General features: G+C 63.5%; 102 protein-coding genes, 1 tRNA gene and 1 other RNA gene (1 of these 104 cut by a window edge). 67 read left to right on the top strand and 37 right to left on the bottom strand.

The features are described from left to right. Positions 1-168: 168 nt before the first annotated feature. The 4 genes from fdhF to NKI01_RS13190 all read right to left on the bottom strand — a co-directional run bounded on the left by fdhF (position 169) and on the right by NKI01_RS13190 (position 6,159). Entirely contained in the window at positions 169-3,081 is a 2,913-nt protein-coding gene (gene fdhF, locus NKI01_RS13205; RefSeq protein ID WP_352963426.1) for a formate dehydrogenase subunit alpha, read from the bottom strand. Between the two features lie 12 nt (positions 3,082-3,093). Further along, the gene (locus NKI01_RS13200) at positions 3,094-4,650 is read right to left on the bottom strand and encodes a formate dehydrogenase beta subunit (protein WP_352815822.1); all 1,557 of its coding nucleotides are present in this window, start codon (positions 4,648-4,650) and stop codon (positions 3,094-3,096) included. Next, positions 4,647-5,126 carry a formate dehydrogenase subunit gamma gene (locus NKI01_RS13195; RefSeq protein WP_352791084.1) on the bottom strand — a complete coding sequence of 160 codons (480 nt, stop codon included), beginning with the start codon at positions 5,124-5,126 and terminating at the stop codon, positions 4,647-4,649. Before NKI01_RS13195 ends, NKI01_RS13200 begins: the two co-directional genes overlap by 4 nt. A 133-nt stretch (positions 5,127-5,259) precedes the next feature. Further along, complete coding sequence (locus NKI01_RS13190) at positions 5,260-6,159, bottom strand: LysR family transcriptional regulator (RefSeq protein ID WP_352963422.1); 900 nt, start codon at positions 6,157-6,159, stop codon at positions 5,260-5,262. 194 nt (positions 6,160-6,353) lie between these two features. Between NKI01_RS13190 and NKI01_RS13185 the strand changes: the two genes are divergently transcribed. Continuing rightward, the gene (locus NKI01_RS13185; protein WP_023717896.1) at positions 6,354-6,995 is read left to right on the top strand and encodes a DUF47 domain-containing protein; all 642 of its coding nucleotides are present in this window, start codon (positions 6,354-6,356) and stop codon (positions 6,993-6,995) included. Then, positions 6,995-7,999, top strand: a complete 1,005-nt coding sequence (locus NKI01_RS13180) for an inorganic phosphate transporter (RefSeq protein WP_352963420.1) — start codon at positions 6,995-6,997, stop codon at positions 7,997-7,999. Before NKI01_RS13185 ends, NKI01_RS13180 begins: the two co-directional genes overlap by 1 nt. A 43-nt stretch (positions 8,000-8,042) precedes the next feature. On the opposite strand, the gene NKI01_RS13175 is transcribed toward NKI01_RS13180, so the two are convergent. Then, positions 8,043-8,420: a VOC family protein gene (locus tag NKI01_RS13175; RefSeq protein ID WP_352963417.1), complete on the bottom strand. Its 378-nt coding sequence runs from the start codon at positions 8,418-8,420 to the stop codon at positions 8,043-8,045. Positions 8,421-8,615: 195 nt separating this feature from the next. Between NKI01_RS13175 and NKI01_RS13170 the strand changes: the two genes are divergently transcribed. From NKI01_RS13170 to chrA, 4 genes are all read left to right on the top strand, one after another. After that, positions 8,616-9,788, top strand: a complete 1,173-nt coding sequence (locus NKI01_RS13170) for an Mrp/NBP35 family ATP-binding protein (RefSeq protein WP_352483316.1) — start codon at positions 8,616-8,618, stop codon at positions 9,786-9,788. 227 nt (positions 9,789-10,015) lie between these two features. Next, complete coding sequence (locus NKI01_RS13165; protein ID WP_352963415.1) at positions 10,016-11,821, top strand: IlvD/Edd family dehydratase; 1,806 nt, start codon at positions 10,016-10,018, stop codon at positions 11,819-11,821. A gap of 264 nt (positions 11,822-12,085) precedes the next feature. After that, the gene (locus NKI01_RS13160) at positions 12,086-12,925 is read left to right on the top strand and encodes a chromate resistance protein ChrB domain-containing protein (protein ID WP_352963413.1); all 840 of its coding nucleotides are present in this window, start codon (positions 12,086-12,088) and stop codon (positions 12,923-12,925) included. Beyond that, complete coding sequence (gene chrA / locus NKI01_RS13155) at positions 12,922-14,310, top strand: chromate efflux transporter (protein ID WP_352963411.1); 1,389 nt, start codon at positions 12,922-12,924, stop codon at positions 14,308-14,310. The genes NKI01_RS13160 and chrA overlap by 4 nt, the downstream gene beginning before the upstream one ends. Before the next feature lie 3 nt (positions 14,311-14,313). On the opposite strand, the gene NKI01_RS13150 is transcribed toward chrA, so the two are convergent. Both NKI01_RS13150 and pdxR read right to left on the bottom strand, forming a co-directional pair. After that, a complete protein-coding gene (locus tag NKI01_RS13150) occupies positions 14,314-15,903 on the bottom strand; it encodes a trimethylamine methyltransferase family protein (protein WP_352963409.1) in 1,590 nt (529 codons plus the stop codon). Positions 15,904-16,097: 194 nt separating this feature from the next. Next, positions 16,098-17,591 carry a MocR-like pyridoxine biosynthesis transcription factor PdxR gene (gene pdxR / locus NKI01_RS13145; RefSeq protein WP_352963407.1) on the bottom strand — a complete coding sequence of 498 codons (1,494 nt, stop codon included), beginning with the start codon at positions 17,589-17,591 and terminating at the stop codon, positions 16,098-16,100. Positions 17,592-17,846: 255 nt separating this feature from the next. Here pdxR and pgi point away from each other — a divergent pair, with 255 nt between their 5' ends. Both pgi and NKI01_RS13135 read left to right on the top strand, forming a co-directional pair. Beyond that, complete coding sequence (gene pgi, locus NKI01_RS13140; protein WP_352483295.1) at positions 17,847-19,490, top strand: glucose-6-phosphate isomerase; 1,644 nt, start codon at positions 17,847-17,849, stop codon at positions 19,488-19,490. A gap of 5 nt (positions 19,491-19,495) precedes the next feature. After that, on the top strand, positions 19,496-20,218 hold the full coding sequence (locus NKI01_RS13135; protein WP_352963403.1) for an HAD family hydrolase: 723 nt from the start codon (positions 19,496-19,498) through the stop codon (positions 20,216-20,218). Here NKI01_RS13135 and NKI01_RS13130 read toward each other — a convergent pair. Beyond that, positions 20,202-20,936: a class I SAM-dependent methyltransferase gene (locus NKI01_RS13130; protein ID WP_352963401.1), complete on the bottom strand. Its 735-nt coding sequence runs from the start codon at positions 20,934-20,936 to the stop codon at positions 20,202-20,204. The two genes, NKI01_RS13135 and NKI01_RS13130, sit on opposite strands and share 17 nt — an antisense overlap. 7 nt (positions 20,937-20,943) lie before the next feature. Further along, positions 20,944-22,905 (bottom strand): long-chain fatty acid--CoA ligase, encoded by a 1,962-nt coding sequence (locus NKI01_RS13125; protein ID WP_352963399.1) that lies wholly within the window; start codon positions 22,903-22,905, stop codon positions 20,944-20,946. A 479-nt stretch (positions 22,906-23,384) separates the two neighbouring features. Here NKI01_RS13125 and NKI01_RS13120 point away from each other — a divergent pair, with 479 nt between their 5' ends. Genes NKI01_RS13120 through NKI01_RS13100 form a run of 5 tightly spaced genes read left to right on the top strand, consistent with a single transcriptional unit; the run spans position 23,385 to position 28,669 of the window. Beyond that, positions 23,385-24,977: an ABC transporter substrate-binding protein gene (locus NKI01_RS13120; protein WP_352963397.1), complete on the top strand. Its 1,593-nt coding sequence runs from the start codon at positions 23,385-23,387 to the stop codon at positions 24,975-24,977. Positions 24,978-25,035: 58 nt separating this feature from the next. Further along, entirely contained in the window at positions 25,036-26,043 is a 1,008-nt protein-coding gene (locus NKI01_RS13115) for an ABC transporter permease subunit (RefSeq protein ID WP_023676822.1), read from the top strand. A gap of 1 nt (position 26,044) precedes the next feature. After that, positions 26,045-26,962 (top strand): ABC transporter permease subunit, encoded by a 918-nt coding sequence (locus tag NKI01_RS13110; RefSeq protein WP_023717881.1) that lies wholly within the window; start codon positions 26,045-26,047, stop codon positions 26,960-26,962. A 4-nt stretch (positions 26,963-26,966) separates the two neighbouring features. Continuing rightward, positions 26,967-27,842 carry an ABC transporter ATP-binding protein gene (locus tag NKI01_RS13105; protein WP_352963394.1) on the top strand — a complete coding sequence of 292 codons (876 nt, stop codon included), beginning with the start codon at positions 26,967-26,969 and terminating at the stop codon, positions 27,840-27,842. Next, positions 27,839-28,669, top strand: coding sequence for a dipeptide ABC transporter ATP-binding protein (locus NKI01_RS13100; protein WP_352483289.1), 831 nt, complete (start codon positions 27,839-27,841; stop codon positions 28,667-28,669). Before NKI01_RS13105 ends, NKI01_RS13100 begins: the two co-directional genes overlap by 4 nt. A gap of 22 nt (positions 28,670-28,691) precedes the next feature. Here NKI01_RS13100 and NKI01_RS13095 read toward each other — a convergent pair whose 3' ends face one another. Continuing rightward, on the bottom strand, positions 28,692-29,612 hold the full coding sequence (locus tag NKI01_RS13095; protein ID WP_023717878.1) for a LysR family transcriptional regulator: 921 nt from the start codon (positions 29,610-29,612) through the stop codon (positions 28,692-28,694). A gap of 93 nt (positions 29,613-29,705) precedes the next feature. On the opposite strand from NKI01_RS13095, the gene NKI01_RS13090 reads away from it, so the two are divergent. Next, a complete protein-coding gene (locus tag NKI01_RS13090; RefSeq protein WP_352483288.1) occupies positions 29,706-30,578 on the top strand; it encodes an NAD(P)H-dependent oxidoreductase in 873 nt (290 codons plus the stop codon). Here the strand turns inward: NKI01_RS13090 and NKI01_RS13085 are convergent. The 16 genes from NKI01_RS13085 to NKI01_RS13010 all read right to left on the bottom strand — a co-directional run bounded on the left by NKI01_RS13085 (position 30,509) and on the right by NKI01_RS13010 (position 47,428). Further along, positions 30,509-31,801 (bottom strand): cysteine desulfurase-like protein, encoded by a 1,293-nt coding sequence (locus tag NKI01_RS13085; protein WP_352548809.1) that lies wholly within the window; start codon positions 31,799-31,801, stop codon positions 30,509-30,511. The two genes, NKI01_RS13090 and NKI01_RS13085, sit on opposite strands and share 70 nt — an antisense overlap. A gap of 30 nt (positions 31,802-31,831) precedes the next feature. Further along, entirely contained in the window at positions 31,832-32,506 is a 675-nt protein-coding gene (locus NKI01_RS13080) for an amino acid ABC transporter permease (RefSeq protein WP_023717875.1), read from the bottom strand. A 109-nt stretch (positions 32,507-32,615) separates the two neighbouring features. After that, positions 32,616-33,407, bottom strand: a complete 792-nt coding sequence (locus NKI01_RS13075; protein WP_023717874.1) for an ABC transporter substrate-binding protein — start codon at positions 33,405-33,407, stop codon at positions 32,616-32,618. A 177-nt stretch (positions 33,408-33,584) separates the two neighbouring features. Then, positions 33,585-33,980 carry a RidA family protein gene (locus NKI01_RS13070; RefSeq protein ID WP_352963392.1) on the bottom strand — a complete coding sequence of 132 codons (396 nt, stop codon included), beginning with the start codon at positions 33,978-33,980 and terminating at the stop codon, positions 33,585-33,587. A gap of 75 nt (positions 33,981-34,055) precedes the next feature. Beyond that, positions 34,056-35,204 (bottom strand): acyl-CoA dehydrogenase family protein, encoded by a 1,149-nt coding sequence (locus NKI01_RS13065; protein ID WP_352483285.1) that lies wholly within the window; start codon positions 35,202-35,204, stop codon positions 34,056-34,058. Between the two features lie 231 nt (positions 35,205-35,435). Then, positions 35,436-36,248 carry an enoyl-CoA hydratase family protein gene (locus NKI01_RS13060; protein ID WP_023717871.1) on the bottom strand — a complete coding sequence of 271 codons (813 nt, stop codon included), beginning with the start codon at positions 36,246-36,248 and terminating at the stop codon, positions 35,436-35,438. Continuing rightward, positions 36,236-36,715, bottom strand: coding sequence for a MarR family winged helix-turn-helix transcriptional regulator (locus NKI01_RS13055; RefSeq protein WP_023717870.1), 480 nt, complete (start codon positions 36,713-36,715; stop codon positions 36,236-36,238). The genes NKI01_RS13060 and NKI01_RS13055 overlap by 13 nt, the downstream gene beginning before the upstream one ends. Next, on the bottom strand, positions 36,709-37,482 hold the full coding sequence (locus tag NKI01_RS13050; RefSeq protein WP_352963389.1) for an SDR family NAD(P)-dependent oxidoreductase: 774 nt from the start codon (positions 37,480-37,482) through the stop codon (positions 36,709-36,711). The genes NKI01_RS13055 and NKI01_RS13050 overlap by 7 nt, the downstream gene beginning before the upstream one ends. After that, positions 37,479-39,773 carry a bifunctional salicylyl-CoA 5-hydroxylase/oxidoreductase gene (locus NKI01_RS13045; RefSeq protein ID WP_352963387.1) on the bottom strand — a complete coding sequence of 765 codons (2,295 nt, stop codon included), beginning with the start codon at positions 39,771-39,773 and terminating at the stop codon, positions 37,479-37,481. Before NKI01_RS13045 ends, NKI01_RS13050 begins: the two co-directional genes overlap by 4 nt. Positions 39,774-39,915: 142 nt before the next feature. Next, positions 39,916-40,515 carry a VOC family protein gene (locus NKI01_RS13040; protein ID WP_352716786.1) on the bottom strand — a complete coding sequence of 200 codons (600 nt, stop codon included), beginning with the start codon at positions 40,513-40,515 and terminating at the stop codon, positions 39,916-39,918. Between the two features lie 80 nt (positions 40,516-40,595). Further along, the gene (locus NKI01_RS13035) at positions 40,596-41,426 is read right to left on the bottom strand and encodes an ATP-binding cassette domain-containing protein (protein ID WP_023717868.1); all 831 of its coding nucleotides are present in this window, start codon (positions 41,424-41,426) and stop codon (positions 40,596-40,598) included. Beyond that, positions 41,419-42,309 (bottom strand): ABC transporter ATP-binding protein, encoded by an 891-nt coding sequence (locus NKI01_RS13030; protein ID WP_352963384.1) that lies wholly within the window; start codon positions 42,307-42,309, stop codon positions 41,419-41,421. Before NKI01_RS13030 ends, NKI01_RS13035 begins: the two co-directional genes overlap by 8 nt. Next, positions 42,306-43,154 carry an ABC transporter permease gene (locus NKI01_RS13025; RefSeq protein ID WP_352963382.1) on the bottom strand — a complete coding sequence of 283 codons (849 nt, stop codon included), beginning with the start codon at positions 43,152-43,154 and terminating at the stop codon, positions 42,306-42,308. The genes NKI01_RS13030 and NKI01_RS13025 overlap by 4 nt, the downstream gene beginning before the upstream one ends. Further along, complete coding sequence (locus NKI01_RS13020) at positions 43,147-44,154, bottom strand: ABC transporter permease (protein ID WP_352963380.1); 1,008 nt, start codon at positions 44,152-44,154, stop codon at positions 43,147-43,149. Before NKI01_RS13020 ends, NKI01_RS13025 begins: the two co-directional genes overlap by 8 nt. A 64-nt stretch (positions 44,155-44,218) precedes the next feature. Then, positions 44,219-45,745, bottom strand: coding sequence for an ABC transporter substrate-binding protein (locus NKI01_RS13015; protein ID WP_352917994.1), 1,527 nt, complete (start codon positions 45,743-45,745; stop codon positions 44,219-44,221). 108 nt (positions 45,746-45,853) lie between these two features. Then, positions 45,854-47,428, bottom strand: a complete 1,575-nt coding sequence (locus NKI01_RS13010) for a phytoene desaturase family protein (RefSeq protein WP_352483279.1) — start codon at positions 47,426-47,428, stop codon at positions 45,854-45,856. Positions 47,429-47,550: 122 nt separating this feature from the next. On the opposite strand from NKI01_RS13010, the gene NKI01_RS13005 reads away from it, so the two are divergent. The 5 genes from NKI01_RS13005 (at position 47,551) to NKI01_RS12985 (ending at position 54,484) form a co-directional block, all read left to right on the top strand. Beyond that, complete coding sequence (locus NKI01_RS13005; protein WP_352483278.1) at positions 47,551-48,342, top strand: cyclase family protein; 792 nt, start codon at positions 47,551-47,553, stop codon at positions 48,340-48,342. A 310-nt stretch (positions 48,343-48,652) separates the two neighbouring features. After that, positions 48,653-50,224, top strand: a complete 1,572-nt coding sequence (locus tag NKI01_RS13000) for a phytoene desaturase family protein (RefSeq protein WP_352963377.1) — start codon at positions 48,653-48,655, stop codon at positions 50,222-50,224. Beyond that, positions 50,224-50,703 (top strand): MarR family winged helix-turn-helix transcriptional regulator, encoded by a 480-nt coding sequence (locus NKI01_RS12995; RefSeq protein ID WP_352493744.1) that lies wholly within the window; start codon positions 50,224-50,226, stop codon positions 50,701-50,703. Before NKI01_RS13000 ends, NKI01_RS12995 begins: the two co-directional genes overlap by 1 nt. A 45-nt stretch (positions 50,704-50,748) precedes the next feature. After that, positions 50,749-52,902, top strand: coding sequence for a thiamine pyrophosphate-dependent enzyme (locus NKI01_RS12990; RefSeq protein ID WP_352483275.1), 2,154 nt, complete (start codon positions 50,749-50,751; stop codon positions 52,900-52,902). Beyond that, the gene (locus tag NKI01_RS12985; protein WP_352483274.1) at positions 52,895-54,484 is read left to right on the top strand and encodes an indolepyruvate oxidoreductase subunit beta family protein; all 1,590 of its coding nucleotides are present in this window, start codon (positions 52,895-52,897) and stop codon (positions 54,482-54,484) included. The genes NKI01_RS12990 and NKI01_RS12985 overlap by 8 nt, the downstream gene beginning before the upstream one ends. 26 nt (positions 54,485-54,510) lie before the next feature. Here NKI01_RS12985 and NKI01_RS12980 read toward each other — a convergent pair whose 3' ends face one another. Further along, positions 54,511-54,768: a hypothetical protein gene (locus tag NKI01_RS12980; protein ID WP_352963374.1), complete on the bottom strand. Its 258-nt coding sequence runs from the start codon at positions 54,766-54,768 to the stop codon at positions 54,511-54,513. Positions 54,769-55,014: 246 nt separating this feature from the next. On the opposite strand from NKI01_RS12980, the gene NKI01_RS12975 reads away from it, so the two are divergent. Both NKI01_RS12975 and NKI01_RS12970 read left to right on the top strand, forming a co-directional pair. Next, positions 55,015-57,699, top strand: a complete 2,685-nt coding sequence (locus tag NKI01_RS12975) for an ATP-binding protein (protein ID WP_352963371.1) — start codon at positions 55,015-55,017, stop codon at positions 57,697-57,699. A 299-nt stretch (positions 57,700-57,998) separates the two neighbouring features. Then, positions 57,999-58,625, top strand: a complete 627-nt coding sequence (locus NKI01_RS12970; RefSeq protein ID WP_352963368.1) for a LysE family translocator — start codon at positions 57,999-58,001, stop codon at positions 58,623-58,625. A 35-nt stretch (positions 58,626-58,660) separates the two neighbouring features. On the opposite strand, the gene NKI01_RS12965 is transcribed toward NKI01_RS12970, so the two are convergent. After that, positions 58,661-58,736 (bottom strand) — tRNA-Thr (locus tag NKI01_RS12965). A 383-nt stretch (positions 58,737-59,119) separates the two neighbouring features. Between NKI01_RS12965 and NKI01_RS12960 the strand changes: the two genes are divergently transcribed. Next, on the top strand, positions 59,120-60,283 hold the full coding sequence (locus NKI01_RS12960) for a hypothetical protein (RefSeq protein ID WP_352815786.1): 1,164 nt from the start codon (positions 59,120-59,122) through the stop codon (positions 60,281-60,283). Between the two features lie 101 nt (positions 60,284-60,384). On the opposite strand, the gene NKI01_RS12955 is transcribed toward NKI01_RS12960, so the two are convergent. Then, positions 60,385-61,986, bottom strand: coding sequence for a cisplatin damage response ATP-dependent DNA ligase (locus tag NKI01_RS12955; protein ID WP_352548794.1), 1,602 nt, complete (start codon positions 61,984-61,986; stop codon positions 60,385-60,387). Positions 61,987-62,212: 226 nt separating this feature from the next. Then, entirely contained in the window at positions 62,213-63,223 is a 1,011-nt protein-coding gene (locus tag NKI01_RS12950) for a ligase-associated DNA damage response exonuclease (protein ID WP_352857398.1), read from the bottom strand. Positions 63,224-63,331: 108 nt separating this feature from the next. On the opposite strand from NKI01_RS12950, the gene NKI01_RS12945 reads away from it, so the two are divergent. Together NKI01_RS12945 and NKI01_RS12940 are read left to right on the top strand one after the other, a co-directional pair. Continuing rightward, the gene (locus NKI01_RS12945) at positions 63,332-64,276 is read left to right on the top strand and encodes a class I SAM-dependent methyltransferase (RefSeq protein ID WP_352483267.1); all 945 of its coding nucleotides are present in this window, start codon (positions 63,332-63,334) and stop codon (positions 64,274-64,276) included. Positions 64,277-64,330: 54 nt separating this feature from the next. Continuing rightward, a complete protein-coding gene (locus tag NKI01_RS12940; RefSeq protein ID WP_352908621.1) occupies positions 64,331-64,687 on the top strand; it encodes a hypothetical protein in 357 nt (118 codons plus the stop codon). Positions 64,688-64,694: 7 nt separating this feature from the next. Here NKI01_RS12940 and NKI01_RS12935 read toward each other — a convergent pair whose 3' ends face one another. After that, complete coding sequence (locus tag NKI01_RS12935) at positions 64,695-65,558, bottom strand: prephenate dehydratase (protein ID WP_352963364.1); 864 nt, start codon at positions 65,556-65,558, stop codon at positions 64,695-64,697. 33 nt (positions 65,559-65,591) lie between these two features. Continuing rightward, on the bottom strand, positions 65,592-66,320 hold the full coding sequence (locus NKI01_RS12930) for a 3-deoxy-manno-octulosonate cytidylyltransferase (RefSeq protein ID WP_023717846.1): 729 nt from the start codon (positions 66,318-66,320) through the stop codon (positions 65,592-65,594). 192 nt (positions 66,321-66,512) lie between these two features. Between NKI01_RS12930 and NKI01_RS12925 the strand changes: the two genes are divergently transcribed. The 9 genes from NKI01_RS12925 to NKI01_RS12885 all read left to right on the top strand — a co-directional run bounded on the left by NKI01_RS12925 (position 66,513) and on the right by NKI01_RS12885 (position 77,126). Next, positions 66,513-67,166 (top strand): c-type cytochrome, encoded by a 654-nt coding sequence (locus NKI01_RS12925; protein WP_352483264.1) that lies wholly within the window; start codon positions 66,513-66,515, stop codon positions 67,164-67,166. Positions 67,167-67,339: 173 nt separating this feature from the next. After that, the gene (locus NKI01_RS12920; protein ID WP_352963361.1) at positions 67,340-69,223 is read left to right on the top strand and encodes an extracellular solute-binding protein; all 1,884 of its coding nucleotides are present in this window, start codon (positions 67,340-67,342) and stop codon (positions 69,221-69,223) included. Beyond that, positions 69,223-71,091 (top strand): extracellular solute-binding protein, encoded by a 1,869-nt coding sequence (locus NKI01_RS12915; protein WP_352493746.1) that lies wholly within the window; start codon positions 69,223-69,225, stop codon positions 71,089-71,091. The genes NKI01_RS12920 and NKI01_RS12915 overlap by 1 nt, the downstream gene beginning before the upstream one ends. A gap of 279 nt (positions 71,092-71,370) precedes the next feature. Continuing rightward, positions 71,371-72,465 carry a microcin C ABC transporter permease YejB gene (locus NKI01_RS12910; protein ID WP_352522742.1) on the top strand — a complete coding sequence of 365 codons (1,095 nt, stop codon included), beginning with the start codon at positions 71,371-71,373 and terminating at the stop codon, positions 72,463-72,465. Next, positions 72,465-73,604, top strand: a complete 1,140-nt coding sequence (locus NKI01_RS12905; RefSeq protein ID WP_352590825.1) for an ABC transporter permease — start codon at positions 72,465-72,467, stop codon at positions 73,602-73,604. The genes NKI01_RS12910 and NKI01_RS12905 overlap by 1 nt, the downstream gene beginning before the upstream one ends. A 120-nt stretch (positions 73,605-73,724) precedes the next feature. Further along, on the top strand, positions 73,725-73,961 hold the full coding sequence (locus NKI01_RS12900; protein ID WP_352548783.1) for a hypothetical protein: 237 nt from the start codon (positions 73,725-73,727) through the stop codon (positions 73,959-73,961). Beyond that, positions 73,961-74,464: a type II toxin-antitoxin system VapC family toxin gene (locus NKI01_RS12895; RefSeq protein WP_352483259.1), complete on the top strand. Its 504-nt coding sequence runs from the start codon at positions 73,961-73,963 to the stop codon at positions 74,462-74,464. Before NKI01_RS12900 ends, NKI01_RS12895 begins: the two co-directional genes overlap by 1 nt. Further along, positions 74,461-76,089 carry an ABC transporter ATP-binding protein gene (locus tag NKI01_RS12890; protein WP_352483258.1) on the top strand — a complete coding sequence of 543 codons (1,629 nt, stop codon included), beginning with the start codon at positions 74,461-74,463 and terminating at the stop codon, positions 76,087-76,089. Before NKI01_RS12895 ends, NKI01_RS12890 begins: the two co-directional genes overlap by 4 nt. A 95-nt stretch (positions 76,090-76,184) precedes the next feature. Further along, the gene (locus NKI01_RS12885) at positions 76,185-77,126 is read left to right on the top strand and encodes a 2-hydroxyacid dehydrogenase (protein WP_023717837.1); all 942 of its coding nucleotides are present in this window, start codon (positions 76,185-76,187) and stop codon (positions 77,124-77,126) included. A 25-nt stretch (positions 77,127-77,151) separates the two neighbouring features. Here NKI01_RS12885 and NKI01_RS12880 read toward each other — a convergent pair whose 3' ends face one another. The 3 genes from NKI01_RS12880 to NKI01_RS12870 are packed head-to-tail and all read right to left on the bottom strand — an operon-like array spanning position 77,152 to position 78,879. After that, positions 77,152-77,454 (bottom strand): Dabb family protein, encoded by a 303-nt coding sequence (locus NKI01_RS12880; RefSeq protein ID WP_352483257.1) that lies wholly within the window; start codon positions 77,452-77,454, stop codon positions 77,152-77,154. A gap of 25 nt (positions 77,455-77,479) precedes the next feature. Then, complete coding sequence (gene nudC / locus NKI01_RS12875) at positions 77,480-78,421, bottom strand: NAD(+) diphosphatase (protein WP_023717835.1); 942 nt, start codon at positions 78,419-78,421, stop codon at positions 77,480-77,482. 38 nt (positions 78,422-78,459) lie between these two features. Beyond that, positions 78,460-78,879 carry an HIT family protein gene (locus NKI01_RS12870; protein ID WP_023717834.1) on the bottom strand — a complete coding sequence of 140 codons (420 nt, stop codon included), beginning with the start codon at positions 78,877-78,879 and terminating at the stop codon, positions 78,460-78,462. A 357-nt stretch (positions 78,880-79,236) separates the two neighbouring features. Here NKI01_RS12870 and ffs point away from each other — a divergent pair. The 12 genes from ffs to NKI01_RS12810 all read left to right on the top strand — a co-directional run bounded on the left by ffs (position 79,237) and on the right by NKI01_RS12810 (position 92,102). Continuing rightward, positions 79,237-79,333: signal recognition particle sRNA small type (gene ffs / locus NKI01_RS12865), an RNA gene on the top strand. Between the two features lie 104 nt (positions 79,334-79,437). Next, a complete protein-coding gene (locus NKI01_RS12860; protein ID WP_352963353.1) occupies positions 79,438-81,279 on the top strand; it encodes a DNA polymerase III subunit gamma/tau in 1,842 nt (613 codons plus the stop codon). Positions 81,280-81,311: 32 nt separating this feature from the next. Further along, positions 81,312-81,635: a YbaB/EbfC family nucleoid-associated protein gene (locus tag NKI01_RS12855; protein WP_023719593.1), complete on the top strand. Its 324-nt coding sequence runs from the start codon at positions 81,312-81,314 to the stop codon at positions 81,633-81,635. Between the two features lie 290 nt (positions 81,636-81,925). Further along, complete coding sequence (locus tag NKI01_RS12850; protein WP_023719592.1) at positions 81,926-82,879, top strand: cell wall hydrolase; 954 nt, start codon at positions 81,926-81,928, stop codon at positions 82,877-82,879. 281 nt (positions 82,880-83,160) lie between these two features. Continuing rightward, entirely contained in the window at positions 83,161-83,766 is a 606-nt protein-coding gene (gene recR, locus NKI01_RS12845; RefSeq protein ID WP_352493754.1) for a recombination mediator RecR, read from the top strand. A gap of 197 nt (positions 83,767-83,963) precedes the next feature. After that, entirely contained in the window at positions 83,964-85,241 is a 1,278-nt protein-coding gene (locus tag NKI01_RS12840; protein WP_352963349.1) for a lytic murein transglycosylase, read from the top strand. Between the two features lie 201 nt (positions 85,242-85,442). Further along, positions 85,443-87,086: an ABC transporter substrate-binding protein gene (locus NKI01_RS12835; RefSeq protein ID WP_352549165.1), complete on the top strand. Its 1,644-nt coding sequence runs from the start codon at positions 85,443-85,445 to the stop codon at positions 87,084-87,086. Positions 87,087-87,104: 18 nt separating this feature from the next. Beyond that, positions 87,105-88,172, top strand: a complete 1,068-nt coding sequence (locus NKI01_RS12830) for an ABC transporter permease (protein WP_023719588.1) — start codon at positions 87,105-87,107, stop codon at positions 88,170-88,172. Positions 88,173-88,185: 13 nt separating this feature from the next. After that, complete coding sequence (nikC, locus tag NKI01_RS12825) at positions 88,186-89,106, top strand: nickel transporter permease (protein ID WP_352493757.1); 921 nt, start codon at positions 88,186-88,188, stop codon at positions 89,104-89,106. After that, positions 89,103-89,936, top strand: coding sequence for an ABC transporter ATP-binding protein (locus NKI01_RS12820; RefSeq protein WP_352493758.1), 834 nt, complete (start codon positions 89,103-89,105; stop codon positions 89,934-89,936). The genes nikC and NKI01_RS12820 overlap by 4 nt, the downstream gene beginning before the upstream one ends. Continuing rightward, positions 89,933-90,682: an ABC transporter ATP-binding protein gene (locus NKI01_RS12815; protein WP_352483249.1), complete on the top strand. Its 750-nt coding sequence runs from the start codon at positions 89,933-89,935 to the stop codon at positions 90,680-90,682. The genes NKI01_RS12820 and NKI01_RS12815 overlap by 4 nt, the downstream gene beginning before the upstream one ends. Before the next feature lie 142 nt (positions 90,683-90,824). Beyond that, complete coding sequence (locus NKI01_RS12810; RefSeq protein WP_352963343.1) at positions 90,825-92,102, top strand: 4-aminobutyrate--2-oxoglutarate transaminase; 1,278 nt, start codon at positions 90,825-90,827, stop codon at positions 92,100-92,102. A 1-nt stretch (position 92,103) separates the two neighbouring features. Here NKI01_RS12810 and NKI01_RS12805 read toward each other — a convergent pair whose 3' ends face one another. Continuing rightward, positions 92,104-93,357 (bottom strand): NAD(P)/FAD-dependent oxidoreductase, encoded by a 1,254-nt coding sequence (locus tag NKI01_RS12805; protein WP_352963340.1) that lies wholly within the window; start codon positions 93,355-93,357, stop codon positions 92,104-92,106. Positions 93,358-93,780: 423 nt separating this feature from the next. Here NKI01_RS12805 and NKI01_RS12800 point away from each other — a divergent pair, with 423 nt between their 5' ends. The 18 genes from NKI01_RS12800 (at position 93,781) to trmB (ending at position 111,038) form a co-directional block, all read left to right on the top strand. Then, complete coding sequence (locus NKI01_RS12800) at positions 93,781-95,073, top strand: imelysin family protein (protein ID WP_502899433.1); 1,293 nt, start codon at positions 93,781-93,783, stop codon at positions 95,071-95,073. Positions 95,074-95,128: 55 nt separating this feature from the next. Continuing rightward, entirely contained in the window at positions 95,129-95,440 is a 312-nt protein-coding gene (locus NKI01_RS12795; RefSeq protein WP_254816251.1) for a (2Fe-2S)-binding protein, read from the top strand. Next, positions 95,406-95,891, top strand: a complete 486-nt coding sequence (gene bfr / locus NKI01_RS12790) for a bacterioferritin (RefSeq protein WP_023719581.1) — start codon at positions 95,406-95,408, stop codon at positions 95,889-95,891. Before NKI01_RS12795 ends, bfr begins: the two co-directional genes overlap by 35 nt. Before the next feature lie 96 nt (positions 95,892-95,987). Next, positions 95,988-97,511, top strand: coding sequence for a di-heme oxidoreductase family protein (locus NKI01_RS12785; protein WP_502896332.1), 1,524 nt, complete (start codon positions 95,988-95,990; stop codon positions 97,509-97,511). Continuing rightward, positions 97,511-98,587 carry an imelysin family protein gene (locus NKI01_RS12780; protein WP_352515767.1) on the top strand — a complete coding sequence of 359 codons (1,077 nt, stop codon included), beginning with the start codon at positions 97,511-97,513 and terminating at the stop codon, positions 98,585-98,587. Before NKI01_RS12785 ends, NKI01_RS12780 begins: the two co-directional genes overlap by 1 nt. A gap of 2 nt (positions 98,588-98,589) precedes the next feature. Further along, positions 98,590-99,696 (top strand): DUF1513 domain-containing protein, encoded by a 1,107-nt coding sequence (locus NKI01_RS12775; RefSeq protein ID WP_352963336.1) that lies wholly within the window; start codon positions 98,590-98,592, stop codon positions 99,694-99,696. 160 nt (positions 99,697-99,856) lie between these two features. Beyond that, a complete protein-coding gene (gene tsaB / locus NKI01_RS12770; RefSeq protein ID WP_023719577.1) occupies positions 99,857-100,534 on the top strand; it encodes a tRNA (adenosine(37)-N6)-threonylcarbamoyltransferase complex dimerization subunit type 1 TsaB in 678 nt (225 codons plus the stop codon). Continuing rightward, on the top strand, positions 100,534-101,028 hold the full coding sequence (rimI, locus tag NKI01_RS12765) for a ribosomal protein S18-alanine N-acetyltransferase (protein WP_023719576.1): 495 nt from the start codon (positions 100,534-100,536) through the stop codon (positions 101,026-101,028). Before tsaB ends, rimI begins: the two co-directional genes overlap by 1 nt. 21 nt (positions 101,029-101,049) lie before the next feature. After that, entirely contained in the window at positions 101,050-101,850 is an 801-nt protein-coding gene (gene olsA / locus NKI01_RS12760) for a lyso-ornithine lipid O-acyltransferase (protein WP_023719575.1), read from the top strand. A gap of 63 nt (positions 101,851-101,913) precedes the next feature. Next, positions 101,914-103,323, top strand: coding sequence for a tRNA (N6-isopentenyl adenosine(37)-C2)-methylthiotransferase MiaB (gene miaB / locus NKI01_RS12755; RefSeq protein ID WP_352963333.1), 1,410 nt, complete (start codon positions 101,914-101,916; stop codon positions 103,321-103,323). A gap of 83 nt (positions 103,324-103,406) precedes the next feature. Continuing rightward, positions 103,407-104,399, top strand: a complete 993-nt coding sequence (locus NKI01_RS12750) for a PhoH family protein (RefSeq protein WP_023719573.1) — start codon at positions 103,407-103,409, stop codon at positions 104,397-104,399. A 17-nt stretch (positions 104,400-104,416) separates the two neighbouring features. Continuing rightward, positions 104,417-104,914, top strand: coding sequence for an rRNA maturation RNase YbeY (gene ybeY, locus NKI01_RS12745; RefSeq protein ID WP_352483242.1), 498 nt, complete (start codon positions 104,417-104,419; stop codon positions 104,912-104,914). Positions 104,915-104,942: 28 nt separating this feature from the next. After that, complete coding sequence (locus NKI01_RS12740) at positions 104,943-106,016, top strand: hemolysin family protein (protein ID WP_352483241.1); 1,074 nt, start codon at positions 104,943-104,945, stop codon at positions 106,014-106,016. Between the two features lie 17 nt (positions 106,017-106,033). After that, a complete protein-coding gene (locus NKI01_RS12735) occupies positions 106,034-106,498 on the top strand; it encodes a VOC family protein (RefSeq protein ID WP_352483240.1) in 465 nt (154 codons plus the stop codon). Between the two features lie 93 nt (positions 106,499-106,591). Beyond that, a complete protein-coding gene (gene lnt / locus NKI01_RS12730) occupies positions 106,592-108,178 on the top strand; it encodes an apolipoprotein N-acyltransferase (RefSeq protein WP_352483239.1) in 1,587 nt (528 codons plus the stop codon). A gap of 137 nt (positions 108,179-108,315) precedes the next feature. Then, positions 108,316-108,735, top strand: a complete 420-nt coding sequence (locus tag NKI01_RS12725) for a helix-turn-helix domain-containing protein (protein ID WP_352493770.1) — start codon at positions 108,316-108,318, stop codon at positions 108,733-108,735. A gap of 300 nt (positions 108,736-109,035) precedes the next feature. After that, positions 109,036-110,325: a methionine adenosyltransferase gene (gene metK / locus NKI01_RS12720; RefSeq protein WP_023719567.1), complete on the top strand. Its 1,290-nt coding sequence runs from the start codon at positions 109,036-109,038 to the stop codon at positions 110,323-110,325. A gap of 11 nt (positions 110,326-110,336) precedes the next feature. Then, positions 110,337-111,038: a tRNA (guanine(46)-N(7))-methyltransferase TrmB gene (trmB, locus tag NKI01_RS12715; protein WP_352963329.1), complete on the top strand. Its 702-nt coding sequence runs from the start codon at positions 110,337-110,339 to the stop codon at positions 111,036-111,038. A 46-nt stretch (positions 111,039-111,084) separates the two neighbouring features. Here trmB and NKI01_RS12710 read toward each other — a convergent pair whose 3' ends face one another. After that, a complete protein-coding gene (locus NKI01_RS12710; RefSeq protein WP_023719565.1) occupies positions 111,085-111,249 on the bottom strand; it encodes a hypothetical protein in 165 nt (54 codons plus the stop codon). 283 nt (positions 111,250-111,532) lie between these two features. Between NKI01_RS12710 and rimP the strand changes: the two genes are divergently transcribed. The 4 genes in view from rimP to infB are tightly spaced (at most 46 nt apart) and all read left to right on the top strand, a layout consistent with a single transcriptional unit that may run on beyond the window. Continuing rightward, positions 111,533-112,165: a ribosome maturation factor RimP gene (gene rimP, locus NKI01_RS12705; RefSeq protein WP_023719564.1), complete on the top strand. Its 633-nt coding sequence runs from the start codon at positions 111,533-111,535 to the stop codon at positions 112,163-112,165. A 46-nt stretch (positions 112,166-112,211) separates the two neighbouring features. Continuing rightward, a complete protein-coding gene (gene nusA / locus NKI01_RS12700; RefSeq protein ID WP_023719563.1) occupies positions 112,212-113,807 on the top strand; it encodes a transcription termination factor NusA in 1,596 nt (531 codons plus the stop codon). A 38-nt stretch (positions 113,808-113,845) separates the two neighbouring features. Beyond that, on the top strand, positions 113,846-114,496 hold the full coding sequence (locus NKI01_RS12695) for an RNA-binding protein (RefSeq protein ID WP_352963445.1): 651 nt from the start codon (positions 113,846-113,848) through the stop codon (positions 114,494-114,496). Then, positions 114,493-114,885 carry the 5' end (the start) of a translation initiation factor IF-2 gene (gene infB / locus NKI01_RS12690; protein WP_023719561.1) on the top strand. Its footprint extends 2,175 nt past the window's final position, so only the first 393 of its 2,568 coding nucleotides appear in the window; its start codon is at positions 114,493-114,495; the stop codon falls past the right edge of the window. The genes NKI01_RS12695 and infB overlap by 4 nt, the downstream gene beginning before the upstream one ends.

The raw sequence follows: 114,885 nt of genomic DNA, 5'->3' as shown, positions 1-114,885 counted from the left end.
TCTGGCCTACCGGCCATCTCCCCCTCAAGGGGGGAGATTGGCAGTTCAGACGTAAGGCACCCTTCGACGCTGGTGATTGGCGAAAGCCGAGATGACATCCAATCTCCTCCCTTGAGGGGGAGATGGCCGGTAGGCCAGAGGGGGGTGCTCCGGCACGACGCCAAAACGCTACTCCGCTGCTTGCAGCGAGGCGATGCGGCGGCTTTGCTTTGCCTGCTCGTCATAGTCGCGCTGCCATTCCGACGGGCCGTTGGATGCACCCACCTGCACCGCGGTCACCTTGTATTCCGGGCAGTTGGTCGCCCAGTCGGAGAAGTCGGTGGTGATGACGTTGGCCTGGGTATCGGGATGGTGGAAGGTCGTATAGACGACGCCCGGCGACACCCGGTCGGTGATCAGCGCGCGCAGCGTCGTCTCGCCCGAGCGGCTGGTCAGCCGCACCCAGTCGCCATCGCGCAGGCCGCGATTTTCGGCATCATGCGGATGGATCTCCAGCCGATCCTCGCTGTGCCACACGACGTTGTCGGTGCGCCTGGTCTGCGCGCCGACATTATACTGCGACAGGATGCGGCCGGTGGTCAGCAGCAGCGGGAAGCGCGGCCCGGTCCTCTCGTCGGTCGCGACATATTCGGTGCGGATGAACTTGCCCTTGCCGCGCACGAAGCCGCCAATATGCATGATCGGCGTGCCTTCCGGCGACTTCTCGTTGCAGGGCCACTGCACCGAGCCCACCCGGTCGAGAAGGTCGAAGGAAACGCCGGAGAAGCTCGGCGTCGTCTTGGCGATCTCGTCCATGATCTCGGAGGGATGCGTGTAGTTCCAGCCGAGGCCGAGCGCCTTGGCGAGCTCCTGCGTCGTCTCCCAGTCGGCATAGCCGCATTTCGGCTCCATCACCTTGCGCACCATGTTGATGCGGCGCTCGGCATTGGTGAAGGTGCCGTCCTTCTCGAGGAAGGTCGAGCCGGGCAGGAACACATGCGCGTAGTTGGCCGTCTCGTTGAGGAAGAGGTCGTGCACGACGACACATTCCATCGCGGCGAGACCCGCGGCGACATGCTTGGTGTCGGGGTCCGACTGCAGGATGTCCTCGCCCTGTACATAGAGCCCCTTGAACGAGCCGTCGACGGCCGCGTCCAGCATATTGGGGATGCGCAGGCCGGGCTCGTCGTCGAGCTTGACGCCCCACAGGCTCTCATAGATGGCGCGCACCGCGTCGCCCGAAATGTGGCGGTAGCCGGGAAGTTCGTGCGGGAACGAACCCATGTCGCAGGAGCCCTGCACATTGTTCTGGCCGCGCAGCGGATTCACGCCGACGCCCGGCCGGCCGATATTGCCGGTCGCCATGGCGAGGTTGGCAATGGCGATGACGGTGGTCGAGCCCTGGCTGTGCTCGGTCACGCCGAGGCCGTAATAGATCGCGCCGTTGCCGCCGCGCGCATAGAGCCGCGCCGCGCCGCGTATGTCGTCGGGATCGACATTGGCGAGCTGACCGACGACCTCCGGGCTGTTTTCCGGCAGTGCCACGAACGATGCCCAGTCCTGGAACTCGTCCCAGTCGCAGCGCTCGCGGATGAACGCCTCGTCGAACAGGCCTTCGGTGACGATGACATGGGCAAGTGCGGTCAGCATGGCGACGTTGGTGCCCGGCTTCAGCGGCAGATGGAACTGCGCTTCGACATGGGCCGAGCGCACGATATCGGTGCGGCGCGGATCGAGCACGATCAGCTTGGCGCCCTGGCGCATGCGCTTTTTCATACGCGAGGCGAACACCGGATGCGCATCGGTCGGATTGGCGCCGATCAGCAGGATGACGTCCGTCTGCTCGATCGAATCGAAATCCTGCGTGCCGGCGGAGGTACCGAAGGTCTGGCCCAGGCCATAGCCGGTCGGCGAATGGCAGACGCGGGCGCAGGTATCGACATTGTTGTTGCGGAAGCCCTGCCGGACCAGCTTCTGGACGAGGTAGGTCTCCTCGTTGGTGCAGCGCGACGAGGTGATGCCGCCGATCGACGTGCGGCCGTACTGGTACTGGATGCGGCGGAATTCATTCGCCGTATGGGTGAGCGCCTCTTCCCACGACACTTCGCGCCACGGATCGCTGACCCGCTCGCGGATCATCGGCTTCAGGATACGGTCCTTGTGTGTCGCATAGCCATAGGCGAAGCGGCCCTTGACGCAGGAGTGGCCGTGGTTGGCCTTGCCTGCCTTGTAGGGCATCATGCGAATGACCTCGTCGCCCTTGACCTCGGCCTTGAATGAGCAGCCGACGCCGCAATAGGCGCAGGTGGTGACGGTCGAGCGCTCGGGCAGGCCTTTCGCCAGCACGGTTTTCTCCCTCAGCGCATCGGTCGGGCAGGCCTGCACGCAGGCCCCGCACGACACGCATTCGGAATCGACGAACGCCTCGTGCATGCCGGCCGAGACCCTGGATTCGAAGCCGCGGCCCTCGATGGTCAGCGCGAACGTGCCTTGCACCTCTTCGCAGGCGCGCACGCAGCGCGAGCAGACGATGCATTGCGCCGGATCATAGGTGAAATAGGGGTTCGATTCATCGCGGGCGATGTAGTCGATGGTCAGCGAGCCATGGCCGGGCGCCACGCCGTTTTCTTGCTCGACGTGGTTGCGGCCGTCCACGCCATAGCGGTTCTCGGTCAGGCCGACCGTCCTGACGACCTTGTCGAACTCGCTGGCGCCGGTGCCGGCCGTCTCGCCCCACGCAGCCGGATGGTCAGAGACATAGAGCTCCATCACGCCGCGACGAATGGCGTTCAGCCGGTCGCTCTGGGTATGCACGACCATGCCTTCGCCAACCGGCGTCGTGCACGAGGCCGGCGTGCCGCCGCGCCCGTCGATCTCGACGAGGCAGACCCGGCAGGAGCCGAACGAGTCCAGCATGTCGGTTGCGCACAGTTTCGGGATTTCGACGCCCGCTTCCATCGAAGCGCGCATGATCGACGTACCCGCCGGCACCGTCACCGACTTGCCGTCGACGGTCAGCGTCACCTGCTGTTCCGCTTCGGAGGCGGGTGTGCCGTAGTCGATTTCCTGGACCAGCGATTTGATGTCTAATGCCGCGTTCATGCCTGTCCGCTCCTATTCCGCTGCTTCGGCGACCGGCGTCGGCCGAAAGTCGTCCGGAAAATGGTTGAGTGCACTCATCACCGGATATGGGGTGAAGCCGCCGAGAGCGCAAAGCGAGCCGAACTTCATCGTGTTGCAAAGGTCGGTGACCAGCGCGATCTGCTTTTCCGGTTCGATGTTCTCAGCGAGCCGGTCCAGCACCTCGACGCCGCGCGTCGAGCCGATGCGGCAGGGCGTGCACTTGCCGCAGCTCTCGATGGCGCAGAATTCCATGGCGAAGCGCGCCTGCTTCAGCATGTCGGCGCTGTCGTCGAAAACGACGATGCCGGCGTGGCCGATCAGCCCGTCCTTGGCCGCGAACGCCTCGTAGTCGAACGGCGTGTCGAACAGGGCGCGCGGGAAATAGGCGCCGAGTGGGCCACCGACCTGCACCGCTTTGACTGGGCGACCCGTTGCCGCGCCGCCGCCGATATCGTCGACGATCTCACCCAGCGTCATGCCGAACGCCGCCTCGTAGAGACCAGGATATTTGACGTTGCCGGCAATCTGGATCGGGATGGTGCCGCGCGAACGGCCCATGCCGAAATCCTTGTAGAAGGCGGCGCCCTTGTCCATGATCACCGGCACCGAGGCCAGCGAAATGACGTTGTTGATCACCGTCGGCTTGCCGAACAGGCCCTTATGCGCCGGCAGCGGCGGCTTGGCCCGCACCTGCCCGCGCTTGCCTTCGAGGCTGTCGAGCAGGGCGGTCTCCTCGCCGCAGACATAGGCGCCGGCGCCGACGCGCACTTCCATGTCGAATGAATTGGGTGACCCGAGCACATTGACGCCGAGCACGCCGGCCCTGCGGGCGATCTCGACGGCCTTCTGCATCACCGCCACCGCATGCGGATATTCCGAGCGGATATAGATGAAGCCCTTGGTCGCGCCGGTGGCGATGCCGGCGATCGCCATGCCTTCGATCAGCACGAAGGGGTCGCCTTCCATGATCATGCGGTCGGCGAACGTACCGGAATCGCCTTCATCGGCATTGCAGACGATGTATTTGCGGTCGGCCGACGTATCGAGGACCGTCTTCCATTTGATGCCGGTCGGGAAGCCGGCGCCGCCACGACCGCGCAGCCCGGACTCGGTCACCTGCTTGACGATGTCGGCCGGTGTCGTCGCCACTGCATTCTGCAGGCCGTTCAGCCCGCCATGCGCCTTGTAGTGATCGAGCGACAGCGGATCGGTGACGCCGCAGCGCGCAAAGGTCAGCCGCGTCTGCCTGGCCAGGAACGGGATCTTGTCCGGCGCGCCAAGCCAGCGCTTGTGGTGGCCGCCGGTGAGGAAGCCGCAGTCGAACAGGCTTTTGACGTCGGATGGCTTCACCGGCCCATAGGCGACGCGGCCAGTGGCTGTCGCCACTTCGACCATCGGCTCGAGGAAATAGGCGCCGCGCGAGCCGTTGCGCACGATCTTGGCCTCGATGCCGCGCTCGGCCAACTCCGCCCGAACCGCCTTGGCGACCCTTTCCGCACCCAGCGCCAGCGCGCCGGAATCGCCAGGAATGTAGATACGCGGGATCATGAGCGCACCTCGGCAACGATCTCACTGAGCTTTTCGTCGTCGAGCCGCCCGATCACCTCGCCATCCAGCATCGCCGACGGCGAGCAGGCGCAAAGGCCGAGGCAATAGACCGGCTCCAGCGTCACCGAACCGTCGCGGCTTGTCTCGTGGAAACCGATGCCCAGCAATGATTTGAGCTTGGCGGCAATCGCATCCGAACCCATCGACTGGCAGGCTTCCGCCTGGCAGAGCTTCAGCACATGCCGGCCGGCCGGCTGGCTGCGGTAATCGTGATAGAAGGTGACGACGCCATGCACCTCGGCCCTGGAGATGTTCAGCGCCTCGGCGATGACCGGCAGCGCGTCCTGCGGCACATAGCCGAACTCTTCCTGGATGCCGTGGAGGATGGGCAGCAGCGGGCCTTCGAGGCCTTTCAGCTCGTGGATGATCGCCGCCGTGCGCGATGCGATCTCGGTACTTGCAGGCTGCATCGTCATGCAGCGCCCTCCCTGGTCGTGGCGGTCTTCCGCTAAGTGCTTAGGAAATCAGAGGAAACCCGCTAAATCAATAAAGCCGATCCGTTGCTCGATAGAAATTTTCTATCGGTCCTGCTCACCAGCATTGTCTAGCCTAGCGGCGGGCGCGGAAATCGTCCGCCAGCGCCATTGCCTCGTCCAACAGCGCCGAGACCAGCGGCGTGTGCGGTTCGCGCGGCGCCGCCACCAGCCCGACGGTGTGGCTGGCATCCGGCTCGACGATCGGGATAGCCCGGATCGGCTCGGAAAAGCCGAACGTTTCCGCAAGGTTAAGCGGCATGATCGACGACCATTTGCCGGTGCGGATATGCGAGAACAGCACGATCATCGAGTTGGATTCCAGTGTCGGCCGCACCTGCACGCCGGCTTCGGCCAGATGCTGGTCGATGATGCGGCGGTTCTGCATGTCCAGCGTCAGCAGGCAGAGCGGCAGCTGGGAGAGTTCCGCCCATGTCACTTTGTCGCGGTCGAAATAGGGGTTCCCGACAGCGGTGATCAACTGGTAGCGCTCGTCGTAGAGCGGCACGCTGGTGACGCGTCCGAGCGGCTCGTTGTCGAGATAGGTGATGCCGGCGTCGATGTCGAAATTGCCGAGCAGCGACAGCACCTCGATCGATGTCCGCGACAGCACCGAGAAGGTGACGCCGGGATGCTTTGCCCGAAACGGCGTCGTCAATCGCGCCACCATGGCGAGGGCCGTCGGGATCGCGGCGATGCGGATGCGTCCTGACAGGCCGTGGCGTGCCGCCCGCATCTCCTCGCGCATGGTCCTGCTATCGCCGACGATGCGGCGCGCCCACACCAGCACCTGCTTGCCTTCCGGCGTCAGCCCCTGGAAGCGCGAGCCGCGCAGCACCAGCATCACGCCGAGCTGGCCCTCCAGCTGCTTGATGCCGGCCGAAAGCGTCGGTTGGGTGACGCCGCACACCTCCGCCGCGCGGCCGAAATGTTCTTCCCTGGCGAGTGCTATGAAGAATTCCAGCTTGTCGATCATGCCGTCGGGAGCCTGTCACGGACGCTATGTCCGATCTTAGCGCGCAAGGTCGGGGAAATCGCCTTCGGCCGCAAGCCGCCTGTGCAAATCGCCCGCATCCACATCTTTCAGCCGGCTTACTGTTTCCCGCGATGGAACGCGGCGCTATGTGGATGGGATGGGGTCGTGGACTGGACACGACGGGAGACCGAAACATGCTGGGCTGGTTCCGCAAGCTTTTGCCGCGCGAAGATCGCTTCTTCGACCTGTTCGAGCGGCATTCCCGCACTGTGGTCGGCGGCGCTGAGGCACTGCAGCAGCTTTTGCAGGGCAACGACATCGACCGCTGGTGTCAGACGATCATCGATCTCGAGGACGAAGCCGATCAGATCACCGCGGAAGTTCTGCTGGCCGTGCGCCGCTCCTTCATCACGCCCTTCGATCGCGGCGACATCAAGGACCTGATCCAGTCGATGGATGATGCCATCGACATGATGCACAAGACCGTCAAGACGGTAAGGTTGTTCGAAAAGAAGGAATTCGACCCGCTGATGCAGGAAATGGGGGCCGTCATCGTCGAGGCCGCCAAGTTGGTGGCCGAGGCGATCCCACTGCTCGGCAAGGTCGGGGCGCATACGGTGCGCCTCAACGCCATCGCCGAGGAGGTCATGCGCGCCGAAGGCCGGGCCGACGACCTGCACGAACAGGGCCTGAAGGACCTGTTCAAGCGGCACGGCCGCAGCGATCCGATGGCCTATCTGATCGGCAGCGAGATCTACGGCCAGCTGGAAAAGGTGGTCGACCGCTTCGAGGACGTCGCCAACGAAATCAGCGGCATCGTCATCGAGAACGTATAGTGGAAGCCGCGATAGCCTTTCCGGTGCTGGTCGGCCTTGTCGCCGTCGCACTGTTCTTCGATTTCCTCAACGGCCTGCACGATGCCGCCAACTCCATCGCGACAATCGTCTCCACCCGCGTGCTGAGGCCGCATTATGCGGTGTTCTGGGCGGCTTTCTTCAATTTCATCGCCTTCATGTTCTTCGGTCTTCACGTGGCGGAGACGCTGGGAACCGGCATCATCGACGCCAGCATCGTCACGCCGGCAGTGATCTTCGCAGCACTTGTCGGCGCCATCGTCTGGAATATCGTCACCTGGCTCGTCGGTATCCCGTCCAGCAGCTCGCACGCGCTGATCGGCGGTTTGGTCGGCGCCGGCGTTGCCAAGGCCGGCACCGGCGCCATCGTCTGGGCCGGATTGGGCAAGACGACGGCGGCCATCGTGCTGTCGCCGGCGGCAGGCTTTCTGCTGGCGCTCGTCTTGATCCTCGCGGTCTCCTGGCTGTTCGTGCGGCAGACGCCGTTCGCCGTCGACAGCACCTTCCGCGTCATGCAGTTCTTTTCCGCCTCGCTCTATTCGCTCGGCCATGGCGGCAACGACGCGCAGAAGACCATGGGCATCATCGCCGTGCTGCTTTATTCGCAAGGTATGCTCGGCGCGAATTTTTACGTGCCGCTGTGGGTCGTCATCACCTGTCAGTCGGCGCTGGCGCTGGGCACATTGTTCGGCGGCTGGCGCATCGTCCACACAATGGGCTCGAAGATCACCCGGCTGAACCCGATGCAGGGTTTCTGCGCCGAGACCGGCGGTGCGATCACCCTGTTCGCCGCCACCTGGCTCGGTATTCCGGTATCGACCACGCACACGATCACCGGCGCCATCATTGGCGTCGGCGCCGCCCGCCGCGTCTCTGCCGTTCGCTGGGGCATTGCCGGCAACATCGTGGTTGCCTGGATTATCACCCTGCCGGCAACCGCGGTGATTGCGGCCCTCACCTACCTCGCGGTCGGCCTGGCAAGGTGAGAGCACCGCAGCACTGCGCGGCGGCGGTGCGTGAACGCCGTATCTACCTGTCCACAAGGTTCAGGATGTTGCCGTCCGGATCCTTGAACCATGCGACCTTCATGCCCTGACCGACATGAACGTCACCCTCCAGCGTCAGGCCTGGCATGTCGTAATGCTCGAAGGTCACGCCCTTCGATTTCAACGCCTCAACGATTTTGCCGAGCTCGTCGCCGACCGTCCAGGTCACAGCCGTCGCCTTGTTGGTCCCAGCGAAATTCGAATGGTACACGTTGATGCTGGTATCGCCGCTTTTATAGACGATCAGTTCGCCACCTTCATTGTGCACCTCTTTCAGGCCGAGCGTCCCTTCGTAGAAAGTCCTGGCTTTGGCCAGGTCCTTCACTGCGAGATTGGCCGTTGCGTTGCTGTTTGCGAGCATGATCGTCTCCTTCCCTTGATGTCGTGCTCATGCTGCTCCTTCAGATAGGTCGTAGCGGATGGTTGGCGACCGTCGATCAGGCAAATCCGACAGCGTCGGTCAGTTTTCCGGGGCACCCCAGGCCGGCTGTTGCTCCACGGCTTGGTTCTCTCCGGAAACTGCACTATCTCAGGCGCGAGCTTGCATGAGGAAGATCTGATGTCCGTCACCAAGGAAATCGTCATCGAACGCCTGAAGACGGTCAACGGGCCGGATTTCACCGGCAATATCGTCGACCTCGGCATGGTTTCCGAGATTTTCATTGCCGATGCCAAGGTGTTCTTCTCGATCACCGTTCCCGCTGCCCGTGCCCAGGAGATGGAGCCGCTGCGTGCGGCCGCCGAGCGTGTCGTCAAGGCGATCCCCGGTGTCGCCGGCGCCGTAGTGGCGCTGACGGCGGAAAAGAAGGGCGGCGGCATGGAGGCGCCGGTTCCGCAAAGACCGGCTCAGAGGCCCGCTCCGCCGGCCGCACCTGCTCGTCCCGCGCCGCAGGCGCCCGCCTCGCACAGCCATGGCAAGCGTGGCGTACCAGGCATCGACGCCATCATCGCTGTTGCTTCCGGCAAGGGCGGCGTCGGCAAGTCGACCACCGCCGTCAATATCGCCCTTGGCCTGGCCGCCAACGGGTTGCGGGTCGGCGTGCTCGATGCCGATATTTATGGCCCGTCCATGCCACGCCTGCTCAACATTCATGGCCGGCCGCAGACCGTCGACGGCAAGATCCTGAAGCCAATGCAGAACTATGGCCTCAAGGTCATGTCGATGGGCTTCCTCGTCGATGAGGAGACGCCGATGATCTGGCGCGGGCCGATGGTGATGTCGGCATTGACGCAAATGCTGCGCGAAGTCGAATGGGGACCGCTCGACGTGCTCGTCGTCGACATGCCGCCCGGCACCGGCGACGCCCAGCTGACCATGGCCCAACAGGTGCCGCTGGCCGGCGCCGTCATCGTCTCGACGCCACAGGACCTGGCCCTGATCGATGCGCGCAAAGGTCTCAACATGTTCAGAAAGGTCGACGTGCCGCTTTTGGGCATCGTCGAAAACATGAGCTATTTTCTCGCCCCCGATACGGGGAAACGCTACGACATCTTCGGCCATGGCGGCGCGCGCCGTGAGGCAGAGCGCCTCGGCGTCACCTTCCTTGGCGAAGTGCCGCTCGAGATGGGCATCCGCGAAAGCTCCGATGCCGGCACGCCGGTGGTGGTCTCCAAGCCCGATAGCGCCGAGGCGAAAATCTATCGCGACATCGCCGCCAAGGTCTGGCACCGCGTCAATGAAGAGCGCGGCGCGGCCGAGGCTGCAGTGCCGAGCATCGTGTTCGAGTGATGCGGATATCCTTCCCCTTTGAGCGGAGGGTGGCCCGAAGGACCGGGCGGGGTCCGCGGCGACACGCTCCAACTTTTCCGGGATAGCGGACTGACAAACCACGATCCCGTCTAGCGCGGAGGCAGATGTGTGTCTATCGCACCAAAGTGCGGATTCGGATGGCGCGTGCCCCTTGCCTGCTCCCGCGCGTTGTCATATCGATTTGTCATACAAATACGGAGACCACGATGGCAGGCGCCCCCACCAGCAAGAAAAAATTTCGCTCGCAAGAGTGGTTCGACAATCCCGACAATCCGGGCATGACGGCACTTTATCTGGAGCGCTACCTGAATTACGGGCTGACGCGGGCCGAACTGATGTCCGGCAAGCCGCTGATCGGCATCGCCCAGACCGGCTCGGACCTGTCGCCCTGCAACCGCCATCACATCGAACTGGCCAAGCGCGTGCGCGAGGGCATCGTCTCGATGGGCGGCATTCCTTTCGAGTTTCCTTGCCACCCGATCCAGGAAACCGGCAAGCGGCCGACAGCTGCGCTCGACCGCAACCTTGCCTATCTCAGCCTGGTCGAGGTGCTCTACGGCTATCCGCTCGACGGCGTGGTGCTCACCATCGGCTGCGACAAGACGACGCCGGCCATGCTGATGGCCGCGGCTACCGTCAACATTCCGGCTATCGCGCTTTCGGTCGGCCCGATGCTCAACGGCTGGCACAAGGGCAAGCGCACCGGCTCCGGCACCATCGTCTGGGAATCGCGCCAGCGCCTGTCGGCCGGCGAGATCGGCTATGACGAGTTCATGGACATCGTCGCCTCCTCGGCGCCGTCGACCGGCTATTGCAACACGATGGGCACCGCTACCACGATGAATTCGCTGGCCGAGGCGCTCGGCATGCAATTGCCGGGCTCGGCCGCAATCCCCGCCCCCTATCGCGAACGCGGCCAGATCGCCTATGAGACTGGAAAGCGCATCGTCGACATGGTGCATGAGGATCTGAAGCCCTCCGACATCATGACCCGCAAGGCCTTCGAGAACGCCATCGTCGTCAATTCGGCGATCGGCGGGTCGACCAATGCGCCGATCCACCTCAACGCCATCGCCCGCCACCTCGGCGTGCCGCTCGACAACAACGATTGGCAGAAGGTTGGCCTCAACATTCCGCTCATCGTCAATCTGCAGCCGACCGGCGAATATCTCGGCGAGGACTATCACCATGCCGGCGGCGTGCCGGCTGTGATCGCCGAACTGATGAAGGGCGGCATGCTGCCCTATCCGGAAGCCATGACTGCTAACGGCAAGACCATCGGCGACAATTGCAGCGGCGCCGTCAACGAGAACCTCGACGTCATCCGCACGGTTGCCGAGCCGCTGAAAGCCAATGCCGGCTTCATCAACCTCAAGGGCAATCTGTTCGATTCGGCGATCATGAAGACCAGTGGCATCTCGCCCGAATTCCGCGAACGCTATCTGTCGAACCCGAAGGACCCGGAAGCGTTCGAGGGCAACGCCATGGTCTTCGACGGCCCCGAGGATTATCACGCCCGTATCGACGACCCGGCACAGGGCATCGACGAGTACACCATCCTGTTCATGCGCGGCGCCGGCCCGATCGGCTATCCCGGCGGCGCCGAAGTCGTCAACATGCAGCCGCCTGCCTATCTGATCAAAAAGGGCATCCACGCGCTGGCCTGTATCGGCGACGGTCGTCAGTCAGGCACGTCGGGCTCGCCGTCGATCCTCAACGCCTCGCCGGAAGCCGCCATCGGCGGCGGCCTGGCGCTGCTGAAGACCGGCGATCGCGTCCGCATCGACCTGCGCAAGGGTACCGCCGACATCCTTGTCAGCGACGACGAGATCACGCGGCGCCGCGCCGAGCTGCAGAACAATGGCGGCTATCATTATCCGAAGCACCAGACGCCGTGGCAGGAAATCCAGCGCGGCATGGTCGACCAGTTTTCCGAAGGCATGGTGCTGAAGCCGGCGGTGAAGTACCAGGATGTGGCTCATACAAGCGGCGTGCCGAGGGACAATCACTGACCAGGGTCCGTCGCACGAGCCGTCAGGTCGCCAGCGTAACGGTCACCTCATTTCTCCCCGTCAACAGCCCGCTAACGGGGAGAAATGCCCGCCACAGAGTTGGACGCGGTCATTTGTCAAAAGCGATCGCTCCCGCGAGAACGGGAATGCTTGACAAGCGGGCGTGACAAATCCACGATCATCGTAAGGGGTGCATCGCGACGACCCCGTGAGGCGTCAGCCCAACGTTCGCGTCCAAGCTTCTCTTTCAAGGAGGTGGACGCCATGCCGTCAACAACCGCTATCACTGTATCGCAACTGTCTCGTCTGATTGGGCTGCCGGGTGCGCCCGCAATCATCGATGTCCGCATCAATGATGACTACAACGCCGATCCGCGCCTGTTGCCGGGCTCAATCCGGTGTGACTTCAAGACCGTCGCCACCTGGGCTGGCGAATTCACTGGCCAGCAAGTGACGGTGGTCTGCCAACAGGGAAAAAAGCTCTCGCAAGGCGTGGCCGCATGGCTGCGGCACGAGGGCATTGCCGCCGAATCGCTCGAAGGCGGGTTTGAGGCATGGCGCGATGCCAAGGGGCTTTTGGTTCACACCGGCAAGATACCGCCCGCCGATGCCAAGGGCCGCACCGTTTGGGTGACGCGTACGCGCCCGAAGGTCGATCGCATCGCGTGCCCCTGGCTGATCCGACGCTTCATCAATCCTCACGCGGTCTTTCTCTTCGTCGAGCCGGCCGAAGTGGCGGCCGTCGCCGATCGCTTTCAGGCCGTGCCTTTCGACATCGAGAACGTGTTCTGGAGCCACCGCGGCGAACGCTGCACCTTCGATACCATGATCGAGGAGTTCGGACTAAAATCCGAAGCGCTCGATCGCCTCGCCACGATCATACGCGCTGCCGATACTGCGAGCCTCGATCTTGTCCCACAGGCGGCCGGGTTCCTGGCCGCCTCGCTTGGCCTGTCACGGATGTTTCGCGACGATCTGGAGCAGCTCGAGGCCGGCATGCTGCTTTACGATGCGTTCTTCCGCTGGTGCCGCGATGCCACCGAGGAGACGCATAACTGGCCGGCCGCCGGCACGGGCAATCTCGGCGCGGGCAAGCCTTCGTGAGCGCCGTCCTTTCGAAAAAGCCGCCGGAGATCCAAGAGCCGGTTGTGCCGAGCTTCCGGCAGGCCGTGAAAGTCTGGGCGAAAATCGGCGTGCTCAGCTTTGGCGGCCCGGCCGGGCAGATCGCACTCATGCACAAGGAATTGGTCGAGGAACGGCGCTGGATCGGCGAACAGCGTTTCCTGCATGCGTTGAACTACTGCATGCTGCTGCCTGGCCCCGAGGCCCAGCAGCTCGCCATCTATATCGGCTGGTTGCTGCACAAAACGGTCGGCGGCCTTGTTGCCGGCATTCTCTTCGTCGTGCCGGGCGCGCTTGTCATGCTCGTCCTGAGGAGCCTCTATGCGCTCTATGGCGATGTACCACTCGTCGCGGCGCTGTTTTTCGGGGTCAAGGCGACCGTGCTCGCCATTGTCATCGAGGCGGTGATCCGGATCGGCAGACGCGCGCTGAAAAACCCCGTCATGGTGTCGATCGCACTCGCCGCCTTCATCGCCATCTACGCGTTGAACGTGCCGTTTCCGCTGATCGTCCTGCTTGCCGGCCTGGCAGGCTGGATCGGCAACCGTAGTGCGCCGGCATTTTTTTCCGGCGCTTCGCATGGCAAGGGCGATGTTCCCGACATCAAGGGCGCGGTCGATCTGATGTTCGAGCGCGGTGAACTGACCCACGTCAGGCCGACGCGATGGCACGCGCCGCGCATCTTGGCGATCTGGCTGCCGATCTGGCTCGGGCCTGTTCTGCTGGTCTGGGCTGTCACCGGCTCGGCCAGCGTCTGGACGCAAATCGGTGGCTTCTTCAGTGTCATGGCGGTCGTTACCTTCGGCGGCGCCTACGCGGCCCTTGCCTATGTGGCGCAGGCAGCGGTCGAGTACTTCGGCTGGCTGGCACCCGGTGAAATGGTCGACGGCCTCGGACTTGCCGAAACCACGCCGGGCCCGCTCATCCTGGTCTTGCAGTTCGTCGGCTTCGTCGCTGCCTTCCGCCAGTCGGGCTCGCTGGCGCCTCTGCTTGCCGGGTTGTTTGGCGGGCTGTTCACGCTGTGGGCGACGTTTACCCCATGTTTCCTGTGGATATTCCTTGGCGCGCCTTACATCGAAGCGCTGCGCGGCAACAAGGCGCTGTCGGCGGCGCTCGGCGCAATCACCGCCGCCGTCGTCGGCGTCATCATGAATCTCGCTCTATGGTTCGGCTTGCACGTCATCTTCGGCGAAGTGCGCAATGTCGGGCTTGGAATGGACGTGCCGGTGCTTTCATCGATAGACTGGCGCGCGGCGCTGCTTTCCTGTGCCTCGATGATCGCCATTCTGAAGCTGAAAATCGGCATGCTGCCGACGCTTGCCGGATCGGCGCTGGCCGGCGTCTTGTTGCTGGCGGCGAGCGGCTAACGCTCAGCCGCCCATTCTGCCGCGCGGCAGCTTGATCATATCGCCGAAACGGGCGCGCAATTTGTCGTCGACGGGCTTCGGCACATGGCGCGGGAAGCGTTCGGCAAGCACGCGTTTCTTCTCGATGATCGCCCGCTGCAAGATGTCGGGCCTGCCTTTCTCATTCCATTCCTTCGGCGAAAAGCGGTCGCCGACGGCCGGATAGAAATATTCGGTCTGCATCAGCCGCAGCGTCTGCTCGTTGCCGAGATAATGGCCCGGGCCCTTCAGGCAGACATCGGCGATGGTGTCGATGGACAGCGACTCGTCCGTCACCTCGATGCCGCGCACGCAGCGCAGGCAGTGGCCGAGCATGTCGTTGTCGATGATCAGGCTCTCAAGGCAAAAGCCGAGCAGCGAGGCGTGCATGCCGGCCGATTCGTAAACCAGGTTGAGGCCGGCAAGACCGGCCATCACGTCGGTTATGCCCTTTTCGTAGCCTGACTGAATGTCAGGCAGTTTCGAATCCGTCATGCCGGCGGCCGAACCGCCCGGCAGGTCGTAAAATTGTGCCATCTGCGCGCAGGCCGCGGTCAGCACCGCCTGCTCGGCCGAACCGCCCGACATGGCGCCGGTCCGGAGGTCCGAGACGAACGGCCAGGTGCCGAAGATTGCCGGGTGGCCTGGCTTGATGGCGTTGACATAGATTAGGCCGACCAGCACTTCGGCGACCGCCTGCACCACGGCACCGGCAATCGCCGCCGGTGCCGTCGCACCTGCCTGGCCTGCCGACAGCAGCAGGATCGGAATGCCGCCCTCGGCACAGGCTTCGAGCACGCCGCAGGCGTCCTCGGCAAACTTCATCGGCGGCACGACGAAACAGTTCGAATTGGAGACGAAAGGCCGCGCGCGAAAATTCTCTTCGCCGCCGGCGATGGCATAGAGCATGTCGAGCGCCGGCTTGACGTTCTCACGCACGGTAAACGAGGTGCCGACATGCTTCGACGTGCCCATGACACAGGCGTAGAGCGTGTTGAAATCCATATCGAGCGGGTCGGGGATGTCGCGTGGCACCATCGGCCGCTGGAAGAAATGGATGTTGTCGAGCCCCTCGACCAGACGCGCCGCATCGTAAATGTCCTGCAGCAGCGACTCGCGATACTCACGCTTTTCGACATCGACAAGATGCACCGCAGCACCAGCCGTGCCGTAATGCACACGCTTGCCCTGGATCACCATGTCGTGCTTCGGATCCTGGCCGTGCAGGGTGAAATGCCGCGCCGCTTTCTTGATCGTTTCGACCACCAGACCGCGAGGAAAGCGCAGGCGGCCGTCCTCGCCAAGCGTTGCGCCGGCCTTGGTCAGTGCCTCAATGCAAGAGGGGATGGCGTTGGCGAAACCGACCGTCTCCAAAAGGGTAAGCACGGCCTCGTGGATACGTTCGCAATCATTGCCGCTGAGCGGGCTGTAGCTTCCGCCTTCGAGGCCGGCGCGCACCGGCTTGACGTCGTCGGCGAGCGGTGCCGCCCGCATGGCGCGGCGCGCCTCGCGCCCGCCGGACCGCCGCGAACGCTGGTCTGCGGACACGTCCTGCTTCTCATGGGCCATTGGCATGAAGGCACTCCAACTTTAGCTGCGGAGCGGGCGCGGCGGTTGGTCCACCATCGGCCTGCTTCGTCCCCTTTATACAGCGACTATGCCGCCGGCATTGGCACAGCCTATGTGCCAGCCGGTCCCGTCGCATATGCCAAGGAGCTAAAGAACCGGAGCCGCACTACATGCGCCAGGCTCCGGTCGGGGAAGGGAGATCAGGCCGCTGCCGGCCTGCGTCCAGCTGCCGTCGCCAGTTCGCGGATGCCGGGTTCGATGTGCTGCAACGCGATCGAGGAAATGCCCAAGCGCATGAAACGCGATGGCTTTTCGGTGCGGTCGAAGAAGCGGTCGCCAGGCTCGATGATGACGCTGCGCGAGGCCGCGGCCTCCGCCAGCCCGCGCGAATCGGTGCCGCGCGGTCCCTCGAGCCAGAGCGACGTGCCGCCGGCCGAATCGGTCGAGCGCCACTCCGGCAGGAAGGCGGAAATCGCATGGACCAGACGCTTGCGCCTCTCGTCGAAGGCGCTCGACAGCCGCCGCACCAGCGCCTCGTGATGGCCGAGCGACAGGAACAATGCGACGGCGCGCTGGTTGTTCGCCGGCGGGTGGCGCAGCATGAAGCGGCGCAGCGCCCGAAGCTCGGAGATCAGCCCGGCCGAGGCGACGATGTAGCCGAGCCTGAGGCCGGGAGCCAACGTCTTCGACATCGAGCCGACATAGACGACGCGGCCCGAGCGATCGAGGCTCTTCAGCGCCTGCTGCGGCGACTCGTCCAGGAGCTGACTGTCATAGCCGTCCTCGATGATGATCTGGTTGTAGCGGTTGGCGCGCGCCAAAAGATCCTGCCGCCGCTCCGCCGACAGCGGCACCATGGTCGGGCAATGGTGGCTGGGCGTGACGAAGACGAAGCCAGAATCATTGGGAATGGCCGAGGTTACGATGCCGGAGTGGTCGACCGGAACCGGCTGGATCTCGGCGCCGGCCAGCCGGAAGATCGAACGTGCATCGGGATAGCCCGGATCCTCCATCGCCACCTTGGAGCCTTTCGTCATCAACAGCGTCGCCAGCATGTAGAGCGCGTTCTGCGCCCCCAGCGTCACGATGATCTCGTCCGGATTGGCGAAGATGCCGCGCCGCGGCAGCAGCCGTGCCTGGATCTGCTCGATCAGGAGCGGATCGTCGCGGTCGACCATGTCGGACGCCCAGTTGCGGATTTCGAGCACCGCCAGCGCCATGCGGTTGCACTCGCGCCATTCGGCGGTCGGGAACAGCGCCGGGTCGAACTGGCCATAGACGAAGGGGTAGGACGACTTGATCCAGTTGTCGTGCTTGGCCGGCGGTGGCATGTCGCTCGCCGCGATCTGCCGGCGGGCCTTCCAGTCGATCTCGTTGGCTTGGTCGGGCGCCTTCTGGTGCGGTTTGGCCGGCGTCGCCAGCACTTCGGGATTGACGAAGTGGCCGCGGCGCTCGCGCGCCACCAGGAAGCCCTGGTCGACCAGCTGCTGGAAGGCCAGCACCACGGTGCCACGCGCTACGCCGAGTTTTTCGGCGAGAATCCGGCAGGACGGAAGCGGCATGGAAGCCGCGATCTGCCGGTCGAGGATGGCGGCGACGATCGCCTGACGGATCTGCGCCTGCAGGGTCTGACCGGATTCCGCCGAAATCCGGAACAGGCCGGACCATATGGCCGTGTCGTTTCTCTGTGGCATGGGAGATGTTCCTCGATGGCCAGCTTTTTTCACTTGGCTGGACCAGTCGAATGTACCGGTGGCACAAGGTGTTGCGCCAATCAATTTTTCTGATCGCTGGGATTTATGCCAGTGATCCTTTGCGCCGGCCCACGCTGCGCTGCGGCATCGCTGCGCATTGAAACGGATGGAATTCGACCCGATAGTTTGCCGCGACGACACGCGCCGGAAACATCCGGCCTGATAAGATGCATCTCAAGAGACCGGAGCGAAGCAGTGGATCAATCGTCCTTTCAAAAGCAGCTCGACTTGTTGCGCGATCATCGTGCGGCCAAATCGGGCTCGATGCGCGAGGCTTTCGCTGCCGATCCGCAGCGCTTCGAGAAATTCTCCGCCAGCGACGGCGACCTGCTGCTCGACTGGTCGAAATGCGCGGTCGATGCGCGGACGATGGAGTTGCTGGAGAACCTAGCTGAGGCCGCCGACCTCGAAGGCCGGCGCGACGCGATGTTTGCTGGCAACAAGATCAACGTCACCGAAGGCCGCGCCGTGCTGCACACGGCGCTGCGTAACCTTACCGGCAAGGGCATCGTGCTCGACGGCCAGGACGTGAAGGCAGAAGTCCTCGGCGTACTCGACGCGATGGGCGCCTTCGCCGACGCGGTGCGTTCCGGCAAGGCGGCCGGCGCCACCGGCAAGAAGATCACCGACATCGTCAACATCGGCATCGGCGGCTCCGACCTCGGCCCGGCCATGGCGACGCTGGCGCTGGCGCCCTATCATGACGGTCCGCGCGCACATTACGTGTCCAATATCGACGGTGCCCATATCCACGACACGCTGAAGGGTCTTTCCGCCGAGACCACCCTGTTCATCATCGCCTCCAAGACCTTCACTACGGTCGAGACGATGACCAACGCCGAGACGGCACGCAGATGGGTCGAGAAGGCGCTCGGCAAGGAAGCGGTCGGCAAGCATTTCGCTGCCGTCTCGACGGCGCTCGACCTGGTCGCCAAATTCGGCATCGCGCCCGATCGCGTCTTCGGCTTCTGGGACTGGGTCGGCGGTCGTTATTCCGTCTGGGGTGCGATCGGCCTGCCGGTGATGATCGCCATAGGCCCTAAGGATTTTCGCGCCTTTCTCGACGGCGCCCATGAGATGGACGAGCATTTCCGCACCGCGCCGCTGGCGAACAACCTGCCGGCGCTGATGGGGCTGATCGGCTGGTGGCATCGCGTGATCTGCAAATATCCCGCTCGCGCCGTCATCCCTTACGATCAGCGTCTGTCCAGGCTGCCGGCCTATCTGCAGCAGCTCGACATGGAATCGAACGGCAAGAGCGTCACCCTGGATGGCGGTGCTGTAACGACGCCGACCGGCCCGCTGGTCTGGGGCGAGCCCGGCACCAACGGCCAGCACGCCTTCTTCCAGCTTCTGCATCAGGGCACCGATTTCATTCCGGTCGAATTCCTCGCCGCTGCCGTCGGCCACGAGCCGGAACTGAAGCATCACCACGACCTTCTGCTTGCCAATTGCCTGGCGCAGTCGGAAGCCTTCATGAAGGGCCGCACGCTGGAGGAGGCCCGCGCGCAGATGCTGGCGAAAGGCGTGAAGCCCGCCGATGTCGACAGGATTGCTCCGCACCGCGTCTTCTCCGGCGACCGCCCCTCGGTGACGATCCTCTACAGAAAGCTCGACCCACGTACATTCGGACGGCTGATTGCGCTTTACGAACATCGCGTCTTCGTCGAAGGCACGCTGTTCAACATCAACTCCTTCGACCAGTGGGGCGTCGAGCTCGGCAAGGAACTGGCGACCGGGCTGCTGCCCGTCGTTGAAGGCAAGGAGAATGCCGCAAAGCGGGATGCCTCGACTGCCGGACTGGTGGAATACATTCACCGCTTGCGCGGCCCGGAGTGAAAAGCTTGGCGGACATCAAGGGAATATTGTTCGACAAGGACGGCACGCTCGTAGATTTCAACGCGACATGGCTGGGCATTGCCGACTTCATGGCGATGGATGCGGCCGAAGGCGATCGCTGGAAGGCAGACAGGCTGCTTGCGGCGGCGGGCTTCGACTTCGCCACCAGGCGCTTCAAGCCGGATTCGATTTTTGCCTCCGGGACCAACATGGACGTCGTCGAGCTGTGGTTTCCGCGGCTATCCGACGAGGACCAGATGCTTGCCGTCGCCCGCTTCAATGCCATCACCTCGGCGCAAGGATCGGCGATGGCCGTGGCGCTGCCGGGTGTGGTCGAGACGCTTGAGCTGCTTCACAGAAAATCCTACCGGCTTGGCGTCGCCACCAACGACTCGACCAGCGGCGCGGAAAAGACCTTGGTCACGCTGGGCGTCGCGCAGCTTTTCGAAGCCGCCTATGGTTACGACGCGGTGGCCAATCCAAAACCGGCGCCGGATACGATCCTTGCCTTTTCGGATCTGACAGGGCTCAGGCCGGCGACGATCGCAATGGTCGGCGACAATCGTCACGATCTGGAGATGGCGCGCGCCGGCGGCTGCGGCCTGGCGATCGGCGTACTGTCCGGCACCGGCACACGTGAATCGCTGTCGCAGATCGCCGACGTCATCCTGGATTCGGTGGCCGATCTGCCCGATTTTCTTGCGGCCCGAGTCAGCGAGACGGTCTAGACTCGCAGCTAGCTGGTCCGAACGAGAACACGCCGCTCGGTTTCATCGCCGCATTCCTGCCCTCGCCGACATCCGGCACCTCGTATTCGGCCAGCAGGCGAAGCCGCGAGCGCGGCAGATAGGCGCGGCCCGGATCGCCGATCAGCACGGCGATGCCGGCAGCAAGGCAGCGGTCGAGGAAGGGAACGACCCGGCCGGCAAGATCGTGGGCGTAAAACAGGTCGCCGACCACCACGATGTCCACTGGTGGCGGCGGACCGCCGGTGATGTCGTTGCCAATGATCATGATAGCGACGCCATTCGCAGTCGCATTGAGGCTGAGCGCAGCCACACCATTACGATCCATCTCGGCCGCGACGACCGCGCTGGCTCCGGCTTTCGCCGCAGCGATGCCGACGAGGCCCGAGCCGGCGCCGAGGTCGAGCACGCGACGCCCGGCCACGGTCTCCGGCCGGTCGATTATGTAGCGGGCAAGCACCGCGCCGCCGGCCCAGACATAGGCCCAGTACGGTGGCTCCGGTTCAGGTCCGTCTTCTTCGGTCCCATGTTGGTTCCATTCGAGAAGCCGCCTGAGGCCGCTTCCCGGATGGGCGGTGTAAAGCCGGATTTCGGGAAGCGCGGGCACGGGGGCGATCCGCATGTGCGCCCGGATGAACTCTGCCGGGTCTGGCCGCGAACCTATATCCACGGCGTTGGTGCCGACGATGCAATCGCTCAAGCTGCGCCTAGCCCCGCAACGCTCGTCGCAGGATCTTGCCGACCGGTGTCTTCGGCAGTTCGGTGCGGAATTCGATATATCTGGGACGCTTGTAGCCGGTCAGGTTCTCGCGGCAATAAGCCGTCAGCATCTCGGCGGTCAGTGCCGGGTCCTTTTTGACGACGAACAGCTTTGGCACTTCACCCGAATGCTCGTCCGGCACGCCGATCGCCGCCACTTCGAGTACGCCCGGATGCTGCGCCACCACCTCCTCGAGTTCGTTCGGGTAGACGTTGAAGCCGGAAACCAGGATCATGTCCTTCTTGCGGTCGACGATCTTGGTGTAGCCGCGCTCGTCCATGAAGCCCATGTCGCCCGATTTGAAGAAGCCGTCCTTGGTCATCACCTTGGCGGTCTCGTCCGGCCGGTTCCAGTAGCCGGCCATCACCTGCGGTCCGCGGATGCAGATTTCGCCGACCTCGCCGAGCGGCAAATTGTTGCCGTCGTCGTCGCGGATGGCGATCTCGGTCGAGGGCAGCGGCAGCCCGATCGTGCCGGTGTAGACTCCGTCGCTGAATTTGTTGGCGGTCGCCCCCGGCGAGGTTTCGGAGAGTCCGTAGGCCTCGCTGATCGGGCAGCCGGTCAGCGCCTTCCAGCGCTCTGCGATGCCCTTCTGCACTGCCATGCCGCCACCCAGCGTCAGGATCAGCGGCTTGAAGTCGAGCCTGCGAAAATCCTCATTATTGAGCAGCGCATTGAACAGCGTGTTGAGGCCAGGAAAGATGTGGATCGGGTATTTCTGCAGCTCCTTGACGAAGCCGGGAATGTCGCGCGGATTGGGGATGAGCACGTTCTGCGCGCCCTGCTGCATTCCCATCATCGCGTTCACTGTGAGCGCAAAGATATGATAGAGGGGCAGCGCGCAGAGGAAGTTCATATGCGCCGGTTTCGGCTTGACCGTGTAGGCGTCTTCGACCCAGAGCGCGTTCTGCGCGACGTTCGCCAAGACATTGCTGTGCAAAAGCATCGCGCCCTTGGAGATGCCGGTCGTACCGCCCGTATATTGCAGGAAGGCGATGTCGCCGGCCACGACCTCGGCGGGTTTGAAGGTCACGCCGGCGCCGGCCTTCAATGCGGCGTTGAATTTGACATGGCCGGGCAGCGACCATGCCGGCACCATCTTCTTGACGCGGCGCACGACGAAGTTGACGATCGTTCCCTTGAGCCCGCCGAGCATGTCGCCCATCGTGGCGACCACGACATGCTTGACCGCGGTCCTGGCGATCACCGCCTGCAAGGTGCAGGCGAAATTTTCGAGGATGACAATGGCTTGAGCGCCGGAATCCTTGAGCTGGTGCTCAAGCTCGCGCGGCGTGTAGAGCGGATTGATGTTCACCACGACATAGCCGGCGCGAAGCACCGCCATCATCGCCACCGGATATTGCAGCACGTTCGGCATCATCAGCGCGACACGTGCGCCCTTCTGCAGCCCCTTTGATTGCAAATAGGCGCCGAAGGCAGCCGACTGTCGCTCAAGATCGGCATAGGTGATCGATTTGCCCATGCAGACGAAGGCCGGCCGGTTCGCAAACTGCTTGCAGGCGGCGACGAGAAAGTCACCGATCGAGCTGGAGGGCAGGGCGCCGATCTCGGCCGGCACGATCTTTGGGTAACTCTGGAGCCACGGTTTTTCAGGCAGGCCGGCGGCCAGCGAGGTGATCGCCTTCGGCAATCTTCTGGCTGAAGCTGCCGCCTGTTTGGGCGCTGTCGGCACTGCCTCCGCCGCCGGCTTGACGGTGGGGTACTTTGCGGCAGGCGCCGTCTTGCCGGCTGCCGGCTTGGCAGTCTTTCCAGCCGCGGTCTTCGCCGGCTTCGCACTTGCCTTCGCGGTAGTCTTCGGCTTGGCGGCGGCCGCTTTTGGCTTGACCGCTTTCGATGTTGCCTCGGCCTTTGCTTTCGCCGCGGTTGTTGTCTTTGCCGGTTTTGCCACCTGTCGCTCCCTCAATCGTTCTTATTGTTTCGGCACGCTTGAGCGCCACCGCCGCCCCTGACAAACAAAGGTATCCCACGCTTGCCGCAATGTCCGGAGCCTGGGGAATCCACCACGCTGTCCACCTATCTATGTATTGCCACTAGCAGCGGCCGTGCAAGCCTCGCCCACCTGGCAGTGCGGCAAGACTTGCCATCAAAGCTCTCGGCCGCGACCGGTTTTCGGACGCGCATCTCTTGAACCGAACGGCTCGATTCCCCGAATTGGCGGCATCGCCGATCAACAAAAAATTGAAGTCGCTAATAATGTCGTGATCTGCGGATTTGGCTCGTTTTTTCCACAATTCGCCGCATGCCGGAATTTTTTTCTGCTTCCCGTGGGTTAGGCAAACAAGCAGTTCCAAAGCCAGAAAAACGGTGCTTATATGCGGCCTTCGCGAGCCTGATAGAGGGGCTTGGAAGAACATCAGGGAGTGCTCAATGAAAAAGAAACTGACTTTTGCAGCCGCGTTGCTGGCTGCAAGCGTCCTCGGCGGCATGGCCAATGCAAAACAACTGGTCTATTGCTCGGAGGCATCGCCGGCCGGCTTCGACCCGTCGCCATGGAGCGGCGGCAACGACTTCGACGCTTCGTCGCGCACCATCTATTCGCGCCTGGTCGAGTTCGAGCATGGCAAGACCACCATCTCGCCCGGCCTGGCGGAGAGCTGGACGGTTTCCGACGACGGTCTCGAATACACCTTCAAGCTTCGCCCGGGTGTGAAATTCCAGACGACGGATTATTTCACGCCCACGCGCGACCTCAACGCCGACGACGTGATCTTTTCCTTCGAACGCCAGTGGAAGAAAGAAAGCCCCTGGTACAGCTACCTGGAAGGCACCGGCTGGGAGTATTTCACCGGCATGGGCTTCCCCGATCTCCTGAAGGAAATCGTCAAGGTCGACGATCTGACGGTGAAGTTCGTGCTGAACAAGCCTGAAGTCGCCTTCCTGCCGGACCTCGGCATGGATTTCGCTTCGATCGTTTCCAAGGAATATGCCGACCAGCTCGACAAGGCCGGCACCAGGCAGCAGTTCACCCAGAAGCCGGTCGGCACTGGTCCGTTCCAATTTGTCGACTATCAGGTCGATGCGGTCGTACGCTATGCGGCATGGGACGGCTACTTTGGCGGCCGCCAGAAGATCGACGATCTGATCTTCGCCATCACGCCCGATCCGGCCGTGCGCGCGCAGAAGCTGAAGGCAGGCGAGTGCGATATCATGTCATACCCGGCGCCGGCCGACATTGCCGGGCTGCAGGGTGACGCGAACCTGAAAGTCGACGAGCAGGAAGGCCTGAACATCGGCTATCTCGCCTACAACACGACGCTGCCGCCCTTCGACAAAGTCGAGGTCCGCAAGGCCCTCAACATAGCGGTAAACAAGAAGGCGATCATCGACGCGGTCTATCAGGGCGCCGGCGCGCCGGCCATCAACCCGATCCCGCCGACCATGTGGTCCTATAACAAGGACATCAAGGACGATCCCTACGATCCGGAGGCGGCCAAGAAGATGCTGGCCGATGCAGGCGTCAAGGATCTGTCGATGAAGATCTGGGCTATGCCGGTCAGCCGCCCCTACAACCCGAACGCCCAGCGCGTCGCCGAGTTGATCCAGGCCGACTATGCCGCCGTCGGCGTCAAGGCGGAGATCGTCAGCTACGAATGGACGGAGTATCGCCAGCGCGGCAAAGCTAAGGATCGCGACGGCGCCTTCCAACTGGGCTGGACCGGGGACAATGGCGATCCGGACAACTTCTTTTTCCTGCTCGGTTGCGATGCCATCGGCCAGTCCAATTATGCGATCTGGTGCAACCAGGAATTCGAAGCCCTGCTGAAAAAAGGCAAGGCGACGACGGACGTCGCCGAGCGCACCAAGATCTACGAGGAAGCTCAGGTGGTGTTCAAGCGTGAGGCTCCGTGGCTGACCATCGCCCACTCCAAGGTCTTCATGCCGATGAACAAGAAGGTGTCGGGCTTCGTTATGGACCCGCTCGGCATTCATCGGTTTGACGGCGTCGACGTCACCGAATAAGTCCTGAGAAATTGAACGGCGGCGCTGGACTTCCTGCGCCGCCGTTCTATGAAGCAAGATGCTCCGTTATCTCCTCCACAAGCTCGCTTTGATCATCCCGACCGTGTTCGGCATATCGCTGGCGGCGTTCGCTTTCGTCCGGCTTCTGCCCGGCGATCCCATTCTGGCCCTGGCCGGCGAGCGCGGCGTCAGCCCCGAACGCTACGCCCAACTCATCGAGCAGTTTGGCTACAATCGGCCTTATGTCATCCAGTACCTGGAATATATCGGCAGGGTCCTGACCGGCGATTTCGGCATATCGATTGCCACCAAGCGGCCAGTGCTCGGCGAATTCCAGGCGCTGTTTCCAGCCACGCTGGAACTGGCGACGGTGGCGTTGATCATCGCCGTCCTGCTCGGCATTCCTGCCGGTATCTTCGCGGCGGTCAAGCGCGGCTCGTGGTTCGACCAGGCGACGATGGGTGTCGCGCTGACCGGCTATTCGATGCCGATCTTCTGGTGGGGGTTGCTGCTCATCATCTTCTTCTCCGGTTATCTCGGCTGGACGCCGGTTTCCGGCCGCATCGGCCTGCAGTATTTCTTCAGGCCGACGACCGGGTTCATGCTCATCGACAGCCTGATCTCCGGCAGGAGCGGCGCTTTCAAATCCGCCGTCAGCCATTTGATCCTGCCGTCCATCGTGCTGGCGACGATCCCGCTTGCCGTCATAGCGCGCCAGACTCGCTCGGCGATGCTCGAGGTGCTGGGCGAGGACTATGTCCGCACCGCGCGCGCCAAGGGCCTGGCGCCGCGCCGTGTCATCGGGCTGCACGCTTTTCGCAACGCGCTGATTCCGGTGGTCACCACCATCGGACTGCAGGTCGGCACGTTGATGGCGGGCGCCATTCTTACCGAAACCATTTTTTCCTGGCCCGGCATCGGCAAATGGATGATCGACGCCATCGGCAAGCGCGACTATGTCGTCGTTCAGAGCGGATTGCTGATCATCGCGCTGATCGTCATGGCGGTGAACCTGATCGTCGACGTGCTCTACGCCGTCATCAATCCGCGCATCCGGGTGCAGTGAGATGACCGACGAATCCGCCGCCGAAGCCACCGCTGCCTCCATCCCGACAGGCGGCAGGCAACGCGCCTTCGCCGAGTTCTGGCACTACTTCTCGATGAACACCGGCGCGGTCATCGGCCTTGTCGTGTTTTCGGCGTTGGTGCTGGTGGCGGTCTTTGCGCCGTTCGTCGCGCCGCATTCGCCCGACGAGCAGTTTCGCGATGCGCTGCTGGCGCCCCCTGCCTGGCAGCAAGGCGGCAAATCGATGTTCCTGCTCGGCACCGATGCGGTCGGCCGCGACATGCTTTCGCGGTTGATTTTCGGGGCGCGTTTCTCGCTGTTCATCGGCCTGGTGGTGGTCGTCTTCTCGCTCACCAGCGGCATCGTGCTTGGCGTGCTCGCCGGCTATTTCCGCGGCTGGGTCGACACGCTGATCATGCGCATCATGGATATTATCCTGGCCTTCCCGTCGCTGCTTCTGGCGCTGGTGCTGGTGGCGATCCTCGGCCCCGGGCTGTTCAACGCCATGCTGGCGATCGCGCTGGTGCTGCAGCCGCATTTTGCGCGTCTCACCCGCGCCGCCGTGATGGCCGAAAAGAACCGCGAATATGTCATCTCCGCCAAGGTGGCTGGTGCCGGTCATCTTCGCTTGATGGTGAGGACGATCTTGCCGAACTGCCTGGCACCGCTGATCGTGCAGGCCACCCTGTCCTTCTCCAACGCCATTCTCGAGGCTGCGGCGCTCGGCTTCCTCGGTGTCGGTGCGCAGCCGCCGACGCCGGAATGGGGCACGATGCTCGCCTCGGCGCGCGAGTTCATCCTGCGCGCGCCTTGGGTAGTGACCTTCCCCGGCCTTGCCATTCTGATCACTGTGCTTGCCATCAATCTGATCGGCGACGGCCTGCGCGATGCCTTCGATCCCAAGCTGAAGAGGTCATAATCCAATGCCTCTTCTCGAGATGAAGAACCTGACCGTTTCCTTCGACACCGCCGCTGGACCATTCATGGCGGTACAAGGCATCGACCTGTCGGTCGAACCGCGCGAGGTGTTGGCGATCGTCGGCGAATCCGGTTCCGGAAAATCAGTGGCAATGCTGGCGGTGATGGGGCTTTTGCCCAACACGGCGACGGTGAGGGCGGACCGCATGGCCTTCGACGGCATCGACCTGCTTAAGCTCGGCCCGTCCGAGCGGCGCAAGATTGTCGGCAAGGACATCTCGATGATCTTCCAGGAGCCGGTCGCCAGCCTCAACCCGTGCTTTACCGTCGGCTTCCAGATTGAGGAGGTGCTGCGCTTTCACATGGGCATGGACCGCGCCCAGCGCCGGGCACGCGCCATCGAACTGATGAAGTTGGTCGGCATCGCCGACCCTGAGGAACGGCTGGGCTCCTTCCCGCACCAGATGTCGGGCGGCCAGTGCCAGCGCGTCATGATCGCCATCGCCATCGCCTGCAATCCCAAGCTTTTGATCGCCGACGAGCCAACCACGGCCCTCGACGTCACCATCCAGAAGCAGATCCTCGATCTGCTGGTCGGCCTGCAGGCCAAATACGGCATGGGCCTGATCATGATCACCCACAATATGGGGGTGGTTGCCGAGACCGCCGACCGTGTCATCGTCCAATACAAGGGCCGCAAGATGGAAGAGGCCGACGTGCTGTCGCTGTTCGAATCCCCCAAGAGCAATTACACGAGCGCGCTTCTGTCGGCGCTGCCGGAAAACGCCGTCGGCGACCGGTTGCCTACTGTTTCCGACATGCTGTTCGAGCCGGCCCCATCTGTAGTCGCAGCCCGATCCGCGGGAGGAACCGCCACATGAGCGTGACGGTAGTCGAAGGCAAGAACATCGTGCGCGACTATCATGTCGGCGGCGGGCTTTTCCGCCCCTCCCGTACGGTTCACGCGGTCAAGGGTGTTTCGTTCAGCGTCGACAAGGGCAAGACGCTGGCCATCGTCGGCGAGAGCGGCTGCGGCAAGTCAACGCTCGCCCGCATCATCACTCTGATCGACCCGGCGACCTCCGGCGAGCTTTTCATCGACGGCAAGAAGGTAGACATCGCGAGGGACGGCCTGTCGAAGGAAATGCGCCGCAAGGTGCAGATTGTCTTCCAGAACCCCTATGGTTCGCTCAATCCACGCCAGAAGATCGGCGACGTGCTTGGCGAACCGCTGCTCATCAACACCGACAGCACGGCCGGCGAGCGGCGCGATCTCGCCATGAAGATGCTGAAAAAGGTCGGTCTCGGCCCCGAGCACTACAATCGCTACCCGCATATGTTTTCGGGCGGCCAGCGCCAGCGCATCGCCATTGCCCGCGCGCTGATGCTCAACCCCAGCCTCCTGGTGCTGGACGAGCCGGTCTCGGCACTTGATCTTTCGGTGCAGGCGCAGGTTCTGAATCTGCTCGCCGACCTGCAGGATGAGTTTCAACTGACCTATGTTTTCATCAGCCACGACCTGTCGGTGGTGCGCTATATCGCCGACGATGTGATGGTGATGTATTTCGGCGAAGCGGTCGAATACGGCTCGCGCGACGAGGTCTTCGCCGACCCCAAGCACAGCTATACCAGGACGCTGTTCGCGGCGACGCCGCGTGCCGACGTCGCCAGCATCAAGGCAAGATTGGCGAAAAAGAAGGCCGCCTGATCCGGCGAGGTTTGCCGGCCGGCTACCGCTTCTCGATCCCCGGAATGCCGGAGATCTGCTCGGCGAGAAAGTCGACCAGCAGCCGCACCCGGGCAATGCCCGCACGCTCCGGAACGATCAGCATGCTCAGCGGGACGGGAGGCGGAAAATAGCCCGGCAGGATAATTTCCAGCCGGCCGGCCGCCAGAAGATCGTCGACAAGCCAGTGGTGGGCGGGTGCGATACCGCGTCCGGCGACAAGGGCTTTGCGCGCAGCAAGCCCATGGTCGACCCGAAATCGGCCGCCAAAGGGCACCGCAAAGCGCTCGCCGCCCGGCCCCTGCAGGGCGAGCGTGTCGCTTCCCGCGATGTTCGACATCCGAATGCCTTCATGGCCAGGCAGATCCTGCGGGACAGCCGGTCTGCCCCGGGCCGCCAGATAGGCCGGCGCCGCCACCAGCAGACGCCGGGACTGACCGAGCGCCCGCAGCTTCATCGAGCTGTCGGTGAGCGGACCGAGGCGAAGCGCGATGTCGACGCCCTCCCGCACAAGGTCGATGCGCTCGTCGGTTAGGCTGAGATCGATGCCGATGTCGGGATAACGGTCCTGAAAGGCGAAGATCAGCCGGCTGACGTGCAAGACGCCGAGCGCCGCCGTGCAGGATATCCGGATCGTGCCAGCCGATGCGCCGCGCGTGCCTCGCGCCTCATCGCCGGCCTGCTCAACGAGGCGCAGGATCTGGACGCTGTCGGCATAGTAACGGCTGCCTTCATCGGTCATCGTGACACGCCGGGTGGTCCTGCTGAGCAAGGGCACGCCGACGGCCTCCTCGAGCTCCCGCAGATGCCGCGTGACCGTCGACTGACCAACTCCGAGCTCGCGCGCCACCGCCGAGAGGCTGCCGCGCTCGGCGACGCGAACGAAGGTGCGCATGCGCTCGAGGGTGACGTCCGATTTATCCATTATTCGGCATTATCTTATACATTTCCTACATATAGTGGATTAGCCGACGGCTGGCTACCTTTGGTGTCTATCGTCCTTCTTCGGAGTAGACCCATGAAAGTCCTGCTTGTTTTTGCTCATCCTGAACCGAATTCGCTCAACGGCGCACTGCGTGACGTCGCCATCAGGGAGCTCGAGACCCAAGGCCACGAGGTGCGGGTGTCTGACCTCTATGCCGATGGCTGGAAATCCGAGGTGGACCGTGCCGACTTTCCGTCGTGGCCGCCCGAAGCACGCTTCCTGCCGGCCGGCGCCTCCAAAAAAGCTTTTGCGAGCGGCACTCTGACCGATGACGTCAAAGCGGAGATCGACAAGCTGCTATGGGCCGACACCCTGATCCTCCAGTTTCCCCTGTGGTGGTACGCCATGCCGGCGATCCTCAAGGGCTGGGTCGATCGGGTGTATGCCTACGGCTTCGCCTATGGCGTCGGCGAGCACAGCGATAAGAGGTGGGGTGACCGCTTTGGCGAGGGAACGCTCGCCGGCAAGCGCGCGATGCTAATCGTTACCACCGGCGGCTGGGAGGAGCATTATTCCGCCCGCGGCGTCAACGGCCCGATCGACGACCTGCTGTTCCCGATCAACCACGGGATTCTATACTATCCGGGCTACGACGTGCTTCCGCCGTTCGTGGTCTACAGGGTGGACCGTTTCGGGGAGGCCGATTTCGAGCCTGTCGCGGAGCGACTGCGCGAAAGGATGCGGACGCTCGAGACAATCCAGCCCATTCCTTATCGGCAGCAGAATGGCGGCGATTACCTGATCCCAAGCATGCAGTTGCGCCTCGGCTTGGAGAACCCGGGTGCGACCGCCTTCGCCCTTCACGAGGATCGCGCCGGCGCCGCCGGCCAGCCCGATCAGGACAGCCGGGCAATGATGGTGCGAAGCGCCTCGCCGAAGCGCCGGACTTCCTCGATCGTATTGTAATGCACCAGCGAGGCGCGGACGGCGCCGCTGTCCATGCTGAGGTTGAGCCGCTTCATCAGGCGCGGCGCATACATGTGGCCGTCGCGAATGCCGATCTGCATCTCGGCCATCTCCTCGACGATCCTCTGCGGCGACAGCGTGCCGATGTTGAAGCAGAAGGTCGGCACGCGCTCGCGGAGGCGTGCCTCTTCGGCCACGCCGTAGATCATCGCGCCGCAATCTTTGAGCACCGCCAGCATTTCGCGCGCCAGCACCTGCTCGTAATCGCGAATGGCATTCATACCGGCGACGATGTTGTCGCGGCGCGATCGGTTATTGGCTGGAGCGAAATTGCGGCCGATCGATTCGAGATAGCGCACCGCGGCATCCATGCCGGAGACGTTCTCGTAGATGAAGGTGCCGGCCTCGATCTTATAGGGCGGCTCGTCGGGAATGAAGTCCTCGCGGAAGGTCGGCAGACGCTTCAGCGTTTCGAAGCGGCCCCACAGGAAGCCCATATGCGGCGAGAAATTCTTGTAGCCGGAGCAGACCAGATAGTCGCAGTCCCATGCCTGCACATCGATCAGCCCGTGCGGGCCGTAATGCACGCAGTCGAGGAACACTTCGGCGCCTGCCGCATGCGCGATCCCAGCCACTGAAGCAACGTCGACGATCGAGCCGATCGAATGCGCCGTCACCGTGCAGGCCACGAGGCGGGTGCGCTCGGAGACCAGCGGGCGCAAATCGTCGACATGCAGATTGCCGTCCTCGCGCATCCGCCACCATTTGAACTTGGCGCCGGCGGGTGCCAGCGCCAGCCACGTCGCGATATTGGCATCGTGATCCATGTCGGTGATGACGATCTCGTCACGCTCCCCGTTTGGTCGCTCAGAAAGCATCTGGCCGATGCCGAGGCTGACCAGGCGGATGAACGAAGTGGCGTTCATGCCGAAACAGATCTCCGCCGGGTTGGTGGCGTTGATCAGCAAGGCCACGCTTTCGCGCGCGCCGGCGACGGCTTGATCGACGGTGACGCTGCGGCCGTAGCGGCCGCCGCGCTGCACATTATGCGCGACCAAATGGTTGGTGACCGCGTCGAGCACACTTTGCGGGATCTGCGCGCCGGCGGCATTGTCCATGAAGATGAAGTCGCCGGCCTGCTGCAAGGCGGGAAACATGGCGCGGATCGTCTCGACCGGGAAAGCTGCGGCATCGCCCGTTTTCGAAATCTGATGCTGGTTCAAGGTCGTCTCCTGCGAAGTGCGCTGACAGATTCAGCGGGTCTTTTCGGTTTGAAATCGGCGTTCAAGGAGGCTGACGAGACGGACCATCGGCCAGAGAAAGATGAGATAGACCAGCGCGGCGCCAATCAGCGGTGAGGGGTTGGCATAGAGCGATTGCGCGTTGGTCGCTTCCTTCAGCAGTTCGGGCAGCGCCACGGTGGAGGCGAGCGAGGTGTCCTTGAACATCGAAACGCAGTTGCTGGTCATCGGTGGAATGACGACGCGGATCGCCTGCGGCAGCACTACCTTGCGCAAGGTCAGCAAGAACGGCAGGCCGAGCGCCTGCGCCGCCTCGAACTGGCCGCGCGGAATGCTTTCTATGCCGGAGCGGAACACCTCGGCCGAATAGGCCGCCATGATGATGGCGAACGCCATCACCGCGGAAGTCCAAGACGACAGGCGTATGCCGAGAAACGGCAGCGCATAGTAGATCAGGATCAGCACGACCAGCACCGGCATCGCCCGGAAAATGTCGATGTAGCCGACAGCCAGCAGCCGAAGCGGCTTTGGCGCATAGAGCCGCACCAGGCTGATCGCGAGGCCGACGGGAATACCGATGCCGATGCTCATGATTCCGAGCAGCAGCGTGTTCAGGAAGCCGCGCAGCAGTGCCGGCAGGCTGGAGATCATGACGTCGGCGTTGAAGAAGGTGTCCAGCAGCGACATCGCAGCATTCCCGAAACGTTTGGCGTCCCGCGACGCTCGAGCCCGAGCCCGAAATCCGAAATCGTGACGGCATCGAAAGCCGGCACGACATTTAAGCGCGAACTGCCGCTCAGGCCTTCGGCATAGGCATTTCCTTGACGGTCGAGGAATCGGCCGGTGCGTCGCTGCCGAACCACTTCTTGTGGATCGCGGCCAGCGTGCCATCCGTCTTCATCGCGGTCAGCGCGTCGTTCAGCTTGCCGAGCAACGGGTGGTCCTTGGTCATCATCAGGCCGTACTGCTCGCCGGTCTTGATGCGCTCTTTTACGGCGAGATCCTTCATCCTGGTGAAAGAATATTCCAGGCCCGGAATATCGCTGACCGCCGCATCGACGCGGCCGGAGCTGAGATCGAGCAGCAAATTCTGCTGCGTGTCGTAGCCCTTGACGTCACTGAACCCGTCCGCTTCCTGGTGCGCCTTGACCCAGGTTTCGCCGGTCGAGCCGGACAGCACGCCGACGATCTTGCCCTTGAGGTCGGCCTCGGCCTTGATTGGGCTGTCGGCCTTCGCGGCGATGCCCATGTCGGAATCATAGTAGGGTTGCGTGAACGACTGCGACTTCAGCCGCTCCGGCGTGATGGTGATCGACGAAATGGCGACGTCGATGCGCTTAGAGGTGGTGGCGGCGAACAGCGCCTGGAAACCGAGGTCGGCGATGTCAGTGGTCATGCCGATACGCTTTGCCGCTTCGTTGATGATGTCGACTTCGAAACCCTCGAATGTACCGCTCTCGTTCTTGTATTCAAAAGGCGGATTGGTCGGATAGGCGCCGACATTCAGCGTGCCTTCGGCATAGGCCGGGCCGCCGGCGATGCCGATGGCGGCAGCAACAAGAAGCAGGTTGCGACGGGTGAAGTTCATTTTCGTTCCCTCTGGTTGTGATCGGACGGGTTGGCCCCGCACGGTTTTGATACGCCAAGTAACCGGACTGCCGGAAAGCCCTCCCGGCACGGCAGTCGTAAGACATCGGATGCTATCCAAAGTACCGCGCTTTTCAAGGCGAAAGTTTTAAGCTTAAAAAATTGCCGCGTGTTGCCATCAGTCCGGAATAACCGCCGTGGCCTGGATCTCAACCTTGGCGCGATCCTCGACCAACGCCATCACCTGCATGGCGGCCATCGCCGGAAAATGCCGGCCGATCACCTCGCGATAGACCTCGCCGATCCCCTTGAGATTGGCCAAATATTCCGCCTTGTCGGTAAAGTACCAGGTCATCGAGGTGATATGCTGCGGCTTGGCGCCGGCCTCGGCGAGCACGGCGACAATATTGGCCAGCGTCTGCTTCACCTGGCCGACAAGATCGTCGGTCTCGAAGCGGCCCTGCCCGTTCCAGCCGACCTGCCCGCCGACGAAGACAAGCTGCCCACGCGCGGCGATGCCATTGGCGTAGCCGACGGGTTTCGCCCAGCCTTCCGGCTGCAGGATGGTGTGCATATCAAAGCCTCCCAATGCTCAAATCCGGTCGCTCAAAACTCAAAGACAATCAATTCTTCCACACAAACTCCGGTCTCAGGCCGCTCCCATCACTTGCCGTGCAATCACCACCTTCTGCACGTCCGACGCTCCCTCGTAGATGCGCAGTGCCCGGATCTCGCGATACAGTCTTTCGACGATATGGCCCCTGCGGACGCCGTCGCCGCCATGCAGCTGCACAGCCCTGTCGATCACCTCCTGCGCCTTGTCGGTGGCGAACAGCTTGGCCATCGCCGCTTCGCGGGTGACACGGGCGGTCCCCATGTCCTTGGTCCAGGCGGCGCGGTAGACCAACAAGGCGGCGGCATCGACATCCAGCGCCATCTCGGCGATGTGGCCCTGCACCATCTGCAGCTCGGCCATCGCTGCACCGAACAGCCTGCGCTCGGCCACTCTTTTGATGCTTTCGTCCAGCGCGCGCCGGGCAAAGCCGAGCGCAGCTGCCCCGACCGTCGAACGGAACACGTCGAGCACCGACATGGCAATGCGAAAACCATCACCGGGTTTGCCGATCAGCGCCGAGGCTGGAACGCGGGCATTGTCGAAAGACAGCCGGGCGAGCGGGTGCGGCGCGATCACCTCCAGCCGCTCGGCGATGGTCAGGCCCTTTGTCTCGGCCGGCACGATGAACGCCGAAAGCCCCTTGGCACCGGGCGCTTCGCCAGTACGGACAAAGACAACATAAAAGTCAGCGATACCGCCGTTGGAGATCCAGGTTTTTTCGCCGGATAGGATATAGCTATCGCCGTCACGCGTGGCCGTCATTTCCATATTGGCAACGTCCGAGCCCGAACGCGCCTCCGACAGTGCGAAAGCCGAAATCGCCTTGCCGGCCCGTGTCTTCCCCAGCCAGTGCTGCTGGTCTGGCGTGCCGAACAGGCTGAGCGCGCCGGTGCCGAGCCCTTGCATGGCGAAGGCGAAATCGGCCAGCCCGTCATGCCGGGCCAGCGTTTCGCGCGTGAGGCACAATGTGCGCACGTCGAGTGCTGCAGGGTTTTCGGTGTCGAGCGCTGTCGGTTTCAGCCAGCCATCCCGGCCGAGCTTGGCCACCAGCTCGCGGCAGGCTGCGTCGACATCGTCATGCGCGACCGGCAGGTTCTTGGCGCACCATGCCTCCAGCCGCTCTGCCAACTCGCGGTGATGGTCCTCGAAAAACGGCCAGGTGAGGAAGGAACGGTCAGGCATTTCTGCCTCCACAGTTCTCCGGCCCTGGCGCTCCACGGCGCCCCCCTCTGTCCTGCCGGACATCTCCCCCTCTAGGGGGGAGATTGGCGGCTTCGCTGCCACTGCTCTCCCGGCGATGTTGGAGATTGGCGAAAGCGGGCCTGACATCCAATCTCCCCCCTTGAGGGGGAGATGGCCGGCAGGCCAGAGGGGGGTGCTGTCTTGCCAGCGTGCCCATGGAAGCGATCATCCTCAATCCCCCTCGAACACCGGCTTCTCCTTGGCGACGAAAGCCTTGTAGGCCCGTTCGAAATCGCGGGTCTGCATGCAGATCGCCTGCGCCTGCGCTTCCGCTTCGATAGCCTGGTCGAGGCCCATCGACCACTCCTGGTTCAGCTGCGTCTTGGTCATGCCATGGGCGAAGGTTGGGCCGGAAACGATGCGCGCGGCCATGTCGAGCGCGTCGGCCTCGAGCGTTGCGGCATCGACCAGCCGATTGTAGAAGCCCCAGCGCTCGCCTTCCTCGGCGCTCATCGTGCGGCCGGTATAGAGCAGTTCGGCGGCGCGACCCTGGCCAATGATGCGCGGCAGGATCGCGCAGGCGCCCATGTCGCAGCCGGCAAGGCCGACGCGGCTGAACAGGAAAGCCGTTTTTGCCTGTGGCGTGGCGATGCGGATGTCGGAGGCCATGGCGATAATCGCGCCGGCGCCGACCGCCACGCCGTCGACCGCCGCAATAATCGGCTTGCCGCAATTCAGCATCGCCTTGACGAAATCGCCGGTCATGCGAGTGAAGGCGAGCAGCGCCTTCATGTCCATCTTGACCAGTGGGCCGATGATTTCGTGGACATCGCCGCCCGAGCAGAAATTGCCGCCATTGGGAAGGAACACCACCGCATCGACGTCGTCGGCATAGACGAGATCGCGAAAAGTGTCGCGCAATTCGGCATAGCTGTCGAAGGTCAGCGGGTTCTTGCGCTCCGGCCGGTCAAGCCGGATCTTTGCGATTTTGCCTTCGACCTGCCAGAGGAAATGCTTCGGCTTGCGGCCGGCTATCTTTGCCATTCCCGTCCCTCCCAATTGCTGCGGAAGGAGGTCAGCATGCCGGTCAGCCGGCGCGCCTCGTCCTCGCTCACATTGCCCAGCAATTCGCCGACCCATTTTTCATGCGCGGCGGCGATCACGCCGAAAGTCTTCGATCCCTCTTCCGTCAGCCGTACCATCGAGGTGCGGCGGTCGCCATTGCGTCGGGCTCGCATCACCAGCCCTTCCGAGACCAGCCGGTCGATGATGCCCGTGACATTGCCGTTGGACACTAGCAGGAAGCGCGACAGGTCGCTCATCAGCATGCCCTCGGGCGCCCTGTAGAGCGCGGCCATCACGTCGAAGCGTGGCAGCGTTGTGTTGAATTCTTGCCGCAAGCGTTCGCGCAGCTCGGCCTCGATGGTGCGCGAGGCGCGCAGCAAGCGTATCCACAGCCGCAGGCGGTCCTTGCCGGGTCCGGACGGGGCGGGCAGGGGACCGGCTACCATGTCTCACCTCCGGAGATCGAAATCGTTTGTCCGGTGATCGACCCGGCGGCGTCGTTACACAGATAGAGCACGGCGGCTGCAATTTCCTCTGGCTGGATGAAGCGGCCTTGCGGGTTGGTCTCGGCAAGGCTTGTCCGCGCCTGCTCGGCCGAGCGGCCGGTCGTTTCGACGATGCGCCGAACGGCGCCTTCCAGCATTTCGGTTTCGACGAAACCCGGGCACACCGCATTTACGGTCACGCCGGACTTCGCGGTCTCGACGGCGAGTGCCCGCATCAGACCGACGACGCCATGCTTGGCTGCGACATAAGCTGCAACATAGGGATAGCCTTTCAGTCCGGCGGTGGAAGCGATGAAGATGATACGGCCCGTCTTGCGCGCGGCCATGCCGGCCAGCGCCGGCTTCACCGTCAGGAACACACCGGTCAAGTTGACGTCGAGCGTGCGCTGCCAGTCTGCCAGCGAGGTCCGCTGCGCCGAGGCGCTGCCGGACATGCCGGCATTGGCAACGACGACGTCTAACGGTCCGCGTGCCGCTTCCGCGTCCTCGTAGAGCGACGCCATCGATGCCTCGTCGGTGACGTCGGCGGCAATGGCGAAGATGCGCTTGTTCTGAGCGGCGACCTCGGCAAGCGGCTCCACGCGCCGGCCACAGATGGTCACATCGATGCCTGCGCCGGCCAGCGCCAGCGCGATCGCCCGGCCGACGCCGGAGCCGCCGCCGGTGACCAGCGCATGTCGCCCTGAAATCGCTGCGGCGGAACTCATACTTTCAACCCCGCCGCCGCTTCGCGCTCGGCCAGCCGGTAGAGTTGGTCGCGGCCGGGCAGATACGGATCCGGCCATTTGACGCCGCGATCGCCAAGCGTGACCGCCGCATGCAGCGTCCAATAGGGATCGGCAAGATGCGGCCTTGCCAGTGCGACGAGGTCGGCGCGGCCGGCCATCAGGATCGAGTTGACATGGTCCGGCTCGTAGATATTGCCGACCGCCATGGTCGCCATGCCGACTTCGTTGCGGATGCGGTCGGAAAATGGCGTCTGGAACATGCGGCCATAGACCGGTCTTGCCACGGCCGAAGTCTGGCCGGCCGACACGTCGCAGATGTCGACTCCGGCTTCATGCAGCTGCCGCGCGATCTCGACCGCATCGGCCGGCGTCACGCCCTCGATGCCGAGCCAGTCATTGGCGGAGATGCGCATCGAGATCGGCTTTTCAGCCGGCCATACGGCGCGCACCGCATGAAAGATTTCCAAGGGATAGCGCATGCGGTTTTCCAACGAGCCGCCATAGGAGTCGGTGCGCCGGTTGGTCAAGGGTGTGATGAAGGAGGACAGGAGATAGCCGTGCGCGGCGTGGATTTCGAGCATGTCGAAGCCGCAGCGCGCCGCCATCTCGGCCGAAGCGACGAACTGCTCGCGCACCGTATCCATGTCGGCGCGGTCCATCGCCTTCGGCACCTGGTTCTGCGGCGACCACGGCACGGAAGATGCCGCCATGACGGGCCAATTGCCCGAGGTCAGCGGCACGTCGGTTCCCTGCCAGCCGAGCCGGGTCGATCCCTTGGCGCCGGAATGGCCGATCTGCGCACAGATTTTGGCTTCGGTTTCGGCATGGACGAACTCGACCAGCCGCTTCCAGGCGACCTCATGCTCGGGCGCATAGAAACCGGGGCAGCCTGGCGTGATGCGGCCTTCCGGGCTGACACAGGTCATCTCGATGTAGAGGAGAGCGGCACCGCCCTTGGCCCGTTCGGCATAGTGGGCGAAATGCCAGTCGGTCGGACAGCCGTCGACCGCCTTGTACTGCGCCATCGGCGAGACGACGATACGGTTCTGCAGCGCCATGTCGCGCAGCCGGAACGGCGCAAACATCGGCGCGCGACGCAGACTGTTGCCGCCAGCACCGGCCTGACGTTGGAACCATTCCTCGGCGCCGGCCAGCCATTCGGCATCGCGCAGCCGCAAATTCTCGTGACTGATGCGCTGCGAACGCGTCAGCAGCGAATAATTGAACTGCACCGGATCGAGGCCGAGATAGCGCTCGACCTCCTCGAACCATTCGAGCGAATTGCGTGCCGCCGACTGCAGCTTCAGCACTTCGGTGCGGCGGGCGTCCTCATATTTGCTAAAGGCGGCCTCGAGGTCCGGCTCGGACTCGACATAGTCGGCCAGCGCCACCGCGCTTTCCAGCGCCAGCTTGGTGCCGGAACCGATCGAGAAATGCGCGCTCGCCGCCGCGTCGCCCATCAGCGCCAGGTTTTTGTAGGACCAGCGTTCGCACAAGACGCGCGGGAAATTGATCCAGGCCGAGCCGCGGATATGATTGGCGTTGGTCATCAGCGCGTGGCCGCCGAGATGGCGGGCAAAGATGCGCTCGCAGACGGCAATCGATTCCTGCTGAGACATCGCGCCGAAGCCGAAGCGTTGCCAGGTCTGCTCGCTGCATTCGACGATGAAGGTCGCGGTATCGCTGTCGAACTGGTAGGCATGCGCCCAGACCCAGCCATGTTCGGTTTTCTCGAAGATGAAGGTGAAGGCGTCGTCGAATTTCTGACGGGTGCCGAGCCAGACGAACTTGCATTTGCGGACATCGATATCAGGCTTGAACACGTCGACGAAGGCGCCCCGCGCTTTCGAGTTCAGCCCATCGGCGGCGACGACCAGATCGTGCGTCTCCATATATGGCTTGGGATCGGCGATGTCGGTCTCGAAGACCAGCTTGACGCCGAGTTCGCGCGCCCGCCGCTGCAGCAGCGTGAGCAGCCGCTTGCGGCCGATGCCGCAAAAGCCGTGACCGGTCGAGACCGTGCGCACGCCGTCATGGATAACGGCGATATCGTCCCAATAGGCAAAATGCTTGCGGATCCAGACGGCGCTGACCGGGTCGTTCCTGGTCAGGTTCTCCAGCGTTTCGGCCGACAGCACGACGCCCCAGCCGAACGTATCGTCGGCACGGTTGCGCTCGAACACCGTCACCTCATGCGCCGCATCCCGGAGCTTCATCGAGATGGCAAAGTAGAGGCCGGCTGGTCCGCCGCCGAGAACCGCAACTTTCATCGTGCGATCTCCTCTTCGCTTCTGTTTGTCGAGTTTACGCCTGAGGAAAATTAATTCAAGCTTGAAGTTTCAAGATTGAAACAATCCGCCCCGGATAACTCGCCTTGCCGGCAGTCGGCTCGGCAGGCCAGGGACTCCCGGGCTATTTTTCCGGGTTCTTCGGGCTCCACAGCACCGTTTCTGCATCCTTTTCATAGGCCATGCCATTGGGATAGCTGATCGCTTCCAACTGCAAGCCCCAAGGGGCCTGGAAGTAAAGGATGGCCTGGCCGGCGGCGGGGCCTTCGGTAACCGGCAGCGGTCCCATTCGCGTCTTGACGCCCTTGCCGTCAAGATAGGCTTTTGCGGCGGCGATGTCGTCGACATAGAAGGCGATATGGAAGCCGCCTATGTCGCTGTTGCGAGGCGTCAGGTCCTTCTGGTCCGGCGCGGTGTATTTGAACAGCTCGATGTTCGACCCGTGTCCGCAGCGGACCAGGGTGATCTCCTCGATCACCGCCTTGGGATCGACGCCCAGCAGATCCTGCATGAATGTGCCCTTGTCGTCGGCGAACGGGCCGAACGACATCGCCTTCTTGCAGCCAACCACTTCGGTGAAGAAATCGACCGCCTGCTGCATGTCGGGGACAGTGACGCCGGTGTGGTCGTGGCCACGCATGCCGGGTATGGAACTGGCGCAAGCGGTGCTGATGCTTCCCAGCACGGTGGCTGCAAGCGTCGCATATCGGATCGCATTCTTCATATCAGTCATCCTCCATAGCGGGACATTTTGCCGGGCGCACGCCCGAGGCCCGCTCTTCGGCGTGCGAATAGGATTGTGCTTCATGCCGGCGCCTTTGGGGCGGGAAGCAGCCAGGCGTCATCGATCTCGGGCAGCGGAATGGCGGCGAGGAGGTCGCGCGTGTAGGCCTGCCGCGGGTGCTCGAACAAAGTATCCGTCGCGCTGGCTTCGACGATCGCGCCTTCGCGCATGACGATCACTTGTCGGCAGAGCCTCCGGATCACCGACAGATCGTGGCTGATAAAGGCAACGGTCAGGCCCATTTCGGCGGCGAGTTTTTCCAGCAATGTCAGGATCTGCGCCTGGGTCGACACGTCGAGGCCGGAGACGATTTCGTCGGCCAGCACGAATTTCGGCGACAGCGCCAGTGCGCGGGCAATGCCGACGCGCTGGCGCTGGCCGCCCGACACTTCGTGACGGTAGCGGCCGGCAAAGCTCTGCGGCAGGCCGACGCGCTGCAGCGCCTCCGCGACGCGTGCCTTGAGATTGTCGCCAAGCCCGTTCTGCTTGAGGGGTGCTGCAATGATGCTGAAGATGGTGCGGCGCGGGTTGAGCGACGACATCGGATCCTGGAAGATCATCTGCAGATTGCGGCGCAGCGGCCGGAGCTCGGCCTCAGGCAGATGTGTGATGTCGCGGCCGTCGAACATGACGTTGCCGGCACTGGGCTCCAGCAGGCGCACCAAGGCACGGCCGAGCGTCGATTTGCCGGAGCCGGATTCGCCGACGATGCCGGTCACCGATCCCCTTGGCAGGTCGAAATCCAGGCCCTTCAGGATCTCGGCCAGCGGCGCCCGGCCGATCAGCGGTTTGCGCGTCATATCGGGCAACGCAACCTTCAACCCGCGCACGGAAAACAGCGGCTCAACCATGCGGTCGCCTCCATGCCTGATCGGCGGCGGCGATCTCCGCGGCCAGCCCGGCCAGCACCTTGTCGTCGACCGGCTTCAGCGAGGCGAACGGATCGGTGTAGCGCGGCGTCGCCGCCATCAGCGCCAGCGTATAAGGGTGCTGGGGTGCGGCGAACAGCGCTGCGGTATCGGCCTCTTCCACCACCTTGCCAGCATAGAGCACCGAAACTTTCTGGCTGATCTTGGCAACCACACCGAGATCGTGAGTATCGAACAGGATCGCCGTGCCGTGCTCGCGCTGTAATTGCGCGATCAGCCGCAAGATCTGTTTCTGCACGGTCACGTCGAGCGCGGTCGTCGGCTCGTCGGCGACGATCAGCCTTGGTTCGGCTGCAAACGCCGCGGCGATCAGCACGCGCTGCCGCATGCCGCCGGACAGCTCGTGCGGATAGCATTTGAGCACGCGCTCGGGGTCGCGGATCTGCACCTCGTCCAGCAATTGGCGGATGCGTGCATCGGCCTTCTCACCGCTCCAGCCGAGGATGCGCACGAGCCGGTCGGTCATTTGCGGGCCGATGCGCCGTGACGGATTGAGCGCCGTCAGCGGGTCTTGCGGGATCAGCGCCGTGCGCGCGCCGATCAGGGTGCGCCTTGCCTTGGGTGCCAGCCGGCCCAGATCCTCGCCTTCGAGCAGCATATCGCCTTCGACGATGCGCACGCTCGGTGGCAGCACGCCGAGCACGGCCTTGCCGATCATCGTCTTGCCGGCGCCGCTCTCGCCGACCAGCGCGCGGACTTCTCCGGGCTCGACGGCGAGCGACACCGAGCGCAGCACGCGCAAGCCATTAGGCAGCACCGCGCTAAGGTTGCGTATGTCCAGGCAGGGTTTCGCAGGCGCGTTCATCGCAGCACCGGATCGAAACGCGCCCTGAGGCCCTCGCCGAACTGGCTGAACGACAGCACCGTCAGGATCAGCGTGACCAGCGGGAACACCAGCACCCACCAGGCCTGATGGATCGACAGGCGGCCCTCGGCGATGATGCCGCCCCAGGTCGGGTCGTCTGTCGAGATCGACAGATTGACGAAGGACAGGATCGCCTCGACGATGACGGCAATGCCCATCTCCAGCGACAGCAGCGCCACAATCGACGGCACCACATTGGGCAGCACCTCGCGCAGCATGATGCCGATGCGGCCATAGCCGGCGATGCGGGCGTTCTCGACATAGTCCATGCGCGACTGACCCATGGTCTCGGCGCGGATCACCCGGCAGAAGCGCGTCCAGTCGATGACGGCGATGGCGATGATGACCGAGCTCAAGCCGGTGCCGAGCACGGCGACCAGAAGGATGGCAAACAGCACCGGCGGAAACGCCATCCAGACATCGACGATACGCGAGATGATGCGGTCGGCCCAGCCGCCGAAATAGCCGGCGATCAGGCCGAGCGTCGAGCCGACCAGGCAGGCGGCAAAGGCTGCCGCGAAGGCGACGATGAAGGCGATGCGCGCACCGAAGATCAGCCGTGACAACAGATCGCGGCCGAGGCTGTCGGTGCCGAGCCAGTAGCCGGGCTCGGCACCGGTCAGCCAGAACGGCGGCAGCCGCTCCAGCATCAAATCCTGCGCCAGTGGGTCCTGCGGTGCGACCAGCGGCGCAAAAATTGCGGCCAACAGCGCAATCAGCAGCCAGCCGCCGGCCAGCCACAGGCGGGCGCGCGAGCCATGTCTTGAAATGCGGGCCTCATCCATGGCGCAACCTCGGATTGAGCAACGCGTACATCATGTCGACGGCAAGGTTGATCAGCACGAACAACAGCGCGAAGACCAGCACGATGCCCTGGATCAGCGGCAGGTCGCGATTGATGACGGCATCGATCGCCATATTGCCGAGACCTTCATAGGAAAACAGCCGTTCGACGATGACCGTGCCGCCGATCAGGAAGGTAAACTGCACGCCGACCAGAGTGAGCGTCGGCAGCGCCGCGTTCTTCAACGCCTCGCGCAGGATGACCTGCGTTTCCGAAAAGCCCTTTACCCGCGCCAGCACGACATAGTCGAGGTCGAGCACTTCGTTCAGCGACTGTTTCAGCAGCTGCGAGATGATCGCGGCCAGCGGCAGCGCCAGCGCGATCGCCGGCATCAGCATGTGTGCCAGCAGGTCCCTGGTCAGGTCGAAGCGCAGTCGCACGATGCTTTCGAACAGATAGAATTGCGTGGCGAAGGGCAGGTCGAGTTGCGGCGACACCCGGCCGGAAATGTCGAACACCGGCACCAGCACGCCGAACAACAGGATCAGCACCAGACCCCACAGGAAATCGGGAATTGAGAGCGCCGCACCACTGGCAATGTCGATGCCGGCCTCGACCGCGGTGCCGCGCTCGCGCGCGCCGAGGATCGCCATCGTGCCGCCGATCGCCACCGCCATCACAAGCGCGACGGAGGCGAGCTCCAGCGTCGCCGGGAGGCGATTGAAGACCAGCCCCAGCACATCCTGCCGCAGTGAGATCGACGTGCCGAAATCGCCTCTGACCACGCCGGACAGCCAGATGAAGAATTGCTGGACGATCGTCTTGTCCAGCCCGTACAGCGCGCGCAGCCGGGCGATGTCAGCATCGGTGGCGCCGGGCGGCAGCATCATCGCGATCGGATCGCCGGGGGCGACACGGATGACGATAAAGACGACGACGGCTACACCGAACAGCGTGATCGCCATCGTCAGAAGACGGATCAGGAATCTTTGCAGCAGCATGGTCGCCCGTGGCGGAAAATGCGCGCCGTCATTCCGGACGGCGCGCGGCAAGCCGAAGACTGTCTCAGGCCGGGCTCATCAGCGCCGGCAGAAGTGCGCCCGACACATGCTGCACGACATTGACGCCCTTGGCATGCACGATCGGTTGCGCATACTGGATCAGCGGCAGCACATAGGCCTGCTCGGCGATGTATTTGTCGACGGCCTTCCAGCCGGCGATGCGCTTGGCCTCGTCCTTCTCGCCCCATAGCGGGTTGATCATGTCGATCAAGTCCTGGCTGTCCCACACCGAATGCGGGCTCGGGCCATACATGGCAAAGCCGGTCGACGTGGTGGGATCGCCGATGGCATTGCCCCAATTGTAGAAGGCCGCCGGCGCCAGCTTGTCGGCGGCGCGCAGCTCGTAGTGCTTGGCAATTTCGTAGACCTCGATCGTCGCCTCGATGCCGACCTTGCGCCACATGCCGACGATCGCCTGGATCATCTCGTAATCCTTGGGCTTGAAGCCCTTGGTCGTCTGGATCGTGAACTTGACCGGCTTTTCCGGCGAATAGCCGGAGGCGGCCAGCAATTCCTTGGCCTTTTCCGGGTTATGTTCGACCTTGATCGACGCATCGTAGGCAGCGTATTCCGGCGTCTCCAGCGTACCGATCGGCTGGCCGTAGCCGCGCAACAGCCGGTCGACCAGCAGCTTCTTGTCGACCGCCATCACCGCCGCCTGGCGCACGTTCTTGTCCAGCATCACATCGATGTCGTTGAAGAAGATCATGCCGATGTCGGAAACGTTCTTGCACGAGCCGGCAAGCCCGTCCTTGGCTATCAGGCGGTCATATTCCTCATAGGGGATTTCGAGCGTCACCTGCGAAGAACCGGACTCGATCTCGGCGACGCGGCTCGCCGCATCGGTGACGAACTTGATGGTCACGTTTTCGAAGGCCGGCTTGCCGCCCCAGTAGTTCGGGTTGGCCTTGAGCCGCAGGAAGGCGTTGCGCTCGAATTTGTCGACCATATAGGGCCCGGTGCCGATCGGAGCTTTCTCAAAACCCTCGGCGCCGACCTTCTCGTAGTAGGCCTTCGGCATGATATAGCCGGTCAGGAACGACATCCATTTGAAATACACCGGGTCGAATTGGACGACATCGCCGGTGATCTTGTTGCCGTCGATCTTGAAGTTGTTGACGTTCTTCCAGACGAACTGGATCGGGTTGCCGGTCTTCTCGTCGCCCGCCCGCTGCAGCGACCAGACCACGTCTTCGGCCGTAAAGGGCGAGCCGTCATGCCAGGTGACGCCCTCGCGCACCGTCATCGTGATCTTGCTGCGATCTTCGTTCCAGCCCCATTCGGTGAGCAGGCCCGGCGCAAAGGACAGATCCGGCTTCTGCGGAATGAACTGGTCGAACACCGACTGGTAGAGGCCCTGGATCGTTGGGTTGACTGCGGAAGGCCCGGTGGTCGGGTCCCAGGACGGCAGGTTGACATTGTAGGCGATGGTCAGTTCGCCGGCAGCCTTGGCGATTTGCGGCAGGCCGAGCGCCGTAGCGCCAAGCGCCGCAGCGCCATATCCGAGCAATTCTCGTCTGTTGATTGTCATGGTCGTTCCCCTGTTGCTTTTATGCGCGGTGTCGTTGTCAATCGGTGGGTTCAGGCTCCTTGGGCAACCGCGCCTTGTCCTCCTTCACCCTAGTTGAAAATTACGGCTTTACCTCCCGCCAAGTTGTTGTGCGAGCATGAAGCCCGAGCCCGCACCAGTGCCGGCGCCCGGCCATGTTGCCGCCCCGGTCAGATGCAGATTGCCGACCGGCGTGTTCCAGCCGGCGTAGCCGCGCGCCGGCCGGAACAGGAAATTCTGCGCCAGATGATGGCTGCCGCAGATCTGGTCGCCGCCGACAAGGTTGGGGTTCTCGCGTTCGAGGTCGATGGGCGAGAACACGGCGCGGCCGAGGATCTTCCGGCGAAGGCCGGGCGCATAGCGCTCGATAATGTCGAGGACGCGCTCGGCGTAGTGCTCCCTAGCCTCGTCCCAGTGAGCCGCCGCGATCGTGCCCGCCGCATCGCTCACAATCTCGGCCGGCAGCATGCGCACCTGCACCCACAGCACATGCTTGCCGTCCGGCGCACGCGAGGGATCGACCGCGGTCGGCTGACCGACGACCAGCACCGGTTCATCCGGCAGCATGCCGGACATCGCCTGCTGATAGGTTTGCGACATGGCATCAAGCGACGGCGACAGATGCACATAGGCGAACTGCCGAAGCTCGGCGCCGGCGCGCCAGTCCGGCAGATCGTCGAGCGCCAGATGGATCATCATCGTCCCCGGCGCATGGCGAAAGTTTTTCATGGCCGTGTCGAAAACGGCGTCGCCCGAACCGTCAGGCAACAGCTTCCCAGTCAGCGCCTTGGGCGCGACACTGGCGATGACGGCCCTGGTGGCGGTGTGGATCTCGCCGGAAGCGAGCCGCACGCCGGTCGCCTTGCCGGCGGACACCGTGATTTCGGCGACGTCAGCCCCAGTGACGATCTTGCCGCCGGCCGCCGTGAGCATGCCCGACAAAGCGCGGATGATGGTGTCGGCGCCGCGCTTGCCGAGCACCATGCCGAAGCACTGGTTGGCCATGGATTCGAGGTAAGGAAACACCGCGCCGCCGGCGATGTCGGGGGCGAAGTCGAGATGCATGCCCCAGGTGGCGAGCGTCGCCCTGACATGCGGCGACTGGAAAGTCTCCTCGAGCCACGCGCGGGGTGAGGAAAGCAGCAGCCGCCCGGTATCGAGCGCGCCGGCAAAACCCTTCTTGCGCCACAGGTTCCAGGCAGTGCCGGCGAGCGCTCGACCGCTCATCGGCGAGCCCAGCAGCCGGAACAGATGCTCGGCCTCGGCCGGGAATGCCGCAACCAAGCGGCGCCATGTGGCGACGTCGATTGCGGAGAAGGCGGCCATTCGTGCAGCGGTCGTTTCCAGATCGCTGCTGACACCGAACCAGCGGCCGTCGGGGAACGCACTGGCAAAACAGTCGGCCACCGGCACGAATTCCAGCCCGTGGGTTTTCAATTCATTTGCATATTTCTTGTGAAAGGCCGAGCCGGCAAAAAGGCTCAGATTCATCGCGCCGAAATCGTGCCGGAAACCCGGCAGCGTGAATTCACGCGTCTGGACGGCGCCGCCAATCGTTGCATCGCGCTCGAAAACGGCAGTTTTCCAGCCTTTGAGCGCCAGATGCGCGGCGCATGCCAGACTGTTGTGGCCTGCCCCGACAAATATGGCGTCGAACTCGCTCACATCCCACCCAACCCATTTCCTTTATGCTTAAAGATAATTGCAGATGCATATGTTTTCGTCTAGTAGGATATTAAGGGCCGCAACGAGCCTTCAGAGCCATCCAAGAAGAGGGAACACAGACCATGGATACGCAACAACTCCTCGGCGAAGTCGCCGGCCAGCTTCTTTCAGGCGCCATCCAGGTGGTCGACCTGACGGCGCCGCTCGGGCCGGACACACCGCTGATCAAGCTGCCGCCGGAACTGGCGGTAGACACGCCGAAGATCGAGATCCACGCCATCTCCGCCTATGACAGGAACGGACCTTGGTGGGCGTGGAACTGGCTCAAACTCGGCGAGCATTCAGGCACGCATTTTGATGCGCCCAATCACTGGATCACCGGTAAGGATTATCCGGACGGCGCCACCGACACCATTCCGGCGCAGAATTTTGTCGGACCCGTCAATGTCATCGACTGTTCGAAGGAAGCGGCCGCCGATCACGATTTCCTGCTCGCCGTCGATCACATCAAGGCATGGGAAGCCGAACATGGCGTTATCAACGCGGGCGAGTGGGTGGTGATGCGCACCGACTGGTATAAGCGCAACGGCTCGGAAGCCGAGTTCCTCAACGCCAATGAGACCGGTCCTCACACGCCCGGCCCGACCGCGGAAGCCATCCAGTATCTGATCGGCAAGGACATCAAGGGCTGGGGCAGCGAGACGATCGGCACCGATGCCGGCAAGGCCGGCGGCATGGAGCCGCCATTCCCGGCGCACAGCCTGATGCACAAGGCCAATCGCTACGGCCTCGCCAGCCTGTGCAACCTCGACCGGCTGCCGCCGAAAGGCGCGATCCTGATCGCCGCACCACTCAAAATCGAGCACGGCACCGGCAGCCCGATCCGCGCGTTGGCGTTGGTGCCAAGGCAATAGGGTAGCTGCGGTCTTCGGGAGAAGATCATGTGCGCAGGCAGCGTTGTAGTGACGAATTGGGAGCGGCAGCCTTGCAAAGCTGGGGCTCTACGGCGCCCCCCTCTGTCCTGCCGGACATCTCCCCCACTTGGGGGGAGATTGGCAGTTTCGGCGCCCCGCTCATTCCTGCGACGTTGGAGAGTGGCGAAGGCCGCGGTGACAGCCGATCTCCCCCAAGTGGGGGAGATGTCCGGCAGGACAGAGGGGGGCGCGAAGGAACGCCAACCCGCGCAAATGAATTCCACCTTCCGCTCACCGGGAGCACGCATCGATGAGCGCTCCTGATCACATCATCGTCGGCAGCGGCATCAACGCGCTGGTCTGCGCCGCGATGCTTGGCGGCAAGGGGGCGAAGGTGCTGGTGCTCGAGCGCAACGACCGCATCGGCGGCTGCATGCGCACAGAAGAAATCACCGCGCCCGGCTTCATCCACGACGTGATGGCGACGACCTTCGTTCTGTTCATCACCTCGCCGGCCTATGCGGCGCTGGGCAAGGATCTGGCGCGGCACGGGCTGGAGTTCTGCAACACCTCCACGCCGACCGGCGTGCTGCGTCCGGATGGCAGCCATGCCATCCTGCGCTCCGATCGCGCCGCCAATGTCGCGGCGGCCAATGCGCTTGCCGCGGGCGACGGCGACCGGCACGGCAGCGATGTCGGCGAGATCGAGCGCAATGCCGGCCTCCTGTTCGGGCTGCTCGGCGGCAGCCTGTGGTCTTACCCGACGGCAAAGCTGCTGGCGGGCGAGGCATGGCGGCGCGGCCCGCGTGGCCTTGCCGCCTTTGTCGGCGACGCGCTGGTGCCGGCGCGCGGCTGGCTGGAAAGCACCTACCAGTCGGAAACCATGCGCGCGCTGTGGGCGCCCTGGGTGCTGCATGCCGGCCTCGGGCCCGAAGATGCGTTTTCGGGACAGATCGCCAAGGTCATCGCCTTCGCGCTTGAGGCGGCCGGCGCGCCGATCGTCAAGGGCGGTGCCAGGAACCTGCTGTGCGCCTTCGAAGCCCTGATCAGGGAACGTGGCGGCGAAATCCGCACCGGCGCCGACGTTGCCTCCATCGTCCAGAGCGGAGGCCGCGCCACCGGTGTGCGGCTGGCTTCGGGCGAGACGGTCACGGCGAAGAAGAGCGTTATCTGCTCGGTCACGCCGACCCAGCTCTACGAGCGGCTGCTCGGTGACGCGGCCCCGAAAGCCGACGTCGAGGCGGCGCAAAAATACCGCTACGGCAAGGGCAATTTCCAGATCCACTATGCCTTGGACAAGCCGCCGGCATGGCGCGGCGAGGGCCTGGACAAGGTCGCGCTGCTGCATCTGACGCCGGGGCTCGACGGCGTCTCGAAGGCCTGCAACGAGGCCGTGCGCGGCATGCTGCCGGAGGTGCCGACCATTTGCGTCGGCCAGCCGCACGCGCTCGACCCGTCGCGCTGTCCAGACGGCAAGGCGATCCTGTGGCTTCAACTTCCCGAGGCGCCTCGCAATATCAAGGGTGATGCGGCCGGCAAGCTCGAGACGCCTGCGGATGGCCGCTGGACCGAGGCGCTGCGCGAAGCCTATGCCGACCGTGCCGAAGCGATCCTCGCCAGCCATATCGAAGGATTCAAGGACAGCGTCATCGCACGTCGCGCCTATTCGCCGGCCGACCTGGAAGCGATGAACATCAATCTGGTCGGCGGCGATCCCTATGGCGGCTCCTCGACTATTGACCAGTCGTTCCTGTGGCGGCCGTTCAAGACGAGCCGCAATCACGCCACCGGAGTCAAGGGACTCTACCACATCGGCGCCTCGACCCATCCCGGCGCCGGGCTGGGCGGCGGCTCCGGCTTTCTCCTGGCGGGGAGGCTGTGATGGAACAGAAAGTTGAAAAGCGCCAGCGCATCTCGACTTTGGGCCAGATCGGCCTGCAGCAATTCGCGCCCTATCTGATGAACCGCATCATGGGCCGCTACAATGCCACCTTGCGCGACAATTTCCGCAAGCAGGGCCTGACCATTCCGCAGGTGAGGACGCTGGCCGTCCTGTCGGTCACCGATGGCGTCACCGTCAACGATCTGTCGGTCTATACCGTCATCGAGCAGTCGACCTTGAGCCGCACGCTCGACACGCTGGAGGGACAAGGGTTTGTGCGGCGCGAGCAGGGGGTTACCGACAGCCGTATCCGCCATGTGTTCCTGACCGACGATGGCCGCGCCGAATTCGCGCGCGCCTGGCCGGCCATGCACGACGCTTTCGAGACGATGTTCGACGACATCGACGATGCCGAATACGCGGCGCTGATCGCGACGCTGCAAAAGATGCTGAAGAACATTCGCAAGCACGACATCTGATCTTACGCGCCGCCAGATTCCTGGCGGCAACGGAAGGAGCCCAAAATGGCCGAACGGTCTTTTGCCAAGGAAGTCGAAAAGCTCAGACTCGGCGCCGGCGAGGAGTTTTCCGGCGAGGGCATTCTGGCCATCACCAAGGCGCTGCTGCAATGCGGCGTCGGTTATGTCGGCGGCTATCAGGGCGCGCCGATCAGCCATTTGATGGACGTGCTGGCCGATGCGCAGGATATCCTCGGCGAGCTTGGCGTGCATTTCGAGGCAAGCGCCTCCGAAGCCACCGCTACCGCCATGCTGGCGGCATCGGTGCACTATCCGATCCGCGGTGCGGCGACCTTCAAGTCGACGGTCGGCACCAATGTCGCCTCCGACGCGCTGGCCAACCTGGCGTCCGGCGGCGTCACCGGCGGTGCGCTGATCATCGTCGGCGAGGATTACGGCGAAGGATCGTCGATCATGCAGGAGCGCAGCCACGCCTTCGCCATGAAAAGCCAGGTCTGGCTGCTCGACCCGCGACCGAACCTGCCGTCGATCGTCAAGGCGGTAGAGGACGGCTTCGAGCTGTCCGAGGTTTCCAACACGCCGGTCATGCTGCAGGTGCGCATCCGCTGCTGCCATGTGCACGGCCATTTCATCGCCAAGGATAACAAGCGCCCGGCGATGACGGTCGCCGATGCGCTCGAGGCGCCGCGCCGCGACACCGGCCGCATCGTGCTGCCGCCCGCGTCCTTCCTGCACGAGAAGGAAAAGGTGCAGAAACGCTGGCCGGCGGCGGTGGATTTCATCCGCGACAACAAGATCAACGAGTTCTTCGGCCCGGAGCACGGCGCGGTCGGCATCGTCATGCAGGGCGGCATGTACAATTCCGTCATCCGGGCGCTGCAGCGGCTCGGCCTCGCCGACACCTATGGCGACACCGACGTGCCGCTCTATGTGCTGAACGCCGTCTACCCGCTGGTCGATGACGAGTTCCTGTCCTTCTGCGAAGGCAAGGACGCCGTCCTCGTCGTCGAGGAAGGCCAGCCCAACTACATCGAACAGGCCTTTGCCGCGATGCTGCACAAGGCCGGGCGCGGCACCAAGCTCGTCGGCAAGGAACATCTGCCGATGGCCGGCGAATACACCGGCCAGGTGATGCTCGACGGCATCGGATCATTCCTGCGCGCCACCATCCCGCATCTGCTGCCAAGCGAGGTCCGCGCGCCGAACAAGATCGGCGACGGGCTCGACACCGCCGACCTGATCAACGTCGTCCCGGGCCGCCCGCCCGGCTTCTGCGTCGGCTGCCCGGAGCGGCCGATCTTCGCAGCGACCAAGCTGGTCGAACAGGAGTTGGGCAAGCACCACATCGCCTCCGACATTGGCTGTCATCTGTTTTCGATCATGCCGCCCTTCGAGCTCGGCGCCACCACCATGGGCTACGGATTGGGGCCGGCCTCGGCCTCGGCGTTCAATTCGCCCGATGCCAGGCGCCGCTCGATCTCCTTCGTCGGCGATGGCGGCTTCTGGCACAACGGCCTGACCTCATCGATCGGCAATGCGGTGTTCAACAAGAACGACGGCGTCATCGTCATCGTCGACAATTTCTATTCGGCCGCGACCGGAGGGCAGGACATCCTGTCGTCCCGCGCCGGCAACAAGACGAAGTCAACCAAGCATCCGATCACCGAGGCGGTGAAGGGGATGGGCGTCAAATGGCTGCGCCACATCGACCGCACCTACGACGTAACCAAGATGCAAGACGCGCTGCGCGAAGCGCTGACGACGGACGAGAAGGGCCCAAAAGTCATCGTCGCCTCGTCCGAATGCATGCTCAACCGGCAGCGCCGCGAAAAGCCTTTGGTCGACAAGGCGATCAAGGGCGGTAAGCGGATGGTCAAGCCGAAATTCGGCGTCGACGAGGATATCTGCACTGGCGACCATGCCTGCATGCGGCTTTCCGGCTGCCCGTCGCTATCGGTGAAGTCGCTGGACGACCCGCTGCGCGACGATCCGGTGGCGCATATCGACGAGAGCTGCGTCGGCTGTGGCAATTGCGGCGAGGTTGCCGACGCGGCGGTGCTCTGCCCGTCCTTTTACCGCGCCGACGTGGTGCACAATCCGAGCCGCCGGGACCGTTTCCTGGAAGCGGCGCGCCGCGCCATGATCGGCCTCTTGCAGCGGCGCCGTGAAAGCCGGCGCCTGACATTCGCCGATGCTTGACGCTGTCCCATCAGCCCGTTCCAAGGCCGGCGCGCCGGACGACGAGCGCGTCATCAAGCTTGCCGTGCTGGCGGTCGGCGGCCAGGGCGGCGGCGTGCTGGCCGACTGGATCACCGACGTCGCCGAGCGCAACGGCTATGTCGCGCAATCGACCTCGGTCGCCGGCGTCGCCCAGCGCACCGGCGCCACCATCTATTACGTCGAGATGTGCCGCGACAGCGGCCGGCTGCCGGTCTTCGCGCTGTCGCCGTCGCAGGGCGACGTCGATATATTGATCGCCGCCGAACTGATGGAGGCCGGCCGCGCCATCATCCGCGGCTTCGTCACGCCGGAGCGCACGACACTGATCGCCTCGTCGCACCGCATCGCAGCTGTCTCGGAAAAGATCGAGCCTGGCGACGGCCGCGCCTCGTCCGCCAAGGTGCATGCCACGGCGGAAGCCGCGGCCAAGCGCTTCATCGCCTTCGACATGGAGAAGATCGCCGCCGACAACGGCTCGGTGATCTCGGCGAGCCTGCTCGGCGCGCTGGCCGGCTCCGATGCCTTGCCGTTCACACGCGAGAGCTACGAGCAGGCGGTCAGTGCCGGCGGCCGCGGTGTGAAGGCCAGCCTCGCCGCCTTCGGTGCCTCCTACGATCGGGCGCGCGGCATCGCGAGTGCGCCTTCGGGCGATAAGACGGCACAGCCGGCAGCCGCTGAAACTGGCTCGGGCGCGGCGACAAAAGTCAGCGGCCCGCAAAGTCTCTTGGGAGGCTGGCAGCACCTGGCCGCCCGGGTCGATGCTTTGCCGGCTCCTGTCCGCGACATGGCGATGCGCGGTCTGAAAAAGGTTGTCGACTATCAGGACATCGACTATGGCGGCGAGTATCTCGACCGGCTAGACCGGGCCGTCGTCCTGGACAATGCCGAACATGACTACGCGCTGTCGATCGCCGCCGCCAAGCATCTGGCCAATGCGATGTGCTACGACGACATGATCCGCGTCGCCGACCTGAAGACGCGCTCGAGCCGCGACCGACGCGTACGCCGCGAGGTCGGCGTCAAGGACGGCTCGGTCCTGCAGGTGACCGAATACTTCCATCCGCGCATCGAGGAATTCTGCGGCACGCTGCCGGCCGGGCTCGGCAGCTATATCGAAAGCCGGCCGAGGCTCGCCGCCTTTCTCGACCGCCGCATCAATCGCGGCCGCCACGTCCGCACCGACAGTTTTGCCGGCTTTGCCGCATTGTGGTTCATCGGCGGCCTGCGCCGCTGGCGCCGCCGCCTGCTGCGCCACAAGGTCGAGACCGCCCATCTCGAGCGCTGGTATGCGCTGGCGCTCGGCCAAGTCGGCCAGGACTACGCGCTTGGCACGGAGATCCTCAACTGCCGCCGGCTGATCAAAGGCTACAGCGATACCCATGCCCGCGCGCAGTCGAAGTTCGACCGCGTGCTGTCGGCGCTCGACGTGGTCAAGGGCCGCCCGGACGCCGCCGACTGGATCAGACGCCTGCGCGAAGCCGCGCTGAAGGACGAGAAGGGCGACATGCTTGACGGCGCGCTGAAAACCGTGGCGTCGCTGGGTGACACCTCGCCGAGTTGAGGCGCTCGTTCAACCCCGGCTGCAACTCAGTCTGTTGCCCGTGTCGCCTTCGACGCGGCAGTCTGCAGGGCAATTCTGAGGCCAATGATCTCGGCGATCGCAGCCTCCAGCACCAGGACGATCGTTTCCTTTGCCACATCATCGAAATTTTCGGCGACATAGCTCAGGTCGCTTAGGACATCGTCTTCCTCTTCCATGATTTTCACCCCCTGTTGAACGTCAGGCCGGAACGGCCGACGATGAGATAGGCTTTGGGCTGGATCGATGGAACGCGTTTCTTTCACGCTATCATCACGGAAGTGAGGCTATCCAGCCCGCTTCGCTAGGTCTTGTCGCCGCCTTGGTTGTCTGCCTGTTTTGTAGTCTTCATGCCTATGGCAGCAGCAAACATATCGGCTCCGGGACAAAATAACGCCCGCTTCCCAGGGGTGATTTGCCAAATCGCCGCGGTCATGTGAGGTCATGTGAAATGAGCGTGTTGCACTCATTGCCTACTGTTGTACCTTCAATGTTCTGGAGGCGCGGGTTTGATGCTGCTTGAGCGAGAGGACCCACTTGGAGCTTTGTTGGCCGCGGCCGAGAGAGCTGCTGCCGGACATGGCGGGACCGTGCTGGTGCATGGCGAGGCGGGCCTAGGCAAGACCTCTCTGCTGCGCGAATTCGCGGAAAACGCCGACCGGGACTGCCGGGTGCTGTGGGGCTGGTGCGAGGCGCTCTTCACGCCGCGTCCATTGGGCCCTCTCCAGGACATGGCGCACTTGCTCGACCCGCGCGTGGCAGCGCTGCTTGAGGAGACCGCAGCCCCGGAGCGGCTTTTCCCGGCATTGCTGAACGCGCTGCAGCGCGCCAAGGGCACGACCGTGCTCATCTTCGAGGACATGCATTGGGCGGATAATGCGACGCTCGACCTCGTAAGATATCTCGGTCGCCGCGTCTCCCTGCTCCGCACCATGCTGGTGCTCAGCATGCGCAGAGAGGACTTGAACGCCGATCACCCGCTGACCCACGTGCTCGGCGATCTTCCCGCCGCCTCCGTACGCCGCGTGACGCTTAAACCGCTGTCTCCCCAGGCGGTTACGATGCTGGCCGAACAGGCCGGCCGTTCCGCCGACGGGCTTTACCGCATTACTGAGGGCAATCCCTTCTTCGTTACCGAGCTCCTGTCCAGCAGCGAGACCGAATCGGCGCGCGTGCCCGATTCCATACGCGACGCGGTGTGGTCCCGCCTGTCGCGCCTGACGCCTGGAGAGCGCGACGTGCTGGAGGTCATGAGCATCATGCCGGGCAGCGTTGAGCCGTGGCTGATCCGGGCCCTTCTCGGGGACGAGACCGAAGCGCTCGTGGATCGATGCGTCGACCGTGGATTGCTGCGGCGGGACGATCAGGGCGCGCTGACATTTCGCCACGAGCTTGCCAGGGAAGCGACGCTCGACCGGCTCTCCCCCTCTCTGCAACGTTTGCTTCATTCCAAGGTCGAAGCGGCACTCTCGGAAGTTCCGGCGTCGCAGGCAAGCGCTCTGCTTTCGCGCCGCGTCCATCACGCCGGTGGCGCCGACAATGGCGAACGCGTGCTCGAACTCGCGCCGCTCGCCGCCCGGCAGGCCGCCCGCCTGGGCGCGCACCGGGAGGCGGCCTCGCATCTGGCGACCGCACTCAGATATGTCGACCAAGCCCCGCCGGAACTGGCCGCGCAGTTGCACGAGGACTGGGCCTACGAGGCCGGCCTGGCACTGCTTGTCTATGATGCCATCATCGAGGCCCGGCATCGCGCCATCGCCATCTGGCGGCAGCTGGACCGGGTCGACAAGATAGGGCTCAATTTGCGCTGGCTGTCGCGGCTGCACTGGCGGCGCGGCGAAGGCCCGCAGGCGGAAGAGTATGCCGACCAGGCCGTGCATGAAGTGGAAGGCCTGCCGCCGGGTCCCGAAGTGGCAATGGCCTACAGCACACGCTCGCAGCTCCATATGCTGCACTATCGTTTCGACGAGGCGATCGAATGGGGCGAGCGCGCGATCAGCCTGGCCGATCGGCTGGGTGAGGTCGAGACGCGCGTTCACGCCCTCAACAATGTCGGCACCGCGCTCATGTTCGCCGACTGCCCTGGCGGCCGTGAGCGGCTGGAGGAAAGCCTTGCCCTGGCGCTCGAGCACGGGCTCCACGACCATGCGGCGCGGGCCTATACGAACTTTGCGGAATGCGCGGTGGTGGCCAAGGACTTCGAGCTGGCGGAGCGGCTGCTGGCCGAAGGCATCGCATTCTGCACCAGGCACGACCTCGATTCGGCGGCGCAATACCTGCTCGGCCGGCAGGCGCAGCTTTGCATGGAACAGGGTCGGTTTCGCGAGGCCGCAACCATCGCTCAGGGCGTCATGAATGTGGAGCGCCTGCCGATGGTGATGCACTTGCCGGCGCTCACCGTGCTTGGCACGGTCCGCGTAAGGCTGGGCGAGACCGACGGCGTCGACCTTTTGCAGCGGGCCCTTGCGGAGGGGCAGACGACCGGCGAGCCGCAGCGTATCGTCCCGGTTCGCCTGGCGCTGACGGAGGCGGCCTGGCTTGCCGAGGATATCGGCGCCGGCCACGCGCAGCTTACCGAGCTGGCGGCCATGAACCTCGACAATTTCCGCCCCAGGGACCTTGGCGAATTGTCGGTCTGGTGGCGTCGATGCGGAATGCCCGGATCGCTGCCGGCGCTATCGGCGCCCATACCGTCGCCCTGGTCCGCCGAGCTTGTCGGCGACCCGCAGGCCGCCGCGGCGGAGTGGACGCGTTTCTCGCTGCCCTACGAGGCAGCACTTGCCCTCATGCAGGTTCGTGGGGCGGATGCCGGAACGGCGCTCGCTCGCGCCGTGGCGATGCTGGACGAGATCGACGCGCCCGCGGCCGCAGCGCTGGCGCGCAAGCTCGCGCAGCGTCAGGGCCTGTCAGGCCTGCTGCCGAAGGTGCAGCGCGGACCCTATGCGGCGGCCCGTCGCCATCCACTCGGCCTGACACAGCACGAGCAGCAGGTGCTCGCCCTGATCGCCCAGGGCATCAGCAACAAGGAAGTCGCGCGACATTTGTCGCGCTCGCCCCGCACGATCGAGCATCACGTCTCCTCGCTGCTCGGCAAGCTCAACGCCGCAAACCGCATGGAAATCCTCCTGCGGCTGCGCGGCGAGCCGTGGCTCCTGACCGGCACCCATCCGTTGGAACCGCACCAGACGGGACCATGATTCCAGCCGATTCTGTCGGGATGGAACAGGCTCTGGGTAGTTCCCGCCGCGAAATTTCCGCGAAAACTGGGAAATCGACCGCCTAAAAATGGGTGGCGGTACCGATTTGCATGCCCGCCGCTCCGCGTAGGCTTCTGCTCGCAGCGTGGATGGACCTCCCAACACCACGACGCCTTCACGATCCGGGGGCGAAGGCGGGCAACGGCGGCGGTGCGGGGAACCGCCGCCGGCGTCCGGCGGCTGGGGCGCGACGGAATTCCTCGCCGCTCTGTGATCGACGCAACAAACGGGAGGCTGCAATGTCAAATTCGCTTCTACTGTCGACGGCCATGCTGCAATTCCTGGCGGCATATACGGTGATCATGATCACGCCAGGCCCGATCGGGCTCGCGACCGGCAGCCTTGCCTCCCTGCACGGCTTTGGCAGGACGATTCCGCTCGTGGCCGGGATCGGCGCCGGAACCGCCGTGCTGGCGGTCCTGGTGGCGTTTGGCGCCGTTCATCTTTCCGGGTCGCTGTCGGTGCCGGCGGTCAAGATCGCCGGTGCGGCGGTCCTTGGCTGGATGGCCCTGCGCATCGCCAGAACGGCGCCGCCGGCCGCCGGCGACGAGCCTCAGAGACGGCAGGCCGGATTGTTTGCCGGCGGGTTTCTCATCAGCATTCTCTCGCCTGAAACCGCCACTTTCTTTGCCGTCGCCTTCATGGGGCTGATGCTGCCGATCCGGAATTCGAACGAGATGCTGATGGTCGCGGCCATCGTCGCCATCATCGACATAGGCTGGTACGGATTTCTGGCCGTCGCCCTTTCGCGTCCGGTCGTGCGCGCTGCCGCGATGCGGCATCATCGGGTCATCTGCCGGGCGGCGGGGGTCGTGCTGGCAATGCTCGCGCTCGTCTCGGCGGCGTCGGCCTTTCCACTCGGCTGAGCGCTGGTTGAAGGAGGCGCGCGGGATAGGTCGTTTGGTGCCGCTTGCGTGACTCGAACACGCGACCCCATCATTACGAATGATGTGCTCTACCAACTGAGCTAAAGCGGCCCGGGAAGCCGAGCTTCCAGGATGGGCTGGGTGATAGACGCAACCAGCGTTTAATTCAAGATGGTAGCGTTGAATTCAAGATGGCAGCCGCGAATTCAAGGACGAGGCTTGGCAAATCGTATCGGTCCCGGGCCGGGCGCAAGGGCAGCAGCCGCGCCGATCCGCCATAGGCCGTGCGACGCCGTTTCGCACGGCCGCCCCGACCGCCACGTTGCCGCCGTGACCGGAAAAGCAGCGAAAAATGTTGATTCCTTTACCGAAAACCGCCGAAATGAGCTTTGCACCCCTCGGCAAGGCAGAATGCGGCCGCTCGCTTGTTGATTGATTGGTCGCCTGCGGCTAACGATCATGACAATGTGAGTGAAATTGCAGAGGGAATTTGCTTGGACGCGATCGAAAAAGCGATCCGCAATGCCTTCGAGAAAGGCAATGCCGACGACCGGGCGTTTCGCGAGCGGGTCTATCGATCGGCTTTCGCGGCACTCGACCGTGCCCTGCAGGCCAATCCAAACGTCACCGTGGAGGTCGCCATCAAGCGCCGCAAGGCGGTCCAGGCCAAGATCACCGAAATCGAATCGGAATTCCTGCCGGCGGTTCCCGACGTCGCCGCGCCGACCGACAGTTTGGAGACAGCACCGGCGGTGGAGCCTCCAGCTGAAACCGAAACCGAAGCCGAGCCCGTGCCGTCGCCCGATGTCGTCGTTGACGGTCCGGCGCAGCCGCCCGAATCCGATGCGCCTCGGTCGCGCGTCCTGCCGGTCGTCCCCGACATCATGCCCGATGCACCTGTTGCCGAAGTGCCGGTGATCGACATGGGGGCCTCGGCTCCGACCGAAGCCGACGTCGAAACCGACGATGCGGAAGTGACGCCCGACCGCGACGACCGGCGGGCGAGGCGGCGGCGCCTGCCTTTGACCGCGATCTTCCTCGGTGTGACGCTGCTCGCAGCCGCCGGCATCGGCCTTTATTTCGCCAACCAGACCGGCGTCTTCAAATCGGCAACCGAACTCGACACGGCGCCGCCGGAAGTGCCGCCAACGGTCGACGGCGACGATTTCACGCCGGATGACACCGCTTCGCCGCCAAAGCAGGGCGAGGAGGACCAGGCGCGCGACTGGATCAACGTGTTTTCGCCGGGCGACCCGACGCAGGTCAATGCGCCGTCGGACGCCAAGGCCGACGTTGTCCAGGACGAAAGCGGTTCCTTCCTGCGCATCCGCTCGGGCGCATCCGGCTCGGCCATCAGCTTCGACGTCGGGCAAGGCGTGCTGGAGAGGATCGCCGGCAAGCATGCCACATTCGACATCATCGCACGCTCCGAGGAGGGGCAGGAGACGCAGATTTCCGTCGACTGCAATTTCGGCGAACTCGGCGACTGTGGCCGCAAGCGCTATGCGGTCGGTCGCGAGCGCAATGAATATCTGTTCGACGTGCGCCTTCCCGACAAGCGTCCGGGCGCTGCCGGCACCATCGCCATCAATTCCGACTTCGACAAGCAGGGCAAGTCGGTCGACATCTACGAGATCCGCGTTTCAGTCGTTCCCTAGAAGCGCGTCGCGTTCGACCGGCCTCATGCGACGCGCTTCAGGTTCTTGTTTTGATGCATGTCGTTACCGCAAAACCGCTGCACACTTTTGCGCGACATGCATTAACTGTCCAGCAGCGCCTGCAGCGTCTCGATGCGGTCGGCTTCGGCTGCCGGCTTGTCCCAGCGCAGTCGTGAAATGCGGGGGAAGCGCATGGCGACGCCCGATTTGTGCCGCGTCGAGCGGTTGAGCCCTTCGAATGCCACCTCCAGTACGAGGCCTTGTCTGCGGTCGGCACGCACTGAGCGCACCGGGCCAAAGCGCTCGATCGTGTTGTCGCGGACATATTTGTCGATCTGCCTCAGCTCTTCGTCGGTGAAGCCGAAATAGGCTTTTCCCACCGGCACCAGCTCTTCCGATCCTTCCGGCCCGGACCAGACGCCGAATGTATAATCGGAATAGAAGCTCGAGCGCTTGCCGTGGCCGCGCTGGGCATACATCAGTACGGCGTCGACCGTGTGCGGATCGCGCTTCCATTTGAACCAGGGGCCCTTCGGCCGCCCGGCCACATAAGGCGAATCCCAGCGCTTCAGCATGACGCCTTCGATGACCGGATGCAGCGGCTTGCGGCGCAATTCCTCCAGCGCCTGCCAGTTGGTGAATTCGACCAGCGGCGACAGATCGAAGCGGCTCGGATCGAGTGTCCTCACAAAGGCCTCGAGCCGGCCGCGCCGTTCGCGGAAGGGAAGTCCGCGCACATCCTCGTCGCCGATCTGCAGCGCATCGTAGCAGCGCATGAAGGCCGGGTATTGCTGCTGGATCTTGGGTGACACGCTCTTGCGGTTCAGCCGCTGCTGCAGGTCCGAGAACGTGCCCGTCGCCTGCCTGGGGTCTCCGACCAAAAGCTCGCCGTCGAGGGCGCCGGAAAAATCCATCGCCTCAGCAAGATCGGGAAAGGCGCCGGAGACATCGTCACCGGTGCGCGAATAGAGCCGGCGAATGCCGCCTTCGCAAACCGCCTGGACGCGGATGCCGTCCCATTTCCATTCGGCCGCGTAGTCGGCCGGGTCGAGCTTTTCGAGGTCGCCGTCACCGACGGCATTCGACAGCATCACCGGCCTGAACAGCGCCAGCGCCGTCTTCCTGGGTTTTTCCGCTTTACCCTCCAGCCAGGCGAACAGCGCGATATAGGGCGGCGTCAGGCCGTGCCAGAGTTCCTCGATTTCGGCGATTTCGACCCTGCCGAAATCAGCGAGCGCCTGCTTGGCCAGCCGCGCCGAGACGCCGATGCGCAGGCCGCCGGTGACCAGCTTTATGATGGCAAAGCGCGCCGAAGTGCTGGCGCTGTCGAGCAGCCGGGCCAGCACCTGAGGCCCGTCCGAACGGCTCGCCGCCTGCAGCTTCGCCACCACTTCGGCCAGCGTCGGCTCGTGGTTCGCAATGTCGACCGGCGCTTGCGGCCAGACCAGCGACACGGTCTCGGCCAGGTCGCCGACATAGTCGTAGGAATAGCCGAACAGCACCGGATCCATGCGCTCGACGACCAGCGTGCGCAGCATCGCCGGCTTGACCGCGGCGATGGACAGATCGCCGGTGATGGCCGCCAGCGCCAGCCCGCGGTCAGGATCCTCGACGCTGCGGAAATAATCGGTCAAAAGCGTCAGCTTGCCGTTGCGCGACGGCGTCAGCACCAGCCGGTCGAGAAGCTCGGCGAAGCGGTTCATGGGAGGAGCGCCAAGGGGGGAAGCTTGCGATCCTTCGCGCCCCCCTCTGTCCTGCCGGACATCTCCCCCACGAGGGGGGAGATTGGATGTCGCCACTGGTTTCGCCAATCTCCAGCGTTGAGGGAACGAGCGCGGCGCCAAAGCTGCCGATCTCCCCCCTCGTGGGGGAGATGGCCGGCAGGCCAGAGGGGGGCGCGACAGAACGCCATACCGGCGATTTCCACCATCAATCGCCCTCGTCCTCATAGCCAACCAGATGCAGCGGCCTGGCGGCGATGCCTTCGAGTTCGCACCAGCGCACCAGCGCCTCCTCGCGGCCATGCGTCACCCAGATTTCCTCGGCGCCGGTCTCCTTGATCGTCGCTGTCAGCTCGTCCCAGTCGGAGTGATCGGAGATGATCAGCGGCAGCTCGACGCCGCCCTGTTTGGCGCGCTGGCGGATGCGCATCCAACCTGAGGCGAAGCACGACATCGGATCGGGAAAACGCCGCGCCCAGCGATCGGCGAACGCGGATGGCGGGCCGACGACGATGGCGCCGGCAAAGTCGCTTTTCGCGCCGCTCTCGACGGTCGCCGGTTCCAGTGTGCCGAGATCGATGTCCTGGCTCTGGAAATACTCGCTGAGCTTGGCCAGCGCGCCATGGATGTAGATCGGCTTTTCGTAGCCGGCATCGCGCAGCAGGCGCATGACGCGCTGCGCCTTGCCAAGCGCATAGGCGCCGACCAGATGCGTGCGTTCGGGAAACTGCTCGGTCGATTTCAGCAACCGGGCGATCTCTTCGCTATCGGGCGGATGGCGGAACACCGGCAGGCCGAACGTCGCCTCGGTGATGAAGACGTCGCATTTGAGTGGCTCGAACGGCTCGCAGGTCGCGTCCTTCTGGCGCTTATAGTCGCCGGACGCGACGATGCATGTGCCCTGATGCGCGACCTTGATCTGCGCCGAGCCCAGCACATGGCCAGCCGGGTGAAAGCTGACGGTGACGCCGTCGAGCGTGATCGTCTCGCCGAGCACGGCGGCTTGCGTCGTTCCGGCAAAATCTTCGCCGTAGCGCAGCCCCATGATGTCGAGCGTCTGCTGCGTCGCCATCACCGAGCGGTGGCCGGAGCGGGCATGGTCGGAATGGCCATGTGTGATCAGCGCCCGGTTGACCGGCCGCACCGGGTCGATGAAGAAATCGCCGGGCGGGCAATACAGCCCTTCCGGCCGGGGATGAAGCAGGTCGCTGGCGCGCATGGCCCCAAGATAGGCGCTAATTCCGGCGCGGGAAGCCTGTTGTAAGTCACTGCTGACTCCAGCATAGAGCGCAGGCCGGCCGCAAAACACCGGCGGAACCTGATCGCCATGAAACCGCTCCAGACTTCGTCCGGCGATCCGACCGCCGACCGCCGCGCCGACTATGCCGAAATGCTCCATGCGTCCGGCGATCATGCGGCAGCGTCGGAATTGCTGCTCGGCGCGCTCGAACTGGCGCCGCAATGGCCGGCCGGCTGGTTCCGCCTCGGTGAGATGCAGGAGGCGGCGGGCGCGCCCGATCTCGCCGCGCAGGCCTGGACGACGGCACTGCGGCTGGACCCGGCGGACAGGCTCGGCGCGGTGCTCAAGCTGCAATTGATCGGCAAGGCAGCGGCCGCCCAGGCGCCGCCCAGCGCCTTTGTCGAGACGCTGTACGACCACTATGCCGGAAGCTTCGAGGGTGAGCTGGTCGACAGGCTAGGCTATCGTCTGCCCGAATGTCTCGACCGAGCCATCCGGGCAGCACGGCCGGGCCGGTTTTCGCTGGTGCTCGATCTCGGCTGCGGCACCGGCCTCATGGGCCAGAGACTGCGGCCGATCGCCGATCGGCTGGAGGGTTACGACATCTCGGCCGGCATGCTGAGGCAGGCGCGCGCCAAAGGCGTCTACGATCTGCTCGTCAAGACGGACCTGCAGGATTTTTGCTATTCAGGCCCGAAAGCCGATCTGGTGACGGCGGCAGATGTGTTCATCTATCTCGGCGCACTCGACAAGGTGGTGACCAAGATTGCCGGAATGCTTGCCGGCGGCGGTCTGTTTGCGTTCTCCGTCGAGACGCTCTCCGGCGGCGACCTATCTGGCAGCGGCGATTTCGCCTTGCAGCCGTCGCGCCGCTATGCGCATTCGCAAAGCTATGTAGAGCGGGTTCTGGACGCCAACGGCTTTTCGGTCCTGTCGCTGCAGGCAACGATTATCCGGCAGGATCGCCGCGAACCGGTCGAAGGGCTTGCCGTACTGGCAAGCTTGCTTTCCGGCAGCGTAAAATCTGGCTAAGACTCCTGCCGCTGCACAGGAGAGTGGCAGCTGCGAAAGACAAGGAGCACGTTCATGCGCTGGAACATGATGGTCTTGGCATCTTGCCTGGCGATGGCCGGCTGCGTCGGCAATTCGATGTCCGAACGGCAGGACGAAAACGTCCAGTCCTCGCTGCTATATGACAAGGTGCCTTGCGACCAATTGCTGGCGCAACGAAACGGCCTGGCGCAGCAATATCATTTGCCGGTGGACGCCAAGCCGTCCTTCTCCAACCCGGCGACGGGCTTCGGCCCGTTCACGCCGGACATGCGCTCAAAAGCCAAACGTGACGCCGACCAGGCAAGCGGCAAGATCGACGCCATGAACCGGTCGATCAGCCGCCGCGAATGCGGCAAGCCGGCCAAGCAGAACAAGCTCAGCCTGACCTGACCGGACCCTAATCCGCCACCTTCCATTGCTCGCGCGAGGCACTGGCGGGGTAGACGCCGAGAATGCGCATTTCGCGCGAGAAGAAGGCGAGCTCGTCGAGCGCCAGCTTCACCAGCGGGTCGTCGGGATGGCCCTCTATGTCGGCGTAGAACAGCGTCGCCGTAAACGCGCCGAGCTGGTAGCTTTCCAGCTTGGTCATGTTGATGCCGTTGGTGGCGAAGCCGCCCATCGCCTTGTAGAGCGCGGCAGGCACGTTGCGGACGCGGAAGATGAAGGTCGTCATCATCTTGGCGTCGGCCGAGGGGCGTTCGGCCCATTGCTTGTTCTTGGTCAGCACGACGAAACGGGTGACGTTGCTGTCGGTGTCCTCGACATTCTCCTCGATGATGTCGAGCCCGTAGAGCGTCGAGGCCAGCGCCGGCGCCAGCGCGGCCATGGTGCGGTCCTTCATCGCGGCGACCATCTTGGCGGCGCCCGCCGTGTCGCCGGCAACCGTCGCCTTCCAGCCGTTCTTGCGGATGTATTTGCGGCATTGGCCGAGCGCGTGGATGTGGCTGTGCACGGTCCGGATCTCGTCGCGCCTGACGCCGGGCAGCACCATGAGCTGGAAGTGGATCGGCAGGAAATATTCGCCGATGATGTGCAGCTTCGATTCCGGCAAGAGGTGATGGATGTCGGCGACGCGGCCGGCAATGGTGTTCTCGATCGGGATCATCGCCAGATCGGCCTTGCCGGTCTCGACGGCGTTGAAGGCGTCCTCAAAGGTCGGGCACGGCAACGGCTCCATCGACGCGAACATGTTGCGGCAGGCGGTGTCGGAATTGGCGCCCGGCTCGCCCTGGAAGGATATTTTGTTGGTCTTTTCAGGCATGCGCAGAGTCTCGGGAATTGGGGGAAGAATTTCTTAGTTGGAAAGGAGCGCCCTGGCGCGTTCGAGATCGTCCGGCGTATCGACGCCAAGCGGCACCGACTGCACGATCTCCGCATCAATGCGCATGCCGGCCTCGAGCGCCCGCAACTGCTCCAGCCGCTCGCGGCGCTCCAGCGGCGACGGCCTCAGCGCAACGAAGCGTTCGAGTGCGGCGCGGCGATAGGCATAGAGGCCGATATGATGGTAGAGCGGGCCTTCGCCCCAGGGGGCGGTGGCGCGGGTGAAATAGAGCGCCCTGAGCCGCGTCGCCGAGAGTGGCGAGCCGACCAGCTTGACGACGTTCGGATTGGTCTTTTCCTCGTCGCGGACGATCTCGACGCAGAGCGTGGCGATGTCGACCGCTGCGTTCTCGAAAGGCTTAAGCGCGGCGCCGATAACAAGGGGCTCGATGGTCGGCAGATCGCCCTGCACATTGACGATGGTCTCGACGCTGTTGCCAGGGTCGAGAATGGTCAGCGCTTCGAAGATGCGGTCGGAGCCGGTTTCGTGGTCCGCCCGCGTCATCACCGCCTCGAAATCATGCGCGCGCACCGCCTCCGCAACGCTTTGCGTATCGGTGGCGACGACGACCCGGCCGAGGCCGGCCTCGGCAGCACGGCGGGCGACGTGGACGATCATCGGAGTGCCGGCGATGTTGGCCAGCGGCTTGCCCGGCAGGCGGGTCGAGGCCATGCGGGCCGGGATCAGGATGAGGGTGGACATGAGGCGGGCAGGGGCTCGAAAAAGAGGAGGACAAAAGTGGCAAAAGGTCTCACTGGCAGCGCCCTTATAGGTGTTGCAACGCCGGAGCAAAAGACCTAGTTTCCGCGCGATTTGACCGCCTCGCAGGGTGGTTCACGATACCGACGGACGGAGTGGACGGATCGGTCCGCCGGAAAAGGGAGCCTGGGGCGTATGGATTCCAACGAAGTCAACAAGCTGCTCGCCGCTTTCCTCGGCACGGTGTTCATTGTCTTTTCCGTTGGCATCGTGTCCGACGCGCTGTTTGCCTCGCCGGCGCCGGAAAAGCCCGGCTTTGCCATCGAGGCGACCGAGCCTGCCGAAGGCGGCCCGGCCGCTCCCGCCGCGGAGGCCAAGCCGATCGCCGAGCTGCTGACCACCGCCAACGCCGAAGCGGGCGCCGCCGTCTTCAAGAAATGCCAGGCCTGTCATTCCGGCGAAAAGGGCGGCCCCAACAAGGTGGGCCCCGATCTGTGGGACATCATCGACCGTCCGGTCGCCGAGCATGAGGGCTTTGCCTATTCTGCCGGCATGAAGGAGTTCTCCAAGGGCGGCAGCGAGAAGTGGACCTACGACAACCTCAACCACTTCATCACCTCGCCGAAGAAGTTCGTGAAGGGCACGGCGATGGGCTTCGCCGGCCTGCCGAAGGATGAGGACCGCGCCAACGTCATCGCCTATCTGCGCACGCTGTCGGACAATCCGAAGCCGCTGCCGGCGCCCGGCGCCTCGGCCGAAAACGCGCCCGCCAAGCCGGCCGAAGGTGCAGCCCCTGCCAAGCCGGCAGAAGGCGCGGCGCCAGCCGCTCCGGCTGCACCCGCAAAATAACAAAACTGTAATGACATAATCCTTGAAAAAGCCGGGTTCAGCCCGGCTTTTTCGTTAGGAAAAATGCATATGCGACGACAAAGCCGCTCGGTTGCGGTTTTCAGCGGCGCCAAATGATCTAGATTGGGCCCAGACGCTATCGTGACGGCGCTATATCGCGAAGAGGAGAACGCATGACGGTTGGCCGAGCGCGGACGCTTCTGAAATCGGTGCTTATGCTGGCTGCTTTTGCCGGCGGCCCGCAGGCGGCCCTCGCGGACGAATGGCGCACGACCTCGTCGCTGATCGGCGAATCCAAATATGGCGACAACTTCCAGCACTACGATTACATCAATCCGGATGCACCCAAGGGCGGCACGCTGAATTCGGTGGCGCCCGGCACGTTTGACAGCTTCAATCCCTACATCGTCCAGGGTTCTGCCGCCGCTGGCTTCGTCCCTTTTGGCGGCGGTCTGCTCTACGACACGCTAATGGAGCAGGCGACCGACGAAGGCAGCACCAGCCATTCGCTGGTCGCTGAAGCCTATAAATATCCGGCCGATTATTCCTCGGCGACCTACCGGCTCGATCCGCGGGCGAAGTGGCATGACGGCCAGCCGATCACCGTCGACGACGTGATCTGGTCGTTCCAGGTGCTAAAGGCCAACAGCCCGCAATACAGCCGTTATTTCGAGAACGTTACCGATGCGGTCGCAATCTCCGATCGTGAGGTCGAGTTCCATTTCAGCCAGAAGGGCAATCGCGAACTGCCCAAGATTCTCGGCGACCTCGTCGTACTGCCCAAGCACTGGTGGGATGGCACTGACGCCAACGGCAAGAAGCGCGACGTCACCCGGCCGACGCTGGAGCCGCCGCTGGGTTCGGCCGCTTACAAGATCGCCAGCTTCAAGCCAGGTTCGGAAATTGTATGGCAGCGCGTGCCTGACTATTGGGCCGCCAAGTTGCCGGTGAAGATCGGCCGAGAGAATTTCGACACGAAGCGGTACACCTACATCCTCGATGAGAATGCGGCTTGGCAGGCATTCACCAAGGGTGGGCTTGAGGACATCAACGCGGAAAACAGCTCCAGACGCTGGTCGACGGCGTATAACTTTCCCGCGATCAAGCAAGGCGACGTCATCAAGAGGGAGTTCAAGACCGAGTCGCCCGAGCCGATGCAGGGTTTCGCGCTTAATCTGCGACGTCCGCAGTTTCAGGATCGACGCATACGCGAGGCGTTGACCGACGTGCTCGATTTCGAAAGCATGAATCGTACGCTGTTCTTCGGTCTTAACACCCGCACGAGCAGCTATTTCCAGGGCACCAACCTGGCGTCCAGCGGCCTGCCGAAAGGCAAGGAGCTGGAGATTCTCGAGCAATATCGTGACAAGCTGCCGCCTGAAGTGTTCACCGAGGAATTCAAACTGCCGGTCTACGACACGCCGCAGGCGGAGCGTAAATACCTGAAGTCCGCGGTCGACCTGTTCGCCAAGGCTGGTTGGGTCATCAAGGGCGGCAAAATGGTCAATGCCCAAACGGGCCAGCAATTCAAGCTGGAGATCCTGGGACGGGACCCGACAGACGAAGTCATCGCAAATCCCTACGTCGATAATTTGCGAAAGATCGGTATTGATGCCGCACTTCGCATTGTTGACCCCAGTCAATATGTGAACCGCACCCGTAGCTTCGACTTCGACATGGTGACGGGGATCTTCCCACAGTCGGATTCGCCCGGCAACGAGCAACGCGACTTCTGGAGTTCAAAAGCCGCCGACGCACCTGGCTCACGCAATCTGATGGGCATTAAGGATCCGATTGTCGACGCGCTGGTCGACCGCGTTATCTACGCCACCGACCGCGACGATCTGGTTGCTGCCACCCATGCGCTCGACCGGGTGCTGTTGTGGAATTACTATGTCGTGCCGCAATGGCACAGGCCCGTGGTCTGGCTGGCCTACTGGAACAAGTTCGGCATGCCTGAAAAGCAGCCTGCCTATTTAGGCGTGGACACGGATTCCTGGTGGGTCGATCCGGTCAAGGAAAAGGCGCTGGCGGCCAAATACAAGAGTGGCAATTGATGGCAGCGCTGCCTCGTCGCGGCTTCCTCGCCCTGGGTGGTGCCGCCGCGGCAGCTTCATGGCTGCCGGGCCGGGCTTTCGCCGCGATCCCGACCGGCGTGAAACTGCACGGGTTGTCGGCGTTCGGCGATCTCAAATATCCTCCTGATTTCCCGCATTTCGACTATGTGAATGTCGACGCGCCCAAGGGCGGCATCTTCAATTTCGGCCCATCGCAATGGGTGTTCAACCAGAATCCCTACACCTTCAACACGCTGAACAGCTTCGTGCCCAAGGGTGACGCCCCGCCGCGCATGGAAATGTGTTTCGATTCGCTCATGACCGGCGCACAGGACGAGCCGGATTCCATCTATGGACTGCTGGCTGAAAGCGTGACGATCTCGGCGGACCGCAACATGTTCGAGTTCGCCCTGCGCCCGCAGGCGCGCTGGCATGACGGCTCGCCGCTGACCGCAGAGGATGCCGCATATACGTTCACCCTTTTCAAGGATCAGGGCCATCCCGATCTCTCGCTGCCGCTCCGTGAGATGACCCAAGCCGTCGCCGCCGATACTGGAACGCTGAGATTGACTTTTTCGGGCAAGCAATCGGAACGCACCATCCTGGATGTCGCAACGTTCCCGATCCTCTCCAAGGCATATTTCGCGATCGCCCCGTTTGACAGCTCCCGCATGAAGGCGCCGCTCGGATCCGGCCCTTACAAGGTCGGGTTGGTGCGTCCGGGACAGACAATCGAGTTCGAGCGCGTCGTGGACTATTGGGGCCGCGGCCTGCCGGTCAATAAAGGACAGTTCCATTTCGACAAGCTGCGCATAGAGTTCTATGGCGACCGTCAGGCGGCTTTCGAGGCTTTCAAGAAGGGCGAAGTCCATTTCCGCGAAGAGGCAACGTCGCGCGTATGGGCTACCGGCTACGATTTTCCGGCGCTCACCGCGGGCAAGGTGGTTAAACGCGAGTTTCCTTCCGAAAAGCGCCCGTTAATGTACGCGACAGCCTTGAACCAGCGGCGCGAACGGTTTCGGGACATGCGCGTGCGCCGCGCCATTGCGTTGTGCTTCGATTTCGAATGGACCAACAAATCGCTGTTCTACGGCCTCTATGATCGTTCGCAATCCAATTTCGAACGATCGGAATTCAAAGCCACCGGCGTACCGTCTCCTGACGAACTGACGCTGCTGGAACCGCTTCGCGACAAGCTTGCGCCTGAAGTCTTCGGCGAAGTCTATGCTCTGCCCCCATCCGACGGCAGCGGCCGTGACCGGAAATTGCTGCGCGCATCGCAAAAGCTGATGGCTGACGCGGGATGGAAACGGTCCGGTCAATTTTTCCAGAATGCCGCCGGCGAAACTTTCAGGTTAGAAATCCTTGCTGACGACGAAGGTTTGGTGCGCATCTATGGGCCGTGGGCAGAGAATTTGAAGGCCATCGGCTTCGACGCCTCAATCCGCCTGGTCGAGTCGGCACAGCACCAAGCCAGGCAGGCGAGCTTCGATTTCGACATGATAGCGATGGCGGTGCTGTTCTCGCCGACGCCAACACGGGAGGGAATGGACGGCATCTTCCATTCACGCTCGGCCAACCTGCAGGGATCGCGCAATCTGTCCGGCACGGCAGACCCGGCGATCGACATGCTTGTCGAGGCGATAGACCGCGTCAAAAACCGTCGGGAACTGACGACAGTGCTGCGTTCGCTGGATCGGGTCTTGCGCGCGCGCATGGACTGGATTCCTAGTTGGTATTCGGCGAATCACCGCGTGGCCTTCTGGGACATGTTCGGTTTCGACGAAACGAAACCCGACTACGGCTTCGCGATGGAAGCGCTGTGGTGGTTCGACAGGGACAAGGCGGCAAAGATTGGCAAAGGCTGAATTTCTTGCGGGCGTTGGCGCCGCCCCTCACCTGCCTGCCGGCATCCTCTCCCCGTATAGCGACGGGGAGAGGGGGGCTTTCATCGAGGATTTCGCCAACCACAAACATGGCAACAAAAGCGCCGAGACTACGGCCAGCCCCTTTCTCCCCGTCACTATACGGGGAGAAATGTCCGGCAGGACAACGAGAGGCGGCGCCGGCGTCGACAATTGGCCTGAAGCGATTGCCTCGGGGGCACCCCCAGCCACAGTGGTCCTCCCTAAGGAGGGTAAAAACTGATGGGCGCCTATATACTGCGCCGCATCCTGTTGATGATCCCGACCCTGTTCGGCATCATGGCGGTGTCCTTCGCCGTCATCCAGTTCGCGCCTGGCGGGCCGGTCGAGCAGGTCATTGCCAGGCTGACGAACCAGGGCGGCAGCGATCGCCTCGGCGGCGGCGGCGGCGATGCCGGCGGCGGCAATGTCGACGTGGCCGGCGACGTCGGCTCGAAATACCGCGGCGCGCAAGGGCTCGATCCGGAATTCATCAAGAAGCTGGAGAAGCAGTTCGGCTTCGACAAGCCGCCGCTCGAGCGCTTCGGCATGATGCTGTGGAACTATCTCCGCTTCGATTTCGGCGACAGCTATTTCCGTGACATCTCGGTGCTCGACCTGATCCTGGAAAAGATGCCGGTGTCGATCTCGATCGGGCTGTGGATCACGCTTTTGTCCTACCTGATCTCGATCCCGCTCGGCATCCGCAAGGCGGTCAAGGACGGCTCCACCTTCGACGTCTGGACCAGCGGCGTCGTCATCGTCGGCTACGCCATTCCCGGCTTCCTGTTCGGCATCTTGCTGATGGTGCTGTTTGCCGGCGGCTCGTTCTGGGACTGGTTTCCGCTGCGCGGCATCACCTCCGACAATTGGGACCAGCTGTCGTGGCCGGCGCGGATCGTCGACTATTTCTGGCATATGACCTTGCCGCTGACCGCGCTGGTATTGTCGGCCTTCGCCACGACGACGCTTTTGACCAAGAATTCCTTCCTCGAGGAAATCCGCAAGCAATATGTCGTCACCGCCCGCGCCAAGGGCCTGTCGGAGCGGCAGGTGCTCTACGGCCACGTCTTCCGCAACGCCATGCTGATCGTCATCGCCGGTTTTCCCGGCGCCTTCATCTCGGCCTTCTTCACCGGCTCGCTGCTGATCGAGAACATCTTTTCGCTCGACGGCCTCGGTCTGCTCGGCTTCAACTCGGTGGTGCAGCGCGATTATCCGGTGGTCTTCGCCAATCTCTACATCTTCTCGCTGCTTGGCCTGTTCGTCGGGCTGCTGTCCGATCTGATCTATACCTGGGTCGATCCGCGCATCGACTTCGAGCGGAGAGACGTCTGATGGCGCAGGCCACAGCCGAAACGGCGCCGCCTCGGATCGCGCGGCCCTTTCTGTCGCCGCTCAACCAGCGGCGCCTGCAGAACTTCAAGTCCAACCGGCGCGGCTACTGGTCGTTGTGGATATTCCTGTTCCTGTTCGTGCTGTCGCTGGTTTCCGAACTGATCGCCAACGACAGGCCAATCATCGCCTCCTACAAGGGCGAGATCCTGTTTCCGGTCCTGGTCGCCTATCCCGAGGAGAAATTCGGCGGCTTCTATGCGGTCACCGACTACCGCGACCCGGTCATCCAGGACGAGATCGACGCCAATGGCTGGATGATCTGGCCACCGGTGCGCTACTCCTACCAGACCGTCAACAATGCCATTCCCGAAGCAGCACCGACCAAGCCATCCTGGCTCTACGACAAGAAGACGCGCTGCAACCAGTATCCGAAAGGCGAAGCGGACCCCAACTGCAACGTCGGCAACTGGAACTGGCTGGGCACCGACGACCAGGCCCGCGACGTGCTGGCGCGCGTCATCTACGGATTCAGGGTCTCGGTGCTGTTTGGCCTGGTCCTGACTGCCGGCTCGGCGCTGATCGGCGTGGCGGCCGGCGCCTTGCAGGGCTATTTCGGCGGCTGGACCGACCTTCTGTTCCAGCGCTTCATCGAGATCTGGTCGGCCATCCCGGTGCTGTATCTGCTCTTGATCGTCGCCGCCATCCTGCCGCCCGGCTTCTTCATCCTGCTCGGATTGATGCTGCTGTTTTCCTGGGTGGCACTGGTCGGCGTAGTAAGGGCCGAGTTCCTGCGCGCCCGCAATTTCGAATATGTCAATGCGGCGCGCGCGCTCGGCGTGTCCAACATCACCATCATGTTCCGGCATCTGCTGCCCAACGCCATGGTGGCGACGCTGACCTTCCTGCCCTTCCTGCTCAGCGGCTCGATTTCGACGCTGACTTCGCTCGACTATCTCGGCTTCGGCCTGCCGCCCGGCTCCGCCTCGCTCGGCGAGTTGTTGAAGCAGGCACAGCGCAATCTCAACGCGCCATGGCTCGGCATTTCCGGCTTCGTCGTCATCTCGCTGATGCTGTCGCTGCTGGTCTTCGTCGGCGAGGCCACCCGCGACGCTTTCGATCCGCGCAAGACGTTCAGATGAGAGCGATGCGGGCTGGCATTCGGCATGTTATATTCCGGCCGATATCGAGCGAACCCGGACCCATGACGGTGTTGGCGTCGGTTCAGTCCGTCAAGCCGCACGTCGGGGAAGGAAAGGGTTATGAATAGGGTCATCCTTGAACAACACTACCCGGCATCGAAGCTCCCGGATGAACTGCGAAGGGGCATAGCTCCGAGCGCCTCGGTCAAAGTGACAGTGGAAGAGGAGGCCAACAGGCCTCTTGGCCGCGAACAATTGCTTGAACTCATGCGGAATGCTCAGGCCAACGCGCCGGGAACAAGCCTCGACGAGGCTGTCGCGCGTGTTCGTGCCCTCCGCGATGAGTGGGAGGATTGATGGCTGCAGTCCGGCTTTATGTCGACACCAACATTTTCATCTATGCCTTTGAAAACAACGATGCGCTTGCAAAAAAACTGCTTCAGCTCATTTCACTGAACGACGGCAGAAAGCAGCTTTTCTTGGCGACGAGTGAGATCGTGCTCGCAGAGTTGATGGTCGATCCCTTGATGAGAAAGAACAATGATCGACTGATCGAACTCTACGACAATATTTCAATCGGCAATGCCTTCATCTCAATTGGGGCGATAACTCGCGAGGTTCTCTGGCACGCAGCACAGTTGCGTTCGGAATTCCTTTCCTTGAGATTACCGGACGCGATCCATCTTTCCACAGCGATGCACTTCGGCTGCACACAATTTCTGACCGCGGACACGAGATTGAAAGAGACCTATTCTATCGCACCAAATCGTCTCGTCCCCCCTCAAATGGCAGCCAAAATTTCGATCATACGACCGGAAATTTCCGCCTTGGACAGGGTTGTCGCGGAAGTTGAGCCATGACCGCCCCTCTCCTTTCCGTACGAGACCTCAGCGTCGCCTTCACGCAAGGCGGCAACCAGTCGATCGCCGTCGACCATATTTCCTTCGACCTTGCCAAGGGCGAGACGGTGGCGCTGGTCGGCGAATCCGGCTCCGGCAAGTCGGTCACCGCGCTGTCGGTGCTGAAGCTGCTGCCCTATCCGACCGCCAGCCACCCCTCGGGAAAGATCCTGTTCCTCGGCGCCGACCTGCTGGCCACGGACGAGAGAGACTTGCGCCGCGTGCGCGGCAACAAGATCACCATGATCTTCCAGGAGCCGATGACCTCGCTCAACCCGCTGCACACGATCGAGCAGCAGATCGTCGAGGTGCTGAAATTGCACCAGGGCCTGGGCGATCGCACCGCCAAGGCGCGCACGCTGGAACTTCTGCACGAGGTCGGCATCCGCGAACCGGAGAAGCGGCTCGACGCCTATCCGCACCAGCTTTCCGGCGGCCAGCGCCAGCGCGTCATGATCGCCATGGCGCTGGCCAACGAGCCTGAACTGTTGATCGCCGACGAGCCGACGACGGCGCTCGACGTCACCGTCCAGGCGCAGATCCTCGAATTGCTCGCCGGCCTGAAAAGCCGCAAGAACATGTCGATGCTGTTCATCACCCACGATCTCGGCATCGTCAGGAAGATCGCCGACCGGGTCTGCGTGATGACCAAGGGCAAGATCGTCGAGACCGGCCCGACCAAGGAGATATTCGCCAATCCGCAGCACGCCTACACCCGGCATCTGCTTGCCGCCGAGCCGAAGGGCAAGCCGCCGGCGGCCAATCAGGCCGCCAAGCCAGTGATGGTCGGCAACGACGTCAAGGTCTGGTTTCCGATCAAGAAGGGCTTCTTCCGGCGCACCGTCGACAATGTGAAGGCGGTCGACGGCATCGACGTCACCGTGCGGGCCGGTCAGACGCTTGGCGTCGTCGGCGAATCCGGCTCAGGCAAGACGACGCTCGGCCTGGCGCTGGCCAGGATGATCTCGTCGACCGGGAATATCCAGTTCAACGGACGCGGCATCGATCAGCTATCCTTCAACGAAATGCGGCCGCTGCGGCGCGAACTGCAGATCGTCTTCCAGGATCCGTTCGGCTCGCTCAGCCCGCGCATGTCGGTCGCCGAGATCATCGAGGAAGGGTTGAAGATCCACGAGCCGAAACTGTCGCCCGATGCGCGCGACGAGCGTGTCGTCGACGTGCTGCAGGAAGTCGGCCTCGATCCGGCGACGCGCAACCGCTATCCGCACGAATTCTCCGGCGGCCAGCGCCAGCGCGTCGCCATCGCGCGCGCCATGGTGCTCAACCCGCGCTTCGTCATGCTGGACGAGCCGACCTCGGCGCTCGACATGAGCGTGCAGGCGCAGGTCGTCGACCTCTTGCGCAGCCTGCAGGCCAAGCACGACCTCGCCTATCTCTTCATCAGCCACGATCTGAGGGTCATCCGCGCGCTCGCCAATGAAGTCATCGTCATGCGCAATGGCAGGATCGTCGAAGCCGGACCTTCCGAACAGATTTTTGGCAACCCGCGGACCGACTATACAAAGGCGTTGATCTCGGCCGCCTTCAAGATCGAAACGGCGCCGGTCGGCATCGTTAGCGAGTAGATTTTCGCCAGAGATCATGCACAAAATCAAAACGCTGCCGCGCCCTTGCACGTCGGGACGCGAACGCTGTTGGTAAAAAGGAAAAACAATCCGCAATGGAAAAAGGCCGCATCCTGCTTGCCCTCACCGGTATTCATCCGCTGCGCTGGCGCGAACTGCTGTCGGCGGAGCGCGAAGTGGTGCTCGAGCCGAATGGCGCCGCCGATCCGTCGATCACCTATGCGGTGGTGTGGAAACAGCGGCCGAACCTGTTGTCGTCGCTGCCCAATCTGCGCGCCATCTTCTCGATCGGCGCCGGCGTCGACCACATCTTCGCCGATCCCACCTTGCCCGACGTTCCGGTCGTCAAGGTGGTGGCCGACAACCTGACCCAGTACATGACCGAATACGTCGTCTGGCGGGTGCTCGACCACCATCGCCAGGGCATGCTCTACCGCGCCCAGCAGCAGAAGAAGATCTGGCACGAACCGCAGCAGCGGCCGGCCAGCGACATCTCGGTCGGCATTATGGGGCTCGGCACGCTCGGCCGCGCGGCGGCGTCGGTGCTGTTGTCGCTCGGCTTTCCGGTCAATGGCTGGTCGCGCAGCGATCGGCCGATGCAAGGTGTCTCGACTTATGCGGGCGAGGCCGGCCTGATCCCGTTCCTCAACGCTACCGACATCCTGGTGGTGCTTCTGCCGCTGACGCCGCAGACGCACGGCATCATCAACCACGGCGTGCTGAAGGAGCTGCGCAAGCGCAACGGCCTCGGCGGCTCGGTGCTGATCAATGCCGGGCGCGGCAGGCTGCAGAAGGACGCCGACATTCTGCGCGCACTGGACGACGGCACGCTGAAGGAAGCCAGCCTCGACGTGTTCGAGGTCGAGCCGCTGCCGAAGACCAGCCCACTATGGAACCATCCTAAAGTGTTCGTGACGCCGCATGCGGCGGCAACTTCCGATCCGGTCCACCTGGCGCCGATCATGCTGCGCCAGATGGACGCCTTCGAGCGCGGCGAAGCGCTGGAAAATGTGGTGGACCGCGACGCGGGGTACTGATTTTTTGGAGCGCCGCTTCCCCGTCTCAGCCCCAGCCGAGCGGCACGTAGTCGATCTCCATAAACGCCTCGACCTCGGGGATCCAGCGGTCGCGGACGAAGGCGACGTGGTCGGGATGATCGTTGTAGCCGGAGTAAGCCCGCTGATCGGCGAACTCCATCGAGAAGCCGAAGCGGTACTCGTTCTTGGGGCTGACCTGCCGCAACTGCTCGAAATGCGTGACGCCCTTTATCGCCGTGAGGATCCTCTTGGCATCGGCGAGGAACCTTTTTTCCTCAAGCGAGTGCGGCGGGTGTTTTAGCGTGAACACGACGGTGTGACGGATCATTTTTTGCTCCTGCGATGTCTTCGTGTCACGCGCTGTCGGCCCAGGCGCGGATCAGGTTATAGGCGATCGCCCCTTTCGGCGGCGTCACCAGGCCGCCCGGATGTTCCCTGGCCAGCATCGACAGCACCTCGTCGCGAAAGAACCAGCGGCAGTCTTCCAGCTCGTTGAGGTCGGGGTGGATGTCGTCGTTGAGCGGTTCGCCGAAGCAGCCGATCATCAGCGAATAGGGAAACGGCCAGGGCTGGCTGGCGTGGTAGACGACGCGGCCGAGCCGGATGCCGGCTTCCTCCAGCGTTTCGCGGCGCACCGCCGCCTCGATCGTCTCGCCCGGCTCGATGAAACCGGCGAGCGCCGAATACATGCCGGGCCCGAAATGCCGGCCGCGGCCGAGCAGGCATTTTTCGCGCGTCGCCGTCAGCATGATCGCCACCGGGTCGGTGCGCGGAAAGTGCTCCGTACCGCAGGCCGGGCAATGCCGCTTGTAGCCGCCGGCCCGCATCTCGGCTTCGGTGCCGCATTTGCTGCAGAAGCGATGGCTGGCATGCCAGGCGAGCAGCGCCGCCCCTTGCGCCAGCGCGCCGGCCGCCGCTTCGTCGATCAGCCCCTGCATATAGACCGAGCGATAGTCGATCGCCTTGATCGTCTCGGGAAGCTGCTCGGGCTCGACCGCGGCCGGCACCGCCAGCACCGGGCCACTTTCGGAAAAACCGAGCAGGACGCCGTTTTCGAGCGATGCCTCGAGCGGCCGGCTTTCGGCCACGCCGAACCAGGGATCGAATGCGTCTTGCGCAAGCTTCAGATAGAGCCGGCCGCCATGCATCAGCAAAAGCCGAGTCGTCGGATCGGCGAGCGCCTTTTCGACGGAATCGTCGGCGCGGTTTTCGGATTGCCGGTCGATGATGTTGCCGGCGAAGCCGACGAACTGGCTCGGCTCGCGCAAGGGCGCGTCAAACAGGCTAAAGCTCATGCGGACTCGGGAAGGTTCAAGATGGACACGGGAGAGGCTTATAGCGCTGCCTTGATCTTTTCCGCAAACTTGCGAATGTCGGAGCGCTGGTAGGGCTCGCGCAGGCCGTGCCCCCACACCGGGCCGGGCCAGCCGGGATCGCCTTCCGAGCGCGCGATAACATGCACGTGCAACTGCCGCACGATGTTGCCGAGCGCGCCGGTGTTGATCTTGGTGCAGCCGGTCACCCGCTTCAGCGCCAGCGCCACCATGTTGGTCTCGAAGGTCAGCATCGCCTGGTCGAGCGGCGTCATGTCGTGGATTTCCTCGATGCCCGGCCGCTGCGGCACCAGCAGCAGCCACGGCCAGCGGCGGTCGTTCATGACGCGCAATTCGCACAGGCCGAGCCACATCAGCTGTTCGCTGTCGGCTTCCAGCTGAGCGTCAAGCGTGAATCCTGCCTTGAGGCCCGGCAGCATCGGCGTTTCCCTCGCATTTTGACGTTTTTTGAACTTTATCGACGCTAGAGCGGCTACCGGGGGGCCGCAAGGGGCAGCAAGCAACATTGGCCGTCGTGGCGCTGATTGTGCGCGAAGAACCGAGGACCAGGGCATTGCATACGGTTGGCGCTGCCCCGCCGAGGTCGACAATTTTGACCGCAGCCACATTTTGTTCTTGCTTTGTGCCGGCAGCTATGCTACTAATGTCGCTATGGTGATTATTCGCACCAACGACCCGCCCGCCGAGGCGGGTTTTTGGTTTCAGCTTTCGCCGTCGCGCACGACTCCTATCATCCGCACTTGCATTTCATCGCCGGATTGCCGATATGGAGGCCGGGAGGTTGGTGGTGGACGGTCCACTCGCCAACCGGGTCAGGTCCGGAAGGAAGCAGCCCTAACGAGCCCGGAACGGGTCATTGTTCCAGCCTCCCGCCTCTTCGCCTTTTGCCCCGACATTGACGGCGCCAAGCCGTGCGGGCGAAACTATGCGCAGGAATCGGCCGCCTCCAGTGGCAGCCCTTGGAGCTTAACGGGCGAATGAGCGAAGCCGGAAACGACGCCGGGAAATCGGACAAGCCTGCCGCCTATCGCGTGCTGGCGCGCAAATACCGACCGTCGAATTTCTCCGAACTGATCGGCCAGGAGCCGATGGTCCGCACCTTGACCAATGCCTTTGCCACCGGCCGCATCGCCCAGGCCTGGATGCTGACCGGCGTGCGCGGCGTCGGCAAGACGACGACCGCGCGCATACTGGCGCGGGCCCTGAACTATAAAACATCGACCGTCGACCAGCCTTCAGTCGACCTTGCCGTGCTCGGCGAGCATTGCCAGGCGATCATGGAAGGCCGCCATGTCGACGTCATCGAGATGGACGCCGCCTCGCATACCGGCATCGACGACATCAGGGACATCATCGAACGCGTGCGCTACGCCCCGGTATCGGCGCGCTACAAGGTCTACATCATCGACGAAGTGCACATGCTTTCCAACCAGGCCTTCAACGGCCTGCTGAAGACGCTGGAAGAGCCGCCGCCGCACGTCAAGTTCATCTTCGCCACCACCGAAATCCGCAAGGTGCCGATCACCGTCCTGTCGCGCTGCCAGCGTTTCGACCTCAGGCGCATGGATGCGGCAATGATCAAGGCCGACCTTGCCAGGATAGCGGGTCTGGAGGGCATCGAAGTCGAAGACGATGCGCTGGCGATGATCGCGCGCGCGGCCGAAGGCTCGATGCGTGACGCGCAGTCCATCCTCGACCAGGCGATCGCCCATGGCGGCGGCGCGGTCAGCGCCGAAGCGGTCCGCGCCATGCTGGGCCTGGCCGACCGTGCCCGCATCGTCGACCTGTTCGAACATGTCATGAAAGGCGACGTCGCCGCCGCGCTTGCCGAATTCCGTGCCCAGTACGATACCGGCGCCGATCCTGCCGCGGTGCTGACCGACCTTGCCGAGTTCAACCATCTGGTCACCCGTCTGCGCTTCGTGCCGGCTGCTGTCGACGACGCCTCGCTGTCCGAGGACGAGCGCCGGCGCGGCGCCGATTTCGCCAGGACGCTGTCGGTCAAGGTGCTGTCGCGGACATGGCAGATGCTTTTGAAAGGCATTCCCGAGGTGCAGACTTCCAACCGTCCAGTCAGCGCCGCCGAGATGGTGCTGATCCGGTTGGCGCATGCCGCCGACCTGCCGACGCTGGACGAGGCGCTGAGATCGCTGGAGAGCGGCGTTTCGCTGCCCGGCTCCGCGCCGCGCGCGAATGGCGCGCCGGCAAGCCCCGGCCCCGCAAGCCCCGGACCCGCAAGCCATGGGCCTGCAAGCGGTGGTGCCGGTGCCGTGGCGCAGACGCGGATGCCGACGGCCAATGGCGGCGCGCAGTCGATGCGCCTGGTCGAGCCCGAGCCGGTGCCGACCAATTTCGTTGCTCCGCCGGAGCCGGTGGTCAAGGCGCCGCCGGTGGCGGTGAAATCGCTGGCCGACATTGTTGCCCTTGCCGACGCCCAGCGCGACATGGCCTTCAAGGTGCTGGTCAAGCGTTGCGTGCGCCTGGTGCGCATCGAGCCCGGCCGTATCGACGTCAGCCTGACCGACGATGCGCCGAAGATGCTGCTCAACGATTTGACCGCCAAATTGCGCGCCTGGACCGGCCGCAACTGGCTGGTGTCGCTGTCGAAGGAAGAGGGCGGCCAGACCTTGGCCGAGATGGAATCGACAAAGCGCGAAAATGCCTTCCTCGATGCCAAGAGCGATCCGACGGTCGCCGCCATCCTGGCGCGCTTTCCCGGCGCCAAGATCATCGACGTGCGCATTCCCGACGCGCCGGAGGCCGATGCGGCCGAGGGCGAAGTGCCGGTCGAGCCGCCGGCAGACGACGACGAAACCTGAAACAACCGGCACCAACTGCAAAGGACCGTGCGATGAAAGATCTTCTCGGCCTGATGGGCAAGGCAAAGGAAATGCAGGCCAAGTTCCAGGCCATGCAGGATGAGATCGCCACGCTGGAAGCCACCGGACAGGCCGGCGGCGGCCTGGTCAGCGTGACGCTGACCGGCAAATTCGAGATGAAGTCGCTGAAGATCGACCCGTCGCTGTTCAAGGAGGACGAGGTCGAGATTCTCGAGGATCTGCTTCTCGCTGCCCACAACGACGCCAGGACCAAGGTCGAGCAAACCATGCAGGAAAAGACCAAGGCGCTGACCGCGGGACTGCCGATCCCGCCGGGAATGAAACTGCCCTTCTAAGGCTAATGCATGTCGCGCAAAAGTGTGCAGCGGTTTTGCGGTAACGACATGCATCGAAACAAGAACGTAAAGCGCGTCGCCTGAGGCCGGTCGAACGCGACGCGCTTTTAGTCAATCGGTATGCCGTTACAGTGGCCGAAGAGTGCAGCAGCCAGTGCTTGCTCTTCCGCCGGCTGTGTCTATTAGGCAACTCCCCACACTTAATAACGCTTTAGCCATCTTTTTGCCTGAAAGTGTCTCATTCTTGCCGCAACCAGGGGCGGGCTGGCAGCAGAATGAGGGGACGCCTGTTGATCTCTACCCGATGGAAGACGCCGTTGCGGCTCGGCGTCGTTATCTCGCCGCTGTTTTTGGCCGCTTGCAGTCAGACCGCCTCGCACGGCATGTCCAGCCTGACCGATGCCATTACGCCGGGTTTCCTGAGCTCGCGTTCCTACAATTCCACGCCGAAGGAAAAGGAGTGCCTGGAGCGGGCAATGTTCTTCGAGTCCAACCGGTCGAGCCGTGACGGCATGATTGCGGTCGGCACGGTGGTGATGAACCGGCTGCGGTCCGGCAAGCATGGCAACACCATCTGCCAGGTCGTTGGCGAGCGCGGCCAATTCGCGCCGGGCGTCATGACGCGGCCGATGAATTCGAAGGCGATGCCCGATGTCGAGGAAGCCGCCGCGGCGGTGCTCAAGGGCGAGCGCAAAGCCAAGCTGAAGAACACGATGTACTTCCACACCGCCGGCCTGCGCTTCCCCTACAAGAACATGCACTACACCATGGTCGCCGGCGGCAATGCCTTCTATGAAAAGCGCGGCCGCAACTGGCAGCCGCTGCCGGACGAACCGGTGGTCGCCGTGGCCCAGGCCAAGCCGCAAGCGCCTGCCGCTCAGGCCATACTTGTCGCCTCGGCCGAGCCGGCGCGCGACGCCAAGCCGACATTCGCCAAGGCGACCTATGTGACCGCCGCCGCATCGCAGCCGGCAAAGCAGACAAGGGTGACTGCCGGGATGGCGACCCCGGAGAGGGCGGCCCCAGAGAAGCCCACCCAGGAGAAGCCGGTGCTGGTGGCGCTGCAAGAACCAATGCAGGAGCCCGATGCGGCCCGTTTCGGTGGGACCGCGAGCGCACGGCCTGTCACCTCCTTCGAGGCAGCGCCGGCAGAGCCGACAATGTCGTTCGAGGCGACGCCCGAGAACACCGACGCCATCGGCGCGATGATCGCCGGCCAGACCCGGCCGCTGGAAGAAAACTGAGACGGTCAACGTCGGCGCCGCCGCTCATCTGGCTGCCGCCATCTTCTCCCCGTATAGTGACGGGAGAAGGACGCTGTGGCCAAGGATTTCGCCAATTTCCGGCGTCGCAAAAAAAGGGACCGAGGTTGCGGTCAGCCCTTTCTCCCCGCCGCTATACGGGGAGAAATGCCCGGCAGGGCAATGAGGGGCGGCGCAAACCTGGGCGATTGCCTCTCTGCCCGCTGGACAGCACGCGCCTCAGTGGTGTTCCAAAACCCGTTGAAAAATCCTAAACCGGTGCGATGTCGAAGCGAATCGCCGGTCCCGAGATCGAACGCCTGATCCAGCTGCTGGCCAAGGTGCCGGGGCTCGGCCCGCGTTCGGCACGGCGCGCCGCGCTCCACCTCATCAAGAAGAAGGAGCAGCTGCTGGCGCCGCTCGCCGCCGCCATGGGCGAGGCGGTCGACAAGGTGCGCATCTGCTCGACCTGCGGCAATGTCGACACCTCCGATCCCTGCATGATCTGCACCGACCCGCGCCGCGACCCCACCACGCTCATCGTCGTCGAGGACGTGGCCGACCTTTGGGCGCTGGAGCGGGCGACCGCCATGAACGTGCGCTACCATGTGCTCGGCGGTACGCTGTCGCCGCTCGACGGCATTGGTCCTGATGAGCTCAACATCCGTTCGCTGGTCGATCGCGTCGCCGGCGGCGAAGTCAAGGAAGTGATCCTCGCCGTCAACGCCACGGTCGAGGGCCAAACCACCGCGCACTACCTCACCGACCAGCTTTCCGGCTTCGACATCAAGGTGACGCGGCTGGCGCATGGCGTTCCGGTCGGCGGCGAGCTCGATTATCTCGACGAAGGCACGCTGGCCGCCGCACTGCGCTCGCGGACGGCGTTTTGAGGCGAGTGGCGGGGAGAGTGCGGATGATGGCTGCTGCGCATTTTTTAAGGCGGGCACTCTGTCACACCCCCCTCTGTCCTGCCGGACATCTCCCCCGCAAGGGGGGAGATCGGCAGCGTCAATCTCGCCGCCAATCTTTCAACGTCGAAAATTGGCGGAAGCAGAGGCGACAGCCAATCTCCCCCCTTGCGGGGGAGATGTCCGGCAGGACAGAGGGGGGTGGGACGGATCGCTGCTTTCACAAAATAGCCGTCGCGTTTCTTCTCGCCGCACTTGCCGCCTTCCTCCTCGCCACCCCCGTCTCCGCGGCAAAAATCGACGATCAGTTCCGCGCCTGGCTTGGCAACGACCTCTGGCCCGAAGCCAAGGCCAAAGGCATCTCCAGGAAAACCTTCGATGCCGCCTTCGACGGCGTCAAGCCGAACCTCAAGCTGCCCGACCTGGTGCTGCCGGGCGAGAAGGCGACGACGCCGCGGAAGCAGCATCAGGCCGAGTTCGGTTCGCCGGGCGCCTATTTCGCCGAAAAGATAGTTCGCGCGGTCACCGCCGGCGGCCGCACCCGCGAGGCGGCCAACGCTAGGACCCTTGCCGCTATCGAGAAGCGCTATGGCGTGCCCGGCGAAGTGCTGCTGGCGATCTGGGGCCGCGAGAGCGGCTTCGGTGCGGCAAAGCTGCCCTACGACGCCTTCGAGGTGCTGGGCACCAAGGCGTTCATGTCGACGAAGAAAGAATTCTTCCGCACCGAGCTGCTGGCGGCGCTCGAGATCGTCGAGCGCGGGCTTGCCCCGGTCGGCGCGATAAAATCGTCCTGGGCCGGTGCGCTCGGTCAGCCGCAGTTCATGCCGACGTCGTTTCTGAAGCATGCCGTCGATTTCGATGGCGACGGCCGCACCGACATCTGGAATTCGAGGCCCGACATACTGGCGTCGATCGCCAATTATCTCGTGCATTATGGCTGGGTCAGGGGCCGCGGCTGGGGCTTCGAGGTGACGATACCGGACAGCGTCTCGTGCTCGCTCGAAGGTCCCGACCAGGGCAAGAAGATTTCGCAATGGGTTGATATGGGTATCAGGCGTGTGTCGGGTAAACCATTCCCGGCGAGTGAACTGAAAGCCGAAGGTTTTCTTTTGATGCCGGCCGGGCGCAGCGGCCCGGCCTTCATCGTGACCCCCAATTTCTACGTGCTGAAGCAGTACAACACCAGCGATCTCTATGCCTTGTTCATCGGCCATGGCGCCGATCGCATCGCCCATGGCGACAGCAATTTCTCGGGCAATTGGGGCGCGGTCGGCGGGCTCTACCGCTCCGACATCGCCGCCCTGCAGCGGGCGCTGGAGGCCAAGGGTTATGATGTCGGCAGCGCCGACGGCCTGCCCGGCTTCAAGACGCGCCGCTCGATCGGCAAATGGCAGGCCAGAAACGGCCGTTCCGCTACCTGCTTTCCCGACGCCGACCTGGTTACCGCGCTGAAATAGCCGGGTTTTCGCACCGCCGGTCTGGCCCAATCGACCGTTCTGCAAATGCTCGTTGCCGCGCTCGAAACCGCCGGATATGGTGAGCCGGAACTGCACAAAAATTGCCAAGACAATGGTCCGGGGATCACCGTTCGACGCGGCAAGAAAATGCCACAACCCTGAGCCGGGAACTCAGGTCAACAAAAACAGGGAACAGTTAAAATGATGATGGAAAAGTTTGCTCTACGCTCCCGCTTCTTGCTCGCGGGCGCGGCCATGTCCGCGCTGCTTCTGGCCGCTGCGCCTGCCTTCGCGGTCACGCCCGCCGACACGCTGGTCGAAGGTTTCGCCATCGACGACATCATCTCCATGGATCCGGGCGAGGCATTCGAATTGTCGACCGCCGAAATCACCGGCAACACCTACGATCTTCTGGTGCGCCTCGACCTCAGCGACACCTCCAAGGTCAAGGGCGATCTCGCGGAAAGCTGGAGCGTCTCCGACGATGGCCTGACCTACACATTCAAGCTCAAGCCCGGCCTCAAATTCGCTTCCGGCAATCCGATCACGGCGGCGGACGTCGCCTATTCGTTCGAGCGCGCGATCAAGCTCGACAAGAGCCCGGCCTTTATTATCGGCCAGTTCGGCATCGATGGCGGCAACGTCACCGAGAAGGCCAAGGCCGTTGATGATACGACGTTCCAGTTCACCGTCGACAAGGCCTATGCGCCGAGCTTCGTGCTGAACTGCCTGTCGGCGACGGTCGCCTCGGTGGTCGACGCCAAGCTGGTCAAGGAGCATGTCGCCGCGGTCACGCCGAGCGCCGACTACAAATGGGACAATGATTTCGGCAATGCCTGGCTGAAGACCGGCTATGCCGGCTCCGGCGCCTTCAAGCTGCGCGAATGGCGCGCCAACGAGGCCGTCGTGCTGGAACGCAACGACAATTACAACGGCGAGAAGGCCAAGCTTGCCCGTGTCATCTATCGCAACATGAAGGAAAGCTCGGGCCAGCGCCTGGCGCTGGAAGCCGGCGACATCGATGTCGCCCGCAATCTCGAGCCGAACGATCTCGACGCCATCGCCAAGAATGCCGACCTCACCACCACCAGCGCGCCGAAGGGCACGGTCTATTACATCAGCCTCAACCAGAAGAACGCGAACCTCGCCAAGCCCGAGGTTCGCCAGGCGTTCAAATATCTGGTCGACTACGATGCCTTGAGCACGACCATCCTCAAGGGCATCGGCGAGATCCATCAGACCTTCCTGCCCAAGGGCGTACTCGGCGAGCTGGACGAAAATCCGTTCAAGTTCGACGTCGCCAAGGCCAAGGAACTGCTCGCCAAGGCGGGTCTCGCCGACGGCTTCAGCGTCACCATGGACGTGCGCACCGGCCAGCCGACGACGGGCATGGCGGAATCGATCCAGCAGACGTTGGGACAGGCCGGCATCAAGCTGGAGATCATCCCCGGCGACGGCAAGCAGACGCTGACCAAATACCGCGCCCGCAACCACGACATCTATATCGGCCAGTGGGGCCAGGACTATTTCGACCCGAATTCCAATGCGCAGACCTTTGCCAGCAACCCGGACAATTCGGATGAAGGCAAGACCAAGACGCTGGCCTGGCGCAACGCCTGGGACATTCCGGACCTGACCAAGCAAACGGAGGCCGCCCTGCTCGAGAAGGACGCGGCCAAGCGCGCCACAATGTACCAGGATCTCGAGAAGAAGATCCTCGACACCAGTCCTTTCGTCATCATCCACCAGCAGCTGGAAGTGGCCGGCCTGCGCAAGAACCTCAAGGGCTTTGCGCTCGGCCCGAGCTTCGACACCAACTTCGTCGGCCCCGTCTCGAAGGAGTGACGCCGGCGGACGCGCCGTATGAGTGTGGCTGAAAGCGAAGTGACGGCAGGGCGCGGCGGCGCCCGCGCCGTTGCCGTGGCCTCATCGATCGCCCGGTTCCTGGTCATCGCGATAACGACCTATCTCGGTCTGCTCGCGGTGACCTTCTTCATCGGCCGTGTCATCCCGATCGACCCGGTGCTGGCGGTGCTCGGCGACCGGGCGCCGGCCAATGTCGTCGAACGAACGCGCCGCGAGATGGGCCTCGACCTGCCGCTGGTCGAGCAGTTCTACATCTATGTCAAACATGCCCTGAACGGTGATTTCGGCACCTCGGTGCTGACCACCAATCCGGTGATGACCGATATCCGCCGCGCCTTTCCCGCGACGCTCGAACTGGCGACGCTGGGAACATTGATCGGTTCGGTGATCGGCGTGCCGCTTGGCGTGCTGGCCGCGGTGCGGCGCGGCAGCGTCATCGACCAGGTCGTGCGGATCATCGGCCTTGTCGGCTATTCCGTGCCGATCTTCTGGCTGGGGCTGCTGGCGCTGGTTCTGTTCTACGCCAAGCTGCAATGGGTCGCCTTTCCCGGCCGCCTCGATGTCGTCTACGAATACACCTTCACGCCGATTACCGGCTTTTACCTGCTGGATGCACTCTGGCAGCGGCAGTGGGACGTATTTGCCGATGCCTTCCGCCACATCATCCTGCCGGCCTCGCTGCTCGGTTATTTCTCGCTCGCCTATATCAGCCGCATGACGCGCTCCTTCATGCTGAACGAACTCACCCAGGAATACATCGTCGCGGCACGAGCCAAGGGCCTGTCGGAAACGCGCATCATCTGGGGTCACGCGCTGCGCAACGCCGCTGTACCGATGGTTACGGTGATCGCTCTGTCGTATGCCGGGCTGCTCGAAGGCTCGGTGCTGACCGAGACGGTGTTTTCGTGGCCGGGCATCGGCCTCTACATCACCAACTCGCTGCAGAACGCCGACATGAATGCCGTGCTCGGCGGCACCATCATCATCGGCTCGGTCTTCATCGCCATCAATCTATTCTCCGACCTGCTCTACCGGGTGCTCGATCCCAGGACCAAGGCAGGATGAGGACGAAGGCAGGATGAGCACGGAAGCGATTCAAACCCGCCGCGACTGGCTGCTCAGCGAGCGGCCGGCGTCGCGCGTGCAGGCAAGGCTCGGCCGCGCCTATGTGGCCTGGCGACGCTTTTCGGCCAACCGGCTGGCATTTCTCGGCCTGCTCATCATCATCGCCTTGCTGTTGGTCGCAGCCTTCGCCGATGTGCTGGCGCCCTATTCGCCGACATTCGGCGACCTCAAGGGCTCGCGGCTGCTGGCGCCGAGTGCGTCGCACTGGTTCGGTACCGACGATCTCGGCCGCGATATCTATTCGCGCATCATCTTCGGCTCGCGCTGGACACTCTACGTCGTCATTCTGGTTGCCATCATCGCCGCGCCCATCGGCTTGCTGGTCGGCACCGTCGCCGGCTATGCCGGCGGCTGGACCGATGCGATCCTGATGCGCATCACCGACATCTTTCTCGCCTTTCCGAAGCTGATCCTGGCGCTGGCCTTCGTCGCCGCGCTCGGCCCCGGCATCGAAAACGCCGTGCTCGCCATCGCCATCACCTCGTGGCCGCCCTATGCCCGCATCGCGCGCGCCGAAACGCTCACGGTGCGCAATTCGGACTACATCAAGGCCGTGCAACTGATGGGCGCCTCGCCGTTCCGCATCGTGCTCCGCCACATAATGCCGCTCTGCATCTCCTCGCTGATCATCAGGGTGACGCTCGACATGGCCGGCATCATCCTGACCGCCGCCGGTCTCGGCTTCCTCGGTCTCGGCGCGCAGCCGCCGCTGCCGGAATGGGGCGCGATGATCGCGTCCGGCCGCCGCTTCGTGCTCGACCAGTGGTGGGTTGCGGGCGCGCCGGGCTTTGCCATTCTCATCGTCAGCCTCGGCTTCAACCTGCTCGGCGATGGCTTGCGCGACGCGCTCGATCCCCGAAGCGGTGACCAATGAGCACGCTTCTCGAAGTCGACGACCTGCGCGTTACCTTTCCGACGCGCACCGGCCTGATCGAGGCGGTGCGCGGCGTTTCGTTCTCGCTCGGCCGCGAGCGGCTCGGCATCGTCGGCGAGAGCGGATCGGGCAAATCGCAGACCGGCCGCGCCATCATGGGCGTCACCCCGCCGCAGGCCGATGTGACCGCGAAGACGCTCGCTTTCGACGGCATCGACCTGCTGGCCGCCTCGCCGCGCGAGCGCCGCGCGCTGCGCGGCAAGCGTATCGCCATGATCCTGCAGGATCCGAAATATTCGCTGGACCCGGTGATGAGCATCGGCCGCCAGATCGTCGAGACGCTGCGCACGCATGAGAAGGTCTCCAAGGCCGAAGCCCGCGAGCGCGCGCTTGCCATGCTGGAGGCTGTGCAGATCCGCGATCCGGCCCGTGTCTTCGACCTGCATCCGCATGAGGTTTCCGGCGGCATGGGCCAGCGCGCCATGATCGCCATGATGCTGATCGCCGGGCCGGAGATGATGATCGCCGACGAGCCGACCTCGGCACTCGACGTCACGGTGCAGCTCGACGTGCTCGGCATCCTCGACAGGCTGGTCAGCGAGCGCGGCATGGGGCTGATCTTCATCTCGCACGATCTGCGCCTGGTCTCGTCCTTCTGCGATCGTGTCATCGTCATGTATGCCGGCAAGGTCGTCGAACAGCTCAAGGCCTCGGAGCTCGGCCGCGCCCAGCATCCCTATACGCGCGGCCTGCTCAACTGCATGCCCAAGATCGGCGCCGACCGCCACCCGTTGCCGGTGCTCGACCGCAAGCCGGAGTGGGCGGCATGACGGCAGCCCTTTCCGTCGACAGGCTGGAGGTGATGTTCGACCGCTTCCGCGCGCTGAAAGGCGTCAGCCTCGAGGTGCAATCCGGTGAATCGTTCGGCCTCGTCGGCGAATCCGGCTCCGGCAAGTCGACCCTTCTCAGGGCAATCGCCGGCCTGGCGCCGGCCGCATCAGGCACCATTACCGTCAACGGCAAAACGCTCGGCGCGCGCCGCGACAAGGCGTTTTATCGCGAGGTGCAGATGGTGTTCCAGGACCCGTACGGCTCGCTGCACCCACGCCAGACCGTCGACCGCCTGCTGCAGGAGCCACTCGCCATTCACGGCTTCGCTGACGGTGAAAAGCGCATCCAGCGGGCGCTGGACGAGGTCGGCCTGGGCACTGGATTCCGCTTCCGTTATTCGCATCAATTGTCGGGCGGACAGCGCCAGCGCGTGGCGATCGCGCGCGCCCTGATCCTCGAACCCTCGATCCTGCTGCTCGACGAACCCACCTCGGCGCTCGACGCTTCGGTGCAGGCCGAAGTGCTGAACCTGTTGGAGGAGATCCGGCGGCGCCGCAAGCTGACCTTCCTGATGGTCAGCCACGACCTCGCTATCATCACTCACATGTGCGAGCGGCTGATGGTGATGCAGAACGGCGAAGCGATGGAGAATCTGACGGCGGACGATCTTGTCGAACGCCGTGTCACCAAGGATTATACGCGCAATTTGCTGAGGGCCAGCGAGGGGTTTGTCAGGACGGCATGAGCGACGGGCGTTCGGTTGCTGACGCCGACCGGCAGGCCCAATCGCCCGGCGGCGGTGCCAACTTGAGGAAAAACTGAAATAAGCCCAGAAGAGTCTCAACAGCCATCAAACGAGAGCGGGCGCCGGCCCGGCGAGGGGTACGATGACAAATTCAGCCATTTCCGAACGCAAGAACCAGTCGATTTCCCGCGGCGTCGGCATGACCACTCAGATCTATGCCGATCGCGCCGAAAATTCGGAGATCTGGGACGTCGAAGGCCACCGCTATATCGATTTCTCGTCCGGCATCGCTGTCGTCAACACCGGCCACCGTCACCCTAGGGTGATCGAAGCGGTCAAGGCGCAGCTCGACCGTTTCACCCACACCTGCTACCAGGTCGTGCCTTATGAGAGCTATATCAGGCTGGCAGAACGGCTGAACGGCATGCTCCCCGGCAAGTTCGACAAGAAGACGATTTTCGTCACCACCGGCGCCGAGGCGGTCGAGAACGCGATCAAGATCGCCCGCAATGCCACCGGCCGGCCGGCGGTCATCGCCTTTTCCGGCGGCTTTCACGGCCGCACCTTCATGGGCATGGCGCTGACCGGCAAGGTCGTGCCTTACAAGGTCGGCTTCGGCGCCATGCCGGCGGATGTCTTCCATGCGCCGTTCCCGGTGGCGCTGCACGGCGTCTCGGTCGCCGATTCGCTGGCCGCGCTCGACCGGCTGTTCAAGGCCGATGTCGACCCGGCCCGCGTCGCCGCGATCATCGTCGAGCCGGTGCAGGGCGAGGGTGGCTTCTACGAGGCGCCGCGCGACTTCATGACCGCATTGCGCAAGATCTGCGACCAGCACGGCATGCTGCTGATCGCCGACGAAGTGCAGACCGGCTTTGCCCGCACCGGCAAGATGTTTGCCATGGACCACCACGAGGTGGCGGCCGACATCACCGCCATGGCCAAGAGCCTGGCCGGCGGCTTCCCGCTGGCGGCCGTCACCGGGCGTGCCGAGATAATGGATGCGCCGAGCCCCGGCGGGCTCGGCGGCACCTATGGCGGCAGCCCGATCGGCGTCGCCGCGGCGCATGCCGTGCTCGACGTCATCGATGAGGAGAAGCTCTGCGACCGCGCCAACACGCTAGGCAACCGTCTGAAGCAGCGCCTGCAATCGATCCGCGACGAAGCGCCTGAGATTGTCGATATCCGAGGACCTGGCTTCATGAACGCGGTCGAGTTCAACGATGTGACGAAGGGGCTGCCGTCCTCGGAACTCGCCAATGCGGTGCGGCTGAAGGCGCTCGACAAGGGCCTGATCCTGCTGACCTGCGGCGTCTACGGCAACGTCATCCGCTTCCTCGCGCCGATCACCATCCAGGACGCCGTCATGAACGAAGCGCTCGACATCCTCGAAAGCTCGATCCGCGAAGTTCGCGCCGCCTGAGCTATCCGGCCGCTCTTGCAGGCTCTGCCTGCTGGAAGGCGGCGAGCGCCGCCTTCAGCCCGTCGGGCCCGGTCGCGACAATCTGCGGCGACGGCGAAAAGCCGGCGCCGAGCATCTTGCGGCCAAGCATATGGTCGCCGGGCCGGTTGACCGATTCGATGCCGAGCAGCCGGCTTGCGGCGTAGTGGTAGATCGAGAATTTGTTTTCGGCCACGTCGCCCAGCACGACATGGCTGTCGCCGCCCGCAATCAGGCCGACCATCTGCAGCTTCATGTCGCCGATATCGGACCAGAACCACGGCACCGCCGAGTAATTGTCGGCATGGCCGATGATGGTGCGCGCGGCGAGCCGCGCCTGGTCTGTGGCGTTCTGCACCGATTCCAGCCGCACATCGACGCCGGTGAACCAGTGCCGGTAGGAGGCGGCGTCGCCGATGGCGAGGATTTCCGGCACCGACGTGCGCATCTGCTGGTCGACGCGGATGCCGTTCGCGATGGCAATACCGGCGGCTTCGGCCAATTCGACATTCGGCACGACGCCAATGCCGATGACGACCATCTGTGCCGGCAATCTCTCGCCGGACGAGGTGATTGCAGCCGAAACACGGCCGTTCTCGCCCTCCAGCCGTTCGATGGTGGTGCCGGTGAGGACGCGCACACCGGTGGCTTCCAGCCGCTTGCGCACATGGCCGGCGATGACCGGCGCCACGGCGCGGCCGAGCAGTCGGTCGATCGCCTCGACCACCGTGACCTTGCGGCCGGCGGCGGTGAGCGTCGCGGCAATCTCCAGGCCGATGAAGCCGCCGCCCAGGATGACGGCCTCCTCGCTTTGCGCGCTCAATTCGCGGATCAGGCGGGCATCGCCGAGCGAGCGCAGCGACACAACGCCGGAAAGCTCCGAACCCGGCAGCGGCAGCAGGCGCGGCCGCGCGCCGGTGGCGAGGACCAGCCGCTCGAACGGCAGCACGCCGCCGCCCGATATCTCCAGCCGGCGGCCGCCTACATCGAGGCGCTCGATCCGGAGGCCTGGCCGGTAGTCTATGGCGCTGCCGGTATAAAAAGCCTCGCCGCGCAACGGCTGCGGCTTTGCTTGCTGATCCTTGATGAAGGTCTTCGACAGCGGCGGCTTGTGGTAGGGCAACTCGTTTTCGTCGCCGATCAGGATCACCGGCCCGTCATAGCCCTCTTCGCGCAGGCTGGCGGCCGCTTGCACGCCCGCATGACCCGCACCGACAATGACAACCCCGTTCTTCATAACAGCCCGATTCCTCATCCAAATCTAGGACGTCCCGCCAGCTGGCGATTGTCCGGCGCCGCCGCAAGAACGCCGATCCGGGTCGCACCCGGAATGCCCCCCTGTCAATCGCGTCATGCGCCGGCATTCCTGATACATCGGTGTTAAAGTTGACAGTTCTAGTTTAGAATAATTCTAAACTGTTGTTTCAATTGAATTTTTTCTAGACCACCAGTTGACATCCGGCGTCTTCGCCGTTTTATGGAAGCTCGCGCGTCAGCGCATCCCTTTGATGTCTGGGCCTTGAACCCTTTCGATTGGAGGCATTTCGGTGTCTTTCTTCCGCGAACCGCGCGATGGCGCGACCCTTCTTTGCCCGCTGGCAACTGCCCGCCGCGGCGCCGGCATTTCATTGATTCCCGAGGAGAGACAGTCATGAGAACGATGATCACGGCGCGGTATGGCGGCAGGCTTGCGGCGATCGGCGCCACCGCGATGCTCACGGCGGCGGTGTTCGTGCTGCCGGCCAAGGCGCAAACCGATGCTAAGGCGGTCATCAAGACCTATTCCGACATTGCGCTCGCCAAATACGAGGATTCGCTGATCACGGCCGAGGCGCTCGACAAGGCTGTCGATGCACTGCTCGCCAAGCCATCGGCCGAAACGCTGAACGCCGCCCGCGAGGCCTGGAAGGCATCGCGCGTTCCCTATCAGCAGACCGAGGTCTATCGCTTCGGCAATGCGATCGTCGATGACTGGGAAGGCAAGGTGAACTCCTGGCCGCTCGACGAGGGCTTGATCGACTATGTCGCCAAGGGCTACGGCACCGAGTCGGACGCCAACGCGCTCTATACCGCCAATGTGATCGCCAACAAGTCGATCGAGATCAACGGCAAGAAGGTCGACGCTACCAATCTGACGCCGGAGTTCCTCTCCGGCACCCTGCAGGAAGCCGGCGGCATCGAGGCCAATGTGGCGACCGGCTATCACGCCATCGAATTCCTGCTATGGGGCCAGGACCTGCACGGCACCGGTCCTGGCGCCGGCGAGCGGCCCTACACCGATTACGATCTTGCCAATTGCACCGGCGGCAATTGCGACCGTCGCGGGCAGTACCTGAAATCGGCGAGCGACCTTCTGGTTTCCGATCTCAAGGACATGGTCTACGACTGGAAGGAAGGCGGCGCCGCCCGCAAGAACCTTGTCGATGGCGAGCCGAACGCCGCCATTTCGACCATCTTCACCGGCATGGGCTCGCTGTCCTATGGCGAGCTCGCCGGCGAGCGGATGAAGCTCGGCCTCTTGCTGCACGATCCGGAAGAGGAGCACGATTGTTTCTCCGACAACACCTACAATTCCCATCTCAATGACGCCGTCGGCATCCGCGCCGCCTATCACGGCAGCTACACGCGGCTTGACGGCACTGTCGTCGAGGGGCCGTCTGTGGCCGACATGGTCAAGGCGGCCGATCCGGCGATCGACAAGGAATTGTCGGACAAACTGGATGTCACCGTCGCCAAGATGGAGGCCATCAAGGCGCGGGCGCTTGCCGGCGAGGCCTATGACCAGCAGATCGGAGAGGGCAACACGGAAGGCAATGCCACCGTGCAGGCGGCGATCGACGCACTGGTCGATCAGACCAAGTCGATCGAACGCGCCGTCGGTACCCTGAAGCTCAATGCCATAGCCTTCGAGGGATCGGACAGCCTCGATTCACCGGACAAGGTGTTCCAGTAAACTATCGAAACCACCAGCCACGCGGCGCAATGAGCGCCGTCAGCCAGGGCGCCAAATGCTGATCTGCCATTGCAACATCATCACCGAAAAGGAGATAGAGCAGACGATCGTCGGACTGCTGGATGAGGACCCTTGGCAGCTTATCGTGCCGGCGAAGGTCTATCATGCCATGCACAAGCGCGGTCGCTGTTGCGGCTGCTTCCCAAATGTGGTCGAAACGATCATTCGGGTCACCGAAAATTACCACACCCGCTCGGCGGCGAGCGGCGTGGACATTGTTTCACACCTGGATCGCGTCAGAGGCCTGCGCGTCCAATACGGGAGCAGAACCCATGAAAGGCGAACAGCAGATCATAGAGCGGCTTAACGAGGCTCTGTTTCTGGAACTTGGAGCGGTCAATCAGTACTGGGTGCATTTCCGGCTGCTGGAAGACTGGGGATACGCCAAGCTGGCGAAGAAGGAACGCGCCGAATCGATCGAGGAAATGCACCATGCCGACCGGCTCGTGGCGCGCATCATTTTCCTCGAGGGCCATCCGAACCTGCAGTCCGTGGCGCCGCTGCGCATCGGGCAGAATGTCAAGGAAGTGCTCGAATCCGATCTTGCCGGCGAATATGACGCGCGCACTGCCTACAAGCGGTCGCGCGAGATCTGCAACGAGGCAGGCGACTACGTGACGATGAAGCTGTTCGAGGAATTGCTGACTGACGAGGAAGGTCACATCGACTTCCTCGAGACGCAACTCGATCTGCTGGCCTCGATCGGCGAAGAAAAGTATGGCCAGCTCAACGCGGCGTCGGCCGACGAGGCGGAATAAGGACATGCGGGAATGCGGCGCACCCTAGATTTCATGCGCCGCTTGCGGCCGGCCGAGCATTGCGGCCCGCCGCCTCAGAAGAAGCCGCGATACGGAATGGTTCGCGGCGCTTTTCTTGCCGTGGTGGCGACGCTCACAGCCTCGGCGCTGGCCGGAGCGCCGCAACCGGCGGGCCTTGCCACCAGCCGCACCGATCTGGCGCCGAAGGATCTGGCGCGCGTCATCGCCATTACCAGGCCGACCAGCGATTTCTCCAAGCCCGAGCAATTCGAGCTAATGCAGGGCGGCGCCGGCACCTCGAAGAAGGACGTCAACAAGGACGCCTTCTCGCAATCCTCTGCCAACATCAGCTTCGAGGAAGAGGGCACCTTCAAGCTCGGCAACGCCATTTTCCGCAAGAACTGGGTGTCCTCGCCATCCTCGACACAGGCCTCGGATGGGCTCGGTCCGCTGTTCAATGAGCGCGGCTGCCAGAACTGTCATCTGAAGGACGGCCGCGGCCATCCGCCCGAAGGCGACAGCGGCACCACCTCGATGTTCCTGCGCCTGGCAAGGCAAGCCAGTACCGAGGAGGAGGAAGCCGCGCTCGCCGATCACAAGGTGCTCAACTTCCCCGACCCGGTCTATGGCACGCAATTGCAGGAATTGGCGGTACCCGGCCTGCAGGGCGAGGGCAGGATGCATGTCGACTATCAGGACGAGAAGGTGAAATTGGCGGATGGCAGCACGGTGTCGCTGCGCAAGCCGAGCTATTCGGTCGAGGGCCTCGCCTACGGGCCGCTCGACCCGCACACCACGCTGTCGCCGCGCATGACGCCGCCGATGATCGGCCTCGGCCTGGTCGAGCAGATCGCTCCTGCCGACATCCTTGCGCGTGCCGATGCGGCCGACCGCGATGGTGACGGGATTTCCGGCAGGCCCAACATAATACGTGACGGCAGCAGCGGTGAACTGACGCTCGGCCGTTTCGGCTGGAAGGCGCAGGCGGCATCGATCCGCCAGCAATCGGCGGACGCTTTTGCCGGTGATATCGGCATTTCGACGCCCGAGGTGCCGAAGCACTGGGGCGATTGCACCTCCGGAGAAAAGACCTGCCTTGCCCTGCCTAACGGCGTGCAGGAGCGCCTCGGTCCGGTCGAAGCGCCGCCGCCGATCATGGACCTCGTTACCTTCTATTCGCAAAACCTTGCCGTGCCGGCCCGGCGCGGTCTCGACAGACCGGACGTGCTCGCCGGCAAAAAACTGTTCTACGATATGGGCTGCATCTCCTGCCATACGCCGAAATTCGTCACCCGTCGCGGCACCCCGAATAAGGCGCAGGCCTTCCAGCTGATCTGGCCGTATTCCGATTTCCTGCTGCACGACATGGGACCAGGCCTTGCCGACGGGCAGGCGGTGGGCGAGGCCACGGGAAGCGAATGGCGCACGCCGCCGCTGTGGGGCATCGGGCTCACCCAGACCGTCAGCGGCAACACCTTCTTCCTGCATGACGGGCGCGCGCGCAGCCTGGCCGAGGCGATCCTGTGGCATGACGGCGAGGGCCAGAAGGCGCGTGACCGCTTTGCCGCCGCTGATGCGGCCGATCGCGATGCGCTGATCAAATTTCTGGAGTCGCTCTGATGCCGAAGCGTCTTGCGCTTGCGCTCGCTCTGCTGGTCCTCAACGGTGCGCTGCCAGCATCCGCGGCGGTGAAGGCTTCGGATGTGATCCAGCGGGCGACCGACGGCTTCGTCCGCCCGGCCTACGCCAGGCTGCATGACCATGCGGACGGCTTGGCGAAGATCATGCACGCGCTTTGCCAGGCGCCCTCGCAAGACAATCTCGATGCGGCACGCGCCGAATTCTCGGGTGTCGTGGATGCCTGGTCGGTGGTGGAAATCATCCGTTTCGGGCCGATCTCCGAAAACAACCGGCTTGAGCGCATGCTGTTTTGGCCGGACCGCAAGAGCATCGGCCTGAAGCAGGTGCAGGCAGCACTTGCCGGCAAGGATCCGACAGCGGCCGATCCGGCCCAGCTGGCGACAAAGAGCGTCGCCATGCAAGGGCTCGGCGCACTGGAATTCGTGCTCCATGGTGACGGCGCCGATCAATTGGCGGGCAGGGACGCCGCCTATCGCTGCGCCTACGGTGCGGCCATTGCCGGCAATATCGAGGCAATCGCCGGCGAGGTCAGCGATGCCTGGACCAAGCCCGACGGTTTTGCCGCGCTCTGGGCCAATCCGGGTCCGCAGAACGCGCTCTATCACGGCGGCACCGAAGCGGTGACCGAACTGGTCGGCGTCTTCATCAACGAGCTGGAAATGGTGCGCGACGTGCGCCTGAAAGGCTTCCTGGGCGCCAAGCCGGAGGCCGACAAACCGAAACAGGCGATCTATTGGCGCTCGCAAAACACCGCCCGCTCGCTGACCGGGAACCTGGCGGGCATGGACGCGCTGTTCCAGGCCTCGCAGCTTGGCGACGCGCTGCCGCCCGATGCGCGCTGGATGGCGGAATCGGTTCACATCCAGCTCACCAACGGGATCGAGGCGGCCAAGGCGATCAGGGGTCCGATCGACAAGGCACTTGCCGATCCGGCGCTGCGCCGCAAGCTCGATTATTTCTCGCTGGTGACATCCAGCCTGACGACCCTGATCGGAACCAGGCTGACCGCCGAATTTGGCCTGACCGCCGGGTTCTCGTCACTGGACGGCGACTGATCATGAGGACGCCGCTGATCGATCGGCGCGATTTCCTGAGGGCCGCAGGCGCTGGTTTCGTAGCGGCGATGGCGCCGTCGGCCTGGGCAAAGACACTCGACGCCGACGCGGTCTTCGCCACCGCTTTCGTCAAGCGCGACGGCAGCTATGGCGTGGCCGTCCTGTCCAAGGCCGGCAAGTTGTTGCACACGATCGATCTGCCCGATCGGGGCCACGACGTTACTTTCGACCCGGTGTCGAAGCGGTCGGTGGTGTTTGCCAGGCAGCCGGGCACCTTTGCTGTCGTCTTCGACCATACCGGCCGCGATGAACCGCAGACCATTGCCAGCGTTGCCGGCCGACATTTCTTCGGCCATGGCCTGTTCTCGGCCGACGGCACGCTGCTCTACGCCACCGAGAACGATTTCGACAATGCCGCCGGCGTGGTCGGCGTCTATGACGCGCATGCGAAATTCAAGCGCATCGGCGAGTTCCCGACCTACGGCATGGGCCCACACGAGCTTTTGCTGCTTTCCAATGGCAGGACGATTGCTGTGGCTAATGGCGGCATCGAGACGCATCCGGATTATGGCCGCGCAGAGCTCAATATCGCAACGATGAAGCCGTCCTATGTTCTGGTCGACCGCCTTACCGGCGATCTCACCGAAAAGCACGAATTGCCGCCGGCGCTGCACCAACTGTCGATCCGCCATATGGATGCCGACCGGTCCGGCACCGTCTGGTTCGGCTGTCAATACAGGGGGCCGGGTACCGATCGTCCCCCGCTGGTCGGCCGCGCGCCGCGCGGCAAGGACTTGCAATTGCTCGACATGTCGCAAGACGTGCTCTCCGGCTTCAGGAACTATATCGGCTCGGTCGCCGCCAACCCTGCCGCCGGCACCATCGCCGTGTCTTCGCCTGAAGGGAATTCGCTTGCCGTGATCGACACCGCCAGCAGCCGCATCGTCGCTACCAAGGCGCTGGTCGAGGTCTGTGGCGTGGCGCCCGATGGGAAAAGCTTCATGGCGACGACGGGCGCCGGCGAAATTGTCGAGGGCGGTGGCACGATCCGTTCCGAGCCGGACTATGTCTGGGACAATCACGTGCTGCGTATCGAGCAGATCGGCTAATCCTGGCAACGGTTTGTGGCAGTTGCGTTCGTCGAAACTTACCTTCTTGGACCCACACTCCAAGCAAGTCGCCTGAAGATTTGTGGATATTCCCCTTGCGGGGATCAGCCCTGGCGGGCAGAGGGAGGCTGCTTTCGAAACTGTCTCAACCGGGCGCTTCATGAAGTTGCTTGCCATCGACTGTGCCGCCAATCTCTGCGCCGCCTGCGTCTACGACGCGGCGGCCGGGAAAGAACTCGGCCGTTCGGTGCTCGATCTCGGCAAGGGTCATGCCGAGCATCTGATGGGTGTCATCGAAGGGGCGTTGAAGGCGGCCGGAACGGACTTTACCGGCCTCGGCGCCATTGCCGTTGCGACCGGTCCGGGCTCCTTCACCGGTCTGCGCGTCGGCGTCTCGGCGGCGCGCGGCCTTGCGCTGGCGCTGAAAATCCCCGCGATCGGCGTGACGACTCTGGAGGCGTTGGCCGCAGAGGCCGCAGCGATATTTCCCCGCCGCGCCGTGCTCGCCGCGCTCGATGCAGGCCGCGAGGAGATCCATGCGGCGCTTTACGATGAGAGGTCGGTTCTGATCTATGGTCCGGCTGTGACCACGCTCTCGCAAGCCGCAGCCATGGCGACCGACATCTCTCCGGTTCTGGCGGGCACGGCGGCAACCCAAATTGCCGCGGCGGCCGGGCGCAGCTTCGATCTCGGCGGGACGGCGGCCACCGCCGACATCGCCGTCTATGCCCATCGGGCCGCAGCCAAGGGCGAGGGCGAAAAGCCGAAACCGCTCTATCTGCGCGGCGCCGACGCCAAGCCGCAGGCCGGCTTTGTTTTATCGAGGCAAAAAAACTGATGCGCATTCCGTTCCTCCAGCCGCGCCGCAGGGACTATGCGCTCGAGCCGCTGACAATTGCCGACAGCGCGGCCATGTCGGTGCTGCATCGCGAGGATTTCGCGCGGCCGTGGACCGACGACGAATTCGCCGCACTGCTCGAGCAGGACACCGTGTTCGGCTATGCCGCGCGCGAGACCGGACAGGGCGCCAAGCCGCCGGTCGGCTTCGTGCTGGCGCGGCTGGCGGCCGGCGAGGGGGAGGTCCTGACGGTCGCGGTGGCACGCTCGCATCGGCGCCGGGGGCTCGGCTGGCAATTGATGGATGCGGTGCTGCGCGAATTGCACGCACAGCGCGCCGAGGCACTTTTCCTCGAGGTCGACGAGACCAACGTCGCTGCGATCGCGCTCTATCGGCGGCTTGGCTTCCGCGAGGTCGGCAAGCGCGCCAACTATTACAAATCGCCGGAACACGGCCCGACCGGCGCGCTTGTCATGCGCCGCGATCTTCGCTAGCCAAACGCCGGGGTGGTGCGGATGATCGGAAAAATCAGGATTTTCCTGGCGCTGGGGCTGGTTGTCGTCGGCTCATTGGTGCTTGTGCCGCTGCAGGTCCTGTCGATGAGGACCGGGCTCTGGCGCGAGACCTTCATCCTGAAGATCTGGCACAGGATGATCGTCAGGGCGCTGGGGCTGCGCATCCATGTCAAGGGGGCGCTGTCCGGCCAGCGCCCATTGCTGATTGCCGCCAACCACATCTCCTGGACCGACATCATGGTACTGGGGTCGATGGTCGACGTGACGTTCATCGCCAGGGCCGACATGGCCGGCTGGCCGTTGATCGGCATGCTGTCGAAGCTGCAGCGCACTGTCTTCATCGAACGTGAGCGCAAACGTTCGTCGGGCGACCAGGCGAGCGAGATCGCCGGCCGCATGGCTAAGGGCGACGCCATGGTGCTGTTTGCCGAAGGCTCGACCGGCGACGGCAACATGATCCTGCCGTTCAAGAGTACGCTGTTCGGCGCCGCTACAATGGCGATTGCGGAAGGGGCGGCCGAACAGGTCTTCATCCAGCCGGTGGCGATCGTCTATACGCGCCTGCATGGCGTGCCGCTCGGCCGCCGGCATCGGCCGGTTGCCGCCTGGATCGGCGATGAAGAGCTGATGCCGCATCTGAAGGTGCTGATGGCCGAGGGCGCCCTCGACGTCGAGGTGCATTTTGGCGAGGCGATTGCTTTCTCCAAGGGCTCCAGCCGCAAGGAAACGGCAAAGCAGATGGAACGCCAGGTGCGCGAGATGGTACAGGCGGCTCTCGCCGAACCGCGCCCAAGCCGGTAAGCCGCGCAGGTTCCGGCCAGATTCGTCTGTTTTTTGTCAGGGAAAGGCGCTAGAAGCCGCGAAATGGAATTGAACACGATAGAACGCGACGACATCGGCGCTGCCGCCGAAAACCTAGTCGTTCTGCCTGCCGCGACCAGAAAGGTCTTCGTCAAGACCTATGGCTGCCAGATGAACGTCTACGATTCGCAGCGCATGACCGATGCGCTGGCGGCCGACGGCTATGCCGCGACAGACGCTATCGGCGAGGCTGATCTGGTGCTGCTCAACACCTGCCACATCCGCGAGAAAGCGGCGGAAAAAGTCTATTCGGAACTTGGGCGCATCCGTGAGTTGAAGGCGGAACGTGCTAAGGCCGGGCGCGAAATGCTGGTCGGCGTCGCCGGCTGCGTGGCGCAGGCCGAGGGTGCCGAGATCATCCGCCGCTCGCCGGCCGTCGATCTGGTCATCGGCCCGCAGACCTACCACCGGCTGCCCGGTGTGCTGGCGAGGGCGCGGAGCGGCGAAAAGATCGTCGAGACCGACTATGCCGTCGAGGACAAGTTCGAGCATCTGCCGCAGCCGAAGCGCGCCGAACTGATCAGGCGCGGCGTGACGGCGTTCTTGACCGTTCAGGAAGGCTGCGACAAGTTCTGCACCTTCTGTGTCGTGCCCTACACACGCGGCTCGGAAGTCTCGCGGCCGGTGGCACAGATCGTCGCCGAGGCCGAGCGCCTGGCGGATGCCGGCGTGCGCGAGGTGACGCTGCTCGGCCAGAACGTCAATGCCTGGCATGGAAGAGGTGAAAACGGCGCAGAATGGGGCCTTGGCCGGCTGCTGTTCAGGCTGGCCGAGATTCCGGGCCTGGCGCGTCTGCGCTACACAACCAGTCATCCGCGCGACATGGACGATGAATTGATCGCCGCCCATCGTGATTTGCCTACGCTGATGCCCTATCTACATTTACCGGTGCAATCCGGCTCCGACCGCATACTCAAGGCGATGAACCGCAGACATATGGCCAAGGACTATCTGACGTTGATCGACCGCATCCGTGCCGCACGGAACGACATTGCGCTGTCGGGCGATTTTATCGTCGGCTTTCCCGGCGAGACGGAAGCCGATTTCGAGGCGACCATGCAGTTGGTCCAAGACGTCGACTATGCCTCGGCCTTTTCGTTCAAATATTCGCTGCGCCCCGGCACGCCGGGCGCCGAGATGAGTGATCACGTGCCGGAGGCCGTCAAGGACGAGCGCCTGCAGCGGCTGCAGGCGCTACTGCTGAAACAGCAGCAGGATTTCGGCGCAAGCCTGATCGGCAGGACCATCGACACGCTGATCGAAAAGCCGGGCCGCCAGGCCGGTCAGAAGGTTGGCCGCTCGCCCTGGCTGCAGCCGGTTATTGTTGATGAAATGGCCGGCGAAATCGGTGACATTATCCAGGTACGAATCACGAAGACGGGCTACAACAGCCTGTTCGCCGAATTGGCCTGAAGGTCTCGGCAGATGAGGAGAGACGGTTGAGCGCTGCTGAAGTGAAGAACCTGCCCCAGAACCTACCCTCGGGGGCCTCGGATATGGCGCACATCGTACTGACTTTCGACAACAACAAGCTTGCCAGCGCCCTTTACGGCCAATTCGACGAGAATCTGGCCAGACTCGAGCAGAAGCTCGGCGTCGACATCCGCTCGCGCGGCAATCAATTGACCATCAAAGGCTCTTCCTCGGCGGCCGAGCAGGCACGCCGCGCCTTGGACAATCTTTACGGAATTCTGCAGAAAGGCACCGATATCGGCCAGTCCGATGTCGACGGCGCTGTGCGCATGGCGATCGCCGCCGACGACCAACTGACGCTGCCGACACTGGAGCGCAAGGGCAAGGTGTCTGCCGCCCAGATATCGACGCGCAAGAAGACGATCTATGCCCGCTCGCTGAACCAGGACGCCTATATGCGCGCGCTGGAGCGGTCGGAACTCGTCTTCGGCATCGGCCCGGCCGGCACCGGAAAGACCTATCTGGCGGTGGCGCATGCGGCAATGCTGCTCGAACGCGGCATGGTCGAACGCATCGTGCTGTCGCGCCCCGCGGTCGAGGCCGGCGAACGGCTTGGCTTTCTGCCGGGTGACATGAAGGAGAAGGTCGATCCTTATCTGCGGCCGCTCTATGACGCGCTCTACGACATGATGCCGGCCGACAAGGTCGAGCGGGCGATTGCCGCCGAGGTCATCGAGATCGCGCCGCTGGCGTTCATGCGCGGCCGTACGCTGGCGCACGCTGCCGTCATCCTCGACGAGGCGCAGAACACCACGCCCATGCAGATGAAGATGTTCCTGACCCGGCTCGGCGAGAACTCGCGCATGATCGTCACCGGCGATCCGACCCAGATCGATCTGCCGCCAAACACCAAGTCCGGCCTGGTCGAGGCGCTGAGAATCCTCGACGGCGTCACCGGCATGGTGACGGTCCGCTTCAACGAAGGCGACGTCGTCAGGCATCCGCTGGTCGCCGAGATCGTCAAGGCCTACGACCGCGACGGCAAGCTGGCCAGGGGCTTGGGTGTCGAAGGCTGATATGATTATGCGGCCGCATGGCTGAGGAGCAAAAGGCGGGGGGGCCGCTTCCCGTCGAGATCGATATCGCGATCGAGGCCGGAGATTGGCCCGCCGAGACGACGCTGACGCGGCTGGTCGACCATGCCGTCTCGGCCGCCTTTGCCGAAACCGGTGCGGACGGGCGTTCCGAGCTCAGCATCCTCTTTTCCGACGATGCCCATATCCGCACGCTCAATGCCGGCTGGCGCGGCAAGGACAAGCCGACCAACGTCCTGTCTTTTCCGGCTTTTCCGTTTGCCCGGGGCGGGCCGCTGCCGCCGATGCTCGGCGACATCGTGCTGGCCGCCGAGACGGTCGCGCGCGAGGCGGCACTGGAAGACAAGCCGGTCGAGGACCATATCTCCCATCTCGTTATCCATGGCCTGCTGCATTTGCTGGGCTACGATCACGAAACCGACGCCGAAGCGGAACTGATGGAAGCGACAGAGCGCGCAGCACTTGCGAGGCTTGCCATTCCCGATCCCTACACGTAATTACAAAAGATCAATTGACCGGACGATGATGAACGACAAACCAGAGACTGCCGCCCGCCCCGATGCCGGCAGTGCGATCAAGCCTTCCGAAACGACGGAAGAGGGCTCGAGTCCGAGTACCACGACCGGCAGCTTCGCCAGCGAGGCATCGCCTGCCGGTCCTTCCCTGTTCGATCGCGTGCTCGGGCTTTTCAGGCACCGCAACGGCACCAGCCTGCGCGAGGAGATTGCCGGTGCGCTTGCCGAAACGGCGAGCGATGCGGAATCCTTCTCGCCCGGCGAACGCGCCATGCTCAACAATATCCTGCGTCTGCGCGAAGTGCGCGTCGAGGACGTCATGGTGCCGCGCGCCGACATCGAGGCGGTCGAGATCACCACGAAGCTGGGTGATCTTCTGGGGCTCTTCGAACAGTCCGGCCATTCCCGCATGCCGGTCTATTCGGAGACGCTCGACGACCCGCGCGGCATGGTCCATATCCGCGACGTGCTGGCGCACATCACCAAGGTCGCCCGCGTCCGAAAGGGCAGGACGACCAGGAAAACCGCGGTCGCAACGGTTCTCGATCTCGCCCAGGTCGATCTGGCGCGCACCATCGGCGATCTCAACCTGATCCGACCGGTGCTGTTCGTGCCGCCGTCGATGCTCGCCTCCGACCTGATGGGGCGGATGCAGACGACACGGACCCAGATGGCGCTGGTCATCGACGAATATGGCGGCACCGACGGTCTCGTCTCGCTCGAGGATATCGTCGAGATGGTGGTCGGCGACATCGAGGACGAGCACGACGACGACGAGCCGATGATCACCCAGGCCGGCGAAGGCGTCTTCATCGTCGACGGCAAGGCCGAGATCGACGATGTCGCCAAGATGATCGGCGAGGATTTCGCCGCCGGCGAGCACGGCGAATATGTCGACACGATCGGCGGCATGATCTTCAACACGCTTGGCCGGGTGCCGGCGCGCGGCGAAGTGGTGCAGGCCATACCCGGCTTCGAGTTCCATGTGCTCGACGCCGACCCACGCCGCGTCAAGCGCGTGCGCATAGTCGAAACCCTGAAGGGCGAGCGCCGCCGCCGCGCCGCCCGCACCGAGCAGGCTTGAAGGACGCGGCTCGCTCGATGCCGATTGAGGACCCGTTCAAGCACTCGACACTGGGCTCCGGCGTCTTCTACCAGGATCCGCGGGCCGCATTGACATGGCTTGAAAAGGCTTTCGGCTTCGAGCCGAGCATGGTGGTCAGCGATACCGATGGCAGGCTCGTCCATTCCGAGATGCGGTTCGGCGACGGCTATATCATCATCGATTCCGAATGGGCCGACCATATAGCCAGCCCGGCTTCAGTTGCAGGCAAGAACACGCAGTCGGTCTATGCGCGCCTCAAGGACGGGATAGATGCCCACTGTGATCGTGCAAGGGCGGCGGGAGCCGAGATCGTCGAGGAGCCTGCCGACTACGGTGAACGGCAGTACAGGGCGCGCGATCCTGAAGGCCATGTCTGGACCTTTTCCCAGACTGTCCGCTCCGTCCCACGCGAAGAGGCTGAGCGGCTGGGCGGACTGAAGATCGAAGGCTGGCATCGATAGCTATGAGCGGACTTGTTCGCTCTTATCCGGTTTGGAGCCAAGGCCGCGGCCTGATAAATCTTGCTTCCTGATTCGCACGACTCGGAAGCATAGATGGAGCGCCAGGCCGGCCGGATAATTCTGCTTTGGGGCTGGCGGCGCGCGCTGGTGGCGTTTCTTGCCGGCGCGCTGGCGGTTCTCGCTCAGGCGCCTTACGATTTCTTCGCCGTCTGTTTCGTTTCGTTCCCGCTGCTGGTGTGGCTTCTCGATGGCGCGACCGGCGAAGCCTCGGACGGTTTTCTGCGACGCTTGCTGCCGGCTTTCGCCATCGGCTGGTGGTTCGGTTTCGGCTACTTTCTTGCCGGTCTGTGGTGGGTTGGCTCGGCGCTTCTGGTCGAGGCCGACAGCTTCGCCTGGGCCTTGCCGTTCGCGGTGGTTGGCATCCCCCTCGCGCTGGCCTTCTTCTATGGCTTCGCCGCCGTGGTTGCCCGGCTGTTGTGGAGCAATGACATCGGCCGCATCGCCGCGCTCGCCTTCGGCTTTGCGCTGGCGGAATGGTTGCGCGGCTTCCTGTTCACCGGCTTTCCCTGGAATGCCGTCGGCTATGCGGCGATGCCGGTGCCTTTGCTGATGCAGAGCGTGTCGGTGACCGGCATGATCGGCATGAATGCGCTTGCAGTCTTCGTCTTTGCACTGCCGGCCCTGCTTGCGGCGCGCCGGCATCTTCGCCTCGGCGTGGCATTGCTTGTCGTTCTGGTCGTTGCCCATGCCGGCTTCGGCTATATCAGGCTCGCCGCCCCCGAAAAGCCGGCCGCCCGCAGCCTCGACGTCCGTATCGTGCAGCCTGCCGTCGACCTCACGGAAAAATGGGATGCCTCGGTGCGTGACCGCATCTTCGCCACCATGATGGGGCTTTCGGCCAAAGCGCCGGAACCCGGCCATGACAGGCCGCAGTTGATCCTGTGGCCGGAGACCTCCGTGCCGTTTCTGTTCACCGAACGTCCGGATGCCTTGCCTGCCATCGGAGAGATGCTCGGCGATGGCCAGATGCTGGTCGCCGGCGTCGTTCGCGAGGAAGGCGGCTCGGCGACCGGAAGCCGTTACTACAACTCGGTCGTGGCGATCGACGAAAGGGGCGAAATCGTCGATGCCGTCGACAAGGTTCATCTGGTACCGTTTGGTGAATACCTGCCTTTCGCCGATCTGCTCGGCCGCTTTGGGCTTGAGCAGCTTGTCGCCGGCCCAATGACCTTCGCGGCCGGCAATGAGCGGCACCCGATCACGCTGCCCGGCGGCATCCGGGCGCTGCCGTTTATTTGCTATGAGGTCATCTTTCCCGATCTGGTCGCGGTTGACGCCACGTCAGCCGAGCTTATTGTGAACGTCACCAATGACGCCTGGTTCGGCGACACGCCAGGGCCGTACCAGCACTTCAGGCAGGCGCAGATCCGGGCGGTGGAGAATGGGGTGCCCCTGTTGCGCGCGGCCAATAACGGCATTTCGGCCGTTGTCGACCCGCGCGGTCGCATCGTCGACGCGCTCGCTATCGACGCACGCGGCGCCATCGATGTGCGTGTGCCGATCTCCAACCAAGCCATCGTTTCCTCCGGCCAACGACGCATTAACGGAATGCTGATCATGTTTTTGCTTGCCGTTGCGGCATGCATTTTGAACGTAAGGCAAAGGCTACGGGCGAATTGACAGCCGACACATTAGAAACTCATACTGTAAGCGCCTGAAAATTCTCGAAGTCGATAAGGTCGTTCTGTTGGGGCACGGGCCGCGGCGTCGTTTGGGCAGCAAAATAGAAAAAGCCGGAAAAATTCGGCGAGGAAAAAATGACAGAAGAAAACAAGAAAAAGCCGAATCCGATCGACATCCACGTCGGAAGCCGCATCCGGCTTCGCCGCAATATGCTGGGAATGAGTCAGGAAAAACTGGGCGAAAACCTCGGCATAACGTTCCAGCAGATCCAAAAGTACGAAAAAGGCACCAATCGCGTCGGCGCCAGTCGTTTGCAGGCAATCGCCTCGATACTCGGCGTTCCCGTCGCCTTCTTTTTCGAGGATGCGCCCGGTCAGGAGGCCGTGGGCAACCGTGGATTTGCCGAGGATGCGTCGATGACCTCCGCCGTCGAATTCTGCGGCAGCCCGGAAGGCCTCCAGCTGAACCGCGCCTTCGTCAAGATCGCCGACGTGAAAGTGCGTCGCAAGATCATCGAGCTTGTGAAGTCGCTCTCCGCCGACGAGGTCGATTGACTGGCCGTAGCCGGGCATGCAATTTCTCGTGGCTGAGTGCACCGTGGGATGTGCATTCCGCAGATGCGCCGACGCGCGGATCGATTTTGCTCGACATGCTTCCACGAAACCGTTCTCTTCAGCCTGTGAGTGCAAGAGATGAGGGTAGTGCGCCCTGCCGCCGTCTTCTGGACGCAAAGATAATAACGTCAAAATTCATGCCAGAACGGCTGCACGACTTGACGAGCGGCGCCCGGCACCGTTAACAACTGGCGCGCCAAAATCGGCGGCCTGCCGATATTTTTTCAAGAGGGGACACCCGTGACGCGGCACAATTATTTCTTCACCTCGGAATCCGTTGCCGAGGGCCATCCCGACAAGGTCTGCGATCGTATCTCCGACGAGATTGTCGATCTCGTCTACCGCGAGGCTAGAAAGACCGGCATGGACCCGTGGAAAGTCCGCGTCGCCTGCGAGACGCTCGCGACGACCAATCGCGTTGTCATCGCCGGTGAAGTGCGCGTCCCCGAGACGCTGCTCAAGAAGGACAAGGAGGGCAACGTCCTGAAGGATGCGGCCGGTCATCCGATTGTCAACCCGGCCAAGTTCAAGTCGGTCGCCCGCAAGGCAATCCGCGAAATCGGCTACGAGCAGGCCGGCTTCCACTGGAAGACGGCCAAGATCGAGGTCCTGCTGCACGGCCAATCACCGGATATCGGCCAAGGCGTCGACAACGCTTCCGACCGGCAAGGCGAGGAAGGAGCCGGCGACCAGGGCATCATGTTTGGCTATGCCTGCCGCGAAACGCCGGACCTGATGCCGGCGCCGATCTATTACAGCCACAAGATCCTCGAATTGCTGGCCGCTGCGCGCCATGAGGGCAGCGGTGATGCCGGCAGGCTCGGGCCGGATGCCAAGAGCCAGGTGACAGTCCGCTATGTCGACGGCAAAGCGGCGGAAGTGACGCAGATCGTGCTGTCGACCCAACATCTCGATGAGACGTGGGATTCGAAGAAGGTGCGCAACGTCGTCGAGCCCTATATTCGCGAAGCACTGGGCGACCTGAAGATCGCCGACAACTGCAACTGGTACATCAACCCAACCGGCAAGTTCGTCATCGGCGGGCCCGATGGCGACGCCGGCTTGACCGGCCGCAAGATCATCGTCGACACTTATGGTGGGGCTGCGCCTCATGGCGGCGGTGCTTTTTCTGGCAAGGACACCACCAAGGTCGACCGCTCGGCGGCCTATGCGGCGCGTTATCTCGCCAAGAACGTGGTTGCCGCGAAGCTCGCCGATCGTTGCACTATCCAGCTTTCCTACGCGATCGGTGTCGCCCAGCCGCTGTCGATCTACGTCGACCTCCACGGCACCGGCAAGGTCGACGAGGCAAAGCTCGAGCGTGCACTGCGCACCGTGATGGACCTATCGCCGTCCGGCATCCGCCGCCATCTCGATCTCAACAAGCCGATCTATGCCAAGACGTCGTCCTACGGCCATTTTGGCCGCAAGGCCGGCCGCGACGGATCCTTCTCCTGGGAGAAGACCGATCTCGCCAAGGCGCTCAAGGACGCTCTCGCCGAACCGGTCGCCGAAGCAGTCGCCGCCTAACCGCGGCGCCTATGGACCCGAAGGGCCGGCCAAGCCGTGCGACCGAGGCGTTTTTCGGTCGCCGGCGCGGCAAAACCATTCGACCGCAGCAGGCGGCGGCGCTGGAGAGCGGCTTCGCCGCCTACAGGCTCGATCTGACGGTTGAACCGCCAGCCGATCTGCGCAGCCTTTTCGAAGCCGAAGTTTCCGCTGTCCAGCTCGAAATCGGTTTTGGCGGCGGCGAACATCTTCTGCACCGTGCCACGGCCAGCCAGGCGACCGGCTTTATCGGCGTCGAGCCTTTCGTCAACGGCATGGCCAAGATGATGATGGCGGTCCGGGAGCGGCCGCTTGCCAATCTGCGCGTCTATGACGACGACGCCACACGCCTGCTTGACTGGCTGCCGCAGGCTTCGCTTGACGGCATCGACCTTCTCTACCCGGATCCGTGGCCGAAGAAGAAGCACTGGAAGCGGCGCTTCGTCAGCCCGGTCCATCTCGACCGCTTCGCGCGCGTCTTGAAGCACGGCGGAAAGTTCCACTTTGCGTCAGACATCGACAGCTATGTGAACTGGACGCTGCTGCATTGCCGGGCGCATGGCGCCTTCACGTGGCAGGCAAACGAAGCAGCCGACTGGCGTCGGCCCTATGATGGCTGGCCGGGGACGCGCTATGAGGCCAAGGCCATTCGCGAGGGCCGACGGCCCGCCTATCTCACCTTTGTGCGGAAATAGCAGGAAGTCCGAGCTGAGCGGCCGAAGGCTCTCCTGTTCACTTGGCTTAGAAGCGGCGGATTTTATCGAAGGCTGCCGGCTCCATGCCCAGATTGCGCAGATCATTCGCACGCGGCTTGCGACCGTTTTCCACAGCACGCGACGCTGCTACGGCGCTGCCAAACACGCTAAAAAAGTCGCCTATGGCTGAAAAAAATCCACGATTGTTCATGATCGGATCCTTCCGAGCGTAGTGAGCGCTCCAATTGTGCAATGCAACATAGATAGTCGTGCGTTGCCGGTGCTCAAAGGAGGATTACTGCATGGGCGCCATGCATTTGGCGCAGCGCTGCGGACTCGGAGCCTTGCCGTCATGCACGACGGGCTTGAAACGACGGCCACGATCGTCTATATCAGCTTCAAATTCTTGGTCGGTATGACGAAGAGTGGGTCCACCCGGTCCCGCTCTTTTTTATTACCTGCCGGCCAAGCAGGAATCGAACGACAGGGACCGAATGACAGTGACGGCAAGCGAAGGCGACGACCGCATCATCCGCGAAAGCGGCATCGATGCTCGCATCGCGCTGATCGTTCAGCCGGTACTGCGCGCCATCGGTTTCCGCTTGGTACGTGTGCATCTGTCGGGCCAGAACGGGCTGACGCTGCAGATCATGGCCGAGCGCGAGGACGGCACGATGACTGTCGAGGATTGTGAAGAGGTTAGCCGGGCAGTATCGCCGGCGCTCGATGTCGATGATCCGATCGAGAAGGCTTATCATCTCGAAGTGTCGTCGCCGGGCATCGACAGGCCGCTGGTCCGCAAATCGGACTTTGCAGCCTGGACCGGCCATCTGGTGAAGATGGAAACGTCGGTTCTCGTCGCCGACCGCAAGCGCTTCAAGGGCAAGATCGCCGAAAGCGACGCGGACGGTGTGCTGATCGAGCGCGACAAGGCCGCTTACGGCGAGGAGCCGACGGTGCGTGTTCCCTACGATGCGATTGCCGAAGCGCGGCTGGTTCTGACCGATGATCTTATCCGCGATGCGCTGTCGAAGGATAACCGGGCGCGCAAGGAAGCCAGAAAACGCCGCGGCGAACCCGAAGACGCACCAGAGGGTGCGGAAGACGAAACCGAACAGGAAATGTGATTGGGCTGCCGGCCGTAAGGTCGGCAACAAGCTCGGGAGAAAGAAGATGGTTGTAAGCGCCAACAGGCTTGAACTGCTGCAGATCGCCGATGCGGTCGCGCGTGAAAAGTCGATCGACAAGTCGATCGTCATCGCCGCTATGGCCGATGCGATCCAGAAGGCCGCGCGCTCGCGCTACGGCCAGGAAACCAATATCCGGGCCGATATCAATCCGAATACCGGCGAGATGAAGCTGCAGCGGCTGATGGAAGTGGTCGAGAAGGTCGACGACTACGCGACGCAGATTGCCATTTCCTCGGCGCGCGAGCGCAATCCGGACGCCCAGCTCGGCGATTTCATCGCCGAACAGCTGCCGCCGATGGATTTCGGCCGCATCGCCGCCCAGTCGGCCAAGCAGGTCATCGTGCAGAAGGTGCGCGAGGCCGAGCGCGACCGGCAATATGACGAGTACAAGGACCGTATCGGCGAGATCGTCAACGGCACCGTCAAGCGTGTCGAATACGGCAACGTCATCGTCGATCTCGGCCGCGGCGAGGCGATTATCCGCCGGGACGAGCTGATCCCGCGCGAAAACTATAAATATGGCGATCGCGTCCGCGCCTACGTCTATGACGTGCGCCGCGAACAACGCGGCCCGCAGATATTCCTGTCGCGCACCCATCCGCAGTTCATGGCGAAACTGTTCACCATGGAAGTGCCGGAAATCTACGACGGTATCATCGAGATCAAGTCGGTCGCCCGCGATCCGGGTTCGCGCGCCAAGATCGCTGTCATCTCCCGTGACAGCTCCATCGATCCGGTCGGTGCCTGCGTCGGCATGCGCGGCAGCCGCGTCCAGGCGGTCGTCGGCGAATTGCAGGGCGAGAAGATCGACATCATTCCGTGGTCGCCCTCGGCCGCGTCCTTCATCGTCAATGCATTGCAGCCGGCGGAAGTCGCCAAGGTCGTGCTCGACGAGGATGCCGAGCGCATCGAGGTCGTCGTCCCCGACGACCAGCTGTCGCTGGCCATCGGTCGCCGCGGCCAGAACGTCCGTCTTGCCTCGCAGCTCACCGGCTGGGATATCGACATCCTGACCGAGCAGGAAGAGAGCGAACGGCGCCAGAAGGAATTCGTTGAACGGTCGTCGCTGTTCATGGAAGCCCTCGACGTCGACGAGATGGTCGGCCAGGTGCTCGCTTCCGAAGGCTTCACCAGCGTCGAGGAGGTCGCGTATGTCGATTCCGGCGAAATCGCGTCGATCGACGGCTTCGACGAGGACACGGCTTCGGAGATCCAGACCCGCGCCCGCGAATATCTGGAGAAGATCGAAGCCGAGCATGACGAGAAGCGCAAGGCGCTCGGCGTTAAGGACGAGCTGCGCGAGATTCCCGGCATCACCACCGCCATGATGGTGACGCTCGGCGAGGACGGCGTGAAGACGATCGAGGATTTCGCCGGCTACGCCGCCGACGACCTGACCGGCTGGAAGGAACGCAAGGACGGCGAGACGAAGGTATTCCCGGGTGTGCTCGCCAACCACGGCGTGTCGCGCGCCGATGCCGAGCAAATGGTCTTGGCCGCTCGCCTGAAGGCTGGCTGGATCACCGAAGACGAGCTTGCCGCCGAGGGCGTGCCGGCTGACGAAACCGTCGGTGCGTGAGGTGAAACCGCATCGCACCGAACCCGCCCTTGGACGAGATGAACGATCGCACCTGCATCGTCACCCGCAGGCAAGCCGAACCGGATGAGCTGATCCGTTTCGTCGTCGGCCCGGATTCGGCCGTCGTTCCGGACATCAAGAGAAACCTGCCCGGCCGCGGTTGCTGGGTGACCGCCGACCGCCTACATATAGACAAGGCAGCGGCGAAAAACCTGTTTGCCCGTGCTTTTAAGGCGCAGGTGACCGTGCCAGCCGATCTTGGCGGCATGGTCGACGCGCTGCTTTCCAGGTCCGCTCTGGGCATGCTTGGCCTGGCCCGCAAGGCGGGCGCCATAGCGCTCGGAGCGGCCAAGGTCGAGAGCGCCGTGCGCGGCGGACTTGCACTTTTCGTGCTCCACGCGACCGAGGCTTCCGACGATGGCGTCCGCAAGATAAGCCAGGCGCGACGGGCAACCGTCCACCTCGGCGGGCCTGCGATCCGCGCTTACAAACTTTTCTCCGAGGCCGAGTTGAGCTTGGCATTGGGGGGTACAAATGTGATACATGCTGCCGTTCTCGCGGGAGACGCGGGCAGGGCGGTCCAGAAGCGCATGGTTGCGCTCGACCGATATCGGGGCGGTTCCCCGGACGATCTGGCAATGCTTGCGGCCGTTGCTGACGAAGATGATGCCGCAGAGGATATGGAATGAGCGATACGAAATCGGGCGACGACAAGACGCTGAGTGTTACGCCGAAGAAGACCTTGACGCTGAAGCGCCCCGGTATGGAACAGGGCACGGTGCGCCAGAACTTCTCGCACGGCCGCACCAAATCGGTGGTTGTCGAGACCAAGAAGCGCAAGTTCTCGCTGCCCGGCGACAAGCCGGAGCCGGCGGCAGCGCCTGTGTCCGTCTTCACGCCGAAGCCGGTCGCGGCAGCGCCTGCCGTGCAGGAAGCCCCCAAGGCGCCGCCGCCTCCGCCGCCGGTCGAACGCGGCGGCATGGTGCTGAACGAGTTGTCGCGCCAGGAAATGGAAGCACGCCGCCGGGCTCTCGAGGGCTCGAAGGTCCGTGACGTCGAGGATCGCCAACGCGCCATC

The organism is Mesorhizobium sp. M0815 (assembly GCF_040319995.1).
Taxonomy (GTDB): domain Bacteria; phylum Pseudomonadota; class Alphaproteobacteria; order Rhizobiales; family Rhizobiaceae; genus Mesorhizobium.
Note: the sequence above shows the minus strand (reverse complement) of the source record. Positions and strands in the feature narration are given on the sequence as shown.

Excerpts from the sequence above, each read along its gene's own strand:
- recR (WP_352493754.1), top strand. The coding sequence starts at position 83,161 with ATGTCGAAGCGAATCGCCGGTCCCGAGATCGAACGCCTGATCCAGCTG.
- NKI01_RS12710 (WP_023719565.1), bottom strand. The coding sequence starts at position 111,249 with ATGAACAATCGTGGATTTTTTTCAGCCATAGGCGACTTTTTTAGCGTG.
- NKI01_RS13060 (WP_023717871.1), bottom strand. The coding sequence starts at position 36,248 with ATGGCAAAGATAGCCGGCCGCAAGCCGAAGCATTTCCTCTGGCAGGTC.
- NKI01_RS12735 (WP_352483240.1), top strand. The coding sequence starts at position 106,034 with ATGCCGATTGAGGACCCGTTCAAGCACTCGACACTGGGCTCCGGCGTC.
- NKI01_RS12890 (WP_352483258.1), top strand. The coding sequence starts at position 74,461 with ATGACCGCCCCTCTCCTTTCCGTACGAGACCTCAGCGTCGCCTTCACG.
- NKI01_RS12785 (WP_502896332.1), top strand. The coding sequence starts at position 95,988 with ATGGTTCGCGGCGCTTTTCTTGCCGTGGTGGCGACGCTCACAGCCTCG.
- NKI01_RS13110 (WP_023717881.1), top strand. The coding sequence starts at position 26,045 with ATGACCGACGAATCCGCCGCCGAAGCCACCGCTGCCTCCATCCCGACA.
- NKI01_RS13200 (WP_352815822.1), bottom strand. The coding sequence starts at position 4,650 with ATGATCCCGCGTATCTACATTCCTGGCGATTCCGGCGCGCTGGCGCTG.
- NKI01_RS12870 (WP_023717834.1), bottom strand. The coding sequence starts at position 78,879 with ATGCTGCCGGGCCTCAAGGCAGGATTCACGCTTGACGCTCAGCTGGAA.
- NKI01_RS13105 (WP_352963394.1), top strand. The coding sequence starts at position 26,967 with ATGCCTCTTCTCGAGATGAAGAACCTGACCGTTTCCTTCGACACCGCC.
- NKI01_RS12920 (WP_352963361.1), top strand. The coding sequence starts at position 67,340 with ATGACGGTTGGCCGAGCGCGGACGCTTCTGAAATCGGTGCTTATGCTG.
- NKI01_RS12775 (WP_352963336.1), top strand. The coding sequence starts at position 98,590 with ATGAGGACGCCGCTGATCGATCGGCGCGATTTCCTGAGGGCCGCAGGC.
- NKI01_RS12990 (WP_352483275.1), top strand. The coding sequence starts at position 50,749 with ATGGCCGAACGGTCTTTTGCCAAGGAAGTCGAAAAGCTCAGACTCGGC.
- NKI01_RS12910 (WP_352522742.1), top strand. The coding sequence starts at position 71,371 with ATGGGCGCCTATATACTGCGCCGCATCCTGTTGATGATCCCGACCCTG.
- NKI01_RS12830 (WP_023719588.1), top strand. The coding sequence starts at position 87,105 with ATGAGTGTGGCTGAAAGCGAAGTGACGGCAGGGCGCGGCGGCGCCCGC.
- NKI01_RS12975 (WP_352963371.1), top strand. The coding sequence starts at position 55,015 with ATGCTGCTTGAGCGAGAGGACCCACTTGGAGCTTTGTTGGCCGCGGCC.
- NKI01_RS12970 (WP_352963368.1), top strand. The coding sequence starts at position 57,999 with ATGTCAAATTCGCTTCTACTGTCGACGGCCATGCTGCAATTCCTGGCG.
- NKI01_RS12950 (WP_352857398.1), bottom strand. The coding sequence starts at position 63,223 with ATGCGCGCCAGCGACCTGCTTCATCCCCGGCCGGAAGGGCTGTATTGC.
- NKI01_RS13025 (WP_352963382.1), bottom strand. The coding sequence starts at position 43,154 with ATGGATGAGGCCCGCATTTCAAGACATGGCTCGCGCGCCCGCCTGTGG.
- pdxR (WP_352963407.1), bottom strand. The coding sequence starts at position 17,591 with ATGCCACAGAGAAACGACACGGCCATATGGTCCGGCCTGTTCCGGATT.
- NKI01_RS13175 (WP_352963417.1), bottom strand. The coding sequence starts at position 8,420 with ATGCTCGCAAACAGCAACGCAACGGCCAATCTCGCAGTGAAGGACCTG.
- NKI01_RS13100 (WP_352483289.1), top strand. The coding sequence starts at position 27,839 with ATGAGCGTGACGGTAGTCGAAGGCAAGAACATCGTGCGCGACTATCAT.
- NKI01_RS12810 (WP_352963343.1), top strand. The coding sequence starts at position 90,825 with ATGACAAATTCAGCCATTTCCGAACGCAAGAACCAGTCGATTTCCCGC.
- NKI01_RS12900 (WP_352548783.1), top strand. The coding sequence starts at position 73,725 with ATGAATAGGGTCATCCTTGAACAACACTACCCGGCATCGAAGCTCCCG.
- NKI01_RS12855 (WP_023719593.1), top strand. The coding sequence starts at position 81,312 with ATGAAAGATCTTCTCGGCCTGATGGGCAAGGCAAAGGAAATGCAGGCC.
- NKI01_RS12915 (WP_352493746.1), top strand. The coding sequence starts at position 69,223 with ATGGCAGCGCTGCCTCGTCGCGGCTTCCTCGCCCTGGGTGGTGCCGCC.
- NKI01_RS13080 (WP_023717875.1), bottom strand. The coding sequence starts at position 32,506 with ATGTCGCTGCTGGACACCTTCTTCAACGCCGACGTCATGATCTCCAGC.
- NKI01_RS13020 (WP_352963380.1), bottom strand. The coding sequence starts at position 44,154 with ATGCTGCTGCAAAGATTCCTGATCCGTCTTCTGACGATGGCGATCACG.
- NKI01_RS13115 (WP_023676822.1), top strand. The coding sequence starts at position 25,036 with ATGCTCCGTTATCTCCTCCACAAGCTCGCTTTGATCATCCCGACCGTG.
- NKI01_RS13120 (WP_352963397.1), top strand. The coding sequence starts at position 23,385 with ATGAAAAAGAAACTGACTTTTGCAGCCGCGTTGCTGGCTGCAAGCGTC.
- NKI01_RS12815 (WP_352483249.1), top strand. The coding sequence starts at position 89,933 with ATGACGGCAGCCCTTTCCGTCGACAGGCTGGAGGTGATGTTCGACCGC.
- NKI01_RS12860 (WP_352963353.1), top strand. The coding sequence starts at position 79,438 with ATGAGCGAAGCCGGAAACGACGCCGGGAAATCGGACAAGCCTGCCGCC.
- rimP (WP_023719564.1), top strand. The coding sequence starts at position 111,533 with ATGACAGTGACGGCAAGCGAAGGCGACGACCGCATCATCCGCGAAAGC.
- ybeY (WP_352483242.1), top strand. The coding sequence starts at position 104,417 with ATGGCTGAGGAGCAAAAGGCGGGGGGGCCGCTTCCCGTCGAGATCGAT.
- NKI01_RS12940 (WP_352908621.1), top strand. The coding sequence starts at position 64,331 with ATGCGCTGGAACATGATGGTCTTGGCATCTTGCCTGGCGATGGCCGGC.
- NKI01_RS12880 (WP_352483257.1), bottom strand. The coding sequence starts at position 77,454 with ATGATCCGTCACACCGTCGTGTTCACGCTAAAACACCCGCCGCACTCG.
- nudC (WP_023717835.1), bottom strand. The coding sequence starts at position 78,421 with ATGAGCTTTAGCCTGTTTGACGCGCCCTTGCGCGAGCCGAGCCAGTTC.
- NKI01_RS12905 (WP_352590825.1), top strand. The coding sequence starts at position 72,465 with ATGGCGCAGGCCACAGCCGAAACGGCGCCGCCTCGGATCGCGCGGCCC.
- NKI01_RS13075 (WP_023717874.1), bottom strand. The coding sequence starts at position 33,407 with ATGAACTTCACCCGTCGCAACCTGCTTCTTGTTGCTGCCGCCATCGGC.
- bfr (WP_023719581.1), top strand. The coding sequence starts at position 95,406 with ATGAAAGGCGAACAGCAGATCATAGAGCGGCTTAACGAGGCTCTGTTT.
- NKI01_RS12935 (WP_352963364.1), bottom strand. The coding sequence starts at position 65,558 with ATGCCTGAAAAGACCAACAAAATATCCTTCCAGGGCGAGCCGGGCGCC.
- nikC (WP_352493757.1), top strand. The coding sequence starts at position 88,186 with ATGAGCACGGAAGCGATTCAAACCCGCCGCGACTGGCTGCTCAGCGAG.
- NKI01_RS13095 (WP_023717878.1), bottom strand. The coding sequence starts at position 29,612 with ATGGATAAATCGGACGTCACCCTCGAGCGCATGCGCACCTTCGTTCGC.
- rimI (WP_023719576.1), top strand. The coding sequence starts at position 100,534 with ATGCGCATTCCGTTCCTCCAGCCGCGCCGCAGGGACTATGCGCTCGAG.
- NKI01_RS13090 (WP_352483288.1), top strand. The coding sequence starts at position 29,706 with ATGAAAGTCCTGCTTGTTTTTGCTCATCCTGAACCGAATTCGCTCAAC.
- NKI01_RS13005 (WP_352483278.1), top strand. The coding sequence starts at position 47,551 with ATGGATACGCAACAACTCCTCGGCGAAGTCGCCGGCCAGCTTCTTTCA.
- NKI01_RS13070 (WP_352963392.1), bottom strand. The coding sequence starts at position 33,980 with ATGCACACCATCCTGCAGCCGGAAGGCTGGGCGAAACCCGTCGGCTAC.
- NKI01_RS13165 (WP_352963415.1), top strand. The coding sequence starts at position 10,016 with ATGGCAGGCGCCCCCACCAGCAAGAAAAAATTTCGCTCGCAAGAGTGG.
- NKI01_RS13050 (WP_352963389.1), bottom strand. The coding sequence starts at position 37,482 with ATGAGTTCCGCCGCAGCGATTTCAGGGCGACATGCGCTGGTCACCGGC.
- NKI01_RS12750 (WP_023719573.1), top strand. The coding sequence starts at position 103,407 with ATGGCGCACATCGTACTGACTTTCGACAACAACAAGCTTGCCAGCGCC.
- NKI01_RS12695 (WP_352963445.1), top strand. The coding sequence starts at position 113,846 with ATGAACGATCGCACCTGCATCGTCACCCGCAGGCAAGCCGAACCGGAT.
- trmB (WP_352963329.1), top strand. The coding sequence starts at position 110,337 with ATGGACCCGAAGGGCCGGCCAAGCCGTGCGACCGAGGCGTTTTTCGGT.
- NKI01_RS12795 (WP_254816251.1), top strand. The coding sequence starts at position 95,129 with ATGCTGATCTGCCATTGCAACATCATCACCGAAAAGGAGATAGAGCAG.
- NKI01_RS13040 (WP_352716786.1), bottom strand. The coding sequence starts at position 40,515 with ATGAAGAATGCGATCCGATATGCGACGCTTGCAGCCACCGTGCTGGGA.
- NKI01_RS12820 (WP_352493758.1), top strand. The coding sequence starts at position 89,103 with ATGAGCACGCTTCTCGAAGTCGACGACCTGCGCGTTACCTTTCCGACG.
- NKI01_RS13160 (WP_352963413.1), top strand. The coding sequence starts at position 12,086 with ATGCCGTCAACAACCGCTATCACTGTATCGCAACTGTCTCGTCTGATT.
- lnt (WP_352483239.1), top strand. The coding sequence starts at position 106,592 with ATGGAGCGCCAGGCCGGCCGGATAATTCTGCTTTGGGGCTGGCGGCGC.
- NKI01_RS13190 (WP_352963422.1), bottom strand. The coding sequence starts at position 6,159 with ATGATCGACAAGCTGGAATTCTTCATAGCACTCGCCAGGGAAGAACAT.
- NKI01_RS12835 (WP_352549165.1), top strand. The coding sequence starts at position 85,443 with ATGATGATGGAAAAGTTTGCTCTACGCTCCCGCTTCTTGCTCGCGGGC.
- NKI01_RS12885 (WP_023717837.1), top strand. The coding sequence starts at position 76,185 with ATGGAAAAAGGCCGCATCCTGCTTGCCCTCACCGGTATTCATCCGCTG.
- nusA (WP_023719563.1), top strand. The coding sequence starts at position 112,212 with ATGGTTGTAAGCGCCAACAGGCTTGAACTGCTGCAGATCGCCGATGCG.
- NKI01_RS13150 (WP_352963409.1), bottom strand. The coding sequence starts at position 15,903 with ATGCCAATGGCCCATGAGAAGCAGGACGTGTCCGCAGACCAGCGTTCG.
- NKI01_RS12985 (WP_352483274.1), top strand. The coding sequence starts at position 52,895 with ATGCTTGACGCTGTCCCATCAGCCCGTTCCAAGGCCGGCGCGCCGGAC.
- NKI01_RS12800 (WP_502899433.1), top strand. The coding sequence starts at position 93,781 with ATGATCACGGCGCGGTATGGCGGCAGGCTTGCGGCGATCGGCGCCACC.
- NKI01_RS13030 (WP_352963384.1), bottom strand. The coding sequence starts at position 42,309 with ATGAACGCGCCTGCGAAACCCTGCCTGGACATACGCAACCTTAGCGCG.
- NKI01_RS13065 (WP_352483285.1), bottom strand. The coding sequence starts at position 35,204 with ATGCCTGACCGTTCCTTCCTCACCTGGCCGTTTTTCGAGGACCATCAC.
- NKI01_RS12945 (WP_352483267.1), top strand. The coding sequence starts at position 63,332 with ATGAAACCGCTCCAGACTTCGTCCGGCGATCCGACCGCCGACCGCCGC.
- NKI01_RS13185 (WP_023717896.1), top strand. The coding sequence starts at position 6,354 with ATGCTGGGCTGGTTCCGCAAGCTTTTGCCGCGCGAAGATCGCTTCTTC.
- olsA (WP_023719575.1), top strand. The coding sequence starts at position 101,050 with ATGATCGGAAAAATCAGGATTTTCCTGGCGCTGGGGCTGGTTGTCGTC.
- NKI01_RS12925 (WP_352483264.1), top strand. The coding sequence starts at position 66,513 with ATGGATTCCAACGAAGTCAACAAGCTGCTCGCCGCTTTCCTCGGCACG.
- fdhF (WP_352963426.1), bottom strand. The coding sequence starts at position 3,081 with ATGAACGCGGCATTAGACATCAAATCGCTGGTCCAGGAAATCGACTAC.
- NKI01_RS12840 (WP_352963349.1), top strand. The coding sequence starts at position 83,964 with ATGTCCGGCAGGACAGAGGGGGGTGGGACGGATCGCTGCTTTCACAAA.
- miaB (WP_352963333.1), top strand. The coding sequence starts at position 101,914 with ATGGAATTGAACACGATAGAACGCGACGACATCGGCGCTGCCGCCGAA.
- NKI01_RS12895 (WP_352483259.1), top strand. The coding sequence starts at position 73,961 with ATGGCTGCAGTCCGGCTTTATGTCGACACCAACATTTTCATCTATGCC.
- NKI01_RS13195 (WP_352791084.1), bottom strand. The coding sequence starts at position 5,126 with ATGACGATGCAGCCTGCAAGTACCGAGATCGCATCGCGCACGGCGGCG.
- NKI01_RS13015 (WP_352917994.1), bottom strand. The coding sequence starts at position 45,745 with ATGACAATCAACAGACGAGAATTGCTCGGATATGGCGCTGCGGCGCTT.
- NKI01_RS12780 (WP_352515767.1), top strand. The coding sequence starts at position 97,511 with ATGCCGAAGCGTCTTGCGCTTGCGCTCGCTCTGCTGGTCCTCAACGGT.
- NKI01_RS13045 (WP_352963387.1), bottom strand. The coding sequence starts at position 39,773 with ATGAAAGTTGCGGTTCTCGGCGGCGGACCAGCCGGCCTCTACTTTGCC.
- NKI01_RS12725 (WP_352493770.1), top strand. The coding sequence starts at position 108,316 with ATGACAGAAGAAAACAAGAAAAAGCCGAATCCGATCGACATCCACGTC.
- NKI01_RS13035 (WP_023717868.1), bottom strand. The coding sequence starts at position 41,426 with ATGGTTGAGCCGCTGTTTTCCGTGCGCGGGTTGAAGGTTGCGTTGCCC.
- NKI01_RS12955 (WP_352548794.1), bottom strand. The coding sequence starts at position 61,986 with ATGAACCGCTTCGCCGAGCTTCTCGACCGGCTGGTGCTGACGCCGTCG.
- NKI01_RS12930 (WP_023717846.1), bottom strand. The coding sequence starts at position 66,320 with ATGTCCACCCTCATCCTGATCCCGGCCCGCATGGCCTCGACCCGCCTG.
- NKI01_RS13055 (WP_023717870.1), bottom strand. The coding sequence starts at position 36,715 with ATGGTAGCCGGTCCCCTGCCCGCCCCGTCCGGACCCGGCAAGGACCGC.
- NKI01_RS12740 (WP_352483241.1), top strand. The coding sequence starts at position 104,943 with ATGAACGACAAACCAGAGACTGCCGCCCGCCCCGATGCCGGCAGTGCG.
- NKI01_RS13000 (WP_352963377.1), top strand. The coding sequence starts at position 48,653 with ATGAGCGCTCCTGATCACATCATCGTCGGCAGCGGCATCAACGCGCTG.
- NKI01_RS12995 (WP_352493744.1), top strand. The coding sequence starts at position 50,224 with ATGGAACAGAAAGTTGAAAAGCGCCAGCGCATCTCGACTTTGGGCCAG.
- tsaB (WP_023719577.1), top strand. The coding sequence starts at position 99,857 with ATGAAGTTGCTTGCCATCGACTGTGCCGCCAATCTCTGCGCCGCCTGC.
- NKI01_RS12805 (WP_352963340.1), bottom strand. The coding sequence starts at position 93,357 with ATGAAGAACGGGGTTGTCATTGTCGGTGCGGGTCATGCGGGCGTGCAA.